Raw genomic sequence first — 113,430 nt, 5'->3', positions numbered from 1 at the left:
GGTCTCCCTCGGCGTGAGTCTGGCCCTGCTGTCGCGTGAGCAGGTGTGGGCGCGACGGCTCGGCTGGTCGCTGACGGTGGCACGCCTGTGCCTGCTGCCGTTGCTCGACCTGGCGTGGTATCCGGCGATGTCGCCGTACATCTCTCTGTGGTGACCGGCAGGCATCGCCCTTGAAGCCGACAAGCGACTGGCCTGGGGCCGGGCCCGTGTTGCGGGCCCGGCCCTTCTTCAGCTCTGTCGGCGGTGTCGAGGGGACTTGCCTTGAGGCGCCGGAGAAGAGCGGCGAGGCCCTCGGGAGCGGTGGGCAGGATGACGTGGGGAGCTCCCTCACGGAGGAGGATCGTTCCGCCGGGGCGGTGGCAAGGTACACACACTCGCCCTGCGGGCCCCCTGGACCTCGGCTTCTGCCAGGTGAGTTCGGGCATCCAGGGCTCCTGGGTGCTCCTCCTTCACTCGACTACGTCATAGGGCAGGCCAGTTCCGGCATCGAGCGGTTCGGCGAGCAGGTCACCACGGCCAGGGACAGGTATGAGGGGCGTTCAAGGTAGAAGCCGAGCGACACATCCGTCCCCGATCCCACCCGTTTCGCCGCTGAGTTGACGAGCGCGGCCAGGTGGGCGCGCTCGCGCTCCCTTTCGCAGGCAAACCGGGGCGCGTACTCGGCCAACCGCTCTCCGAGCCATGAGGCGGCTTCCTTCGCCTCGTCCCATGTGCCACGCACCAGGGTACGCGGCTTGATGAGCCAGTACGCCGTTTCCAGCGGCGGGAGGTCGGCCGTCGGGAACTCCGCAGCCACCTCGCGGTAACGCTGAATGAGTTCCGGCTTGCTTCCCGCCGGAGGCGGCTCGGGGTGCAGGGGCCGCCGTAGGGGCCTCGTTGTCGAAACGCTCTTTCGGCCCGGTCCAGAGGTAGCCGTGGTGGTGCACGTATGGTTCCCGCTTGGTGTGGGGCGGTCGGGAAGGAGTCGGCCGGACCCGATCCGGAACCGGCCGACGGGAGGATGGATCAGACGCTCAGGCCGAACCGCGCCGGGTCGATACCGGCCGCGTCCAGCTCCGCCGTGGTGAACCGCAACGGCTGCACGTCCGGCCGCTTGCTGTCACCGAGGGCCCAGGTGCCGTCACCGATCCGGGCCAGGGTCACGCACCCCTCGGTGCAGGGGCCGCCGCACGCCTTCACGAACGAGGCTCCGTCGATGTCGAGCGCATACAGGTCACTTCCGTCCAGCATCACTGCACCTTCCTGCTCAACTGATCGCGGCCATGGCTGACCGCCGCCGCCCGGATGGGGCGGGAGTTCATGGGAGAGGGGGAGACTTCTCAACAACTGGAGGGCTCGTCGCGCCCGGCGCAGCGCCAGCAGCGGCACGGAGGCCATTCGGTCGTGATCAGGGGCGGCAGGTTGTCCGTGGTGAACACGGCCTGCTCTGGTCCCCAGGTCTGCCCGGAGTCGCGAGAGACGCGCAGCGTTATCAGAGGTCGGTCGACGAAGAGCCCGGATTCCTGCTCATTGCTCATGACGCGTGCGATTCAGCTTGATGCCGGCGCAGATCCACATTCGCGTCCGAGACTGCGCTGTAGTCGCCTCTGGAGCGGGCGTTATCCCGTTGCACGCAGATGCCGAGGCATACGCGGCACCCGGCTACCGCGCTCGGGTCCGAAGGAAAAGCTGTAAGTCCGCGTCCTTGAGGTTTCTGCATGCTCGCCATCAATCCTCTCCGGCTTCATGACTCATCCATGATCTACCGGTTGTCGGAGGTGGCCGAGCATTATTCCCGTTCCAGACTAAAGATCACCGACAGGCTTCGGCCCACTGCTGGAGCAAGCGCCTTGCCTCATCATTGAAGAAAGCGTGCCGTTCAAAAAGGCGGAATACGGAGAGGTGCTCCCACACATCGCGGGCGTCCCGAAATACCATGCGGCCGGTGAAGTTCTCGACAGTTGCCAGTCGATTGTCGTATACCGTGAATGTGTTCATCGGCCCGCGCGCTATGAGGGTTCCTGATGGAATGACGCCAAGCCGAACGTTGGGCAGACGAGACAGCGACACCAGACGATCAATCTGTACCGCCATGGCGGAGGGCGGAATGATCGCCCACCTAGCGGCTTGTTCCGTGAGAAGGAACGTGAAAGACTTGGAAGTGTCGTAGAGAACGGCCTGACGCTCCAGCTTGCGGGCGATGGTCTTTGATGGGTCGCCCGGTGTGTGGCTCAAGCCGGCACGAATGTATTCAGGCGTTGCCAGCAGACCGGTAATCATGGCGGGCAGGAAGTACCTCAGTTGCGTGGACTCGGACTCCAGCGACGCGAGCTCTGCCTGTCTTTTCTCGATGCCGCGACGCCAGGACGAGCGTTTGTCCTGCCATTCGGTATTCGCGATTCGAGCAAGAGTCGTAATCTCCGCTACTGTCTCAGCGGGAGCGTCGAGCGCCCGAAGAATGCGCTCGACATCCACGAGCTTTGGCGTCTTCTTTCCAGTCTCGAACTTGCTGATCTGACTTTGAGACATATTGCAACGCCGAGCGAGCCGATCCCCTGTGAGGCCGGCTCGCTTGCGCAACTCGCGGAGCTTTTCTGCCAGGTCAGTTCTTGACTGCCCCAGCTGCTCAGGCTCAAAGGTCACTCAGATTCTTTCACGTACTCGGCAAACGGCATGGAGTGAGTCAGGGCTGTGCGCTTCCACTCCAGGTAGGGCGTAGGGTCACCCGTGAACAGTTCCCGGCTGATCTGCGTCCCGTCCTGCCGATAATTCAGGTGGACAATCCGCGACTCGTCGAAAATCCACCAGTCTGTACCAGAGAGGGGGAGGCCGTAATCATCCTGTGTTACGTCCAGGATGCGGATGTCTTCTCCCGCTGCGATGTTTCCCGGGATTCCCCATGCGAATTGGTAACGCTGATAGTCCGTCAACGGCTGACGGACCACCCGCACTCGCCCGATAGTGCGTCCCAACGCCAAGTACCCATGCACGCGTTCATGCCACCGCGCGTTGTGGTCAGCGGGCTTCGGCTCCCCGCGAAGGAAGCGAGCGACGTTCTCGGCCTCCCTGGGCATGGTGTAAGTGGGCTGAGCCTCGAACCGCCATGCCTCACGCTCGTACGCGTCGAACGTCCTCCGCCATTCGTTACCATCCAAGAGCACGTACGGCCTCCCTGAGCACCGTTTCCGGGATCTCCACCAGGGCCTCGCCTTCTGGCGGCTGGAAGACGTTGGACACGTCACCCTGGACGACGATGGAGCCGCTCGCCGTGCGGTACACGTTCGGGCAATCGTCGTCATCGCAGTTGGGCCCGTTGAACTTGCCGGTGAGCCGCGTCAGTTCACTGCGTGCCATGGTGCCCCCTGTCTCTTGATCCCCCGGTCGGGGCTCTTGCTCACGACGCTATGCAGGGCATCGCCCCTCGTCCATGCCGACTCTGAAATATTCCCGATCGGGCATAAATGATCTTGTGGCGGGCTGTCCTGCGGTACAGCAGCCAGGAAACGGCCCTGTCAGAAGCGGGGGCTGTCGACGGGGCCGGCCTTGAGGTTGTGCAGGAGGGCGGCGAGGCCTTCGGGGGCGGTAGCCAGGATGACGTCCGGGGTGTCGCTCTCGCGGAGGCGGATCGTTCCGTCGGGGGCGGTGGCTACGTAAACGCACTCGCCCTCGGGGCCTCCGCTGAAGGTCGACTTCTGCCAAGTGAGCTCGTCCATCGGGGCCTCCCTAGAGGGTGTAGAGCACATGCTGGATGAGCGCCAGCGAGTCCTTCACCGAGTGTGTTTCGGGGGCCAACGATACGTCGATGGGGGCGAGGGCGTTTTCGGACAGGTGCTGGAACAGCCTTGTGTAGCTTTCCAGGCTTGGCCTGTCACCCAAATAGGAGATCCCGAGGGGCAGTTCGAGCAGTACGGTGCCCAGCTCAGGGACGCTGGGAATGGCGTGCACGAAGTTGCCGCTGAAGGCCGGGTAGGTCTGGGCGGTGAACGGATAGATCTGGATGGTGACGTTGGGCAGGCGCGCCAGCTCGACCAGGTGCAGTAGTTGCTCGCGGACCACCTCGGTGTCACCGAACCGCATGTGCAGCGCGGACTCGTGGATCACGGCGTGTACGGAGGGCGGGTTCTCGCGGGTGAGTACGCGCTGTCGTTCCATGCGGAATTCCAGGGCGCCTTCACTCTGTTCGAAGCCCAGACCAGGGGTGGAGAAGATGGCTTGGGCGTAGTCGGCCGTCTGGAAGAGCCCCGGGATGAGCATGGACTGGTGCACGCGCAGAGCCGTGCAGTTCGCCTCCAGCTCGGCGGTGTTGAGTGCGTCCAGGCTGCGACGCTTCTTGTAGGCGTTCCACCAGCCCTTGCCGGTTGCCTCGGACATGGCGACCAGGGCCTCGACGTAAGCCTTATCTGTACAACCATAAAGGTCGCAGAGCTCGCGGAGGCGCGGGGTCAGGATCGTCGTCTTGGCAGTCTCGATCTGGCTCAGCTGAACACGGCCCATGTTGATCCGCTCGGCCGCCTCGCCAGCCGTCAACCCTGCCTGCTCGCGCAGGTGTTTGAGTTCGAAGCCGAGTCGCCGCTGACGCTCGCTGATGGTCGTGCGCAGTCCCACGTGTCTCTCCTTGTCGGCGTGCCCAAAGTCTGCCCCGGTCTGAGGAGTTGGTCCACCGACATCGACGATTGGGTTGTTAATGAAATACCTACTGCTCTACCGTGAGTGTGGGATCGGTCACGCACCGAAACCGTCCAACATCCCCTGCCCATGAGCCGACAGAGCACCCGTCCCTCCCTCCAGGCGCGCGCGGGCGACGCCATCGCCGGGCAATGGAAGCCCCACTCGACAGGAGCCGCACCCCATGGACCTATCCCACCGCGCAGCCCAGCGGCCCAGCCAACTCACCTACGAATACAGCCTGTTCGCCCCCGGCGACGCCACCGCGCCCCGCGTGTGCCGGGACTTCGTACGTGCCGTCCTCTTCACCCACGACCAGGAGCCCCTCGCCATGCCCGCCGCCCTGTGCACCTCGGAACTCGTCACCAACGTCCACCTGCACACCAAGGGCACCGCCATGCTCCGCATCCGGCTGACCCCGGCTCGCTTCCGGGTCAGCGTCTTCGACGAGAGTTCTGACCCGCCGGTCGTTGCGTACCCGGCGCGCGGGGTTGTCGCCTGTTGGGGGAGGGGGCTCGCGCTGGTCGAGGAGATGGCGGACGACTGGGGCGTTGCCGACGAGAGGGCGGGGCGTTACGCGAAGGGAGTGTGGTTCGAGTTGGGCTGCGCTGCTTACCGTCTTGGAGAGAAGGTGTCATCTTGACCCCACCCGGTCTGGACGAGGTCGTGTGGCAGGCCTGGAAAGCCATGGAGCTTCCCGAGGGCTACCGCGCCGAGATCATCGAGGGGACCATCGAGGGGACCATCGAGGTGTGGCCCACCGGCCGGCTGTCCCACGCCCGGGTCGTCAATCGCGTGCACGCCGCGTTGCAGCGATTCCTGGAGGGTGGTGAGTGGGCGGCTTACCAGGTCATGGACGTCATCTGCGGGCGCAGGGGTTGGACACCAGATGTCTTGGTAGCACCCGAGGATCTGGCCGCGGACGAAGACGAACTCGGCATCGACGCGGCAGCCGTTCGCCTCGTCGTCGAGGTCGTCTCGCCCGGCAAGGCCAACCAGGACCGCGACCGCATCCGCAAGCGCCGCGAATACGCCCGCGCAGGCATTCCCGTCTACGTCCTCATCGATGACTACGACGGCCAGGGCGCCGTCACCCTCTTCACCGGACCCCGCCCGGACAAGGCCGACTGGGAGGACATCCACCGCGTCCCCTACGGCACCGACGTCACCGTCCCCGAAGGCCCCGCCAAGGGCTTTGTCATCGGCGAGGCGATCACTGGGCCAAGGCGGGGCTGAAGTACCGGGAGGAAGGTCAGCGGTCGACCATGAACTCCAGTGAGGAGTTCTGCTCGCTCGTGCGCCCGTAGGCGTCCACGGCGAACACCGTCGCCATGCAGGGGCCGTTGTACGGCGGTGTCCACTCGATGGTGCCGGTAGTGGACAAGTGGGTGCCGCTGTCTCCGCAGGCGCCGGAGACCTCCCAGGAGTACCCCTTCAGCAGCCGTCCCTCGTCACCCGCTCCGGGCTTGGCCGTGACCTGGATGGGGAATCGCGTGCCACCCGCAGAGACCAGCGTCAGCTGCGGTGCGGCCGGGCCGGTCGCGGTGGCGGGCGTGAGGCGGTCGACGGTTGCCTGACCGGAGGGCACCGACTCGGCGCCTGCGCCGTCCACGGCGACGACGTAGTAGTACGCCTTGCCCTTCGGCGCGGAGGTGTCGTCGTACGACGTGGCCGAAGCCCCGGTGTTGCCGACGAGGGTCCAGGCGCCATTGGGGTCGGTGCGCCGGTAGGCGCGGAACCCGGTGGCCTCGCCTTCGGCAGGGGTCCAGGTCAGACGGGTGTGGGCATCGGCGGGTGTGCCCTGGAGCGCGGTCGGGGCGGGCACGGTGGACGCCACGGGGCGGGTGACCGTCACAGGGGCGGAGACCGGTGCAATGTTCCCGGTGGTGTCGACGGCCTGCACCGTGTAGGTGTAGCTGACGCCCTCGGGCGCCACGACGTCGGTCCACGACGTACCGAAGACGTGCTGCGGCCCGTCGGGGTCATCCTGCCCCACGGGGGCACCCCACACCTCGTAGTGGTCGACGTCCTTGGACGAGGACGCCTGCCACATGAGGGCGTTGCCGGCCGTGGTCTCCAGCGCCGACACACCGGTGACCCGCTCCGGAGCCGTCCGGTCGACGGTGGTGACGGCCAGGTCGGCGGTGCCGGTCGAGACGTTGCCCGCCTTGTCGTAGGCGCGGACCGAGTAGGAGTACGCCGCGCCCGTCACCGGCAGGGTGCCGTCGGTGTACGAGGTGGAGGTCGTCGTCGCCAGCGGGGTGGCGGGGTAGGAGGTGTCACCCTTCAGCCGCCGGTAGACCCGGTAGCCGGCGAGGTCCATTTCCTTGTTCTTGGACCAGGTCAGCTTCGCCTTGCCGGTCGCCGGGTCGTAGGCGACGGCCGCGCCCACCGGGGTGAGCGGCTTGACCTTGTCGACGGCTGCCGAAGTCCTCGGTGTGTAGCTGAACTTGACGTTCGCACGGCCGGTGATGTTGACGAAGTCGACGTGCAGAGAGTGCTTGTCCTTCGGAATGGTGACGTTGACGGTCTTGGACACCGTCGTCGACACGTTCTTCCAGAGGTTGATCTTGAGCTCGCCGTCGAGGTAAACGCGGATGCCGTCCTGGGCGGACGCGGTGAAGGTGAACGGGCCGCCCGAGCCGAAGTCGCGGGTGAGGGTCCAGCGGACACCGAAGTTGTTGGTCGGCAGGCCCGAAGCGGGGGCGCCCGTGCCCCAGTTCTGGTCGATCGCGGAGTCGCAGTCCGTTTTCTTCGGTGTGCCCGAGAAGCTGGTGTTCGCGAAGAACTGCCGCTTGAAGACGGGGGAGGTGCAGGTGGTCGCCGCGGAGGCAGGAGCCGTGACGGCGGTGAGCAGGCCGCCCGCGGTGGCGAGCACGACCGCTGTTGCTGCCGCGGCGGTCGTGCGTCTGGCTGGGTTCATTCGGTCCTCTGGTCGGATCAGAAGTGGCGGAAAACAGCCCTCGCGATCACGACTCGCGGGGAAAGCGGTTGGTTGTACGGATCTTTATCCACGCTCCAGCTCCCCGTGGATGGAGAGGGAGTGAAGGGCGTCGGGAGGGGGTTTCGCGGAGTGTTCACGGGCTAAGCGGAACGTGATGTTGCCATCTCGTTAAGTAGTTTCCCTTGACGCTGAGGGCCGCCGACGCGTTGGCTTTCCAGTCATCCGGGTCGCAGTGTCGCGGCCATGTCCGGAAGGCAGTAGAAGTGAGCTCCCGTATGCGTCGTCGTATCGCCATGTCCGTGGTCGCATCGTCGTTGACCCTGTCGCTGGCAGGCTGTGGCGTGCTGGGCGCGACGGGCGACAGCGCCGACGCGAGCCCGACCAAGGGCAACGACGTCACGGTGGGCCTGCTGCTCCCGGAGAAGGCCAATACGCGCTACGACAAGTTCGACTACCCCATCATCAAGGAGCGAGTCGCCGCCCTCACCAAGAACAAGGGCAAGGTCCAGTACGCCAACGCCGACGCGAGCGCGACCAGGCAGGCGGGCCAGCTCCAGCAGATGATCGACGACCAGGTCGACGTCATCCTGCTGGACGCCGTCGATGCGCACGCCATCGCGAGCAGTGTCGAAAAGGCCAAGGAAGCGGGTATTCCGGTCATCGCCTACGACCGGCTCGCCGAGGGTCCCATCGACGCGTACATCTCCTTCGACAACGAACTCGTCGGCGAGGTCCAGGGCCGCTCTCTCCTCGAGGCGCTCGGCAGCGGCATCGACACCTCCGACAAGATCGTCATGATGAACGGCTCGCCCACCGACCCCAACGCCAAGCAGTTCAAGCAGGGCGCGCTGTCCGAGCTGAACGGCAACGTGACCATCGCCGAGTCCTTCGACACCAAGGACTGGAAGCCGGAGAACGCCCAGGCCAACATGGCCGAGGCCATCGAGGCGATCGGCAGGGACAACATCGCCGCCGTCTACGCCGCCAACGACGGCATGGCCGGCGGCGTCATCGAGGCCCTGGAGGCCGCCGGCGTGACAAAGCTGCCGCCGATCACGGGGCAGGACGCCGAGCTCGTGGCCGTGCAGCGGATCGTCACCGGCGAGCAGTACATGAGCGTGTACAAGTCCTACCCGCAGGAGGCCGAGGCCGCCGCCGAGATGGCCGTGGCCAAGGTCCAGGGCAAGGACATCCAGTTCGACGCCCTCACCCGCGACAGGGTCGACAGCCCCACCGACAAGGACATCCCCGCCCAGCTCGTCACCGTCACCGCCCTGACCCAGGAGAACATCAAGGACACGGTTGTCGCGGACGGCATCTACAAGGTCTCGGAGATCTGCACCGCCGAGTACAAGGCTGCGTGCACGGCCATTGGGCTCAAGTAGTCCCGCACGGTCCTGCATTGGAGGGGGCTCGCGTCTCGGCGCGAGCCCCCTTCGTCGCATCGTGGTGGCGGCTTCCCGGGGTGCCGCTCGGGCAGGTGGGACACCCCCCCCGCAGCTTGTTGCAACGGGACGGCCGGGGGAGGGGGCGAATCCGGCCATACCGGTGGTTTCCCGCGGTTACCGGGGAGTGAGCCGTGTTGCGGAGCAGGTACCGTCCGCGCATAGTTGCGCTGCGGAAGACGCTGGAACCGGGGGTGGGATGGGCCATGGCCGGGCACGGGACGGACGAGCATCCACATGGTGCTGACCGACTGTGCGAGGCCGGGGATCGTGTGTATTCCCGGGCCGTACGGCGGGGACGCGTGCCGCGCCGCGATGCCGATGCGGTGCCCTGCCTGCTGGAACTCGCCCTGCTGCACCCCGACCCCGACGACATGGACTGGCTGGTGCCGACCTCGCCGCAGGAGGTCATGACCCGGCTGCTGCGCGGGGTGTACGACGAGATCAGCGCCAGCCAGCGGCGGATGGGCTCGGCGGTCACGGCGTTCGAGTGGTACGCCGGTCTCGGCGGGCGCACGTCCACGGCGGGAGCCGGCGAGGGCACCGCCATCCGGGTCCTGGACGGCTCCTCCCGCATCCAGGCGGCCCTGGACAAGGCGACCGAGGAGTGCACGACGGAGGTCCTCACCGTCCAGCCCGGCGGCATCCGGCGCGAGCACGAGCTCTCCGAGGGTCTGCACCGGGCGCTCGCGCTGCGCGGCCGGGGCGTGCGCATGCGCGACCTGTACAACCATGTGGCCCGGCACGGGCAGGGCCTGCTGAACTACCTCGACCTGATGGGCGACGCGGTTCAGGCGCGCACCCTGGACGAGGTCATCGACCGGCTGATCCTCTTCGACCGCACGGTCGCCTTCATCCCAGCGAACGCCGACCGCACGATGGCGCTGGAGCTGCGTCACCCCGCGCTGGTCCAGTACCTGGTGACGGTCTTCGACCGCCTGTGGCGCCTCGCGATCCCCCTGACCGCCCCCCTCCCCGACACCGGCATCGAGGGCATCTCCCACCGCGAGCAGTCCATCGCGGCCCTCCTGGCGGAGGGCCACCAGGACGCGGTGATCGCGGAACGGCTGGGGATCAGCGTGCGTACCTGCCGGGCACACATCGCGCGGCTGTCCGAGACGCTGGGGGCGGCGAGCCGGACGCAGTTGGGCGTACGGATCGCCCAGGTGGGCCTGGACGGGCCACTGCGCACCGTCGGCCCGGACGAGACCGCGATCAGCCTTCCTGATCAAGGATCCCCGACTGTCCGATGAGGTAGCCGAGTTGGGCCCGGCTGTCACTGCCGAGGGTGGTGGCGAGTTTGGCGATGTGAACGCGGGCGGTGCGGATGTTCATGCCGAGGCGGTCGGCTATGACGGCGTCGGTGTGGCCTTCGACGAGGAGGGTGGCTATGGAGCGTTGGCGGGGGGTGATGCCGTTGAGGGAGGGCTGGGGGGCCGCCTTGGGGTACATGGGGGTGGCGAGGCGCCAGAGGCGGTCGAAGGTCGTGACGAAGAAGGAGATCAGGGCCGGGTGGCGGACCTCCATTGCGAGCGACCGGTCCTTGCTGGCCGGGATGAAGGCGACCGTCCGGTCGACGACGAGGAGGCGCTCGGTGACCTCGTCGAGGGTCCGGGCCTCCACGTCCCCGCTCAGCAGCTCGTAGCGGGTATGGATGACGGGCGAGTGCCGGTAGGTGTGCTGGTAGAGGGTGCGGATTCGCCCACCGCGGTCGAGCAGCGCCTGGTCACGCTCCAAGGCGGCCCCGAGGGTCACCTTGGGGCGGCGGTTGTAGGGCTGAATGGCGAGCAGCTCCTCGCAGGCGCCGGACATGACCCCCGTGATCGCCAGGTCGATCTGCTCGAAGCCGCTCACGATCCTGATCAACGGCGTGTCCGCCGCCGTGTGCCGCTCATCGATCCTCAGCAGCGGCTCGAACGCCTCTGCCAGCCGCTCCTCGCGCCGCCGTTCGTCGGCGATGCGTTCCGCCGAGCTGCGCAACAGCCGCGGGAGGGCGAGAGCCGGTGCGACAGGACGGAGGCGTCCGAAGTCCTCCAGATCCGGCACGAGGAGCCCGGAACCCACGACGCACGGCACCAGAGCAGCTTCCTCGGCCGGTAGGGGTCCCTGGCGCAGGGCGCGCGCATACAGCTCCAAAGCGGCCTCACATGGCTCGTCCGCCCTGTGGTCATGTGCCGCTGCGGTCACGCCGGGCCCCCTTTTCGGCGTTCACTGATCCTGGTTCAGGATCCCCGACTGGGCAATCAGATAGCCGAGTTGCGCGCGGCTCCCGCTGCCCAGGGCAGAGGCCAGTTTGGCTATGTGGGCTCTGCACGTGCGCACGTTCATACCCAGTCGGCGAGCTATGGCCTCGTCGACATGACCCTCCACGAGGAGCTTGGCGATGGAGTGCTGGATGTTGGTGATGCCGTCGGGGGCGGTTTCGTAGGGGGCCCCGGCGCTGAGCGGCACCGCCCGGTCCCACATGAACTCGAACACCTTGATCAGATAGCGCACCAGACCCGGTTGCCGGAGTTCGAGCGCGACTTGTTGGTCGTCCCGCGTGGGGATGAACGCGACGGTCTCGTCGCAGATGATGAGGCGCTCCACCAGTTCGTCGATGGTGCGGTACTCCACCTTGCCGTTGGACAGCTGGGCCACGTAGGCCAACTTCTCCGGGTTGTACCTGGCCGTGTGCTGGTACAGGGTCCGAATCCGCACACCACGTTCGATCAAGGGCCGGTCGCGCTCCAGTCCGCGCAGGAGGCTGCGCTCGGAGTAGCGATCGCTCGGCTGGACCGTGAGCACCTCGGCCTGACATTGGGCCGTGGCAAGGTTGAGGGCGGCGTTTATGCGTTCGCCCCCCTCCAGCACCGTAATGGCGTCGCTCGCACTCGTCGCGTGCGCGCTGAGAGCCATGAACGGTTCGAAGGCGTCGGCCAGCTCCACCGACATCCTCCTGCGTTCGGATATCTCACGCTCTATGGGGTTGAGTCGCTGGGCCAGAGCCACCGGAGCCGGCACGGGGCGCAGCCAGTTCGGGTCATCCGGATCGGGGTGCAGGAGCGCGAACTCCATGAGGCACGGTGCGGGTTCGGCCTCGGCCCTGGCGATACGTCCCGCGCGCAGTGCAGCTGCGTAGAGGCGGCCACCTTGCTCGCACATCTCAGTCACCGCATGGGGATGTGCAGGTTTATTCCGATTCGTTGCCAAATCTCCACCCCCCAGGGTCCTGAACATGCAGGAACATGATGCATCGATTATGTGGCCATGACGTGCCCGAATGAGCCATCGTCGTACCGGACGGGGGAAGAGGGGACCTTCAAGTGAGGACGAAGCCGACTATGGGCAAGAGAATGCTTCGCTCGGTGCTTGTAGCCACCTTCTCCGCCGTTGTGGCCTTGGGCGCGCTGGAAGGCTTCTCCGGTGGACAGGTGGATGCTCGAGCGGACACCAGTTGGCCGGCTGTCGTGGCGTCCCCCGACGCTGCGAACGACACCAGCTGGCCGGTGATCGGTCCTGAGGAGCTGACGTGACGACGCCTCCTGACGACCGCTCCTTCCGCCGCGAAATGGCCACCGCCTACCGCTCCGGCTGGCACTTCATCGACCTGGCCACCGCCATCCCCCACAACGGTGACTCGCTGATGGTGACCGTCTTCGGTGAGCCCGTGGTGGTGACCCGGGACGATGACGGCGACGTGCGGGCGTACCGGTGTTTGCGGCGGCCTCGGGGGGCGCCGCAGCCCGTGCGATGTGCCATTCGGTACGGAATGATCTTTGTGAACCTGGACCAGCGTGACCATCGGCTGGCGGAGCCGGAGCCCTCCGATTCGATGACCGTCTCGGCCACCCCCCGCAGTGCCTGACGCGATTCCCCCGTCGTAACAGATCGCTCAGGTGCTTCCCCCCGCAGCGGCGTCACCGTGACCTGAACACGGTGACGCCGCTGCAGTTTTTCCCGGACATTTCCGGGTATCGACGCATGTTCGACGGTGGCTGGAAGTGGCCGTTCCCGCGATCCCGCCGCGTCCTCCCCTTGAGTGGAATAGACTCAACTTTGTGTACGTTGCCTGAGTCACGCAGGCTCACGCAAGGAGGAGAACGGATACCGTGGACGCCGAGCTGACCAACCGGAGCCGGGACGCGATCAACGCCGCCGGCAACCGGGCCGTGACCGAGGGGCACCCCGACCTCACCCCCGCTCACCTGCTCCTCGCTCTGCTCCAGGGGCAGGACAACGAGAACATCACCGACCTGCTGGCCGCCGTCGACGCCGATCAGGCAGCCGTACGCGCCGGTGCGGAGAAGGTTCTCGCCCAGCTGCCCAGCGTGACCGGGTCCACGGTCGCGCCGCCGCAGCCGAACCGCGAACTGCTCGCCGTGATCGCCGACGCCCAGGCCAGGGCCCAGGACCTCGGCGACGAGTACGTCTCCACCGAGCACCTCCTCATCGGCATCGCCACGAAGGGCGGCGCGGCCGGTGAGGTGCTGACCCGGCAGGGCGCCGACGCGAAGAAGCTGCTCGAGGCCTTCCGGAAGGCTCGCGGCGGGCGCCGGGTGACCACGGCCGATCCCGAGGGGTCGTACAAGGCCCTGGAGAAGTTCGGGACCGACTTCACCGCCGCCGCCCGGGACGGCAAGCTCGACCCCGTCATCGGGCGAGACCAGGAGATCCGGCGGGTCGTGCAGGTGCTCAGCCGCCGCACCAAGAACAACCCCGTCCTCATCGGTGAGCCAGGCGTCGGCAAGACCGCCGTCGTCGAAGGACTCGCCCAGCGGATCGTCAAGGGCGACGTCCCCGAGTCCCTCCGCGACAAGCGGCTCGTCGCGCTCGACCTCGGCGCCATGGTCGCCGGGGCCAAGTACCGCGGTGAGTTCGAGGAGCGGCTGAAGACCGTGCTCGCCGAGATCAAGGACTCCGACGGGCAGATCATCACCTTCATCGACGAGCTGCACACCGTCGTGGGCGCGGGCGCCGGCGGCGACTCCGCCATGGACGCGGGCAACATGCTCAAGCCCATGCTCGCCCGCGGTGAGCTGCGCATGGTGGGCGCCACCACCCTCGACGAGTACCGCGAGCGGATCGAGAAGGACGCGGCCCTGGAGCGGCGCTTCCAGCAGGTGCTGGTCGCCGAGCCGACCGTCGAGGACACCATCGCCATCCTGCGCGGACTCAAGGGGCGCTACGAGGCCCACCACAAGGTGCAGATCGCGGACAGCGCGCTGGTCGCCGCCGCGACCCTGTCCGACCGGTACATCACCTCCCGCTTCCTGCCCGACAAGGCCATCGACCTGGTCGACGAGGCGGCCTCCCGGCTGCGTATGGAGATCGACTCCTCGCCCGTCGAGATCGACGAACTCCAGCGTGCCGTCGACCGGTTGAAGATGGAGGAGCTGGCGCTCGCCAAGGAGACCGACCCCGCCTCCCGGGAGCGCCTGGAGAAGCTGCGCCGCGACCTCGCCGACAAGGAGGAGGAGCTGCGCGGCCTGACCGCCCGCTGGGAGAAGGAGAAGCAGTCCCTCAACCGGGTCGGTGAGCTGAAGGAGAAGCTCGACGAACTGCGCGGACAGGCCGAACGCGCCCAGCGCGACGGCGACTTCGACACCGCGTCCAAGCTGCTGTACGGGGAGATCCCGGCCCTGGAGCGCGATCTGGAGGCCGCCTCGGAGGCCGAGGAGGAGGTCTCCCGGGACACCATGGTCAAGGAAGAGGTCGGCTCCGACGACATCGCCGACGTCGTCGCCTCCTGGACCGGGATTCCGGCAGGCCGGCTCCTGGAGGGCGAGACGCAGAAGCTGCTGCGCATGGAGGACGAGATCGGCAGGCGGCTGATCGGCCAGACCGAGGCCGTGCGGGCGGTGTCCGATGCCGTACGGCGGTCCCGCGCCGGGATCGCCGACCCGGACCGGCCCACCGGCTCCTTCCTCTTCCTGGGCCCGACGGGCGTCGGCAAGACGGAGCTGGCCAAGGCCCTGGCGGACTTCCTCTTCGACGACGAACGGGCGATGGTCCGGATCGACATGTCGGAGTACAGCGAGAAGCACAGCGTCGCCCGCCTGGTCGGCGCCCCGCCCGGCTACGTCGGCTACGAGGAGGGCGGCCAGCTGACCGAAGCGGTGCGGCGCAGGCCGTACAGCGTCGTACTCCTCGACGAGGTGGAGAAGGCCCACCCGGAGGTCTTCGACATCCTGCTCCAGGTGCTGGACGACGGGCGGCTCACCGACGGGCAGGGGCGGACCGTCGACTTCCGCAACACCATCCTGGTGCTGACCTCGAACCTGGGCAGCCAGTTCCTGGTCGATCCGCTGACGAGTGAGGAGGAGAAGAAGGAGCAGGTCCTGGAGGTGGTGAGGACGTCCTTCAAGCCGGAGTTCCTCAACCGGCTCGACGACCTGGTCGTCTTCTCGGCCCTGTCCAAGGACGAGCTGAGCCGCATCGCCCGCCTCCAGATCGACCGCCTCGCCAGGCGTCTGGCCGAACGCCGCCTCACCCTGGAGATCACCGACGAGGCCCTGGCCTGGCTCGCCGACGAGGGCAACGACCCGGCCTACGGCGCCCGCCCGCTGCGCCGCCTCGTCCAGACCGCCATCGGCGACCGGCTCGCCAAGGAGATCCTCTCCGGCGAGATCAAGGACGGCGACACGGTCCGGGTGGACACCTTCGGGGAGGGGCTGATCGTGGGACCGGCGACGGGCAAGTCGTTGTAGTGAATCTCTCCGCCGACCGGCCAGATCATGTCGGCCAATGGCGGACAGGTTCCGTCGGGGGTTGCCACCCCCCTCCCCGCATGAGGGAGGATGGCGGAATCCGTACGAAGGGAAATTCACGGTGACCATCGACCCGTCCTCGATTCCGAACTTCGGGGGCCAGCCCCAGCCGCAGCCCCAAGGACCGGCGGGCCCCGTCGTCCCGGATCAGGACCTTGTGAAGCAGCTCCTCGACCAGATGGAGCTGAAGTACGTCGTCGACGAAGAGGGTGACCTCGCGGCGCCGTGGGAGCAGTTCCGTACGTACTTCATGTTCCGTGGCGAGGGTGACCAGCAGGTCTTCTCGGTGCGGACGTTCTACGACCGCCCCCACCCCATCGACGAGAAGTCGCAGCTTCTGGAGTCCATCGACGACTGGAACCGCCGGACCCTGTGGCCCAAGGTCTACAGCCACACCCACGATGACGGCACCGTCCGTCTCATCGGCGAGGCCCAGATGCTGATCGGCACCGGCGTGAACCTGGAGTTCTTCGTCTCGTCGACGGTGAGCTGGGTGCGCGCGGCCATCGAGTTCGACCGCTGGCTGGTCGAGCAGCTCGGCCTGGAGAAGGAGATCAACGACGCGGAGAAGCCCGAGGACGGCGAGTAGGCGAACGGCCGGAACCCGGCCAGAGCCCGGCCAGGGCACGGACCACCGGTCACGTGTCCCGGCCGGGCTCTTGCCGTTTTGCGCGCCGACCGATTGCGGACAAGCGCATTGCCCACCCCTGTACGGCCCGGTAAATAAAGGCACGGTAAACAAACTCGAGGGCATTCACGATTCCGAGTACGCCGGCCCGCGCGAAAAGAGCGGCGCGGATTTCATTCCGTACCCCGGGCTTCTGACCCCTGCCGCCCCTACAGCGCCCCGAGCCGCTTCACCGCCTCCTGAAGCACCTCCGTCCGCTTGCAGAACGCGAACCGCACGAACGGTGCTCCCGCCTCGCGGTGGTCGTAGAACACGGCGTTCGGGATGGCGACGACGCCTGCGCGTTCCGGCAGGCCCCGGCAGAAGGCGAAGCCGTCCCTCTCGCCGAGGGGCCGGATGTCGGTGGTGACGAAGTACGTGCCCGTGGGCCTGAAGACCCCGAAGCCGGCCTCCGTCAGCCCCGCCACCAGCAGATCCCGCTTCGCCTCCAGGTCGTCCCGGAATGCCGTGAAGTAGCTGTCGGGAAGGGCGAGGGCCTCGGCCACCGCGTACTGGAAGGGCCCCGACGCCACGTACGTCAGGAACTGCTTGGCCGAACGGACGGCCGTGACGAGACCGGGCGCGGAGGTGATCCAGCCGACCTTCCAGCCGGTAAAGGAGAACGTCTTGCCGGCGGAGCCGATCGTCACCGTCCGCTCCCGCATGCCCGGGAAGGCGGCCAGTGGGACATGCTCGGCGTCGTCGAAGACCAGGTGCTCGTACACCTCGTCGGTCACGACCAGCAGGTCCCGCTCCACGGCCAGTTCGGCGATCGCGGCCAGCTCCGCACGGGTCAGTACGGTGCCGGTCGGATTGTGCGGGGTGTTGATCAGCAGCAGCCGGGTGCGGTCGGTGACCGCGTCGCGCAACTCGTCGAGGTCCAGCCGGAACGAGGCGCTTTCCCCGAAGTGCGGCCGCAGGGTGACCGGCACTCGCGTGCCGCCCGCCATGGCGATGCAGGCCGCGTAGGAGTCGTAGTACGGCTCGAAGGCGATGACCTCGTCGCCGGGCTCGACCAGCGCCAGCAGCGCCGCGGCGATCGCCTCCGTGGCGCCGGCCGTGACCAGGACCTCGGTGTCGGGATCGTAGGTGAGCCCGTAGCGCCGCTGCTGGTGCGCGGCGACGGCGGTGCGCAGTTCGGGGATGCCCGGGCCCGGCGGGTACTGGTTGCCGCGGCCGTCGCGCAGTGCCCGTACGGCCGCCTCGCGGACCTCCTGAGGGCCGTCGGTGTCCGGGAAGCCCTGGCCCAGGTTGATCGAACCGGTGCGCAGGGCCAGCGCGGACATCTCCGCGAAGATCGTCGTCCCGAACTCGGTGAGGCGGCGGTTCAGGAAGGGGCGCGAGGTGTCGGTCATGGCGGTCATCCTGCGCCCAAGCTCTGGACTTCCTCAACTCTGCTTTGGGGCGCGCAAGGCGTGGGCATTTCCCGGTCACGCACCACACGAGGCGCCCACGGGGGGCCGCTTCGGGGGAACTGGAAGGAGGGTGACGCCATGGTCATCGGCATCATCCTGGCCGTGATCGCGGTCGTGCTGGCACTGGTGGTGGCGGGCGTACGGGGCAGCGCGACCCGTTCACGGCGCCCGGCGGCGCGGGGGCGCAGCCGGAGTGGTTCGGACTCCGGCGGCAGCTGGTGGGCCGGCGGCGGAGGCGACTCCGGGGGCGGGCACTCCTGCGGGGGTGGCTCGTCCTGCGGAGGCGGCGGGGGTGGATGCGGTGGAGGCAGCTGACACGGGGCAGCTGAGCTCCTGAACGGGGAAGCGCATCCACGCCGGCGCCCGCCGGGATTTCACTCCCGGCGGGCGCCCTTGTCGTTACTTCGCGCCCCCACTCCGGCGTACGCCGTATCGCTCAGGCGTACGCCGCGGTTGAACAGTTGAGCTGTGGAGCCCTCTGAGGGATGGAAACCCTACGAAGTTGGGTAAAAACACTGTGGCGGCGCCACAGTTCATGATTCCCTCTAAATCCCGACGCAGCCCTCGGACGTCCTGCGGACACCCTTCCTGACCGGGCTGACGGGCCGATCGCCCGGTGTCGACCGGGGCGCGCCGGACCACCCCGCCTTTCTTTTGCGTGCTAGCGGAGCCGACCCATGCTCACGACTCTGAACACTTCCTACACCGATACGCGCGCGGCCGACCTCGCCTGGGCGCTGGGCCGTGAACCGCTGCCTGCCCTTGCCGCCCTCGACCTCGAACTGGCCGGGGCTAAGCTCCAGTTGAGACTGCTCGGCGCATCCCACCAGGTGCTTCTGCAGGAGGAGCAGGTCAGTTGCTCGGAGACGGTGGCGTGCATTCCCGGCAGCAGCACGCCCCTGCCGCTGGGCGTCGCCAAGCGGGTCGGTGACTGGGAGTACGAGTTCGCGGCCCGCGTCGAGGTCCTCTCCCCCGGCTCCTTCGCCGGCCGCGCCCAGGAACTGCTGGCCCTCGTCTCCGACCACCCGCACGGTCTCGCCGGCGTCTTCCCCGGCAGCCCGCACGCGTTCACGGCCCTACTCGCCCAGCGCCACGAGGGCCAGGTCCACTGGCGCACCTGGCACGCCTACCCGCAGGACGGACAGCTGGTGGCGACACGGACGAGAGTGGGTGTCAGGGCGCGGGCGCGCAACACCGACCCGACCGGTGTGTGATGCCCGGCCCGTCCGATGGGACGCCCGGGCAAACCCGGAGTGCCTATACGATCGTTAGTTCCACACGTGTGGGTGACGAAGCGTGCCATTCCTGTGACGTAACGTCGCAGTCGTGATCGACCCGTACGCACCGGCCCCGCCCGGCACGCCGCCCTCCTGGCGCGCGCCCGCGCGGATCCCCGTGCGGCAGGCGACCGGACGGTTCCTGGTCCTCGCGGGCGTCTTCGTCTGCGCGGCCTGCGGGCTCGTGTACGAACTCGAACTCGTCGCCCTCGCCTCGTACTTGACCGGCGACTCCGTCACCCAGGCCTCCGTCGTCCTGTCCGTCATGGTGTTCGCGATGGGCATCGGCTCCCTCGCCGCGAAGCGGCTGCGCCGGCACGCGGCCGCCGCCTTCGGCGCCGTCGAGGCCACGCTCGCCCTCGTCGGCGGCTGCAGCGCGATGGCCCTGTACGCCGTCTTCGCCTGGACCGGCGACTGGGGCGGCCTGTGCGCGGGCGGCCCGCGCTGGCTGCTGGTCGCCTTCTCGCTCGCCATCGGTCTGCTGATCGGGGCGGAGATTCCCCTGCTGATGGAGCTGATCCAGCGCATCCGCCGCCAGGACGCGGGCGGAGCGGTGGCCGACCTGTTCGCCGCGGACTACGTGGGCGCCCTGGTCGGCGGCCTGGCCTTCCCCTTCCTCCTCCTGCCCTTCCTGGGCCAGTTGACCGGTGCCCTGCTCACCGGCGCGGTCAATGTCATCGCCGGCGGCGCCCTCGTCCTCGGCCTGTTCCGCCGCGATCTGACCCGGTGCGCCCGCCGGCTGATGCTGGTTGCCAACCTCGCCGTCCTCGGGATCCTGGCCGGGGCCGCCGTACTCGTCGACGACTTCGAACGGGCCGCCCGGCAGGCGGTGTACGGCAGGGACGTCCGGGTGGCGCTGCAGACCGACGTCCAGGAAGTGGTCCTCACCGGCGGCACGGACGGCCGCCCCCTCGACCTCTTCCTCGACGGCCGGCTCCGGGTCAGCGGCGACGACGAGCGGCGCTACCACGAAGCGCTGGTCCACCCCGCGATGAACGGCCCCCACGCGCGCGTGCTGATCCTCGGCGGTGGCGACGGCCTGGCCGCCCGGGAGGTGCTGCGGCATCCGGGCGTGCGGCGGGTCGACGTCGTCGAACTCGACGCCGAGATGGTGCGGTTGGCCGGCCGGGACCCGGCGCTCTCCGCCCTCAACGGGCATGCGTACGACGACCCGCGTGTGCACGTGACCACGGCCGACGCCTTCCGCTGGCTGCGCGGGGCGCCGACGGCGGCGTACGACGTGGTGATCTCGGATCTGCCCGACCCGGGCATCACGGCCGGCACGAAGCTGTACTCGCAGGAGTTCTACGGCCTGGCGCGACGCGCCCTGGCCGACGGCGGCCGGCTCACCGTCCACGCCGGCCCAGTCACCTCCCGCCCCCGCGTCTTCTGGACGGTCGACACGACCATCCGCGCCGCCGGCCTGCACACCGCCCCGTACCGCGTCGCGGGCCGCGACTCCACATCGGACTGGGGCTTCGTCCTGGCCGCCCCCGAATCCGCCCCGCCCCTGGACCCCGACAGACGCGCCCCCACCCCTCGGCTCACGGGACTGTCACCGTCGACGCTGGTGCACCCGAGGTACTGAAGCGCCGTCATCACGCCCACACCAACACCGGACGAGTTACGGCCGAGGGGAGGATAAGACCCGCCCACCACGAGTAGGCTCCGCAGACATGGAGCATGAGGTGTTCGTTCCGGTTCCCGCAGACCGACTGAGCGCGGTGCTGGCCGACCCCGCGCGGGTCGCCCGGGCGGTCCCCGGGCTCCAGCAGGAGGCGGGGGCGGAACCCGTCGCCGGGCGGCTCAAGGTCCGGGTCGGGAACACCACCATCACCTACCGGGGCACCGTGCGCGTCTCCGCCCAGGAGGACGGCACGTACGCCGTCGAGGGCGACGCCACCGAGACCCGCGGCACCGGCTCGGTCAAACTCGCGCTCACGCTCCGCGTCCGCGACACCGACGGCGGCTCCACCCTCACCTTCGACGGCACCGCGTCGGCGGACGGCCGCGTCACCGAACTGTCGGCGGAGACGGTCGCCTCCGCCGTGACCCGGCTCCTGAACCGCACGGCGGAGCGGCTGGGCACGGAGGCGGAGACGCCGGAAGCTCAGGCCCCGGAGACCGCGGCTTCCGCACCCCCTCAGGAGCACACCTCCGTCTTCGACACCGAGGTCCCACCCCCCTCCCTCGCCCCGGACGCCGATGACGAGCCGGACGCCGCCGATGAGCCGGACGCCGACGACACCGGTGCCGAGGAGGAATCGGACGTCACCCGTGACTTCGAGGATGCCTCCGAACCGCCCGCCGAAGCGGCCCACGCACGCCGGACGATGATCGGCCGCAGCGCCGAGGAAGTGGACCACGCCCCGCCGCGCGGCCGTTACGCCCCCGTACCGGCCCCGCAGACCGTCGCCTCGAACAGCACCCTGCGCTGGGCGGCCCCGGCAGCTGCCCTGGCCCTGGCCTCGGCGATCATCCTGGGCCGAGCCCTCCGCCGCCGTCACTGACCCGACCACCTGCCCTTGATCGGCCCAGTAGGGTCGTCCCGTGAGTAACGAAGACATCACGCTGACCGCGGGCGACGCGGAGGTGGCGCTGCAGCCGGAGAACGGCGGCCGGGTCTCAGGGCTGCGCGTCGGTGGGGTCGAGCTGCTGCGGCAGGGCGAGAGGTTCGGGTGCTTCCCGATGGTCCCCTGGTGCGGACGGATCCGGGACGGCCGGTTCCGGGACGGGGCCGCTCTGCAGCAGATGCCCCTCAACGCCCCGCCGCACGCCATCCACGGCACCGCCCGCGACGGCGCCTGGCGCACCGCCCGCGTCACCGCCGACGAGGCGGTGCTGACGTACGACCTGGTCGAGCCGTGGCCGTACTCCGGCCGCGTCACCCAGGCGGTCGCCCTCACCCAGGACTCCCTGACGCTCACCATGTCCGTCGAGACGTACGAGTCCTCCTTCCCGGCCCAGATCGGCTGGCACCCGTGGTTCAACCGCACCCTCCGGGGCAGCGACGTACAGCTGGACTTCGCCCCCGCCTGGCAGGAGGAGCGAGGCGACGACCACCTGCCCACCGGCAAGCGGACCGACCCCCGGCCCGGCCCCTGGGACGACTGCTTCGGCATGCCCGGCGGGGTCGACGTCACGCTCACCTGGCCGGGGCTGCTGGAGCTGAAGGTCACCAGCCCCGAGGAGTGGGTCGTCGTCTACGACGAGCAGGAGGCAGCCGTGTGCGTCGAGCCGCAGACCGGTCCCCCCAACGGCCTCAACACCCTCCCGCGCCTGGTCACGCCCCTGGAGCCGCTGGAGGCGACGACCACCTGGAGCTGGCGCCGCCTTTAAGCTGGCCGGTATGACGACGGACGTACGTGGCGCACTGCTGCAGCAGATCAAGGACAAGGCCGTGGTGCACGGCAAGGTGACCCTCTCCTCGGGTCTGGAGGCCGACTACTACGTCGACCTGCGTCGTGTCACCCTCGACGGGGAGGCCGCGCCGCTGGTCGGGCAGGTGCTGCTGGACCTGACCGCCGACCTGGAGTTCGACGCGGTGGGCGGTCTGACCATGGGCGCCGACCCGGTGGCCGCCGCCATGCTGCACGCCGCCGCCGCGCGCGGAAAGCGCCTCGACGCGTTCGTCGTGCGGAAGGCCGCGAAGGCGCACGGGCTGCAGCGGCGCGTCGAGGGGCCCGACATCAAGGGCCGCCGGGTGCTCGTGGTCGAGGACACCTCCACCACCGGCGGTTCGCCGCTCACCGCCGTGGAGGCGGTGCGCGAGGCCGGCGCCGAGGTCGTGGCCGTCGCGACGATCGTCGACCGGGCCACCGGCGCCGCCGAGAAGATCCAGGAGGGCGCGGGGGTGCCGTACCTGTACGCGTACTCGAAGGGCGAACTCGGCCTCGACTGACCGCGGGGTCGACCATTCGGTCAGGTCTGGAAAGATGGGGCCGACGATGACGTCGCACCCAAGGTCTAGGTCAGGGCCGTAAGCACGCAGAACGCCAACCCGCACATACAAGGAGCGGACAGATGCCCATCGCAACCCCCGAGGTCTACAACGAGATGCTCGACCGGGCGAAGGCAGGCAAGTTCGCCTACCCAGCGATCAACGTCACCTCGTCCCAGACCCTGCACGCGGCACTGCGCGGCTTCGCCGAGGCCGAGAGCGACGGCATCATCCAGATCTCGACCGGCGGCGCCGAGTTCCTGGGCGGCCAGCACAACAAGGACATGGTCACCGGCGCGGTCGCCCTGGCCGAGTTCGCGCACATCGTCGCCAAGAAGTACGACGTGACGGTCGCCCTGCACACGGACCACTGCCCGAAGGACAAGCTCGACGGGTACGTACGTCCGCTGCTCGCCGTTTCGGAGGAGCGGGTCGCGCGCGGCGAGAACCCCCTCTTCCAGTCCCACATGTGGGACGGCTCCGCGGAGACCCTCGCCGACAACCTGGCCATCGGCCAGGAGCTGCTCGCCCGCGCCGCCGCCGCGAAGATCATCCTCGAGGTGGAGATCACCCCCACCGGCGGTGAGGAGGACGGCGTCACCCACGAGATCAACGACGAGCTGTACACGACCGTCGACGACGCCATCCGTACGGCCGAGGCGCTGGGCCTGGGCGAGAAGGGCCGCTACCTGCTCGCCGCGTCCTTCGGCAACGTGCACGGCGTGTACAAGCCGGGCAACGTCGTCCTGCGTCCCGAGCTGCTGAAGGAGCTCAACGAGGGCGTCGCCGCCAAGTACGGCCGCCCGGCCGACAGCAAGCCCTTCGACTTCGTCTTCCACGGCGGTTCCGGCTCCACCGAGCAGGAGATCCTCACCGCGCTGGAGAACGGCGTCGTGAAGATGAACATCGACACGGACACGCAGTACGCCTTCACGCGTCCCGTCGCCGACCACATGTTCAAGAACTACGACGGCGTCCTGAAGGTCGACGGCGAGGTCGGCTCCAAGAAGACCTACGACCCGCGGACCTGGGGCAAGGTGGCCGAGGCGTCGATGGCCAAGCGGGTCGTCGAGGCCTGCCAGAACCTGCGGTCGGCCGGGAACAAGCTCAAGTAACCGCCGGCTTCCCATGAACCCGGCGCTGTAGTGCACGGGTGGGCCGCGCGACTCGGCACTGACGAGGTGCCGCCCGCGCCCACCCGTGCCGCCCCTGGGGGTCCCCCCTCTGGGGGAGGCACGACTGCCCGCGGTTGGGCGGAGGGGTGATTCCCAGTGGCTGTACGGCTGGCCTCCCCGCAGGGGAAGTGGATCCTGCTCACCACGGTGCTCGGCTCCAGCATGGCCATGCTGGACTCGACCGTCGTCAACGTCGCCCTGCCCCGCATCGGCCGCGACCTGGACGCCGACCTCGCCGCTCTCCAGTGGACGGTCAACGCGTACATGCTGACGCTGGCCGGGCTGATCCTGCTGGGCGGTTCGCTCGGCGACCACTACGGCCGCCGGAAGGTCTTCGTCGTCGGTGTGGTGTGGTTCGCGGCGGCCTCCCTGTTGTGCGGCCTCGCACCGGGCGCCGAGGTCCTCATCGCCGCCCGCGCCCTCCAGGGCATGGGCGGCGCGCTGCTCACGCCGGGGTCGCTCGCCCTCATCCAGGCCTCCTTCCATCCCGACGACCGGGGCCGGGCCGTCGGGCTGTGGTCGGGGTTCGGGGGCATCGGGGCCGCCGTCGGGCCGTTCGTCGGCGGCTGGCTGGTGGACGGGCCGGGCTGGCGGTGGGTCTTCCTGCTCAACGTCCCGCTCGCGCTGGTCTGCATCCCCGTCGCTCTACGGCACGTCCCCGAGTCCGCCGACGGCAAGAGTCACGGACGCTTCGACGTGCTCGGCGCGGCGCTGGGCGCTCTGGCGCTCGCCCTCGTGACGTACGCGCTGATCGAGGCCCAGGAGGGCTCCGTGGCCGTCGCTCTGACGGCCGTCGGGGGCGTCGCGGCCGGCATCGCCTTCGGCTACGTCGAGAAGCGCCGCCCGGACCCGATGATGCCGCTGGACATCTTCCGGTCCCGCCAGTTCACGGCGGTCAACCTGGTCACCCTGTGTGTGTACGCGGCCTTCGGCGGCTTCTTCTTCCTCGCCGCGCTCCAGCTCCAGGTCGTGTCCGGCTACTCGGCCCTCGCCGCCGGTACGGCCCTGCTGCCGACGACCGTCCTGATGCTGCTGTTCTCCGCCCGCTCCGGCCAGCTGGGGGAGCTCATCGGCCCGCGCATCCCGCTCACCGTCGGCCCGCTGCTGTGTGCGGCCGGGGTGCTGCTGATGCTGCGGGTGGGCCCCGACGCCTCGTACGTGATGGACGTCCTGCCCGCGCTGCTGGTACTGGGCCTCGGCATGGTCACCCTGGTCGCCCCGCTGACCGCCACCGTCATGGGCTCCGTCGACGCCGCACGCGCGGGCTTGGCCAGCGGCATCAACAACGCCGCCGCCCGGGCGGCGGGCCTGCTCGCGGTCGCCGCGCTGCCGCTGCTCGCGGGGATGGGACCGGAGGCGTACCGCTCGGCGGACGCCTTCAACGCCGCGTTCCGGCGCGCGATGCCGCTGTGCGCGGTGGTGCTGGTGGCGGGTGCGGTCATCGCCTTCGCGTTCGTACGACGGCCGGCCCCGGACTGCACGCGCCCCGAGTGCCGCATGCACGGCCATGTGGTGAGCCCGCCGCTGGAGCGGCCGCCGCAGCCGGAACCCGGGTCGATCGCCTCGTAGAGCCCGTAAGCCCACCGTCACGGTTCCCGGTCGACCGGGATGCACCAGACTGGACCCATGACGATTCACGAGAACCTCCTCGGGGGACCGCCCCCGACCCACCTCCCCGACGACCCGGAGCCGCGCGAGCTGCTCGCGAACGGTTCCGCGCCCGCCGAAGTCGCGGCGCAGTACCCGACGTCCTCGCTGGCCTGGGCCCAGCTGGCCGACGAGGCGTTCGAGCGGGGCAGCGTCGTGGAGTCGTACGCCTATGCCCGTACGGGCTACCACCGGGGACTGGACGCGCTGCGCCGCAGCGGCTGGAAGGGCCACGGCCCCGTGCCCTGGGAGCACGGCGCTACATGTGATCGTGCATTCCGTGCCGCCGCCGCTGTCTGAGTGACGGCGGCACAGACGTCTCAGCGGTGGTGACTACCGCTTCAGCTCGGTGTACGCCTCGGCGCTGCTGTCCTTGAGGAACTGCCAGCACCGCTCCGTCTCGTCCTTCTCGTTGATCTCGCCGGCGGCGCGAGCGAGGGCGGCGAGGCAACGCAGGAACCCGCGATTGGCCCGGTGGTCCCAAGGGATGGGGCCATGTCCCTTCCACCCGGCCCGGCGCAGCGCGTCCAGACCGCGGTGATAGCCGGTGCGCGCGTACGCGTACGACTCGACCACCCGCCCCGCCTCGAAGGCGTCGTCGGCGAGCATCGCCCAGGCGAGCGAGAACGTGGGATCCTTCGCCACCACTTCGGCCGGCGGCCTGGACTCCTCACCCAGGAGGCGGTACGCCTCTTCGTTCTCAGGCAGGTACGTCGGCTCCGGGCCGCCGAGCAGGTTCTTGTGCGTCGTCATGGAAGCAGTCTGCCACTCGGGGACCAGGGTCCGGGATGCCCACGAGGAAAATCGGCCGCGGGTCAAGTGGAGATGAGATCGGCGCTTGATGTGACCGATAGCGATATGCGACGATCCGGCGCATGGCGGCACGACGGGGGTCCTCCGGGGCCATACAGGTGGGCATCTACACCCGGATCAGCAAGGACGACGAGGCCGAGGGGCTGGGTGTCGCGCGGCAGGAGGAGGACTGCCGACTGCACTGCGCTGCCCGGGGATGGGAGGTCGCCAAGGTCTACGAGGACAACGATCTCTCCGCGTACAAGCGCAAGACGGTGCGCCCCGAGTTCCGGCAGATGCTGGAAGACCTGAAGGCCGGGCGGATCGACGGGGTCGTCGCCTGGGACATCGACCGCTTCACGCGCCAGCCGCGCGAACTGGAGGCGTGGATCGACGAGTACGAGGACGCCGAGCGCGGGAAGCGCCACCTTGTCTTCGACTCCGTCTCGGCATCGGACATCGACCTCTCCACGGAGAACGGCCGGTTCATCGCACGGATCAAGGTCACCATCGCCAACAAGTCCTCGGCGGACACCTCGCGGCGCACGAAGCGCAAGCACCTGGAGCTGGCGACGCAGGGCAGGCTCCCCGGCGGCCGGGCACCGTACGGGTGGAACCGCGAGGACCGCAGGACGCTGGTCCCCGAAGAGGCCGACCACCTCCGCACGGCGGTGAAGGACTTCCTGGGCGGCATCCGGTGGGCGTCGATCGCACGTGACTGGCGGGACAAGGGGGTCAGGTCGCACAGTGGAGGCTTCTTCGACGACTCCAAGATCAAGCGCATGCTGATGAACCCGCGGATCTGCGGCTACCGGATGCATCAGGGAGAGCTGTTCCTGGACGAACGCGGTGAGCCCGTAGTCGGCGACTGGGAGCCGATCATCACCCCCGACGACTGGTACCTGCTCACGGAGAAGATCCGGCGGGAGTCGGAGGGGCGGGAGGTACGGGACTACGCCACCAAGTACCTGCTCTCCGGCATCGCCCGGTGCGGAAGGTGTGGCGCGAAGATGCGGGCTTTCCCGTCGTACCGGAAGTCGAAGACGTCATCGCAGTTCAGGTACGCGTGTCCCGGCAAGAACGACGGGGGATGCGGGGGAGTGGCCAGGGCGGGCGAACCGGTCGACCGCCTCATCAGGAAGGCCGTGTTCCTCAGCTCGGACAAGGCGCTCGCGAACGTCCGTGAGCGCGCGCCGGAATGGACCAAGGAGGAGCAGCTTGCCTCCTTGGAACGGGACATGGCCGAGTTCAAGCAGGCGTGGCAGGAGAAGCGCATGTCAGCCGCCCGCTATATCGCTCTCACCGAGGACCTAGAGAAGCAGATCGCGGAACTGCAGCGGGAGCGGGCCCTGCACCGCGCCGAGGCCGCGACGTTCGCGGCCGGCCCCGTCGACATCCGGGAGCGGTGGGAGAAGCTGACGATCGAGCAGCAGCGCGCCGCCGTCCTCAAGGTCTTCCGCGCGGTGATCATCAAGCCCTCGTCCAACGGGCCGATCTTCGACCCGGTGGACATCGAGCCGGTGCTCAGGTGACGAACGAAGCCGGGCCCCCATGACAGTTGGGGCCCGGCTTCGTTCGTTCAAGACCGGTCTATGCCGAAGATGCGGAGCAGATCCTCGACCCACTCCTCGTCCCGGTCAGGGAGCTGAGCTTCCACGCGGCGCAGCCATTCGTCCTCAGTCAAAGAGCCCGGCCTCCCGTGCCGCGCCACTGTTGCCGCCGGTTGGGCGGGAACGGAGTGGTGGGACAGGGTCTGTACGGTCAACGGTGGATCTTCGAACAGGAAGTAACACCTGATGACAGACGTGATCGTCTCGGCTGAGGCCGTCGAGGAAGTGAAGTCCGCCGGGGCACCGGACGCTCTGGATGACCGGTTGATCGGTCAGCTGGTCGACCGGGCGAAGGTCGACGGGATCAAACTGACCGGCCAGGGCGGGCTGTTGCAGCAGCTGACGAAGAGGATCCTCGAGTCCGCCCTCGAAGGCGAGATCACCGACCACCTCGGGCACGAGAAGCACGAGAAGGCCGCCGATGGCAACACCCGCAACGGCACCCGGGCGAAGACGGTGGTGACCGAGGTCGGGCCGGTCGAGATCGAGGTCCCCCGGGACCGGGCGGGCTCCTTCGAGCCACAGATCGTCAAGAAGCGGCAGCGCCGACTGTCCGGTGTCGACGAGATGGTGCTCTCGCTGTCCGCCCGCGGCCTGACCCACGGGGAGATCTCCGCCCACCTGGCGGAGGTCTATGGCGCCGAGGTCTCCAAGGCCACCGTCTCCACGATCACTGACAAGGTGATCGACGGCATGCACGAATGGCAGAACCGGCCGCTCGACTCGGTCTATCCGGTCTTGTTCATCGACTGTGTGTACGTGAAGTTGAGGGGCGGTCAGGTCGCGAATCGGCCGGTCTACGTCGTGCTCGCGGTCACCGTCGAGGGCACCCGCGAGATCTTGGGCCTGTGGGCCGGCGACGGCGGTGAGGGCGCCAAGTACTGGCTCCAGGTGCTGACCGAGATCAAGAACCGCGGGGTTGACGACGTCTGCATGGTCGTCTGCGACGGCCTGAAGGGCCTCCCGGACGCGATCGGGGCGGTCTGGCCCCAGGCGATCACGCAGACTTGTGTCGTTCACCTGCTGCGGGCCTCGTTCCGTTACGCGGCTCGGCAGGACTGGGACAAGATCTCGAAGGCGCTCAGGCCCGTCTACACCGCCCCGACCCAGGACGTCGCGGAGGAGCGGTTCCTGGAGTTCTGCGAGACATGGGGCAAGAAGTACCCGGCGATCGTGAGGCTGTGGGAGAACGCCTGGGCCGAGTTCGTGCCCTTCCTTCAATTCGACGCCGAAATAAGGCGAGTTGTCTGCACGACGAACGCCATCGAGTCGGTCAACGCGCGGATCCGCAAGGCCGTCCGCTCGCGCGGACATTTCCCGAACGAGCAGGCAGCGATCAAGTGCGTCTACATGGCCATCATGAGCCTGGACCCCACAGGGCAGGGGCGCAAACGCTGGTCACAACGATGGAAGGCCGCACTCAACGCCTTCGAGATCACCTTCGACGGCAGGCTCTCCGCCGCCCGCCGCTGAACCCCTAACAACTCCAGAAACACCGTTCACTGGACAGACCCACCGACCAGCCGAAGGCCCTCAAGCCGGCCCTGGAATCCATGACCCTGCTGGTCGCCGCCGTCATCGTCCACGACCAGGCCACCAACCGCGTCGTCCTCCTCCAACGCAGCGAGAACGCCAAGTTCGCCCAGAGCATGTGGGACCTCCCCGTCGGCAAGAGTGAACCCGGCGAGCCCATCACCGAGACCGCCGTCCGCGAGCTCTACGAGGAGACCGGCCTCACCGTGAAGCCCGAGTCCCTCAAGGTCGCCCACATCATCCACGGCGCCTGGGGCGTTGAAGCCCCCAACGGCTTCCTCACCGTCGTCTTCGCCGCCCACGAATGGACCGGCGAACCCGAAAACCGCGAGCCCCGCAAGCACTCCCAGGTCTGCTGGATCGACGCTGGCGCCATCCCCGATGAGTTCGTCGACACCACCGCCAGCGCCCTCCACCGCTACTTCTACGGCGGGCCACAGGTATCTCTGGACGGCTGGACGTAGACACTCATCTGATCACCGGCACCGTTCCCGCTCCCCTGTCCGGGTCGGAACCGAACATGACGCTCTGTCACAAGCCGGGCAGTCGTGCCGTATCGCGATCACAACGGACCTTTCCCGGGAAAGATCCCAGGTCAATTGACACTCGCGATAGCCAAGCTCCATGATCACGCAGCAGCCCGTTGGCTGCATCGCGTTGGCCACCCCTCTCCGATCAGGCGACGGGGTCACACTCTGAAGTGTCATGAGCCTCAACTCTGTCCGCATACGTCGCGCAGGCGTCACCACTCTGCTTGCTGCTCTCGCGGTCGGCGCTGCCGCGGGCACCGCCTCCGCGGCGACCTGGAGCACGTCCTACCGCTACCTCGCTTCGGCCGTTCCGGGAGACGAGACGTCCAACTGGTATGCGGTCGGCACCAACACGCAGTACATCACCCAGACGCAGTGCCAGTCGCGGTACTCGGGCCGTATCTCCTACGACTTCATGAAGTCCGTGACCGGCTTCGACGAGTGGACCGCCTGGCGGGACTGGTCGTGCGACAACGTCGCGTACACCAAGAGCTACACCGGCAAGGGCAACGGCTACTACTACGCCGACGTCAACTCCACCCCGGGCCCCGGCGGCGTGGTCGACGAGCTCACCCTCCAGGTCTACCGCGTCACCTCCTGATCTCCTGACAAGGAACCTCTCATGACACCCGTTCTCTCATGCCGCGGTGTGGTCAAGACGTACGGTAAGCGCACCGTGCTGGACGGCGTGTCCCTGAGCGTGGAGGCCGGTCAAGTGACCGGCCTCCTCGGCCTCAACGGGGCAGGCAAGACCACCCTCATGCGTATATCCACCGGCCTTGTCGCCCCCACCGCAGGTGAGGTGCAGGTCCTCGGACACTCGCTGCCGATGCGTCCCCCCGTACTGGCGCGTGTCGGCGCCGCCCTGGACGCCCCTGCCTTCTACCGGTGGATGACCGGACGCGGCATGCTCCGCGTACTCCTGGACACCGCGGGCCTGCCCGACGAGGGTCGTGCCGACCGTGCGCTGGAACGCGTCGGCCTGGCGGATGCCGCGAGGCGCCGAGTCCGGACGTACTCGCAAGGAATGCGCCAGCGGCTGGCGATCGCCGCCGCCCTGATGAAGGAACCCGACCTGCTGATCCTCGACGAGCCGACCAACGGCCTCGATCCTGCGGGCGTGCGCCTCATACGCGGCATCATCGCCGAAGAGACCGCCCGTGGCGCGGGCATCCTCATCTCCAGCCATCAGCTGGACGAGATCGCCCGGCTGTGCGACAGCATCGTCATGATCTCGCAGGGCGTGGTGAGCGCGTCAGGGACGGTCGAGCAGCTCGGTCTCGGCGCGGCGGACGGACAGCAGGACCTGGAGGACTGGTTCTTCGCCCAGCAGCGGAGCGATGTCCGCACCTCCGTCCAGGAGAACGGGGCCGGAGCCGCATGAAGTCCTGGCTGCGTCTGCTCGGCTGCGAACTGCGCCGCACACTGCCCCGCCTCCTCCCCTTGGCCATGCTTCTCCTGTTGGCCGTCGGCATCACTCTCCAGACGCTCAACACGCAGCGCGTCGCGCACAACAACCTGCAGAACGTGCGAATCGGTCTCACGAAGCTGACTCCGGAGAATTGCGCGGAGGATACGGCGAACCTCCCGCCGGACGTCCCCGCCGACGTGTTCCTCAAGGACTGCCTGGACGGCCTGGATCGCGCGCGCGCGGCATACGTGAACATCGAGGTCGGATTCACGGCTACCGCTGAGCAAATGGCATTCGCTCAGCACCCTCTCGGTGCCGTCGGCTGGACGTTCGGCTGGCTCGCCACCGCACCCGGCTTGCTCTCCGTTCTGGTCCTCGCCGCTTTCTTCACCGCCGGTGAGTGGTCTCGCGGTACAGCGGTGCCGCTGCTTCTGCAGGAACAGCGACTGTGGCGACTGCTGTCCGCCAAGGCCGCAGTGCTCTGGCTGTGGTCCTTGCTGGCGGCCGCGGTGACGTCGGCAGGTGTCTGGCTCTTGGCTGTGATGCACACGCGTCGCGCCTTCCCGCTCCACCGCATGGTCGCGTCGGACGAGGTCTCGGCCTACACACTGCAGCGGGGCGGCATCGGCCTGCTGGTGCTGGGCGTGGCCTGCGTGGCCGCCGTCGGGCTGGCGGCAGTCGTGCGGTTGCCGCTGCGCACGGTCCTCGTCGGGGTGCTGGTCCTGGCTGTCGCCGCCTGGCCTGTCACGGCGTGGCTGCCCGGTCCGGTCCTGGCCGACGGGATGGGTCTGTCGCCCGGGCTGAACGTCCACGACCACCTATTGACCTCGGCGGTTGGCTCGGCCGCTCCTGCTCCCGCTGCCGTGCGGGCCCTGCCCTGGGTCGCGCTGCTCTGCGTGGCGTTGTGGCAGGGCTGGCGCACCCGTCCGCGTGATCTGGTGTGAGGGGCGGCACCATGAGACGGATCATCGCCCCACTGCGCGCGGAAGTACGACTGGCGGCCCAGCCGGCGGCCGTACTGTCCGTCCTGCTCGCTGTCGCCGCCGCGGTGCGTGCGGTCTTCTCGTACCTCGACGGCGTTCAGCACGGGCCGAACGGCCTCGACGCGAGCATCACCGCCCTGGCCACTCCGACCGGGGCGTTGCAGGCGGCCGCGTGGCACCACTCCTCCCTGCTCGGGCTGGTATTCGTCGCGCTGCTGTGCGGGGTCGTGCTGGCCGAGGGCCTGGAAAGCGGAACATGGCCGCTGGTGCGTCTCTACCAGGGGCGCGTCTGGCTGCTGGTGGTACGCAAGATCGTGGTCGTGTTGTTCTTCGCGGTGGTCAGCATGGCTGTGACCGCGGTGGCACTCTGGGCCGCCTTCAGAACGAGTCACTCCATACAGCCTCCGGGCGGGTCGCAGCCTGCGGACATGGCAACTGCCGTTCCTGGCTGGGGTGAGGCACTGGAGACCTGCGCCAAGGCTCTGCTTGTGCTGTCGTTCTTCGCGACGCTCACTGCGAGCGGGGCCGCCGTCGCGCGAGCCGTGATCGCCGCCGCCGTCCTGGGAGCGGGTCCACTCTTGGTCACATTGCCGCTCGTGACCACGGAATTCCGCGTCTGGGTGCCGCATTACTGGATCGCCGCCTGGATGGAGCTCCCCGATGGCGCGCAGTGGAGTCTCTACTGGTGGAGCTCCACGCCTGGGGCGCCGAACACCAGTACGGCACTGGTCGTACTCTCTACTCTGGCCGGCTCCCTGTTACTGGTGACATGGCTGTCCCTGCGTACGGAGAGGTCGCTGTCACCTCGCACGTGAGAGTCCGGGGCGTCGCGTCAGCAGGGAAACGAGTCAGTTCAGATGTGCATAGGTTCGCGGGCAGCGGCAACCCGGCGAGGAGCTTTCGTCGTTGCTGTCGCCTTTACGGCGTTGGCCTGCCTCCAGCAGGTGCTGCTGATCGCCGGCTTCGGTGACTGGCTGCCCGGCTGGCAGCCGTGGCCGTACCTGCTGGTCGCGACCCCGGCCTGGTTGCTGGCCCGTCTCTGGTGGAGCCAGGCCGAGGTTCCGTCTGCCTGGCTCCACGGCGTGGACCGGCTACGGCGTGTCCACGTGTGGGTGCTCGTCCTCGGTGTGCTGGCCCTGACCGCCGCGGTGTGGGCCGTGCTGCAGGACTACGAGCCGCACCTTGGCCACGAGGAGGCTGTCTACGCCAACAAAGCCCGGTCCTGGCTGGACGGGACGCCCGATGCCGGCTGGGGTACGTATCGGCCGGTCGGTCTTCCCGCGCTCGGCGGACTGGCTCTCGCCCTGCACGATGACGCGGGCGCTCTGCGAGTCGTGGCCCTAATCCTGGCGCTGTTCACACTCACGACCACATACCTGGTCGCGGCCGCCTGGACGACACCTCGGCGGGCCGTTGTGGCGATGCTCCTCGTCCTCAGCGGACTCGGGTTCCTGCGCCGGGTCCCCGAGTTCCTCAACGACATAGGTACCACCGGGCTCCTGCTCCTGGTCGTCTTCCTGCTCGTCCGCGCTCAGGAGAAGCCGGACTCGCCCGCGCTGCTGGCTCTGCCCTTCGTCGTGCTGGCCGCCTTCTACCTGCGATACGGGGTGGTGGGGAACCTCGCCGCAATCGGTCTCGCGGCACTGCTCGCTTACGGTCCACGGGCCTGGACCGCACGGGGCCGGCATCTCGGTGTCGCCGCCACCGTCCTTCTCGTTGGCCTGAGTCCGCACTTGGTCTACGCCACGAAGGTCACGGGCTGGCCGCTCGGCCTCATCTTCTCGGCGACCAAGCAAGCCAATCGCCTCTTCGTGGGTGACGGACTCCTCTACTACCTGGCGATCTTTCCGTATCGACTGGCCGGAGACCTGGGCGCGGTCGTCATGGCCGCCGGAGTCTTCGCCACCGTCACCGCCGTACGGCGACTTCTGCGCAGCCGTCGGCCGGGCGGACACGCGCTGCGGATGGCCGAACGCCGACACGTGTTTCTGGGGACGACGGCCCTGCTCGTCTTCGTCATTCTCGGCATCGCCACCGACGGGGAACCGCGCTTCGTCTACCTGTCCGTCGTCCTTCTCACCGTGCTCGGCGTTCAGACAGTGGCCGACGTGGCGGGCCGGTGGGCCGCGCCCACACTCGCCGGATTCGCCGCGCTCGCCGCCGTCACTGTGCTAGGAACAGCCCAGGTAGTCGCGCACGGCGCGATGCCGGGCCCCGACCGTCTGAGCGACTCGACCGTACCGGTCGCCCGGCAGCTTTCCTCGTCCGGACCGTGTCTGCTGGTCACCGGCTACGAGCCGGAAGTCGGTTGGTATTCGGGGTGCGATGCCGTCACCTTCGCCCAGTACAGGAGGATGCATGTGCCTGGGGGCACCGAAGTCAGCCTGCTCCTCTTTGAGCGGGGTCGGCTGCAGCCCAGTGCGGCGGGGCTGAAGCAGTTGATCGGTGACCGAGAGACCCTTGTCCGCAGGATCCCGACCCAGGGTTCACTCGGCGCGGCCACGGTTGTCACGCTGCGCTGACGACTGAGCCGCCCCGAGTTTGGTGGAGTCCGATCTTGACCCGGACCTCACCGGAGAGGCCGCAGGTTCAGATTCCGTCGGTTTGGGAGGGACCTGAAACCTGGCCGATTCGCTGCTGCGCGTCGAATCGTCGCCATCATGGAGAGCGGCGGTGGGATCGAAAGCCTCCCCTGTCGGGGGTTTGTCGCCCGTCCACTCCGTGGAGCAGATCCTGGCAAGGTCCACCACCCATTCCAGGCTCCGCTCCGGCAACTGGGTCGCGAGGCTGTCCAGCCACTCCTGCTCGGTCATGTCGTGATTCCCTCCCACTCTCGGGTACATCTTCTGCCATTCTCCTGGGAGCATGAGCCGAACCGCGGCTTCCTGCGCGCCCTGCACGCGCTCGCCCGGGCGGCGGGGGCGATCGGTGAGCAGGAGGAGTACGAGCGCTGCACACAGTTCCTGAAGGACTCCTCGCCGACGGCGGCGCAGACGTTGGGCTAGGCCATGCCGGTCGCGGGCCCGCCGGGTGTGACCAGGCGGGCCTTGCGAGGCCCCCGGGCGATCCCTGAGGATGCGGGTGGGGACCGGGGCCCCCGTGTCGGTAACGGCAGGGGCGGACCGCTACCCGGAGTACAACAGGAGACAGCGATGTCCCAAGAGGCTCACCAGACGAACGAGCCCGAGACCCCGCATCTCGATTTCCAGGGCACGACGCCGTACGAGGACTACGTCAAGGCGGACGTGCTCACCCACCTCCAGCACACCCTCTCCGATGATCCCGGAGAGATGGTCTTCCTGGTCACGACCCAGGTGATGGAGCTGTGGTTCACCGTCATCGTCCATGAGTGGGAAACCGCCGCGAAGGCGCTCCGCGAGGACCGGGTGCCGGTGGCGATGGACGCGCTGAAGCGTTCCGTACGGGAGCTGGAGGCGCTGAACGCCTCATGGAAACCGCTTGCGCACCTCACGCCGGCCCAGTTCAACTCGTACCGCTCCGCGCTCGGCGAGGGCTCCGGTTTCCAGTCGGCGATGTACCGCCGTATGGAGTTCCTGCTCGGTGAGAAGTCCGCGTCCATGCTGGTCCCGCACCGGGGCGCCCCGCGCGTGCACGCCGAACTGGAGAAGGCGCTGCACGAGCCCAGCCTGTACGACGAGGTGCTGCGCCTGCTCGCGCGGCGCGGCCACGCGATCCCGGACTCCGTGCTGATGCGTGACGTGTCGCAGCGGTACGAGGCGTCACCCGAGGTCGAGGCGGCCTGGACGGCCGTCTACTCGGGAGATCCCGGTGACGAAGTCGCCCGGCTGGGCGAGGCGTTGACCGACGTCGCCGAGCTGGTGTGGCGCTGGCGGAACGACCACCTGGTCGCCACGCGCAGGGCGATGGGCGCGAAGCCCGGAACGGGCGGTTCCGCCGGGGTGGCCTGGCTGGAGAAGCGCGCGCAGAAGAACGTTTTCCCCGAGCTGTGGACGGCGAGGTCCCATGTCTGAACTGGCCGTCAAGGCGGAGAAACTGGACGCGGTGGACGAACTGGCCGTACTGCGTGAGCGGTTCGTCCTCGACGAGGTTGTCTACCTGGACGGCAACTCGCTGGGCGCGCTTCCGGTGTCCGTGCCGGGCCGGGTCGACGACGTGGTCCGCCGCCAGTGGGGTGAGCTGCGCATCCGGTCCTGGGAGGAGAGCGGCTGGTGGACGGCGCCCGAACGGATCGGCGACCGGATCGCTCCGCTGGTGGGGGCGGCGCCCGGGCAGATCGTGGTGGGTGACTCCACGAGCGTGAACGTGTTCAAGGCCCTGGTGGCGGCGGTGCGGATGGCGGGCGCCGGGCGGGACGAGATCGTCGTCGACGCGACGACCTTCCCGACGGACGGGTACATCGCCGAGTCGGCGGCCCGGATGACGGGCTGCACGCTGCGGCCGGTGGTGCCGGCGGAGGTGCCCGGTGTGCTGTCCGGCCGTACGGCCGCGGTGCTGCTGAACCACGTGGACTACCGGACGGGCCGCCTGCACGACCTCCCCGGCCTGACGGCCGCCGTGCACGCGGCGGGCGCGGTGGCGGTCTGGGACCTGTGCCACAGCGCGGGCGCGCTGCCGGTGGGGCTGGACGAGCACGGGGTCGACCTGGCGGTCGGCTGTACGTACAAGTACCTGAACGGCGGCCCGGGTTCACCGGCGTACCTGTACGTGCGCCGAGAGCTGCAGGACCGCTTCGACTCCCCGCTCCCCGGCTGGAACTCCCACGCCGACCCCTTCGGCATGCGGAGCGACTTCGAACCGGCGGCGGGCGCACTGCGCGGTCGCGTCGGCACGCCGGACATCCTCTCCATGCTGGCCCTGGAGGCGGCGCTGGAGGTCTGGGAGGGCGTGTCGATCGAGGCGGTGCGGGCCAAGTCCCTCGCGTTGACGGACTTCTTCCTGGAGTGCGTCGGGGCGTATGCAGGGGAGGGGCGCGTGGAGTCGGTGACTCCGGTGGCCCACGCGGAGCGCGGAAGCCAGGTGGCCCTGCGGTGCGATGACGCCGGGGACGTGATGAAGCGGCTCATCGGGCGGGGCGTGGTCGGCGACTTCCGCGCTCCGGATGTGCTGCGCTTCGGCTTCACGCCGCTGTATGTGGGGTTCGCGGATGTGGAGCGGGCGGCGCGGGTGCTGGGGGATGTGACGGCGGGGTAGCGGCTCGGCACCGGGCGGGCACTGGCCTGTGGCCGACGGCCGACAACCGTTGTTCGAGGCTCAACGACGCGTCGTGCCCGCGGCGTGTCGCTGAGACTGAGCGCACACTTGGCCCTCGCCACGCGGGATTGGCCGACAGTGTCGGATGCAGGGGCGGAGCCCCGCCGGGGGGCCAGGGGGGCATGGCCCCTGCGAATGGGATGGGTAGGGGCGGCGGGGGCGAAACCCACGAGGTCCGCACCCTCGCCGCGTACCCCGGCCTGGACGTACCACAGTCGACGAAGGTTTATGCCCGATCGGTGCCCAAGGCGGCGTCCCCGTTTCTGCCGTCCCAGCCCGTCGGGGTGCGCCAGACGATGTGGACGCCGAACACGTCGTGGACGGCGTCGACCGTCCACGCATCGGCGGGCGGTTCACCGAGGACCAGGTAGAGGTGGACGGCGGGAGCGGGCAGCGTGTGGTTGACCTCGATGAGGCGGGCTGCTCCCGAGCGTGGGACATGGTCTGGCTCCTGTGATCTGCCGCGTACTGAGGAGGTTGCGTGCTGTGGCTGGCGCGGGAAGAGGGCCGACCCCCGTTGTGGTGGTGCCGAAGGGCCGTGCCAGGCCCCGCATCGGCGGTGGTCGTAGGGGGCTGGGACTGAGCCGTCCTGTCAGCCGACCTTCTGCCAGGTCGCGCAGCCGGACGTCTCGAAGTACTCGCCATTGCGCACGGTCACGCGCGCCTGCCCCTGGGCGTTGTCATTGGCGATGATCGAGCCGAACTCGCCGGAGGCGTCCTTGAGGCGGGCCCAGTAGCAGTTGGGGATGACGCTGTCCGCCGGGCCGGCCGTCTTGTACGTGCCGGCCTTCATGTCCTCGCCGACGAGGTACATGCCGTCTCCCTCCACGGAGGCCGCCGGTCCGGGCTCCTTGGCCGGCTTCGGCGTCACCGTGACCTTCTCGGTGACCGTCACCGCCGGTTCCGGGGCCGGAGCGTCGGCGGTCTTGGTGACGGTGACGGCGGGGGTGGGACGCGCGGAGTCCGTGGCGGATCCGGACTCGTCTCCGCCGCCGGTCGCGGCGCCGATGACCAGGGCGACCAGTGCCGTCACACCGTGGGTCAGCCAGGCCTTGCGACGGGACGGCTTGCCCGTCGGGGCCTGCGGGGGCCGGGGAGGTACAGCGCCCCACCCGGCGGCCTGACCGGGGCCGTGGGGCTCGGCGGCGGGCGGCGTCGAGGGCGTGTCGGTCATGGCGGAACCTCCGGTGCGTCGTGTTGTCCCGTAGTCCGCACCGGGGCGGTGCGGCTGGCGGGAATCAAGGTGCCGCAATCCGGATGAGATTCTGCTTGAGGAGCCTGATAACCCCCCTTATCAGGGACCTTTGGTCACACATTCCTCGTGCAAGGTAAGGTTCTGCCACCTGTCCAGGCGTTGACGTGTTCCGCCCAGGGCCACGAGCACCGATACGCGGGAGAAGGGGGGTGACGACCGATGAGTACCGCTCTCGATGCGGTGTCCCTCATCCTGCCCGACCTGCCGGCCTGGCGTATCACTTACGCCGAGATCGCCGCCCTGGCGCGCGTCCAACGCCCCGTACCCACCACCTGGAGCCGGCGGCACCCCGACTTCCCCGCGCCCGTCGCCCATGAGGACGGGCGCCCCCTGTTCGACGCACGGGAGATCGTCGGCTGGCTGGCGGACACGGGCCGTGGCAACGCCGACCGCGGTCAACTTCACGCGGAACTGGCGCTGCATACCCTTGCCGCCTGGCGTACGCCCGCGTTGCCCGCTCCCGTACTCGTCGGGGCGCTGACCGCCCTGATCTGCCTGCGCCAGCAGCTGGATGCCGCCGTCTCCGGCCAGAACTGGGACGACCTCCTGGACCGTGCCGCCACGCTCGACGCCGAGGACACCTTCTTGCTGGCCGAGTTGCGCGCCGTGCCCGACCCGGACCGCACCGGCGCCGCGCTGGCTGTCCTCGCCGATGAGCTGACCGAGGCCGCCTACAACCCAGCCGAGGCCTTCGACTGGGTCCTGGAAGCCCGTCGCCGCCTCGGCTCCACCGACCTGGCCGTCGACGAGCTCGCCTCGCCGCTGGTCCGGGCGCTCGCCGCCCTCTCCGGGGTGGGGGCTCTGGCGGAGGGGGCCGTCCTCGCCACGCCGTACGCCGGCGCGGGCGACTTGCTCGCAGCCCTGCACGCCGCCGCCCCCGAGGGCTCCGGACACACCTACCTCGCCGCCGAATCCGACCCGGCCCGAGTCCGTCTGGTGCGGCGCCGGATGCTCGTACGGGGGGTGTACGAGTTCCATCTCGACGTCACCGAGGGCGAGGGCCTGTCCGTCGAGGACTGGGGGTATCCGGATCTGCTGGCGTGCGTCCTGCCGTACGAGGCGGGGGAGGTGCGTGACGCGCGGGCCGTGCTGGAGCGGGTGCAGGCGCTCACCGACCACCTCGACACCGGCTCCACGGCCGTCGTCCTCGGCCCCGCCGACGTCCTCGTACGGCCGCTGCCCCGGCACGGGGACGCAGACCGCCTGCGCCGGTCCTTCCTCCATGACGGCCTCCTCAAGGCCGCGATCAGCCTGCCCGACGGGGCGTTCCCGTACCGCCCCGGCTACCGCACGGCTGTGTGGCTGCTCTCCCGTACGGCGGAGTCGGAACGCGCGGGTCTCGTTCTCCTCGCCGACTACTCGGCGAAGCCCCTGACCGAACCCGTGCTGGACACGCTCGCCGAGGACATCGCCATCTGGCGTGCCTCCGGGTGGCGTGGGGATCGCAGGCATGAACCGCGCAACGCGGTGATCGTCCCGGCCAAGATTCTCGACGACAGGCCCGGTGCCGCGTTCACGCCGCAGCATCGGCCGGTTGAGGCCCGCTACACCCGTGGCGTCATGGAACGTCCAGCTCTGATCGGTGACCTGGAGCAGCGCCTGGCGGATCTCGGCGAGCGGGCCCACGCGCAGGCCGACCTGCGCTCGGCGTTGCGGGTCCAGGCCGTGCTGCGGCCCGAGGACAAGCCCGTCCGGCGTACGACGGTCCGCCGGCTCCTCAAGGAACGCCGACTGCGCCGGCTCCCCGGCCACCGCATCGCCGGGGAGCACCTTTCGGCCGAGGGGCATTACCGGGTGATCACGCCGGAGGAGATCCTCGGCGACGTGCGGGCGGGCAGCCGCCGTATCGACCGTGGCGTTCTTCTTACGGCTTACGGGCACGCCCGGTTCACGGAGCCCGGGGACGTCGTCATCACCGCCAACCCGCGTTTTGGCGTGTACGTCGATGAGGAGGGCCTCTCCGTCGTCGCGGCGCCAGCTCGGGTCCTGCGCGTACATCCCGATGCCGATCCGCCGGTACGGGCACGGGTGCTGGCGGCGCTGTTGCGGGCGGCGGCCTCCGAGTACGAGCGCACCAGCGGTGCGGTGCGGGCCTCGCGGGCTGTTGAGGATCTGCTCATCCCCGACCTGGCTCGGGAGGAGGCCGAGCGGTTCGACGCCGTGCTCGCCGAGATCGCCAGGCGGGCGGCGCTGCTTCGGGAGCAGTGCGACGCGCTCGATGACCTGGCCCGCATCGCCGCCGACGGGTTCGCCGACGGCACGTTGACGATGCAGACGCTTCCCGACCTGCCTGACCTTCCCGACTGACCCGGCACCAACGACTGAAGGAGACGGTTCACCCCATGCCTCCGCGTAAGAAAAAGCCCACCGACCAGGCGGAGTTGTTCAGCGCCTCCACGCCCAAGGAGATCCAGGCCATCCTGTGGAAGGCCGCGGACAAGCTGCGCGGCTCGATCGACGCAGCGCAGTACAAGGAGTTCGTCCTCGGCCTGATCTTCCTCAAGTACGTCTCCGACGCCTTCGAGGAGCGCCGCACCGAGTTGGCCAAGGAGCTTGCCGAGGACGGCATCGCTGAGGACCGCCTCGACGACTTCCTGGAGGACCGCGACGAATACACCGGTGCGCACGTCTTCTGGGTGCCGGAGACCGCCCGCTGGTCGTGGATCGCCGCGAACGCCAAGAGCCAGGGCGTGGGCAAGCTTCTCGACGAGGCGATGGACGTGGTTATGCGGGAGAACGCGTCGCTGACCGGCGTCCTGCCGAAGATTTTCAACCGCGACAACGTCGACCAGAAGCGCCTGGCCGAACTCGTGGACCTGATCAGCGATGCCCGCTTCGGCGGCAGTGAGGAGAAGCCGGCGCAGGATGTTCTGGGTGAGGTGTATGAGTACTTCCTCGGCAACTTCGCGCGCGCGGAGGGCAAGCGGGGCGGCGAGTTCTATACGCCGCAGTCGGTGGTCCGGCTGATCGTCGAGATCCTGGAGCCGTACGAGGGGAGGGTGTACGACCCGGCGTGCGGCTCGGGCGGCATGTTCGTTCAGGCCAGCAAGTTCATCGAGGCCCACCGGGGTCGGGGCCACAAGGCCGACATCGCGGTCTACGGCCAGGAGTTGAACGAGCGCACGTGGCGGCTGGGCAAGATGAACCTGGCCATCCACGGCATCGACGGCAACCTCGCCGCTCGGTGGGGCGACACGTTCGCCGACGACAAGCACCCTGACCTCAAGGCCGACTTCGTGATGGCCAACCCGCCGTTCAACATCAAGGACTGGGCGCGGGACGAGGGCGACCCTCGGTGGAAGTACGGGGTGCCGCCAAGGAACAACGCCAACTACGCCTGGCTCCAGCACATGATCTCCAAGCTGGGGGAGAAGGGCACGGCGGGCATTGTGCTGGCGAACGGCTCGATGAGCTCTCAGTCGAGCGGCGAGGGGGAGATCCGGCAGGCGCTGGTGGAGGCGGACCTGGTGGCGTGCATGGTGGCGTTGCCGTCGCAGCTGTTCCGGACGACGCAGATCCCAGCGTGCCTGTGGTTCTTGGCGAAGGACAAGTCCTCGCAGGGGGCACGGCGGTTGGACGACCGGCGCGGGGAGATCCTGTTCATCGACGCCCGGGGGATGGGCGAGATGGTGGACCGGACCGAGCGTGTGCTGACTGCGGGGGACATTGCCAGGATCGCCGGGACGTATCACGCATGGCGGGGAACCGCCTCAGCGCGTGAGGAGGGGCTCACCTACCAGGACGAGGCCGGGCTCTGTAGATCGGTGGCTTTGGCGGAGGTCCGGGAGCACGAGTACGTGCTGACGCCAGGGCGGTACGTGGGGACCGCAGAAGTTGCGGGGGAGGACGCTGAGATCACGGCCTCGAGGATCGCGACGCTGACGGAGGAACTGTACGGGCTCTTCGCGAGGTCGGCGGAGCTGGAGAAGTCTGTGCGCGCGCAGCTGGGGAGGGTCGATGTTTGAATGGCGTACAACCACCTGGGGTGCGGTGGCGAGCCTCGAGTACGGCAAGGCTCTTCGTGGCTATCAGGAGGGCTCAGGCGATGTTCCCGTCTACGGGACCAACGGACCGGTCGGATGGACGCATACCCGACAGGCCGAAGGGCCAGGGGTGATCGTCGGCCGTAAGGGAGCCTATCGAGGCGTCCATTATTCCCCCAGGGACTTCTGGGTCATCGACACAGCATTCTACCTGCGTCCCCTGGAGCGCATGAGCCTGCGGTGGGCCTACTACGCAATGGTCAACCTGGACATCAACTCCATGGATTCCGGTTCGGCCATCCCGTCGACATCGCGCGCCGATTTCTATGCTCTTCCGGTCTCGGTTCCACCGCTCGCCGAGCAGGAGGCGATCGCTGATGTGCTCGGGGCCCTGGACGACAAGATCGGGCTCAACAAGCGCATCGCCGACACTGCTGAGGAACTGGCTCTATCCCTCTCGTCCGGAAGCCTCTGGACGAAGCGTGTCCCGCTGGGGGACCTCTGTTTCCTCCGGAAAAACCAGGTTTCCCCGCAGGAGATCCTCGATGGTTGCGTGGACCACTACAGTCTGCCGGCGTTCGATGCGGGAAAGATGCCGGAGCGTGTCTCCCCGGAATCGATCAAGAGCAGTAAGTTCTCCATCACCGAACCGGTTGTGCTGTTCTCAAAACTAAATCCGGACATTCCGAGGGTCTGGAACGCCGAGGTGAACAGGGCGGTTCCGTCGCTGGCTTCCACCGAATTCCTGGTCCTGGCTCCGCGCGGGACGCTGACAACGCACGAGCTGTGGGCGGTCGCTGCGCAACAGGAGTTCCGAGATGAGCTCGTTTCGAAGGTGACGGGTACCTCGAAGAGTCACCAGCGGGTGCGTCCTGCGGAGGTGCTGACGACGGAGGTTGTCGATCCCCGTCAGTTCGGCGACACCAGCCTTCGGCTTCGGTCGCTGGGTAACCGTGCGGCCTCGGCACGCGGAGAGAGCCGGACTCTCGCCGCCCTCCGCGACACCCTCCTCCCCCAGCTCATGTCTGGCCGCCTCCGCGTCAAGGACGCCGAGAAGATGGTCGAGGACCACGCATGATGCACTCCGAAGACAACGACAGAGCCGACCACCACCGCCCCTACGAGGCCGACTGGGAACTCCTCGCCCTCGACGAACTCGCCGAGCTCGCCTGGCAGCCGTTCGCCGGCAACGAGTTCGCTCCCGGCTCCGGGCACCGCAAGTCCTGGGACGACCTGATCCTCTACCCGGATCTCCGTGAGGCGATCGAGCGGCTCAACCCGGAGCTTCCGCCAGACGCCGTCCGGGACGCTGTCGGCGTCGCGGCGTCCCCGGCCTCGCAGGACACGTACGAGGAGAACCGCACCGCCCACGGCTACCTGATCGCCGGCATCCGCTCCGTCACCTACACCGACTCCTTCGGCGCTGAGCACAACCCCACCATCCGCCTCATTGACCTCGACGACCCGGACGCGAACGTCTACCGCGCCCTCAACCAGGTCACCGTCATCGACGGCGAGAAGAACCGCCGCTTCGACGTCGTCCTGTACGTCAACGGCCTCCCTCTCGCCGTCCTGGAGCTGAAGCGGGCTGGCGACGAGGACGCCACGCTTCAGGACGCGCACTCGCAGGTCGCGCGGTACGTGGCGGAGTTCCCGACCGCCTTCCGCTACAACTCCGTGGTCCTGATCTCCGATGGGATCACCGCGAAGTACGGCACACCCTTCACCCCGTACGAACATTTCGCGCCTTGGAACACGGACGAGTTCGGCGCCCGTGTCGACCTGCTCGACGCCGAGGGCATATGGGACTCAGGCCAGAACCTGGCGCTGCACGGCCTGTTCACCCAGCCGCGGCTCCTCACCCTCATCCGGTCGTTCATCAACTTCGTCCCGGCCAAGCGGATGAAGCGCATCGCGAAGCCGCACCAGTACCACGCGGTGACGCGCGCCGCGGATGCCGTACGCGAGGCAGCTGCCACCGACGGGCGGGCCGGTGTCGTCTGGCACACGCAGGGGTCCGGCAAGTCCGAGGAGATGGTCCTCACCACCACCCTGGTGATGCGGGACCCGGCACTGCTCAACCCCACCGTCGTCGTCATCACCGACCGCACCGACCTCGACGACCAGCTCTACTCCACCTTCCTGGAAAGCGAGATCCTCCCGGAGGCCCCCAAGCAGGTCCTCACCCGTGCCGAGCTTCGCGAGGAACTGGCCGCCAAGCGCGTCGGCGGCATCCTCTTCACCACGCTCCAGAAGTTCGGCCGTACCAAGGAGGAGAAGGAGTCCGGAGCCGATCACCCCCTTCTCTCCGACCGCCGCAACATCGTGGTCGTCGTCGACGAGGCGCACCGCAGCCACTACGACTCCCTCGACGGCTACGCCCGCCACCTGCGCGACGCCCTCCCGCACGCCACGCTGCTCGCCTTCACAGGAACCCCGATCTCCGAGGCCGAGCGCAACACCCGTGAGGTGTTCGGCGACTACATCGACGTCTACGACCTCAAGCGCGCCGCCGACGACGGCGCGACCGTCAAGGTCTTCCACGAGAGCCGCGTCATCCAGCTCGTACTGGACAAGGACGTCGACCCCACGAAGATCGACGAAGAAGCCGACCGCATCACCGACGGCCTCGACGACACCGAGCGCCGACGCGTCGAACAGGCCGTCGCCACCATGAACGCCATGTACGGCGCCCCCGCCCGCATAAGGGATCTGGTCCAGGACCTCGTTACGCACTGGGAGGCACGGCGCGCTGCCATGCAGCCGTTCGTCGGCGTCTCCGAGAAGGGCGGCGCCACCGGCAAGGCGATGGTCGTGTGCGCGACCCGTGAGATCTGCGTTCGCGTCTACGACGCCCTACGCGAGCTGCGCCCCGACTGGCACAGCGACGAGATCGACAAGGGTGCCATGAAGATCGTCTTCTCCTCCAACTCGCGTAAGGACAAAGAGCATCTGCTCGCGCACGCCCTGAGCGACAGTCGGCGCAAGGCGGTCATCAACCGTGCCAAGGACCCCGACGACGAGCTGCAACTCCTCATCGTCAACAACATGCTGCTGACCGGCTTCGACGCTCCGCCGATCCACACGATGTACCTGGACCGGCCGCTCAAGGGCGCCAACCTGATGCAGGCCCTGGCCCGCGTCAACCGCCGCTTCCGCGGCAAGGAGGACGGCCTGCTCGTCGGATACGCCCCGCTCACCGAGAACCTCCAGCGGGCGATCGCCGAGTACACCGACGCCGACCAGCAGGACCGCACGCTCGGCCAGGATCTCGATCGGGCGCTGGACGAACTGCGCAACGAGTACGACATCCTCAACGACATGCTGCGCGGCCTCGACTGGCGGACGCGGCTGACGCAGCCGACCAAGACGGCGTTCATCGACGCGGCACGTAAAGCCACCGCATACCTGAGGGATCCGCGCACCCCGGGCAACGACCCCGACAAGCTCGACGACCCCCGACAGACGCTCGGTCGCCGCTACCGAGAGCATGCCCACCGCCTGGAGCGCTTCTACGCGCTGTCCGCCAGCGCCAACAACATCGGCGAGCGCTTCCCCGACCACCCGACCTGGCGCCGCGACATCCAGTTCTTCGTCGAGGTCCGCGCCTACATGGCCAAGCTCGACGCGATGGAGCGCGAGGCCCGAGGCCTGCCGGTCGCCCGTGATGTCGAGCTGTACCTCGCCCAGCTGACGTCCTCGGTCGTCGAGACCGGCGGAGTCACGGACCTGTTCGCCGAGGCCGGCCTGGAGACCGCTGACCTGACGCATCTCAATGACGCGCTCGTGGCGCAGCTGCAGAACAGCGAGACCCCGCACCTGGCGGCGGAGGCGCTGCGGCGGCTAATCGAGCGGAAGATGCGAGAGGTGACGCGCCACAACATCGTCCGCCGTACGACGTTCTCCGAGCGGCTCCAGGACCTCATGGTGCGGTACATGCGGCAGCAGTACACGAGCGCCGAACTCATCGCCAAGCTCGTCGAGATGGCGAAGGAGGTCATGGAAGACGCCCGCCGTGGAGAGAATTTCAATCCGCCGCTGGACTGGCGTGAGCTCGCCTTCTACGACGCGGTGGCCGACCACGGCACCGCACGGGAGCTGATGGGCGACGAGGTGCTGGCCGGCATCGCCCGTGAGCTGGTCGCGGAGGTCCGCAGCAAGCTGAAGCCGGACTGGATCGCCCGCGAAACGGTCCGTGCCCGGCTGCGCAGCGCCATCAAGCGACTCCTGGTCCGCAACAACTACCCGCCGGACCGGGAGAAGGCGGCCATCGACCTGGTCATCAAGCAGATGGAGTACTTCGCCAACGAGTGGTCCACGAAGGGCACGTCGGGCAACTGACGGGGACTGCAGCTTCGGCTGTGCGGGGTGCTGGGGGCGTCGGGGGGTACCCCGGCGGTCAGCAGCTCGTAGTACAGGGGCGCCGAGACCGCCCGTACGACCGCCGCCGCATCGGTGCCCTTCGGCAGCTCCCCGCGCTCGACGGCCTGTTCGACGCACGGCGCCCATTCCGCGACGCGCACCTCGTAGAACCGCGCGAGCGCCTGGGCGGTCCGTGCGTCGCAGGTCGCCGCGGCGATGATCGCCCGGAACAGCGCCCCCTGGCGGGGGTCGGTCAGGGTCCGTCGGACGAGGGCAGCGTTGGCCCGTAGGTCGCCGAGGAGCGAGCCGGTCTCGGTGCGCGGTAACGACTGCTCGGCCATGTCGGCGAGGAGATCGGCCACCAGCCCCAGCGCCGGTATACGGTCGTCTTGCCGACCTCCGCGCGCCGGGCGACGTCCGCGAGGTCGAGGCGGTCGATTCCCTGCTCCGCCAGTACATCTCCGGCCGCCCGCAGCACGGACGCACGGACACGCGCGGTACGCCCTCCAGGACGTACGGTGCCGGGTTCGGCGGACATATCGTCCTCCTTGGAGTGCTATGGGTCCCGGTTCGGCCGCCCCGCCGGGCACGTCGCCGGCGTAACGAAACCACAGAACCGTTTACCCCTCACCGAGCGTGACATCCCCGTGGTTCGCGCACGTCACCGTCCTGATACCGTCCCCGCCAACGGCCGAATTCCCACCTGGTCCGCCACCCCCGCTTTCGTCCAAATCCGTTTCATCGCTGAGAGGTTGGAGCATGCCGGACGACGTCGCAGCAGCCCGGGCCACCGCCGAAGAGGAGTCGGCCTTCTCGCACCCGCCCGTCGACCCCGACGCCACCGCAGCGTATGGCGACCACCCCGACCAGGTGATCGACTTCTACGCCCCGCGCGGTGAGGCCGGTCCGGGCGGGCCGGCGCCGCTGGTCGTCGTCCTGCACGGCGGGGCCTGGCGGGCACCGTACGACCGGCGGCATGTCACACCGTTCGCGGACTTCCTGGCGCAGCGGGGGTTCGCCGCGGCCAACATCGAGTATCGGCGGGGGGCGGAGGGCGGCGCGGGGGGAAGCGGCTCGGCCGAGGGTGCCGGGCCGGTGGCCGGGCGCTGGCCGGACACCTTCGACGACGTCGCCGCCGCGCTGGACGCGCTGCCGGCGCTCGTCCGTGAGGCCCTCCCACAGGCCGACCCGCGCCGGATCGTGCTCACCGGTCACTCGGCCGGCGGCCACCTGGCCCTCTGGGCCGCGGCCCGGCACGTCCTGCCCGCCGACGCCACCTGGCGCACCGAGCGCCCGGCGCCCCTGCGCGGTGTCGTCGCCCTCGCGCCGATCGCCGACTTCGCGATCGCCGAGAAGCTGGACGTATGCGGGGGCGCCGCGCGGCAACTCCTGGGCGGAGAGGAGCACTTCGCCGAACGCCGACCGTATGCCGACCCGGCGCTGCTGCTCCCGACCGGCATTGCGACGACGCTGGTCCAGGGCCGCGCGGACATCGTCGTCCCGCAGGCGGTCGGCGAGTCGTACGCGGACGCGGCGGCGAAGGCGGGGGAGGTGGTCGGTCTGACGCTGCTGGAGGACGTCGGTCACTTTCCGCTGATCGATCCGGCGGCGGAAGCGTGTGCGGTGGTGGCCGCGGAGATCGCGCAGTTGGCCTGGTGACCGCACGGCGGTTGCTGCCGCTGCCCGGTCGCACCGGGCGACCCGAGGTGACCCGTAGTACCTGAGACGGACCCCGAAGTACCCCTCTCACTGGTGACGACCGCGACCCCCGCCCGGCCGTACCGTTCTGAACGTGACCGAGACGACCCAGACGCAGACGCCGCCGCCCGGGGGATCAGGCGCGCCGCGCAGCCCCGAGTACCGGCTGGCCATGGACGCCCTGAGCGGGCTGCGCCAGGACCTGTTCCACAACGCCTTCGCCTACCGTCCGCTGCCGCGGATGAGCGTCGACGGACCGCTGACCCGGCGGCTGCCCGGCCGCCTGCGGGAGTACGCGGCCTGGACCCCGCACGCCGTGATCATCGCGGCGGCCCTGCTCACGCTGCCCCTTTCCACCATCGACACCGGCGGCCCGGCCCTGCTGCTCGGTCCGCTCTGCGTGCTCCCCGTTCTGCTGACCATGGCGCGGCCCGTCGGAGCGTTCTGGCTGTCGATGGCCGCCACTCCGGTCGTCGGAACCCTGGGCGGCAGCTGGGGCGAGTGGCCATGGCTGGCCGGCTCCTTCGCCTGCCATCTGACGGTGCTGACGGTCGTGGCCATGCGCACCAGGCCGCGCACGGCCGCGTGGATGTGGGCGCTGACAGCGGCCTACGGCCTTGTGGCCGAGGCTGGTTTCGGCCCGAGCTACTACTACGGCACGAACGTCGGCCCCATGCTGGTCATCTCCGCGATGGTCCTGCTCTGCGTCGCCGTCTGGCACATTCGCCGCGAGGCCAAGCAGGAGGTCACCGCCCAACAGACCGAGACCGCCCACGAGCGCTCCCGGCGCGCCCTCCTGGAGGAGCGCACGACGATCGCCCGCGAGCTGCACGACGTCGTCGCCCACCACATGTCGGTCGTTGCCATCCAGGCGGAGGCCGCGCCCTACCGGGTGGAGAACCCGCCGGAGGAGCTGGAGCGGGCCTTCGCCACCATCCGGGAGAACGCGGTGGCGGCCCTCACCGAACTGCGCCGCGTCCTGGGCGTCGTCCGCGCCGAGGACTACGAGGCGCCCGACGCCCCGCAGCCCACGCTCGCCGACCTGGACGCGCTGCTGGCGAATGTGCGGGACGCGGGACTGAGCGTCGAGAAGGCGGTGACCGGTGCGGTGCGTGAACTCCCGCAGGGCGTGGAGCTGTCGGCGTACCGAATAGTCCAGGAGGCCCTGAGCAACACCTTGCGGCACGCGCCCGGTGCGGACGCCCGCGTCGAGATCGGGTACGTCCTCGGCGGCCTCGGCCTGCGCATAGTCAACGGCCCGCCGCCCGCGCCGGCCCTGGTCAAGCCCTCGCCGGGTGCCGGGCATGGCATCACGGGTATGCGGGAGCGGGTCTCCATGCTGAACGGCGAGATGACGGCGGGCCGGACGGACGACGGGGGCTATGAGGTGGCGGTGTTCCTGCCGGTGACCAGCCCGGGTGAAGGTGACGCATGAGCATCCGCGTACTGATCGCGGACGACCAGATGATGGTCCGCGAGGGCTTCTCGGTCCTGTTGAACGCGATGCCGGACATCGAGGTCGTCGGCGAGGCCGTCAACGGGCGCGAGGCGGTGGAGCGGGTGCGGGAACTCGCCCCCGACATCGTGCTGATGGACATTCGGATGCCGGAACTGAACGGTATCGAGGCGACCCGGGAGATCGTCGCCGCGGACGGTTCGGCGAAGGTGCTGGTACTGACCACCTTCGACCTCGACGAGTACGTGTATCAGGCGCTGCGCGCGGGAGCCTCCGGCTTCCTGTTGAAGGACGCCTCGGCGCGCCAACTCGCCGACGGAGTAAGGGTAGTGGCGGCCGGGGAGGCCCTCCTCGCGCCCTCCGTCACCAAGCGGCTGATCACGGAGTTCTCGAAGCTGTCCGACGCCCCGCGCATGATGTCCTCCGCGCACGCGGCGTACGGGGACCTCACCGAGCGGGAGACGGAGGTGCTGGTGCTGATCGCGCAGGGCCTGTCGAACGCGGAGATAGCCGAGCGGCTGGTGGTCGCCGAGTCGACGATCAAGACCCACGTCAGCCGGATCCTGGTGAAGCTGGGCCTCAGGGACCGTACGCAGGCGGCGGTGTTCGCGTACGAGGCGCGGCTGGTGACGCCGGGCTGAGCGAACGCCCAGCCGTCGGACACCCCTGGTCAGACGGTGGGGTCCCGGGCTAGCGTCCGTTCATGGCAACTGCTTCCGACCTCGCCTTCGACCCGTGGGCCCCGGCGTTCGTCGCCGACCCCTACCCCGCCTACGCGGAGCTGCGGGCTCGCGGCCGCGTGCTCTACTTCGAGCCCACCGACCAGTGGCTGGTCCCGCACCACGCGGACGTCTCGGCGCTGCTGCGCGACCGGCGCCTGGGCCGGACGTACCAGCACCGGTTCCGTCACGAGGACTTCGGGCGCACGCCGCCCCCGCCGGAGCACGAGCCGTTCCACACGCTCAACGACCACGGAATGCTGGACCTGGAGCCGCCGGACCACACGCGGATCCGGCGCCTGGTGTCGAAGGCGTTCACACCGCGGACGGTCGAGCGGCTGAAGCCGTATGTGGACGGCCTGGCCGGCGACCTGGTCTCCCGCCTGGTCGAGGCGGGCGGCGGGGACCTGCTGACGGATGTGGCGGAGCCGCTGCCGGTGGCGGTGATCGCCGAGATGCTCGGCATCCCGGAGTCCGACCGTGCCCCGCTGCGCCCCTGGTCGGCGGACATCTGCGGGATGTACGAGCTGAACCCGTCCGAGGAGGCGGCGACGAAGGCGGTGCGGGCGTCGGTCGAGTTCTCGCAGTACCTGAGGGAGCTGATCGCCCAACGCCGCAAGGAACCCGGCGAGGACCTCATCTCCGGCCTGATCGCGGCGCACGACGAGGGTGACCGCCTCACCGAGCAGGAGATGATCTCGACGGCCGTCCTCCTGCTGAACGCGGGCCACGAGGCCACGGTGAACGCCACGGTCAACGGCTGGTGGGCGTTGTTCCGCAACCCGGACCAGCTGGCCGCCCTGCGCGCGGACCACTCCCAGATCCCGTCGGCGGTCGAGGAGCTGATGCGCTACGACACCCCGCTCCAGCTCTTCGAACGCTGGGTGCTGGACGAGATCGAGATCGACGGCACGGTGATCCCGCGCGGCGCGGAGATCGCCATGCTCTTCGGTTCCGCCAACCACGACCCCGAGGTCTTCCAGAACCCGGAGCGCCTCGACCTCACCCGCAACGACAACCCGCACATCTCCTTCAGCGCCGGTATCCACTACTGCATCGGCGCCCCGTTGGCCCGTATCGAGCTGGCGGCCTCGATGCGGGCCCTGCTGGAGAAGGCCCCGACGCTCACCCTGGCGGCGGAGCCGGAGCGCAAGCCGAACTTCGTGATCAGGGGACTCGACGGGCTGAGCGTCGCGACCTGACGTGCTGGGCCAGGGCCCAGACGGCGAGGCCGGCAGCGATCCCGCCGAGGATCGCGAGCGGCAGTTCGGCGTAGAGGACCTTCCCGTCCGGGCCCTGCTCGAACCGCCACAGCCGCTCCCGCACCCCGACCGCCCACACGGCGAGCCCCGTACCGGCTCCGGCGGCCACGGTCAGACACCCCAGAGCGGCCTGCGTACGTTCTTCCCCCATGCCCGGGAGGGACGCGCACAGGCCGCCCGAAGGTTCCCACGGTCAGCCGCTGGTCACGTCCCGCCGCCGCAGTCCCGCCAGGCCACCGGCCACCAGCACCGCCGCGATCCCGGTCAGGACGGACACCGCGTCCCACTCCATCTCCCCGCCCGGCAGCTTGGGCAGATGCCCGAACGGCGACACGTCCAGCACCGCCTGCGGAACATCCAGCGCGGGCCCGATCCACCCGATGAGCAGCACCGCCCCGGCAAGACCCCAGGCGGCCGGGGCCAGCCGGGGTGACACCCCGTAGAGCAGCACCGCGAGCCCGCCGATCACCCAGATCGCCGGCAGCTGGATCAGGCAGGCGCCCAGGATCGGCCAGAACTCCTTGCCGTACCCGGCGGCGAGGCCGAGACCGGCGAGCAGCATGATCAGCACGGTGCCGCCGAAGGCGATCACCAGGTGGCCTGAGGCCCAGCGCAGCCGCCCGACCGCCCCCGCCAGCACCGGTTCCGCCCGTCCGGACGTCTCCTCGCCGTGCAGCCGCAGGACGGAGGCGACGATGTACAGGGCGGCGACCAGTCCGAGCATGCCGACCATCGACGCCAGGAAGGTGTCCGTGAAGGCCGACTCACCGCCCATGCGCTGCAGGATCTCGCGGGCCTGCTCGTTGTCGCCGACCAGGTCGGCCGCGCCCTCGGTCATCGCGCCGTAGACGATCCCGGCGAGCAGGAAGCCGATGCTCCAGCCGAGCACGCTGCCCCGCTGCAACCGCCAGGCCAGTGCCCCGGCGGTACCCAGCCGTCCGTCCGCGGGTCCCGGACGGCTCGGCAGGAAGCTCATGCCGACGTCGCGGCGCCCGGCGAGCTCGTAGGCCGCCGCCCCCTGGATGACGGCGGCGGCCGCGAACAGCAGCAGCACCCACCACCGTTCGTTCGCGAAGGGCCGCAGGTTCTCCAGCCAGCCGATCGGCGCCACCCAGGTCAGGACGGAGGAGCCGTCGTTCGTCGCCGAGTCGCCCGCCGCGCGCAGGACGAACGCGGCGCCGAGCAGCCCGGCCGTCAGCCCGCGGGCCAGTCGCGCGCTCTCCGTGAACTGGGCGACGATCGCGGCCATCGTCGCGAACACCATCCCGACGCAGGCGATGCCGAGCCCGAGGGCCAGTGCCCCCGAGGCCCCCTGACCGGCCAGACCCCCGGCGATCAGCAGCGCGAGCACCGCATTGGCGACCGCCGCCGCGAGCAGTGCCGCGGTCAGCGGAGCGCGCCGGCCCACCATGGCCGAGGAGATCATCTCCTGCCGACCGCTCTCCTCCTCGTCGCGGGTGTGCCGTACGACGATGAGCAGGCTCATCACGGCGGCGAGCAGACCTGCGTACACGCCGATCCGCCAGGCGGTCAGCGCGCCGAACGAGTCGCCGAAGACCGGGCCGAGCATGGCGCGCAGCGAGGCGTTGGTCTCCATCTGCCGCAGCAGGTCGGCGCGTTCGGCGGCGGTGCCGTACAGGCTCTTGAGCGTGTTCGGCATGGACAGCACCATGAGTGCGTTGACGCCGACCCAGATCGGGATCATGGCCCGGTCACGGCGCAGCGCGAAGCGCAACAGCGTGCCGGTACCGGCCAGTTGGCGCGAGCCACCCGCCCGTACGGCGAAGGTCGCGGCGGTCATCGCGCAGCCACCTCGTCACCGATCTCGTCCTGGTAGTGCCGCAGGAACAGCTCCTCCAGGGTGGGCGGCGTCGACGTCAGGGACCGTACACCGGACTCGCTCAGCGACCTCAGTACGTCGTTCAGCTTGTCCGGGTCGACCTGGAGGCGGACCCGCCCGCCCTGGATGTCGAGGTCATACACGCCGGGCAGGCGGGAGAGTCCGTTGGGCGGACCGGCCAGCTCTGCGGTCACACTGGTCCGCGTCAGGTGGCGCAGGTCGGCGAGCGAACCGGTCTCCACCGTGCGCCCCTTGCGGATGATGCTGACCCGGTCGCAGAGTTCCTCGACCTCGCTGAGGATGTGCGAGGAGAGCAGGATCGTACGGCCGCGCTCGCGCTCCTCCTCGACGCAGCGCTGGAAGACCTCCTCCATCAGCGGGTCCAGGCCCGAGGTCGGCTCGTCGAGGATCAGCAGGTCCACGTCCGAGGCGAACGCGGCGACGAGGGCGACCTTCTGGCGGTTGCCCTTGGAGTACGTCCGGCCCTTCTTCGTCGGGTCCAGCTCGAACCGCTCGATGAGTTCCGTGCGGCGCCGCTTGTCCAGACCCCCGCGCAGACGGCCGTACAGGTCGATGACCTCGCCGCCGGAGAGGTTGCGCCACAGGGTGACGTCGCCGGGGACGTAGGCGATGCGGCGGTGCACCTCCACCGCGTCCGTCCAGGGATCGCGGCCGAGCACCTGGGCGGCGCCGGAGTCGGCGCGCAGCAGACCGAGCAGGACGCGGATGGTGGTGGACTTGCCGGCGCCGTTGGGGCCGAGGAAGCCGTGGACCTCGCCGGTCTCGACGTCCAGGTCGAGGCCGTCGAGCGCATGGGTCTTGCCGAACGACTTGTGCAGTCCGGAGACGGTGATTGCCTTCGTCATGCTTCAGAACGTACGCTTCTTTCAGAAAATTGTGAAGTTAAGGAAGCGTATAAATCCCCGATAGGATGAGCGCATGACGGAATCAGTGGAGGTCGGACGGGACGCGGAGGCCGTGTCGAAGTTCGTGGAGTCCTTCGCGGCGCAGCTCGTCGAGGCCGGGATGCAGCGCATGGCCGCCCGGGTCTTCGCCGCGCTGCTCTCCTCCGACCAAGGCGTGATGACCTCCGCCGAACTGAGCGAACAGCTCCGGATCAGCCCTGCCGCGGTCTCCGGCGCGGTGCGTTACCTGGCCCAGACGCACATGGTGTCGCGCGAGCGGGAGCCCGGCTCGCGCCGGGAGCGCTACCGGGTGCACGGCGACCAGTGGTACGAGGCCCTGACCAACCGCGAAGCCGTCATCAAGCGCTGGGAGGGGGCTCTGCGCGAGGGCGTCGCCAGCCTCGGCGCCGACACCCCGGCAGGGCGCCGCATGGCCGAGACGCTCGCCTTCTTCGAGTTCATCGAGGGCGAGGTCGCGGCCATGATGGAGCGATGGCGGGCGCACCGGGAGAAGACCTTCGGCAAGTGACGTCCGTCGTCGCCGGGTCTGCGGAGATCGGCCACGAAGCCGCACACGAGCCGCCACTCCGAGTTGCGCTGGTCCACATCAAGGGGACGCCGGCACCGTAAGCCCCCAAGCCCCCTCCCGAACCGTCCAGGTCCGCGTCCGTACCGGCCCCGACACCGCTGCATCCGCCCGGTACCGGAAGTGCGCCCCGGACACGGTCACCGTCCGCCCCACCGCCCGCAGCGGTGAAGCCTCCGCTCCCACCGAAACCGGCCGCACCTCCACCTCGGCCACACCGGCGGTCCCCGGCATCACCGACACCCCCTCCACCGGCTGGTCGAGGTCCACCAGTGTCGCCCCGTCGACCTCGACCCGCAGCCGGGAGGGCCCGGGCACGGCAGAGGAGGTGACCCGCGCCGGCACCAGCGTCCGTACGAGTGACTGGCACGTCCGCAGCCATGGCCGCCCGGCACCCGGCGCCACCGCGGTGGCCACGGCCGGCGCGGCAGGGTCCCGCAGCGGTGGGATCCGCAGCGCGCCCAGCACCACCCCGTCACTGTCGTCCACGAGCAGATCCAGCCGCCGCTCCACCCCGTCCAGCACCGCCCGGGCCGCAGCCACCGCCCCCGTCGGCACCCCGAGGGATCCGGCCAGCGACAGCGCGCCCCCGACAGGCACCACCGACAGCACGCATTCGGCCAGCTCCCGCTGCCGGTGCAGTAGCGACACGGCCCGCATCAGCGCGCGGTCGTCGCCCACGACCACCGGCCGTCGCGACCCCCGTCGAGCCAGTGCCCGGGCGAATTCGTCGGGCCCGTCCGGCAGGCACACTTTCGTCGCCGCACCCGCACTGAGCACGTCTTTCGCGATCCGCACGGACTCCCCGTCCGCCCTCCGAGCGACCGGATCGATCACCACCAGCAGCTGATCGGACATCGCGAAAGTCGCCACCTCGGTCATGCCTCGCTTCCTCGGGTAGCATCTTTGTGCAAGAGCCCCTTGCGCTATTGCGCCAGGGGCTTCGTCTATTCCGGGGCATCCGGTCCGACAGGTGGCGGCCGACGAAGGTCGCCGGTGTACGAGGCACAGGCCGTGCCGCGTACGCCCCTGACCTTGGACATGCCCCGCCCGGAAGGGGTGTACGCGCGTGCCCGCACTTGTGCTGCTCGGTGCTCAGTGGGGTGACGAAGGCAAGGGAAAGGCCACGGACCTGCTCGGCGGATCCGTCGACTACGTGGTGCGTTACCAGGGCGGCAACAACGCCGGCCACACGGTGGTCGTGGGTGACCAGAAGTATGCCCTCCACCTGCTCCCTTCCGGAATCCTGTCCCCCGGCTGCACGCCGGTCATCGGCAACGGCGTCGTCGTCGACCCCTCGGTCCTGCTCTCCGAGCTGAGCGGGCTGAACGAGCGCGGCGTCGACACGTCCAAGCTCCTGATCAGCGGCAACGCGCACATCATCACGCCATACAACGTCACTGTCGACAAGGTGACGGAGCGCTTCCTCGGCAAGCGCAAGATCGGGACGACCGGCCGCGGTATCGGTCCGACCTACGCGGACAAGATCAACCGTGTCGGCATCCGGGTCCAGGATCTGTACGACGAGTCGATCCTCCAGCAGAAGGTCGAAGCCGCCCTCGACGTCAAGAACCAGATCCTCACCAAGCTCTACAACCGCCGCGCGATCGCCGTCGAGCAGGTCGTCGAGGAGTTGCTGGGCTACGCGGAGCAGATCAAGCCGTACGTCGCCGACACGGTCCTGATCCTCAACCAGGCCCTGGAGGACAACAAGGTCGTCCTCTTCGAGGGCGGCCAGGGCACCCTCCTGGACATCGACCACGGCACGTACCCCTTCGTGACGTCGTCGAACCCGACCGCGGGCGGCGCGTGCACGGGCGCAGGGGTCGGTCCTACGAAGATCAGCCGTGTCATCGGCATCCTGAAGGCCTACACGACCCGAGTCGGCGCGGGCCCGTTCCCGACGGAGCTCTTCGACGAGGACGGCGAGGCGCTGCGCCGCATCGGCGGCGAGCGGGGCGTGACGACCGGCCGCGACCGCCGCTGCGGCTGGTTCGACGCGGTGATCGCGCGGTACGCGACCCGGGTCAACGGCCTGACCGACTTCTTCCTGACGAAGCTGGACGTCCTCACGGGCTGGGAGCAGATCCCGGTCTGCGTGGCGTACGAGATCGACGGGCAGCGCGTCGACGAGCTCCCGTACTCCCAGTCCGACTTCCACCACGCCAAGCCGGTCTACGAGATGCTCCCCGGCTGGTCGGAGGACATCTCGAAGGCAAAGACCTTCGCCGACCTCCCGAAGAACGCCCAGAGCTACGTCAAGGCGCTGGAGGAGATGTCCGGCGCCCCGATCTCCGCGATCGGCGTGGGCCCGGGCCGGGACGAGACGATCGAGATCAACTCGTTCATCTGACAACTGATCCCTGGACTCTTTGCACGACATCCCCAACTGCCCTGTTTGCACGGGTAGTTGGGGATGTTAGTTTTGCAGCGACAGTTGCGGTTGGGTACTGGTGTTCTCCAGAGGGAGCAAGGTGCGCATCACACTGGCCGTTGACACGGAGACCGGCGACCGCGCCGGCGCCACGGACGACCTGTACGACTGGCTGCGTCAGGATCCCGAGTTGCGGGGGCTGATCCGGCGGGAGTCCCCGGCCGGCGTCCCGGCGGGGGCCATGGGGGCATGGAGCGAGGTGCTGACGCTGGTCCTGGCCCCGGGCGGGCCGACGGCAGCCGCCGGAGCGGCGGTGGTGGTATGGCTGCAGAACCGCCGGGGCAACCAGACCGTCACCATCAACCAGCCGGACGGCACCCAGGTCGTCGTCTCCTCCGAGAAGGTCCGCGGGCTGACGGCGGAAGGCGCGAGCGAACTGGCCCAGCAGGTCGCCGAGGCCCTTCGGCAGCGACCGGCCACTGACGGGACGGAAGACCGGACCGGGCAAGGAGGATGACCATGCCGTTACGGGGGAGGCCGGACCTGACGGGGCCCGGCTGCCGGGCGGTGGTGGTCGGCACCGGAAGCCACCCGGGCGATCGGTTGGCCGCGCTCCCGTCCGCCGTATCGTCGGCGAAAGCCCTGGCCGAGGCGCTGGCCACGGAGTGCGGCATGGGCGACCGGGTCCGGCTGCTGTGCGACCCCGAGTCACCGAGCGAGGTCCTCGCGGCACTCGCCGAGGCCGTGGACCTCGCCGGACCGACGCAGGGCCAGTACGAGAGCGGAGCCGTCGTCTTCTGCCACGTCGGCCACGGACTGCGCGGGCCGGGCGGGCGGCTGTATCTGGCGACGGCGGCGACCAGGTCCCTCACCGACACTGCGCACTCCGTCCCGTACGACGAGATCGAGCGCTACCTCAGCGACGGGCCCGCCGATCCGCTCGTCATCCTCGACTGCTGCTTCGCCGGAAACGCCCGGGAGCCGAGCCGCCCGTCGGCCTCGGACCCGTTCGGCGGCAGTCGGCCCCAGGGCAGCTATCTGCTCGCCTCCGCGCTGCGCGACACCCTGGCGTACGCCCCCGAGGGCGCCCAGTACACCCTGTTCACCGGTGAGCTGCTGAACCTGCTGCGGGAGGGCGACGCGGGCGGCCCGCGCCGGCTGACGCCGGGCAGCCTCTACCGGCTCCTCGACCAGCGGCTGCAGGGCGGCCCCGCCCGGCCGTACGGCGGTGGCACCGCCCGTATGGCGGAACTGGTCCTCACCGCCAACCGCCGCTACACGCCGAGCCCCGAGCCTGCCTCCACCCCCGATGACCCGGACGCGGTCAGCCCCTACCCGGGCATCGTGCCGTTCCTGCCCGAGCAGCATCACCTCTTCTTCGGCCGCGAGAAGGTGACCCGCGAGCTGCTGCGGCGCGTCGCGCAGACCCGGATCGGCGAGCCGCTGGTGGTGATCGGTACCTCGGGCGTCGGCAAGTCGTCACTGCTGCGGGCCGGGCTGAGTGTGGCGGCCGAGGACGCGGGGCTGGGGAGCGTACGGATCGTGTCCGCGCCGGGCGCACAGCCGTTCCGGGCGCTCGCGGAGGCCTGGGCGGCAGCCGTGGACCGGCCGGTCACCGAGGTCGTACGGGATCTGGAGCAGGGCCGCTTCAGCCGTCCCGCCTCCGACGCCAAGGCCGTGCGGGCGCCGGGAGTCCTGGTCGTCGACCAGCTCGAGCAGTACTTCACGCACGGCGCCGACGCGACCGAGCAGCAGCGCTTCGCCGCCGCGCTCACCGCCGCCGACGGCCCCCGCATCGTGCTGGCCCTGCGAGCCGACTATCACGACGACGCCCTGCGCGACCGTCATCTGGCCCCGCTCGTGGCACGGGACCACTTCACCGTGCCCGCCCTCGACGACGCCGAGGTCGAGGCGGCCATCGTGGGACCCGCCCGGTACGAGGGACTCCAGTGGGAGGAGGGCGTCCCGCAGATCCTGCGACGCGAGGTGAACGAGGAGCGGGCGGGCGGCGGGCCGGGCGACGCGGCCGCGCTGCCGTTCCTGGCCCACGTGCTGCGGGAGATATGGCTGCGGCGGCGCGGTACGACGCTCACCTACGCCGCCTACCAGCAGGCCGGCGGCATTCGGGACGCCGTCGCCCGCACCGCCGAGGGCATCTACGCAGATCTCGACGACGCAGGCCGGACCCGACTGCGCCGACTGATGCTGGCGATGGTCCAGGTCGCCGACGGCGAGGGACGGCTGGTGCGCCGCCGGATCCCGCGGGAGGAACTGGCCGGCTCCGCGGAGGACCTGCTGCGCCGCCTCGCGGACGCCCGCCTCGTCGTCGTGGACGAGCAGGGCGGCGCACAGCTCGGCCACGACTCGCTGCTCTACGCGTGGCAGCGGCTGCAGGGCTGGATCGCCGAGGTGCGCGGCGATCTGCTGCGGCTGCGGCGGCTGACGGAGGCGGCCGAGTCCTGGTCCGTCCATGGCAGTGGGCTGTGGACGGGCACCAGCCTGGACGAGGCGAAGGCGCTCGTCGCTGCCGAGGAGTCCTCCCGGCTCCCCGTCCGACAGGTGGTACGGGACTTCGTCACCGCCGCCGACCAGGCGCAGCGGCGCAGGCGATCCGTCACGCGGGCCTGGATCGCCGGGCTGTCCGCCCTCGCCCTGGTGGCCGGGGTGTTGGCGGGCTGGGGGTTCTACGAGAACGGCCAGGCGGCGGATCGGGAGCGGAGCCTGATCGCCAGGGAAGTGGCCGCCCAGGCCGACATCATGCGCGAACGCGACCCGCAGACGGCGCTGCAGCTCAGCCTCGCCGCGTACCGCACGGCGCAGACCTCGGAGACGCGGTCGAGCCTGTACGCGGCGGCGACCACGGTGACGCCGGCGCACCTCACGCCGACCGGCCGGAAGCGCGAGCCGGTGCTCAAACTGGCCTACAGCCCGGACGGCGAGGTGCTGGCCGCCAGTCACCGAGGCGGCAGGGTGCGGCTGTGGGACGTGACGAAGCCGGGGATGCCGGTGGAGGCGGGCCGGTTCACGCTGGACGGCAACGCGGCCATCGCGTATCACCCGCGTATGCGACTGCTGGCCGCGCAGACGGCAGAGTCGCTGACGTTGTGGGACACCATGGACGCGCGCGAACCCAAGCGGGCGGCACGTCTGCCGATCACCAGGGGCACGACGTTCACCCTGGCGTTCAGCGGGGACGGCAGGACGCTGGCGGCGGGCAGCGAGGCGGGACGGCTCCGACTGTGGGACGTGAGCGACCCGGCGCATCCCGCGCTGCGGGTGGAGCGGACGATCGCCGAGACGGAGGTGATCTCGCTGGCGTTCACCCGCGACGGACGTCACCTGATCACCGGCAACGGCAACGGGGAAGGGGACGGCGGGCAGCCCGCCCAGGTGCGGCTGTGGGACCTGACCGATCCGGACCGGCCCGTGCTGCGGGACACCGAGCGGGCCGAGACGGTCATGGCGGTCGCCGCGCACCCGAAGCGCGACCTGGTCGTCGCGACCGGGGCCAGCGGGAAGGTCGCCTGGTGGGAGCTGGCGGACGGACGGGGACTGCGGCGCGTCGAGGTGGAGGAGTACCGGGACTACTTGGGCAGCCACCCGGACGGCATTCCCTCGCTCAGTTTCAGCGGGGACGGCAGACTCCTCGCGGGCGCGGACCGGGACAACGGCGTTCACCGGCGCGACGTGACCGGAAAGGTGTCGGAGGTGGAGAACTGGCAGTCTCTCTCAGCGCTGCCGTCGGGCGAGCCCGCCCAGTCGGTCGCCTACAGCCCGGACAGCCGGTATCTCGCGGCTGGTGATGTGGCCGGCGAAATACGGCTGTGGCCCGGCCGGACGTGGGCGTCCGCGATCGAGGGCAGGGTGCCGTCCATCGTCGAGGCAGGCACCAGTGCCTTCAGCGGCGACGGCAGGCTGGTCCTCGCCCAGACCGAGAACGCCGATTACACGACCAAGACGCGAGTGTGGGACATCAGTGACCTCCGTGCACCGAGGGTCCACTACACACTGCCGAAAGGCTGGGAGGCGAACTACTTCCTGAACGGCCTCAAGACGCCTGTGCTCCTTGCTCATTACTGGACCGAAGGGCTGGAGCACACCTTCCAGTTCTGGGTGTTCGACTCCGATGGACCGCCGACGAGGGGCGGCAGCATCCGCCTCACCGCCGATGTCCCGCGCGTCGTGGTGAGTCCGGACGGCCGACTGCTGGCCGCGGGCTCGGCGGAGGAGCGCGGCATCGCCCTGTACGACATCAAGGACCCGGCGAAGCCGGTACGCGTCGCCACGGTCGACGCACCGATCAGCGGGGGCCTCTTCAGCACGGGAGACCTCTGGTTCGCCGGGGACCGCTCACTGGCGACCGTCGAGAACAAACGGGACCTCAGACTGTGGGACCTCTCCGACCCGGCCCGGCCCCGCAAGGGAGGACGCATCAAGGACGTGGCGCTGATGAAGAGCGCGATGTACGACGCCGGGTCCCAACAACTCGTCACGGAGGACGTCGGGGACAACATCCACGTGTGGGGCCTGTCCCGCCCCGCGTATCCGGTCGAGGGCGACCGGATACCCGGCGCTCCCGGCGGCTACTTCCCCACCGCCAAGGGGGAGCTGGCGACAGCGCTCAGTGACGGCACCGTCGAGTTCTGGGACGTCACCGACCCCGCCGATCCGAAGAAGAAGCACGACCTACTGCTCGACCGAGCGGTCTCCTCCATCTCCATGACCCCGGACGGCCGCCACGTGGTGACGGGCGACCCGTACCGCATCTGGACCGTCGGCCCGGACGGCAGGTGGGACACCCCGGAGTTCGTCGAGCTGCCGAACGCGGAGGACGTCCACATACCCCGCTCGGACCTGCCCGAGGGCCCTCGCTGGCTGGCGGTCACCATCGAGCGGACCTGGGGCAGCTCCCTAGCCGACCGGAGCACCTACGTCCTGGACTTCGACAGCGACCACCTCTACACGGAGATGTGCAAGTCGTACCCCCTGAGCGTCCCGAAGGACCAGTGGAAACGGCTGTTCCCGCACCTGTCCTACCGCACGTCCTGCGACTGACGCCGGCGGGTTCAGCGCTCGCAGTCGGTGCACGGGGGCGAGACGCCGAGGCAGAGATGTACGGCCGTACTCAGGCGGGCGTCGATCGCGGTGCGTTCGGCCGGATCCGATGGATTCGCGGGCGGAGTCAGGGCGTAGGGGAGGGCGGTGGTCAGGACGGCCAGCGTCACGGTGTCCCGGTCGGCCGCCGCCACGACTTGCCCGCTCACGTGGTCGCACAGCCAGGACCAGGCCAGGGTGTGCCATGCGGAGTCCGGCCGCAGGATCGCGGTGTGGACCAGCGCCGGATCGGTCCGGGCCATGGTGCCGACGGCGGGGTGTTCCCGCAGCAGGCGCGCCGCGCACACTACGAGACGCACCTCGGCGCACGGCGACGGCAGGGGATCAACGATCTCGCACGCCACGTCCAGCACGCGCCTCAGTTCGTGCCGGGTGGCCTCCTGGAGCAGCCGCTGACAGCTGGCCCAGTTCCGGTAGAGGTATGGCCGGTTGGTGTCGGCGAGGCGCGCGATCTGCGTCATCCCGGTACGCCGGGGCCCGTACTGCGCCAGCGCGTCCAGCGCCGCCCGGTACACCGCACCCACTCCGGGTGGCGCCTTCGCGTTGAGGTATCCGCTCATGCCTGAGGAGTTGTCCGGGGGCCACGGGGAGAGGGGTGTGGGAAAAAGATGTGACGGTTTCGGGGAATGTGACACATCTTTTTTGGGGCTATACGTCGCCGGAGGCGCCCGGCAGCCCAAGAAAGGCCAACCAGGCCGCGCCCCCAACGGTGAGCCTGGGCCCGTCGGGGTTCTTGGAGTCGCGGATGTGTATGACGGTGGCATGCGGACAGGCGGCGACCTCGACGCAGTCGCCGCCACCGCTGTCGCTGTAGCTCGACTTGAACCAGCGAAGAGTTCCGGTGCCGGTCATCGTTCCTCTCCTGCCAACCGCTCGATGAGACCCAGTGATTCGTCGGGGCTCAGTGCCTGTGACCAAGGCGTACGTGGAGGAGCACTTCCTCGGCAGGCCGTACACCGAGGAGGACGAGAAGGCCAGCGAGAAGCTGTGGGCCGACCTGGAGGCCGGGCGCATCGGGGAGGTCCAGTGACTGACAAGGACCGATACCCGCTGCCGCGGGCCGTCATCTTCGACGACACCGCCGCCCTCGCGCTCGGCGCGGGGAACAGCATGGCCTCCCGGCTTGTCGTCGAGGCCGAGAAGGATCCGGCCCTGCGCGTCTACATTCCGGCGCTCAGCCTCGCCGCCGCCGAGCGGGAGCGAGCCGGGGTGGCCGAGCACCTCGGCGCGCTGCCGTCCGTCAACATCGAAGGGCTCGACTTCGCCGGAGCGACCGCCGTGGGCAAGCGCCTGCGGACCGCGGCCGCCGGGGACGACGGCGCGTCCGGCAAGGACGAGCCGGACTGGAGCGGCGCTCACGTGCTGCACCTCGCCCTGCCCACCGTCGAGTGGCCGCACGGCTGTCCCGTCCTGACGAGGACACCCACCCGCTACCGCGGCACGGGCGTCCGCACCATCCGCATCGTCGAGCAGAACTGGCGGCGGTCCGGCCGGGGAGGGCGCCGGAGTGCCCGCGTCCTCCCCGGCCGGAAAATCGCAAACAGACCTCAGCTGAACACGATCATCGAACCCTGCGCGAGACTCCGCGTCGCCGCCGCGTGCAGGCCCAGCCAGACGTGGCGTTCACGGGCGAAGGGGCTGGGGTCGTACGGAGCGGGGACCGCTGGTTCCTCCAACTCCGTGGGGGTCAGAGGGGGTTGGGGTGCGGCCGGAGGGTTGGCCGGGTCGATGCCGATCGACGGGGCCACGAACTCCAGCTCCCGCAGCAGTGACTGCGAGGAGCCCAACGGGCCGCCTCCCGCGAGGAGTTCGTCGTCGGAGAGCGGGTGCGGGAAGTCGACGGGGACGTACGCCCCGGCGTGGTCGTAGTGCCAGACGAGATGTGACTGCTGGGCTGTCGTCTCGAACATCTCCAGGAGCTGTTCGTAGTCGCCGCCGAGCTCGTCCACCGGTGTCACCGGCAGCCCGCAGACCTGGAGCAGGTAGGCGCGGCGCAGAAAGTGCAGGGCGTCGTAGTCGAAGCCGGCCACCGGGGCGACCTCCCCGGACAGTCCCGGCATGTACTGGTACACCGGCACCGGCGGCAGCCCGGCCTCGGCGAGCACCTTGTTGTATTGCGCGAGTTCCTCGGCGAACGGGTTGTCGGGGGTGTGGCACAACACGTCGACGAGCGGTACCAGCCACAGGTCACAGGCCAAAAGAGGGCTCCTCGCAAGCGCGTAGCACGAACGACACGGCACGGTGGTCAGGGCAGCGTAATGCGTGGGGACCGCACGGGTCCCCACCTGTGCAGGTCCCATACCCGCTCAGCTCGCGGTGAGGCTCTCGACCAGGGCGAGGGAGTGTGCGTTGTGGGTGGCGATGATCGAGCGGGCGGCGACGGTGTCGCGACGCACCAGGGCGTCGACCAGTTCGGTGTGGTCCGCCCATAGGTGGCCGCGCAGATCGGTCACCCGGCGCAGATGCTGCACCGCGCACACCCAGGACTGCACGCGCAGCCGGTGCAGGAAGTCCACGAGGTAGGGGTTGCCGAACAGTCCGCTGAGCTCGCGCCAGAAACGCAGGTCGTAGCCGATGAGGACGGTGAGGTCACCGGCGTTCGCAGCGCGCTGCGCCTCCTCGCCGCGTCGGCGTACGCCCGCGAACGCGGCCGCGGTCCGCGGGTCCGTGAGGTCCCGGAACTCCTTGCGGCCCTCGTCGAGGGCGTGGAACATGCCGTCGATCACCAGGCTGCGGGCCTCGACGAGGCCGCGGAAGTCGCGGACGGAGTACTCGCGGACGCGGAAGCCCCGGTGCTGGTCGGCCTCCAGCAGGCCCTGCGCGGACAGGTCGACCAGCGCCTCGCGTACCGGTGTCGCGGAGACGCCGTACTGCTCGGCGATCTCCTTCACCGTGAACGCCTGCCCCGGCTGCAGCCGCCCGGACAACACCTCGTCCCGCAGCGCGTCCGCGATCTGCTGCCGCAGGGTGCTACGGGTGACGGCGCCGTTGCCGCTGGTGCCGGGCATGGTCGGGGGCTTCCTCTCACTGCGCGGGTGCGTGCTCGTACATGTCTACGAGCACGCCACCCTACGCGTTCGGATGCCGGGCCGCGGTTATGCCGTGTACTCGTCAGCCACCGACAGGGCCGTGTCCAGCGCCGCCAGCCCCTCCTTCAGCTCCGCCTCGGTCACGTTGCACGGCGGCACGACATGGGTGCGGTTCATGTTCACGAACGGCCACACCCCGCCCGCCTTCGCAGCGGCGGCGAACGCCGCCATCGGCGCGTTCGCGTCACCGGCCGCGTTGTACGGCACCAGCGGTTCGCGCGTCTCCTTGTTCTTCACCAGGTCGAGGGCCCAGAACATGCCCACGCCGCGCACCTCGCCCACGCAGGCGTGCCGCTCGGCCAGCTCCCGCAGCGCCGGCTGAAGGACCTCGGCGCCCAGCCGGGAGGCGTTCTCCACCACACCTTCCTCGGCCATCACGTCGATCGTGGCGACGGCGGCGGCGCAGGCCAGCGGGTGGCCGGAGTACGTCAGCCCGCCGGGGTACGGCCGCTTCCCGAACGTATCCGCGATCTTCCCGGAGATGGCGACGCCGCCCAGCGGCACGTATCCGGAGTTCACGCCCTTCGCGAAGGTCATCAGGTCCGGTACGACGTCGAACAGGTCCGCCGCGAACCATTCGCCGGTCCGCCCGAACCCGGCCATGACCTCGTCCAGGACGAAGACGATGCCGTACTTGTCGCATATCTCACGCACCCCGGCGAGATATCCCGGCGGCGGAACCATGATCCCCGCCGTCCCCGGGATCGTCTCCAGGATGATCGCGGCGATGGTCGACGGCCCTTCGAAGGCGATCGTCGTCTCCAGGTGCTCCAGCGCCCGCTCGCACTCCTGCTCCTCGGTCTCGGCGTAGAAGCGGGAGCGGTAGAGGAAGGGGGCCCAGAAGTGGACGACGCCGGCCGTGGCGCTGTCGGAGGCCCAGCGGCGCGGGTCGCCGGTGATGTTCACGGCCTGCTGGGTGCCGCCGTGGTACGAGCGGTAGGCGGAGAGCACCTTCGGGCGGCCCGTGTGCAGCCGGGCCATGCGCACCGCGTGCTCGACGGCGTCCGCACCGCCGTTGGTGAAGAAGATCTTGTCCAGGTCGCCCGGGGTGCGCTCGGCGATCAGCCGGGCCGCCTCGGAGCGGGCCTCGATGGCGAAGGCGGGCGCGAACGTGGACAGGGTCCCGGCCTGTTCCTGGATCGCGGCGACGACCTTCGGGTGCTGGTAGCCGATGTTCGTGTAGACGAGCCCGCTGGTGAAGTCGAGGTAGCGCTTGCCCTCGTAGTCCCAGAAGTACGACCCCTCCGCGCCGGCGACGGCGAGCGGGTCGATGAGCTCCTGCGCGGACCAGGAGTGGAAGACGTGCGCACGGTCCGCGGCCTTCACGGCGGCGCCGACCTCGGGATTTGGCTGAGGGGTCATGCGGCCGAGGGTAGATGTCCGCGACAGGGACGCGATATCGGCGTCCTGTCTGTGGGACGGGGGTTTCCGCGACAGGTTGTCGACGGGCGGAAGGGTGGGTGTATTGACAGCATGCTGTCCAAATGACAGGATTCTGTCATAGTGAAACGCCCCTGGAGAACGTCCTTGGAGGAGTCATGAACGCCGGTCGCAAGCCCGTCCATCACGCCGTGTACGACACCCTCGCCGACTGGGAGACCGGCCACGCGACGGCGTACCTCGCCCGCGCCGGGTACGAGATCCGCACCGTCGGCCCGTCCACCGACCCGGTCACCAGCATCGGCGGACTGCGCATCCGGCCCGACCTCGCCCTGGACGATGTACGCCCCGAGGACAGCTCCCTGCTGATCCTGCCGGGCGGCGACCTCTGGGACACAAGCGGCGACCTCGCCCCCTTCGCCCGCAAGGCGCGCGAGTTCCTGGCCGCCGGTGTGCCCGTCGCCGCGATCTGCGGGGCCACCGCCGGGCTCGCCCGCGAGGGGCTGCTCGACGACCGTGACCACACCAGCGCGGTCTCCTTCTACCTCGCCGCCACCGGCTACCAGGGCGGCAAGCGGTACGTCGAGGCCGACGCGGTCACCGACGGCGGCCTGATCACCGCCGGGCCCACCGAACCCGTCGCCTTCGCCCGGGAGATCTTCCGGCTGCTCGGGGTGTACGAGGGCGAGGTGCTGGACGCCTGGTACCGGCTGTTCCACGACTCCGACGCGCAGGCGTACGCCGTACTCGAGCAGGCGGGCGGGCAGTGAGCCGGGAGCGACAGGATCTGTTCAGCCGCAGCGCGCTCGGAGCGTTCCGGCTGAACGGTCAATTCCTCGCCGTTGCCGAGGAGTTGGCGCGGCCCGCCGGTCTGACGGCGGCCTGGTGGCAGGTGCTGGGTGCGGTGCTGCGGGAACCGCTGCCGGTGGCCGGGATCGCCCGCGCCATGGGCATCACCCGGCAGAGCGTGCAGCGCATCGCCGATCTGCTGGTCGAGCGTGGCCTGGCCGAGTACCGGCCCAACCCCGCCCACCGCCGCGCCAAGCTCCTCGCACCGACGGCCGACGGGCTGGCCGCCGTCGCCCGGATCGGCCCGGGGCACGCCGCCTACGCCGACCGGCTCGCCGAGGTCCTCGGGGACGACGGGCTCGCCGATGCCGTACGGGTGCTGGAACGGCTGTCCGAGGCCCTGGAGCAGGTGGGTCCGCCCGTTACGGAACCGTAGAGGAACCGTGCAGACGGTGCCGTCCGCGTCCTGATGATCGGCACTATCCTCGGTCCGAACTGGGCGTGCACTTGGGGGAGGGGCGGACGCGGCCATGGAGAAACTGGGGCCTGGGGACCCACCGCGGATCGGCGCGTACCGGCTGCTGGCGCGGCTCGGCGCCGGCGGCATGGGGCACGTGTACCTCGCCCGGTCGGACCGCGGCCGGACCGTCGCCGTCAAGCTGGTCCGGGCGGAACTGGCCGCGCAGGAGGAGTTCCGCGCCCGGTTCCGGCAGGAGGTGCAGTCCGCCCGGCAGGTCGGCGGGCACTGGACCGCGCCCGTGCTCGACGCCGACACCGAGGCGGCCGTGCCCTGGGTGGCCACCGGATACGTTGCCGGGCCGAGTCTCCAGCAGGTCGTGGGGCGCGACCACGGGGCGCTGCCCGAGCGGTCGGTACGGATCCTCGCGGCCGGGCTCGCGCACGCGCTGAAGGACATCCACGCCGCCGGGATCGTCCACCGGGACCTGAAGCCCTCCAACGTGCTCGTGACCATCGACGGCCCACGGGTCATCGACTTCGGGATCGCGCGGGCACTGGAGACGGTGACCGACGGGGGTCTGACCCGGACCGGCGCGCTCATCGGCTCGCCCGGGTTCATGGCGCCCGAGCAGGTGCGCGGCGACCGCATCACGCCCGCATGCGACGTGTTCTGCCTGGGCTCGGTGCTGGCCTACGCCGCCACCGGCAACCTGCCCTTCGGCGGCGCCGACAGCGGGGTGCACGCCCTGATGTTCCGCATCGCCCAGGAGGAACCCGACCTGGAGGGCGTGCCCGAGGGGATCGCCGACCTCGTGCGCCACTGCCTGAAGAAGGACCCCGCCGCCCGGCCCACGCTGGACGGCATCCTGGAACGCACGGGAGCGGAGGACACCGTCACCGGCGGGCGTTCCCGGGACCCGTGGCTGCCCAGCGGCCTGGTGGCCCAACTCGGGCGGCACGCGGTGCGGTTGCTGGAGACGGAGAACCCCGAGGGACCCGGCGCCGAGGGAACGGGCCGCGGCCCGGACGCCACACCCGAACACGCCCCCGCCGCGGACGAGTCCGCCCCGCCGACAACCCCCGCCCCACCCCCGTCCCTCGACCGCCTCCCGACCATCGCCGCCGGCTCCCCCCATCCCGCGTACGGCTACCCACAACAGGGCCACGGCCACCCACAGCCACCGCCACCGGTCAACCCGTACGGGGGCCCTGCGGGCGGCGGACCGCGGGGTGGGCCGGCCGGTGGATCGTACGGCGCCCCGGGGGGCGGCATCCCGCAGGGTGGCGCACCGGGGGGCGGACCGTACGGCACCCCGGCGAGCGGGAGTCCCTACGGCGCCCCGCCGAGCGGCGCACCGTACGGCGGAGCCACCCCCGGCAACCCCTACGCCGGGGGCGGCCCCACCCCGCCGTACGGCCCGCCCCCCGCCGACCCCACCGTCACCTCGCCCTACGGCCCGCCCGAGGACCGCCCGCGCCGAAGTGGACGTGCCACCGTCGCGTTGGTCGTGGTCGCGTTGGTCGTCGCGCTCGCCGCCGGAGGGTCGGTGTACGCGCTCCTGGACGGCGGGGGCAGCCCCGAGCCCGGGCCGACCGTCGCCGGGACGAGTACCGCGCCCACGGCCTCCGGCCCGGAGACTCCCGCCGCCTCGTCCCCGACGTCCGCACCGTCGACCTCTTCCGGGTCCGACGGGGCGATCCCGGCCGCGTACCTGGGCACGTGGACGACAACGATCGACAACGCGAGCGGGCAGCACACCCGTCGGCTCACCCTCCAGCAGGGCGAGGTGGGCGACACGGTCCTGTCCCTCACCGCCGACGGACCCGCCGAGGACGGCGGCAGCTACCACTGCGTCTTCGAGGCCGGGTTGGCCGAGCAGCCGAGTACCGACGGCCTCGTGCGGACCGGACCGTCCACGGTGACCGTCGGCGAACCGGCCACCGCCTGCACCCCCGGCGCGGCGACCGAGATCACCCTGCAACCGGACGGCAGTCTGCAGCGGGTGAACGCGACCACCGGGGAGAAGCTGACGTACCGGCGTCCGTGACGTGTGCCGGGCTGCGGCTGAAGCCCCGTTTCGTGTGAGGTAGTTGAACGTAGCGCGAACATCGGGGCGAAGGACCTGACGGGCCGTCCGGGCAGACGTACGGTGACCCCACCATTCGGCTCTGGAGTGGCGGGGGACCACCGGTGGAGTGGCTGAGCATAGAGAACGTCGTCGCCGTGGGCACGTCCGTCCTCGGTATCCTCGCGTCCCTCGGGATGCTCCTGTACGACCGCCGGGTGCCGCGCCGCAAACTGATCGGCTACCGCGTACAGATGGACAGCCTCATAGGCGACGGCGCGTCGTCCGATCCCAACCCCCGCCTTGGGGAGTTCGACGTCCCGAACATGGCCGACGCGTCGCTCGTCCTGCTGCGCATCGAGAACGACGGATCACAGAGCATCGCGGGCGGCGACTACACCTCGTCCGAAGTCCACGGTCTGACCGCCGAGTTCACGGGACGCACGGTCCAGGCCGTCTCGGTCACCCAGCCGTCCGGCATCGAGCATCTGAACAGCCACTTCACGGACGTCAACGGGTTCGAGTACGACCGCAACAAGGTGTACATCCCGCGAGTCCCGCTCAATCCCGGCCACCACTTCAAGCTGCTCGTGCTGCTGTCCGGCGGTGAGGTGGACTCGGAGGTCAAGCTGATAGGTGGCCTCCGGGACGGCCGGGTCCATCGCAACAGCGCTCCCCAGCCGGACGAGAAGCTGCGTACGTTCAGCCTCCCGGCCCGGCTGGTCAGCGGCGCGCTCACGCTCGCCGTGCTCGGCCTCGCCGGCATCATCCTGCTGCGCGACGGCAACCCGATCGAGTGCGAGCAGGGTGAGCTGACCGTGATCGGCTCCACCGCCTTCGAGCCCGTCGTCGAAACGCTCGCCGAGCAGTACGAGAGCAAGTGCGCGGGCGCCGACATCTCGGTCGAGACACGCGGCAGCGAGGACGGCGTCGCCGAACTCGCCGACCTGGCCGGGCAGTCGAAGAACTCCGCCCGGTCCGTGATCGCCTTCTCGGACGGCCCGATGGGCGAACGCTGGAACCTGGAGGGGAGGAAGGTCGCGCTGTCCGTCTTCACCCTCGTCGTCCACCAGGACGTCGAACTCGGCTCGCACGGCCTGTCCCTGCGGGAGGTGCGAGACATCTACGCGGGCAAGTACCGGCGCTGGGGAGAGATCGTCCCCGGGGTGAAGGAGATCGCCGACCTGCCCGTCGTCCTGGTCAGCCGCGGGGACGAGTCGGGAACGCGGCAGATCTTCCAGGAGCGGGTGCTGAAGGGCTGGGAGAGGGCGCCGAGCACGTCACTGGACTGCACGCCGCCCGAGCCCGCCGGCGACACGGTCACCCGCTGCGAACTGGCCAGCACAAAGGCCGTGCTGGCCAAGGTCGCCGAACAGCCCGGCGCCATCGGCTACAGCGAACTCACCACCGCCGAGGAACGGGGTGACGACGTGCGCAGGGTGCCCCTGGACGGCAACCAGCCCGACGACCAGCAGATCGAGCTGGGCGTCACCCACTATCCGTACAAGGACATCGAGTACGCCTACACCCACGGCACCCCACGCCCCGGCTCCCTCGCCGCCAGCTTCCTCGCCTACCTCGGCGAGTCCAGCAGCCAGGACGTGATCCGCGACAAGGGCCACCTCCCGTGCCTACGGGACCCAGAACTGTGCGAGTGACACCGCCACCTCGTCAACCCGCGGGCAGTCGTGCCGCCCCTCGTCGATCCGCGGGCAGTCGTGCCGCCTGGGGCGGCACGGGTGGGCGCGGACGGCACCCCGTAAGCGCCGGGCTGCGCGACCCACCCCCGGCCGACCGCGACGCCGGCCACGACGGAACCCGGAACCCGATCACCTCGGCTCCGGCGGCCGCTGCCGAGGCATGTTCGGCCGCGCAGCCCCCGGCGGCACCGCCGGCCTCCCCTGGCCCGCACCGCAATCCGCCCGCCCACCGAACCCCACCGCCGACTGAATCCCCAACGGCCCGGACCCGGTCCGGAACTCCACCATCCAGTCCGCCGTCTCCGTCCGCACCAGCTCCGTCACGTCCTCGGTGAACCGCCGCAACACGGACAGACACCGCTCGGCCGCCTCACTCGCCGTCCCCTCAGTCGGCCCCAGCACCTCCCGCACACTCTCCGACGCCCAGTCGAACTGCAACGCGAGCAGCCTGCGCTGCACGGCCTGCGCGGTGGCAACGTCCCTTATCCACCCGGACGTCAACCCGAAGAACCGGTCCACGGCCACGCACGCCACCGCGAGCAGCAGCGCCAGATACCCCCAGGGCGCCGCCCCGCCGACCACCCGGGTCAGATCCAGCAACGGCAGCGCGGCCCCGGCCACCGCCCCCAGCGCCGCCCCGCACCGCAGCGACCGTGCGGCCCGCCGCTTCCACACCCGGTCGGCGAGATACCAGGCCGCCGTGTCCAGCGCACCCCGCTCCACCCACCGGTACAGCTCGTCCAGCCGCTCCGCAGGCTGGGCCCAGTCCCCGAGCGGAAGGGCCCGCCCGGCCAGATCGCCCGGCCGCAGTCCGGCCGCACCCTCGCCCCGCCCGTCCTGAGGCGGCCCCTCGGGCTGCATCTCCGGCTGACCCACCCGGCACTCCCTACCGATCACTACTGATCACGGTGCGTGACATGTCGTACGACGTACGGCCTACCAGTCGTACGCGACGCCTGATGCTGATGCGCCGAACCTTCCTACCTCCCAATGGGTGGCGAAGACCCGGGTTTCCCCTCTTTTCCGCCCGGAAGGGGGCCTTGGTCAGGTATAGGAGTTCTAGTCGACTCACTCGAAAGAGTGCTGGAGCGACGGCCGCGTGGAGCACGTAGGCTCGTGCTGAGCGGGAAAACCCCGTGCCGCACGAGCCCCGGAAGAGGAGCTGATCGTGATCCCCGGTGGTGGCCAGCCCAATATGCAGCAGTTGCTGCAGCAGGCCCAGAAGATGCAGCAGGACCTGGCGAGGGCGCAGGAGGAACTGGCGCAGACCGAGGTCGAAGGCCAGGCGGGCGGCGGTCTGGTGACGGCCACCGTGACCGGAGCCGGTGAGCTGCGCGCCCTGCAGATCGACCCGAAGGCGGTGGACCCCGAGGACACCGAGACCCTCGCCGATCTGGTCGTCGCGGCCGTCCACGCAGCCAACGAGAACGCGCGGAATCTCCAGCAGGAGAAGCTGGGCCCGCTGGCCCAGGGCCTGGGCGGCGGTATCCCCGGCCTGCCCTTCTAAGACGGGCCGCAGGAAACTACCGTACGTACTGCACGACACTCAGGAAGGGCGGCAGTCCGTTGTACGAAGGCGTGGTCCAGGACCTCATCGACGAGCTGGGGCGGCTGCCCGGCGTCGGTCCCAAGAGCGCGCAGCGGATCGCCTTCCATGTCCTGCAGGCGGAACCGGCGGACGTACGGCGTCTGGCCCAGGCCCTCCTCGAGGTGAAGGCGAAGGTCCGTTTCTGCGCGATCTGCGGCAATGTCGCGCAGGAGGAGCTGTGCAACATCTGCCGTGACAGCCGCCGCGACCCGGCGGTGATCTGTGTGGTGGAGGAGCCGAAGGACGTCGTGGCCATCGAGCGCACGCGCGAGTTCCGCGGCCGCTATCACGTCCTGGGGGGCGCGATCAGCCCGATCGAGGGTGTCGGCCCGGACGATCTGCGGATACGAGAACTTCTCGCGAGGTTGGCCGACGGGACGGTCACGGAACTCATCCTGGCCACGGACCCGAATCTGGAGGGCGAGGCGACGGCGACGTACCTCGCCCGCATGATCAAGCCCATGGGCCTCAAGGTCACCCGCCTGGCCAGCGGCCTCCCGGTGGGTGGCGACCTGGAATACGCGGACGAGGTCACCCTCGGCCGCGCCTTCGAGGGGAGACGACTCCTAGATGTCTGACGCCACGCTGCACTCCACGACACAGGACCCGGACGACTTCGCGGTCCAGATCGCGGACCAGGTAGAGAGCTTCCTGGTGGCCGTCTCGGAGGTGGCCAGAGGCGACGAGCCGGACTCGGCCGTGCCTTTCCTCCTGCTGGAGGTCTCCCAACTCCTGCTGGCCGGCGGCCGATTGGGCGCGCACGAGGACATCGTCCCCGACGAGCGCTACGAGCCCGACCCCGGCCCCGAGCCGGACGTCGACGGGTTGCGGGAGAACCTGGCCCGGCTCCTGGAGCCGATCGACGTCTACTCCGAGGTCTTCGACCCGTACGAGCCCCGCAAGGCCCCGGTGCCGGCCCGTATCTCCGACGACCTCGCGGACGTCATCACCGACCTCCGCCACGGCATGGCCCACTACCGCGCCGGGCGCACGACGGAGGCGCTGTGGTGGTGGCAGTTCTCCTACTTCTCCAACTGGGGCGCAACGGCGTCCGCGACGCTCAGGGCGCTGCAGTCCGTCGTCGCCCACGTCCGCCTCAACCAGCCTCTCGAGGAGCTGGACGGCCTCGACACCGACCAGGGCATGGGCGACGACACCCTCGAGTTCGAGGCCGGCAAGGTGATGCAACAGGAGATCGCGGGCCCGCTGGGACTCCGCTTCCCGTCGCACTGAGCGCCGGACAGTACGGCCCCGCCCGGGAATTGGATGGCCGCTGCACGTCTCCTGTACGTCGGCTGCACGGGCGCTAACCGGTGGAAAGCGAGGCTCACGTGTTTCCTTCGGGATCCGTAGTGATGGGTCATCCGTCGGCGTCATGTCGAGTGTCCGGTATCGATGTCGGTCTCGTATGCGAGTGCGTGGATCGAATGTGTGACCTTTTCAGGGGGGTGTCGTTGATCGGATGACAGCACCAGGGGCGGGAAGGGGGGGCGGTGAGCCGGAGGCTGCCGCTTGGTGAGGGCGAGACGGCCCGCACCGCCTGTGCCCGGGGTCTGTTGCGGGCGGGTGTGGTGGAGCAGACGGGCGAGGTGCTCTCGGCCGCTGCGCTGGCCCAGCGGGTGGGCTGGGCGGCCGCTCTGGTGTCCGGCATGGCCGCCGAGTTGCTGGCCACGCACTGGAATGCCGCCGACGTGGATGCACTGGCCTCCGGTGTGGACGCCGGGGGCCGAGCGCTGCCGTCGAACGCGTGGATGGCGCTGCGACGTCTGGGCTGGACCGTCGCCCCGGCCGAGGGCATCCGCGTCAATGACCGGATCGTGCGCATGGCCCAGGAGCAGGCCGGGCGCACCCTGCGGTCGGTAAAGTGGCGCACCGACCTGACCGCCGGGGTCATCGGGACCTGGCCCGCCGAGGCGGGCAGGCGCACCCCGCAGGAGTGGGATGCCGTCCGTGAGGCCGTCCCCGACGGCCGGCATCTGCCCTCCAGCTCGATCACGTCCCGGACCCGGCAGATCGCCACCTTCGCCAAGAAGCATGGTCGGCTGCCGGTCGATGTGTTCGAGCTGGAGGCCGCGCCCCGCAGTGCGCGGATACTGCTGCTGTCGGCGTGCGACGTGCAGCAGGCGTCGATCGCCCGCGGTGATGACCCGGGCCGGGCGGTGCTGCGGCTGCAGCTGCCCACTCGCCCCGATCCGCGCTCCTACCGGGACTGGACGTGGGTGGCCTGCCCCCTCACGCTGCCGCCCACGGTTCCGCCCGGCGCGGTCCTGCACCTGCCTGCCTTGCGCATCCACCAAGGCCGGGTGCGGGCCGATCTGGCCTACACCCACGCCGTGCCCACGGCCCGGCGCACCGGTCACACGATCGCGCTCGGCGTGGACTGGGGCCTGAACACGCTGCTCAGCGCGGGCTCGGTCCGCCTGCACAACAACGGGCGTCTCACCCCCCTCGGGGCCGGGGCCATGTTCCGCGCCGCCGGGGTGCTGGCCAAACAGCACCGGCTGCGCCGCGAGAGCGAGTACCTGCACGCCAAGACCGGCCACTACCAGCGCCTGATCGCCGGAGACGACACGCATCCGCTGACGGGCAGACAGCAGGTGCTCGCCGAGGAGATCCGGCATGTCTCCAACCGCCGCTCCCGCCTCAACGACGCGCTGGCCTGGGCTGCCGCCCGCTGGGCGGTCGACCAGGCCATCACCGCCGGCGCGAGCGTGATCTACGTCGAGGACCTCCGCTCGATGGAAGCGCGCGGCATGGGCCGCACCCTGAACACCCGCCTGTCCCAGCAGGTACGCGGGCAGATCGTGGAGCGCATGCGGCACCTGGCCGCCGAGGCCGGTATCGCCGTCGTCACCGTCCCGGCCCGGGGCACCTCCCGGCACTGCCCTCACTGCCTCGTCCCGCTGCGCCATCGCAAGGCTCCCGACCGGCCCACCGCACCGGGCTGGAAATGGGCCATCTGCCCCAACCCCGAGTGCGGCTGGCAGGGCGACCGTGACACCGGAGCATGGCAGCGCATCGCCGCCCGCGGCCTGGCCCACCAGACCAAGGCCGTGGTGGACCGCGCCAGCGGCACCCTGGTCATCCGCAGCGTGGCGGACAAGCTCGAAGCCCGAGCCGTGGTCGCACCGGCCACCGCCGATACCCGCCGGGACCGGTCCAAGACCGGATCCACCCGGCCACGTTCCACACGCCCCGCGCCCAGGCGACGCAGGGCACCCTCCCCCACCGGCCCCTCGGGTCCGGCGGGTAAGCGTCCGGAGGGACACGCTCACACGGGCCCAAGACGGCTGCCCCGCGCAGCCCACCGGCACCAGGGCGTGACGACGATCAGCACACCCACCATCGGCCGACACCGGCCACGAGGGGCAGCGCTGGGCGCAGGGTTCCACCTGCACGCCCACGCCACCCCGCCACGATGGGCATACCCCATACCAGGCACTATGCCTTGCATGGGATCGCTCAGCTGATCAGAGACGCTTGAGTCACTCCCGCAGGCCGTTCACCAGACGGCTCATCCGCACGACCTCGGCGGTCGCCTGCTCCACGTCCTCCCGTACGAACCCGTCGTCGACGCCGTCCGCGATGTTGTCCAGGGAGAGGCGCAACGCTGTCAACGGGGTCCGCAGCTGGTGCGAGGCGTCCGCCACGAAGATGCGCTGCGACGCGATCAGCGTGTCCAGGCGTTCTGCTCCCTGGTTGAGCGTGCGGGCCAGCGTCTACCAGAAGCACTCGCACGGCGGCACCTCAGTCCTTGAAACTTAATCATCAGAGGCAACTTGTGACCCGCGGCACTTTTCCGAGTGTCATCAGCGCATGCCGGGCATATGCAGTCCGAGAACGAGCGGCCGGACATCTCACCATGCGATATCTGGGAAGGGAATTTCGGACGCTCGTTAAAATGAGCCGACACACACGGACTGAGCGAGGAGCGCACGTGGGCCTTGTCGTGCAGAAGTACGGAGGCTCCTCCGTAGCCGATGCCGAGGGCATCAAGCGCGTCGCCAAGCGAATCGTGGAAGCCAAGAAGAACGGCCACCAGGTGGTGGCGGTGGTTTCCGCGATGGGCGACACGACGGACGAGCTGATCGATCTCGCCGAGCAGGTTTCCCCGATTCCTGCCGGGCGCGAGCTCGACATGCTGCTGACCGCCGGAGAGCGGATCTCCATGGCGCTGCTGGCCATGGCGATCAAAAACCTGGGCCACTCGGCCCAGTCGTTCACGGGCAGCCAGGCAGGTGTCATCACCGACTCGGTCCACAACAAAGCCCGGATCATCGATGTCACGCCGGGCCGGATCCGGGACTCGCTGGACGAGGGCAACATCGCCATCGTCGCCGGATTCCAGGGCGTCAGCCAGGACACCAAGGACATCACGACGCTGGGCCGCGGCGGGTCCGACACCACGGCCGTGGCGCTGGCCGCCGCCCTCGACGCCGAGGTGTGCGAGATCTACACCGACGTCGACGGCGTGTTCACCGCCGACCCGCGCGTGGTGAAGAAGGCCCGGAAGATCGACTGGATCTCGTTCGAGGACATGCTCGAGCTGGCCGCGTCCGGGTCGAAGGTGCTGCTCCACCGCTGTGTGGAGTACGCCCGCCGCTACAACATCCCGATCCATGTCCGGTCCAGCTTCAGCGGGCTGCAGGGCACGTGGGTCAGCAGCGAGCCGATCGAGCAAGGGGACAAGCAGGTGGAGCAGGCCATCATCTCCGGTGTCGCGCACGACACCTCCGAGGCCAAGATCACGGTCGTCGGCGTGCCGGACAAGCCCGGCGAGGCCGCCGCCATCTTCCGCACGATCGCCGACGCCGAGATCAACATCGACATGGTCGTGCAGAACGTGTCCGCCGCCTCCACCGGGCTCACGGACATCTCCTTCACGCTGCCGAAGACCGAGGGCCGCAAGGCCATCGACGCCCTGGAGAAGAACAAGGCCGGCATCGGCTTCGACTCGCTGCGCTACGACGACCAGATCGGCAAGATCTCCCTGGTCGGCGCCGGTATGAAGACCAACCCGGGCGTCACGGCCGCGTTCTTCGAGGCGCTGAGCGACGCGAGTGTGAACATCGAGCTGATCTCGACCTCCGAGATCCGCATCTCGGTCGTCACCCGTGCCGACGACGTGTCCGAGGCCGTCCGCGCCGTGCACACCGCCTTCGGCCTGGACTCCGACAGCGACGAGGCCGTCGTCTACGGAGGCACCGGCCGATGACCATCCGACCGACGCTCGCGGTCGTGGGAGCGACCGGGGTCGTCGGCACGGTCATGCTCCAGATCCTGTCCCAGCACGCGGACATCTGGGGCGAGATCCGTCTGATCGCCTCGCCGCGCTCGGCCGGCCGCAAGCTGGCCGTGCGCGGCGAGGAGGTCGAGGTGGTCGCCCTCACCGAGGAGGCGTTCGACGGGGTCGACGTCGCCATGTTCGACCTGCCGGACGAGCTCGCCGCGCAGTGGGCGCCGATCGCCGCCGCCAAGGGCGCCGTCGTCGTGGACAACTCGGGCGCGTTCCGGATGGACCCGGACGTGCCGCTGGTCGTGCCGGAGGTCAATCCGCACGCGATCCGGGTGCGCCCGCGCGGCATCATCGCCAACCCCAACTGCACGACGCTGTCCATGATCGTCGCCCTGGGCGCGCTGCACGCCGAGTTCGGACTGCGTGAGCTGGTCGTCTCCGCGTACCAGGCGGTGAGCGGGGCCGGGCGGGCCGGCGTGGAGACGCTGCGGCAGCAGCTGTCCCTGGTGGCCGGTACGGAGCTGGGGACCCACCCCGGTGACATACGGCGGGTCGTGGGTGACAGCACCGGACCGTTCCCGGAGCCGGTGGCGCTGAACGTCGTGCCGTGGGCCGGGTCGGTGCGCGAGGACGGCTGGTCGTCGGAGGAGATGAAGGTGCGGGACGAGTCCCGCAAGATCCTCGGACTGCCGCGGCTGCCCGTCGCGGTGACGTGTGTCCGGGTGCCGGTGGTGACTGTGCACTCGCTGACCGTGCACGCCCGCTTCGAGGGCGAGGTGACGGTGGACCGGGCTCGTGAGATTCTCGCCACCACGCCCGGGGTCGTCCTGTTCGACAATCCGGCGGCCGGGGAGTTCCCGACGCCCGCCGATGTGGTGGGGACCGACCCGACGTGGGTCGGGCGGGTGCGCCGGGCCCTGGACGATCCGACGGCGCTCGAGCTCTTCGTGTGCGGCGACAATCTGCGCAAGGGGGCCGCGCTCAACACCGCGCAGATCGCCGAGCTCGTGGCTGCGGAGATGGCGTGAAGGTAAAAGGCCTCGGCGATGGCCTGATCTGTTTGTAGGATCCATGGAAGCTGTGCACGCCAGGTGAGCCGGACAAGTGGTCCGGACCACTTGTTTCGGGCCCCTCGGCGTTCGAAGATTTCCTCCCCGCCCTCCGCAACCGTGCGGAGGGCGGGGAGCGTCTATGCGGTCGCCCTTCCGGGGTGTGGAGACGCGTTGATCCAGGCGTGGGGACGCCGTGAACGGTGCGTGGGGACGCCCGTTCGTATGGGACATAGGGGAAGAGCGGACGCATGAGGGCATATGGGGCAACGTCAGTCGTGCTGCCTGACGCGAGAACGAAAGTGACGCCCGGCACGTACAACCCTGGCGGGGGGAAGCGTGTCCAACTGGCGTGGCAGAGGTACTCGAGTTTCCTGCGGCAACCCGCGGCACGGCCCTTCGGCCGCCCCGGCCCGTCCGCACCCGTATGGGCGCGCCCGGCGGCATGCCGGTGATCGCCCCCATGCCCGCAGCGCGGCCCGCCCGCATCCCGAATCAGCGTGACGGCGCCGACGACGTCGATGCGGCGGCGGCCGGCACCACCGTCGACCACCTCACCGAGACCTATCGCACGCACTACCGCTCGCTGCTCGGTCTCGCCGCCCTCCTCCTCGACGACACCGCCTCCTGCGAGGACGTCGTGCAGGAGGCCTTCATCCGCGTCCACTCGGCCCGCAAACGGGTCCGCGACCCGGAGAAGACACTGGCGTATCTGCGTCAGACGGTCGTCAATCTCTCGCGCTCGGCATTGCGCCGCCGCATCCTCGGCCTCAAGCTGCTGTCGAAGCCCATGCCCGACATGGCGAGCGCCGAGGAGGGGGCGTACGACCAGTTGGAGCGCGACTCCCTGATCAAGGCGATGAAGGGCCTGCAGCGCCGCCAGCGCGAGGTCCTGGTGCTGCGCTACTTCGCGGACATGACGGAGGCCCAGGTCGCCGAGACGCTCGGGATATCGCTGGGCTCGGTCAAGGCGTACGGCTCGCGCGGCATCGCGGCCCTCCGGATCGCCATGGAGGCGCCGGCATGACCGACGAGAACGGGCGGCGGCATCCGCACGAGCCGCATGAGCCGTACGAGTGGCGTGAGCCGACACCCGAGGAGGGGCCGGGGGGCGCCTCGCGCGAGCAAGAGCCGAAGCAATCGCACGCTGGGAACGGAACTGTGAACCACGGCCCCGACGACCAGGGCCCCGAGGGGCTCGACTCGGACGAGCTGGCACTGCGCAGGATGCTGCACCAGGCGGTGCAGGACGTCGAGCCGCGCGACGGCACGCTGGACCACCTGCGGCGGGCCGTGCCCGCCCGGCGGGCGCGCAAGCGGCAGGCCGCCGTCGGCATGGCGGCCGCGGCGCTGTTCGTCTGCACCGCCGTCCCGGCCCTGGTGCACGTCTCCAACTCCACCGGTCCCGACGCCAACCCGTCCATCGCCGGTCACGGCGCGCAGGCACAGGGCGGCGCGGGCGAGGGCAAGAGCACCGAGGGCGCGGGCAGCGGCGGCGCGGACTCCACGGGCAAGGCCGAGGACCCCGGCAAGGGCAGCCCCACCCACAAGGAGACAGGCCCGGGCGGAAGCCCCGAGACCGGCGGCGAAGCCGGCCCCGACGTCTCCTATCCCTCGGCGACCAGCGCGGTCAGCGCCCCTGTGTGTACGGCCGAGCAGCTCGGCTCGGCCACCGCGACCGCCGACGTCCCCGACTCCGGCGGCACGGTCTACGGCACCTTCCGGGTCATGAACGTCTCCTCCGCGGGCTGTACGGTCGGCGGCGCCGGCACGGTCAGTCCCCTCGCACAGGGCGCGGCCGACCCCACCAAGATCACCGTGGTGGCCCACACGTCCGGCGACACGGCGGCCGGCCTGCCGGACCCGTCCCTCGAGGTCCCGCAGCTGGTGCTGCAACCGGGCTCCGCATACGAGGTGAAGTTCGCCTGGGTGCCTTCGGAGCCCTGCTCCACCGACTCCGGCGGCGACAGCGGCGGCGGCACGGGCGGTCCTTCGCCCGACCCGACGCCCACCACCGGCCCCGGCACCACGCCCGACGGCAGCTCCACCGGCGGCGACACCGGCATGTCCACCCAGCTGGTCACGGAGGACGGTACGGCCGACGGGAGCGTCGTCGTCTCCTACACGGCGGAGGCAGGGGCGCCGACGGTTTCCGTGACGGTGGCCAACGCGTGTGCGGGGACCGTGTACCGGACCGGGGTGCTGTCCGCCTCGTAGATCCTCGTCGGTGCTGAGGTCCTGTTGTCCTCAGACCCCGGACGGGGTGGAAACGCGCTGCTCGTCCTCCGGCACCAGCCCCATCTCCGCGTCCCGCACGAACTCGACCTCGCGGCGGAACAACCGGAACCACATGAAGACGACGAAGCCCGCGAAGACGAACCACTCGCCGGTGTAGCCGAGGTTCTGGAAGGCCTTGAGGTTGAGTCCGGTGTCCGCCGCCGCGCTCACCGGCACGGCCCGCATCCCGGAGTCGCCCTTGTTGAGGGTGACCCACGCGTCGTGGACCTCGTACGGAACGAGGTTCACCAGCGAGGCCGCGCTGATCGCCGCGGTCTGCCCGGACGGCAGCCCGCCCTGCGCGCTGACGCCGTTCTCGCCCGGGTTCTCGGACGCCTGGAGCGCGCCGGTGACCGTGACCTCGCCGGTGGGCGGGGCCGGGGCCTTGGCCGGGTCGGCGGCGCCGGGCAGCCAGCCCCGGACGACCGGGAGGGCCTTGCCGTCGTCCATGCGCAGCAGGGTCAGGACGTAGTAGCCGCGCTTTCCGTCCAGCTCCCGGTCCGGGACGAGCAGCTGCTCGCCGTACGTGCCGGTCGCGGTGGTCCGGTCGCCGGAGGTCTCCTTGTCCACGGGCAGCAGCTCGGCGAGCGGCCGGGCCGCCTTGGTCTTGTCCGACGCGGCCTGCTCACCCGCGCTCCGGTGCTCCTCGATCCGGACCTCGAACCGACTCAGCTGCCAGGACCCCATGAGGATGCAGAAGGGGATGGCAAGCAGCACGAAGACGTTGATCCCCCACCAACGGGGCGTCAGCAGAAACCGGTACACGCCGTCAACGGTACGGGGCTCGTCCAGTGGGCCGGCCGCGGGGTGGCCGTCGGTCAGTACCGCTCGCTCAGGTGCTCGCGGCCGGCCGGGGGCTCGTACGGCTCCGGCCAGAAGTCGGTTATGGAGTTGATCAGCCCGTCCCCCGTGAAGGTGAAGAAGGAGATGGCGTACATCTCCTCCAGCCCCACGGCGGCGTGGATCCACGAGACGACGTGACCCGGCTCGGCGACGAGTCGCTCGATCCGCAGGTGCCAGTCGCCGGGGTACTCCTTGTAGAACTGCACGAACCGGTCCCGGCCGCTGATCTTCTCCCGCGTCTGCGGCAGCGTGTACACGACGTCCTCGGCCAGGGTCTCGGCGAATGCGTCCCAGTGCCGGGCCTCGGCGGTGGCCCAGAACCTCTCGACGGTCTTGCGCAGATCGGTCGTCGCGGTCATGGGAAGGAGTGTGCACCCTGCCACTGACAATCGGCCCCGTCCCGGCCGGAAGGGAGGGCGTGGAGGTTTTCCACAGGCTGGGGACCTCGGCGGCGGATTGTCGGCCGGGCCAGGCACTATGGGGTCATGACTGAGAGCAACGGGTCCGCCGCGCAGGATCAGCGCAAGCAGGGCGAGAACATGCCGGACTGGGAGAAGCGCTTCCGGGCGCCGCGGGTGTCGCTGCCCGACTGGGCGGAGGACGCACCCGACCGCTCCTTGTTCGTGTCGAACGCGACGGGGACGTACGAGCTGTACGCCTGGGACCGTTCGACGGGTGAGCAGCGCCAGGTGACGGACCGGCCGAACGGTACGACGGACGGCGTGCTCTCCCCGGACGGCGCGTGGATCTGGTGGTTCGACGACAAGGACGGCGACGAGTTCGGCGTGTGGCGCCGCCAGCCCTTCACCGGCGGCGAGGACGAGCTCGCCGTGCCGGGCCTGGACCCGTCCTACCCGGCGGGTCTCGCCCTGGGCCGTGACGGACGTACGGCGGTGGTGGGCCGCTCCACCGACGAGGACGGTACGACGATCCACATCGCGCGCCTGGGCGAGGCGCCGGTGGAGATCTACCGGCACCGTGAGTCGGCGGGCGTCGGCGACCTCTCCCACGACGGCTCGCTGATCGCCGTGGAGCACACCGAGCACGGGGACGCGATGCACTCGGCGCTGCGCGTGCTGCGCCCCGACGGCACGCCGGTCGCCGAGCTCGACGACACCAAGGGCGGCTCCGTCGAGCTGGGCCTGGAGGTCCTCGGCTTCGCGCCGGTCGACGGTGACACGCGCCTGCTCATCGGCCACCAGAGGCGCGGCCGCTGGGAGCCGCTGGTGTGGGACGTGGCGACGGGCGAGGAGACGGACCTGGCGCTGGAGCTGCCCGGGGACGTCAACGCCGAGTGGTATCCGGACGGCTCCGGTCTGCTGATCGCGCACAGCCACGAGGCCCGCGGCGAGCTGTTCCGCTACGACTTCGGCACGCGCGAGCTGGCGAAGGTCCCGACCCCGCCCGGCACGGTCTCCGGCGCGACCGCCCGACCGGACGGCAGCGTGGAGTACCTGTGGTCGTCGGCGGCCGAGCCGTCGTCGGTGCGCTCGACGGCGGGCCGGGCGGTCCTCGACCCGCCCGGCATGAAGTCCCCGGGTTCGGTGCCGGTGGAGGACGTGTGGGTGGAGGGCCCCGGCGGCCGGATCCACGCCCTGGTCCAGAAGCCGGCCGGCGCGTCCGGCCCGCTCCCCACGGTGTTCGACATCCACGGCGGCCCGACCTGGCACGACAGCGACTCCTTCGCCGCGGGCCCGGCCGCCTGGGTGGACCATGGGTACGCGGTCGTGCGGGTCAACTACCGCGGCTCCACCGGCTACGGCCGCGCCTGGACGGACGCGCTGAAGCACCGGGTCGGCCTGATCGAGCTGGAGGACATCGCGGTGGTCCGGGAGTGGGCGATCACCTCGGGCCTTGCCGACCCCGACCGGCTGATCCTGACCGGCGGCTCCTGGGGCGGCTACCTCACGCTCCTCGGCCTCGGCACCCAGCCGGACGCGTGGACGCTGGGCATCGCGGCGGTCCCGGTGGCCGACTACGTCACCGCGTACCACGACGAGATGGAGGCCCTGAAGGCCATGGACCGCACCCTCCTGGGCGGCACCCCGGAGGAGGTCCCCGAGCGCTTCGAGGCGTCGTCCCCCCTCACCTACGTCGACCAGGTCAAGGCCCCGGTGTACATCTCGGCCGGCGTGAACGACCCTCGCTGCCCCATCCGCCAGATCGAGAACTACGTCAAGCGCCTTCAGGCGCGCGGCGCGATCCACGAGGTCTACCGGTACGACGCGGGACACGGCTCGCTGGTCGTCGACGAGCGGATCAAGCAGGTGAAGCTGGAACTGGACTTCGCGGAGAGACACCTGGGCGGCGCGGGCGCCTGACAGCCGCGTCGCCGTCACCGGGGAGACGGACGGCGGGGTCGAGGGCAACCGTACGACCGCGACCCCGCCGTCGCCCGTCACCTTGCCGCCCGCGCCCGCGGCCGCCTCCCCAGCAGGTCCGCCAACCCCCGCCGGGTCGCCGCCAGTACCACCCGGTCGTCGGCGCGCAGGACATACGTCGGCGGGAGGTTCCACACGAGGTCCGAGGTGGGCGGGGTGTCGCCGGGGCCGGTGGAGGACGGGCCCACCGCAAGGTCCGGCCGGCGTTCCTCCGGTGCCGCCGCGTCCAGGGCCAGCACCCGCCACGACCCGGCCTGGAAGGCGTCGGCCACCGTCTTCCCCTCCAACTGCCGGATCCCGCGCACGTCCACGGCCGCGAAGAGCAGCACCCGCCGCTCGACCGGGATGGCCCCCAGCACCTGCCGGCCCATCATGGCCCCGGCGAAGGAGGGCGCCGCGAGATGGGTGACACTGCGGCTGCGGGTGAGCGCACGCGGGTGCGCGGCCCGCAGGGTGCGGTACACGGCGGCCGCGAAGTCGTCGTCGTACAGGCGGAGCACGACCCGCAGATCGGGCCGTACGGACCGGGCGTACAGCGCGGCTTCCAGGTTCGTGGTGTCCACGCTGGTCAGCGCGAGCAGCGCATGGGCCCGGTGGATCTTGGCGGCCTCCAGGACGCCCTCCTGCGTGACGTCCCCGAGCACCACCGGCACCCGTAACCGCCGGGCCGTCGCCATGCCGCGCGCCTCGGGATCGGCCTCGACGCACACCACCGGAATGTGCAGTTCCCGCAGCCGGGTCAGCACGCGGGTGCCGATCTTGCCGAGCCCGAGCAGCACGACGTGCCCGGCGAGTCCGCGCGGCGGCCTGCGCAGCGTGGACGCGCTCCGGAAGGTGCCGAGCGCCTCCAGTACGGCCGCCAGCAGCACCGGCAGCAGCAGCAACCCGACGACGGCGGACAGGAGTTGGAGGATCTGCCGTCCGGTGCTCGCGTCGGTGGCCGGGTCGTCGATACCGAGGATGTCGAGCAGCGTCAGATACGTCGCGCGCAGCGGATGGTCCCTGGTGACGATCGTCAGCGCGATCGCCAGCGCGAGCACGGCACCCACCAGGCCCGCGAGCGACCAGCGCAGCCGCCGGGAGAACAGCGACGCGAACGGCGGTACGACACCGACCCCGCGCCCCGAGGACTGCGATGACCCGGAGTACGACACCTGCTCCAGCACGACCGTGCCGCGCCCGGTGGCGGCGGCCACCTCCTCCTCGTCCGGCAGCAGCCGCGGCCCGCGCTCCCCGCTGCTCTCCGACCCGTCCGCACCGGCCGGGTCACTGCTCGTCGTCGACAGCAGCGCCAGCGTGCACAGCCCGGGATCGGCCACCTGACCCGGCGCCGGCGGTGTCCGCTCCACGGCCCGCAGCAGCAGCCCGTCGGTCTGTACGACCTTGCTGGTCCCGGCGAGCGCGGTCGCCGCCAGCGCCGGTGCGGCCGTGTCGGCGTCGGACAGCACGGTGGTGGAGGCGTCTACGGAGGCGGCCGAATCGCCGACCGCCAACGCGGCGGCCTGGTCGAGGAGTTCCTCGATGTGCTGCCCCAACCGCCGGTTGTAGAGCCGCAGGACGAGGCGCAGCCGGGGGTTGAGGCGGCGGGCGGTGAGGGCGGCGCGGATGTTGGTCTCGTCGTCGTCGTACACGAGCGCCAGCGCGGTCGCCCGCTCCACGCCCGCGTCGGCGAGCACGCTCTCGGTCGGCTCGGCGGCCTCCAGGAGTCGCTCGTTCCCGCTGCCCTCGCCACCGGAGGTGCCGTTGCCGTTCCCGGCGGCCCGGTTGGCCGCGTTCACCATCCGGTCGAGCAGCGCCGCCGACGCGGCCCGGGCCCGTCCGACGACCGGCTGGCGCACCCGGCGCCCGGCGGGTGGTACGACGAGCGTCACCTGCTCCTCGTACACCCCCCGCAGTTCGGCCGCGAGCCGGTGCGCGAGCCCGTCGTCACCGCACACCACCATGTGCGCGGTCGCGCCATCCGGCTGACCCTGATTCGGAACGCTCCCCACGAGGGAAAAGACTGCCCCACCGGGACGGATGGTTCCAGCAACTGACTGAACATCCGTTCCTCGCCCGCCGTACTGAAGGGGAGGCCTCGCGCCTGGCACCTCGCACCCGGTACAACGGAGGGACCCCGACCCGTGGCCGACACCGTCACCGAAGCAGTCCCGCGGCCCGATGAACGGGCGGGGTCGCCGGATCCGGAGGGCTGGCACCTCAGCTCCCCCCTCGTCCTCACCGTGACCCTGCTCCTGCTGCTCCTCGCCCAGGCGCCGATCCGCCGCGCCCTGTCCGCGCCGGTGATGCAGAGCTGGACGACGGTGTTCGTCGCGGTGGTCGTGCAGGCCCTGCCGTTCCTGGTGCTCGGGGTGCTGCTGTCGGCGGCCGTCGCCGTGTTCGTACCGCCGTCGGTCTTCGCCCGTGCGCTGCCCGCCCGGCCCGCCACGGCCGTACCGGTCGCGGGGCTGGCGGGCGCGGTCGTCCCCGGCTGCGAGTGCGCGTCGGTGCCGGTGGCCGGCGCGCTGATGCGGCGCGGTGTCATCCCGGCCGCCGCACTGGCGTTCCTGCTCTCCGCGCCCGCGATCAACCCGATCGTGCTGACGGCGACGGCGGTCGCCTTCCCCGGCGAACCGGAGATGGTGCTGGCTCGCTTCGTCGCGAGCCTGGTCGTGGCGTGTGCGATGGGCTGGCTGTGGCAGCGGCTCGGCCGCACCGACTGGCTGCGTCCGTCGGCCCGTCCGTCGTACGAGGGTCAGGGCCGGGGAGCGGCCTTCTGGGGGTCGGTGCGGCACGACGTGATGCACGCCGGCGGCTTTCTGGTGATCGGCGCGATGGCGGCGGCGACCCTCAAGGCGGTCGTCCCCGAGCAGTGGCTGCGCGCGGCGGCGGACCACCCGGTGGTGGCGGTGCTCGCCCTGGCCGTGCTCGCCGTACTGCTGTCGATCTGTTCGGAGGCGGACGCGTTCGTGGCCGCGTCGCTGACCCAGTTCTCGCCGACGGCCCGGCTGGCGTTCCTGGTGGTCGGGCCGATGGTGGACCTGAAGCTGTTCGCGATGCAGGCGGGCACCTTCGGCCGCGGCTTCGCCCTGCGCTTCGCCCCGGCGACCTTCGCCGTCGCCGTGGCCGTGGCCGCGCTGACCGGGGCGGTGCTGCTGTGAACCGGCACGCGCAGGCGGCGGTGCTGTTCCTGCTGGGCGCGTCCCTGCTGCACGCGGGTGCCACCGACCTGTCGCTGCGGTACGTCAAGGCGGGTCTGCGGCCGCTGCTGCTGGCCGCCGGTGCCGTACTGGTCGCGGCGGCGGTGGCGACGGTGTGGTACGAGCGGCGGAATCCGGCACCGCGGCACCACGAACCCCGCGTCTCCTGGCTCCTGTTGCTGCCGGTCCTCGCCCTCATTCTCATCGCACCGCCGGCCCTGGGCTCGTACAGCGCGATGCGCACGGGCACAGCCCTGCAGCAGCCTCCGGCCTACGCGCCGCTGCCCGCCGGGGATCCGGTCCGCCTGGGCGTCGCCGACTACGCGGCCCGCGCGGTGTACGACGACGGACGTTCGCTGCGCGACCGCCGGGTGAAGATCACCGGTTTCGTCGCGCTGGACCGGGCCGGCACGCCGTACCTGGTCCGTATCGCCCTCAACTGCTGCGCCGCCGACGGCCTCCCGGTCAAGATCGGCCTGACCGGCCGCGTACCCCCGGTCCTGCAACCGGACGCCTGGCTGGAGGTCACCGGCACATACACCGCCCGCCGCACGAAGGACCCGGTCAACGGGGGCCCGATCCCCTTCGTCGAGGTCACGACCGCAAGGCCGGTTCCGGAGCCCGCCGATCCGTACGACGAGAGCTGGAACAGCTGACCCGCCGGTATTCATCCTGATACTTCCGGCTGCGGCACGATCATCCGGCCGCGTGAAGGCCGGACATGAAGGACGGGAAGGGCTCTACCCGCTTCTCGCGGATCCGGATTGCGCGGTGCGCGGCTCGGGACCGCTTCCCCGCGTCTCGAATCGGGTCCTTCCCGTCGACTCCCAGCACACCACGTCTGCGGCTGGTCCACCACTGCCGATCCGTCCCGACAGTGAACGGGTGAGCGGAGTGTGTGACCGCCTCCGGGCGGGGACCGCCGCATGCTGGACCCGAGGCGGGTGAACCGGGGAGGTCGCATGGAATGGCTGGTCACACTGATCGGCGCGGCGGTGGTGCTGATCATCCTGCGGGACGTGTTCCACACCCTGTGGCATCCCACCCGCCACGGGGGCCTGAGCAGGTTCGTCATGAGTCTGCTGTGGCGGCTGTCCACCCGGGGCCGCAAGGCCCGGCGGGCCGCGGGCCTGGCCGGGCCGGTCGGCATGGTGGCCGTGGTGGGCACATGGGCCTGCACCGTGGCCGTGGGCTGGGCGTTGGTGTACTGGCCGCACATGCCGGGGGCGTTCGCCTTCTCCGGCGCGCTGAAACCGTCCGAGCACTCCGGGCCGGTGGACGCCCTGTACCTCTCACTGGTGACCGTCGCCACGCTCGGCCTGGGCGACATCGCACCCTCCGCCGACTGGCTGCGCATCGTCGCGCCCCTGGAGGCACTGGTCGGCTTCACGCTGCTGACCGCCACCGTCTCCTGGATCCTCGGCATCTATCCCGCCCTCGCGCGGCGACGGGCCCTCGCACTGCGCGTCTCCCAGCTGCGCCGGGCCGGCCCGCCGGCCGGGAACCTGGCCTCCGATGCGGGGGCCGCCCTCCTCGACGGACTCGCCGCCGACATCGCACGCGCCTGTGTGGACTTCCTCCAGTACCCCGAGTCGTACTACTTCCACGACGGAGCCGGTGACATCTCGCTGGCCCTCAACCTCGGCTACGCCGCCGAACTCGCCGAGCAGGCACGGCTGACCGGGCACCCGGGCGCGCGAAACGCCGGGGCCGTGCTCGCCACCTCACTCGACGACCTCGCCGCCGTACTGGACGAACGCTTCCTGCACACCGCAGGCACCCGGCAGCAGATCCTGGCCTCCTACGCCCGCGACCACGGCAACCGCTGAGTCGGCGTGTGCTCTGACCTGCAGGTTTCAACGTCCTGAAGCCTTCTCCAGGCGCTGAAACCGGGCTGAAAGCGTTCTGAACCGTCCCGGCCGCAAGCTCTGCGGCATGACGACGACGCATCAAGAACTCGCGATCGCAGCCACGGGGTTGCGCAAGTCCTACGGGGACAAGACCGTCCTCGACGGCATCGACATCCAGGTGCCCGCGGGCACGATCTTCTCTCTCCTCGGGCCGAACGGTGCGGGCAAGACCACGGCGGTCAGCATCCTGTCCACGCTGATCTCCGCCGACGGCGGGCAGGCGCGGATCGCCGGGCACGATCTCACCGCAGAGGCCCAGGCGGTACGCGCCGCCATCGGTGTCACCGGGCAGTTCTCCGCCGTGGACGGGCTGATCACCGGCGAGGAGAACATGCTCCTGATGGCCGACCTGCACCACCTCTCCCGCAGCGAGGGCCGGCGGGTGACCGCCGAGTTGCTGGAGCGCTTCGACCTGGTCGAGGCCGCGAAGAAGCCCGCCTCCACCTACTCCGGCGGCATGAAGCGCCGCCTCGACATCGCCATGACCCTGGTCGGCAGTCCGCGGATCATCTTCCTCGACGAGCCGACCACCGGTCTCGACCCGCGTTCCCGCCACAACATGTGGACGATCATCCGCGAGCTGGTCTCCGGCGGCACCACCGTCTTCCTCACCACCCAGTACCTGGAGGAGGCCGACCAGCTCGCCGACCGCATCGCGGTGCTCAACGGCGGCAAGCTCGCCGCCGAGGGCAGCGCCGAGGAGCTCAAGCGGCTCGTCCCCGGCGGCCACGTACGGCTGCGCTTCTCCGACCCGGTGGCGTACGAACGGGCGGCGACCGCACTGCGCGAGACCACCCGCGACGACGAGGCACTCACCCTGCAGATCCCCAGCGACGGAAGCCAGCGCGAGCTGCGCGCCATCCTCGACTGGCTCGACGCCGCCGGCATCGAGGCCGACGAACTGTCCGTGCACACCCCGGACCTGGACGACGTGTTCTTCGCCCTGACCGGGAGCAGCACCGTCCCCGCCCAGTCCACCGAAAAGGAGAACGTCCGATGAGCGCCGCCGGCCACGCCTACCGCGACAACCTCACCATGCTGCGGCGCAACCTCCTGCACGCCCGCCGCTACCCCTCCCTCACCCTCAACCTCCTGCTCACCCCGGTCATCCTGCTGCTGCTCTTCGTGTACGTCTTCGGCGACGTGATGAGCGCCGGCATCACCGGCGGCCCCGCGGACCGTGCCGACTACGTCGCCTACCTGGTCCCCGGCATCCTTCTCCTGACCGCGGCCATGAGCTCGATGGGCACCGCGGTGTCCGTGGCCACGGACATGACCGAGGGCATCATCGCCCGGTTCCGCACCATGGCGATCTCCCGCACCTCCGTGCTGATCGGCCATGTGATCGGCAGCGTGATCCAGACGCTGATGGCCCTGGCGCTGGTGCTGGGCATCGGGCTGGCCATCGGGTTCCGGCCCGACGCGACGCCGGTGGAGTGGATCGCGGCGGCGGGACTGCTGGCCCTGTTCAGCCTCGCGCTGATCTGGCTCATGGTCGGCGTCGGCCTGGTGAGCCCCAACGCGGAGGGTGCCAGCAACCTCGGACAGCCGCTGGTGATGCTGCCGTTCCTGTCCAGCGCGTTCGTGCCGGTGGACGACATGCCGGGCTGGTTCGGCTGGTTCGCCGAGTACCAGCCGTTCTCGCCCGCCATCGAGACCCTGCGCGGGCTGCTGCTGGGCACCGGGATCGGTACGACGAATGCCGTGCTCGCCGTCGCCTGGTCCCTGGGGCTGGTCGTACTCGGCTACCTGTGGTCCAAGGCGCAGTTCAACCGCGAACCCCGGCATTGAGCTCACGCAGGGCCACCGCCCGCAGCTCCTCCCGCCCCAGGGCGGCGTACGTCGACACCGCGTCGGCGTACGCCGCCCTGTCGGTGTCCTGGGCCGCCTGCCGGGAACGGGTGAAGGACAAGGTGGGGTACTCCCGCACCGCCGGCATCCGCTCCGCCAGCGCCATCAGCCGTACGGCCGCCTCGTCGCCCCGGGCGAGCCCGGCGAAGCCCAGCGCGAGCAGTACGGTGCCGTACACCGGCAGTTCCACCGGAGCCCGGTCAGCGGAGGACCCGGTGGAACCGGACAGGCCCGAGGGGCCGGCCAGCATCTCCAGCAGCCGCTCCCGCAGTTGCCCGGCCAGTCCCGCCACCGGCTCCAGCCGGCCGTGTTGCGCGTGTGCCGCCAGCGTGGCCGACTGCACCTGGAGCGACCATGGATCCACGAACGGATCGTCGGCGTGCCGCAGGCTGTCCTCCCGCGTCCGCTCCGCCGCCTGCCGCCACAGCCCGAGCCCGACCTCGGTCAGCCCCCGGGCCAGCGCGATCTCCGCCCGGACCGGCAGGTCGGAACTGAAGCTCAGGGCGTCCTCCGGCTGCTTCTCCGGGGTCGCGGCGAGTCCCAGCCAGTACTCCGCCTCGTCGACCTCCCCGCGCTGGAGGCAGGCCAGCACCAGCCCCGCGTGGACGCCGATCGTGTCCGACCAGGCGCCGAACTCGTCGAACGCGTCCAGCGCGGCCCGCAGATGCTCGTACGCCTCCGCGCCCCGTTCGGACTGCAGGCACAACTCGCCGAGCCGCCCCCGGCTCAGCAGATGCAGGGCCGGATTGCCGAGCGGCACCACGGTGTCGAGCATCCGGCGGGCGTACTCCAGGGCACGCTCCACGTCGTGCTCGGCTTCCCACACATAGCTGGCGACGCACGAGGCGACGCCCGCCAGCAGCGGCTCGTCGGCTTCACAGAGCTCCCGCAGTCGCGCGTACTCCGGCGGGTGCATGTCCGGGACGGCGCACAGGACGGCGGCCAGCGCCCGCGCCAGCGTGTCCGGCGGCGCGGGCGGCAGTCGGCGCAGTGTGACGAGGTGGCGTACGGCGTGCGGGCCGAGGCCCATGAAGAGGCTGGCGGTGCACACCGTCGCCGCGCTGCGGGCCGCCTCCACGTCCTCGGGGTCCTCGGGGCCCGGGCGGAAGTGGGACAGCGGCCCGCCGGTCTCGGTGGCGACGGCGGCGAGCCGGGCGTAGCTGGAGCCGGTGGCCCACATGGAGGCCAGCACGGCGGTGAGGGCCGCGATGGTGGGCCCGTCGTCGCGGGCCAGCGCGTACCGCAGGGCCAGGACCAGGTTGTCCTGCTCGGCGCGGATACGTGCCCAGGCGGCGGACAACAGGCCGTCGCCGAACAGCACGTCGTGGTGGCCGCGGCCGAAGTCCCGGGCCCAGGACAGGAACCGGTCGGTCACCACCTCCTCCTCGCCGACCCCGGCGCGCCGGGCCGCGCTGAACTCCCGGAGCGTCTCCAGCATGTGGAAGCGCACCCCGGAAGGGCTGTCGCCCACCTTGATCAGGGACTGACCGGCCAGCTGCTCCAGAAGCGTCAGCGCATCCCCCGTCTCGCCGAGGACGTACTCCGCCGCGTCCTCGGTGAAGCCCCCGGGGAACACCGACAGCGCCCGCAGTGCCGCCCGGCCGTCGGGCTCCAGCAGATTCCAGCTCCACTCGACCACGGCCTGAAGCGTGCGATGCCGCTCGGGCGCGTCGCGCGCGCCGCCGCGCAGCAGCGCGAAACGGTCCCGGAGCCGACGCGAGATGTCGGCCACGGACAGCACCCGCACACGGGCCGCGGCCAGCTCCACGGCGAGCGGCAGACCGTCCAGGTGACGGCAGATCTCGGACACCCGGTCGGCGGGCAGTTCCACGCCTGGCCGGGCGGCCCGCGCCCGCTGCTCGAACAGCTCGACCGAGGTCGCCAGGGCAAGCTCCGGCAGGGCGTACACGGACTCCGAGGTCAGCCCCAGCGGAGCCCGGCTGGTGGCCAGTACCCGCAGCTCCTTCGACCGCGACACCAGCGCCTGTACGAGACCGGCCGCGCCGACGATCACATGCTCGCAGTTGTCCAGCACCAGCAGGGCGGGCCCGGCACCCAGCGCGGCGATGATGCCGCTCACCGCATCCCCGCCGCCGACGAACTGCCGCCCTTCCCCGCCGCCGACGGCCGAGGCCACTTCACCGGCCACGTCGTCGTCGGCGGTGACACCGGCCAGGGTGACGAAATGCACCACGGGTTGCTCGGCCGCCCGACTCACCGCATGCGAGAGGCGGGTCTTGCCCAGCCCGCCGGGACCGACGACGGTGACCACCCGGGCCTCGCGCAGCAGCCCGGCCACGGCAGCGATGTCGGCGTCCCGCCCCAGCAGAGGGTTCGGCTCGTGCGGCACGCCGTGGCGGACCGCAGGCGCATCGGCGCGCAGCAACTCCTGGTACACGGACCGGAGTCCGGGCCCCGGATCGGTACCCAACTCATCGCGCAGCTCGCGGCGATAGGCGTCGTACCGGGTCAGCGCCGCGGCCCGGCCCGCGGTGGCCGCCTCACAGCGCAGCAGCTCCGCCAACACCTCCTCGTCCCGCGGCAGTTCCCGGGCCAGCTCGGCCAGCGGCGCCGCGGCCTCCTCCCGCCGCCCCAGCCGGGCGAGGGCGAGCGCCCGGCAGCGAACCAGCGAACGGAACACCCGCACCCGATCGGCACGCAGCGCCACCACCGGATCGTGCAGGTCCTCACCCGCCCCGGCGCCCACGCTCCCGTCCCACAACGCCAACCCGGCCTCGGCCTGCGCGAGGGAGCCCTCGTGATCCCCGGCCCTCGCGCGCTCGGCGCTCGTCGCGTCGTACAGCAGGAGCGCGGAACTGTCGACCTGCGTCTCCGCCAGCGCGAGGCGGTACCCCGTCGGTGTGCTCACGACCAGGTCGGCGCCCACCTGCGACCTGAGCCGCGACACCAGCACCTGCACCGCCTTGCCCGGCCGCTCCGGCTGCTCGTCCGGCCACAGCCCCTCCACCAGCCGGCCCGTGCTGCACCCGGCACGCAGATCCTCCGCAAGCAACGCCAACAGCACACGCAGCCGGGGCGCGGTGATCTCCCGCCCGCGATGGGCGACTTGGGGCAGCAGAGCCAACTCGGTCGTCACGCATGAAGATTAGCCAGCGGCGCGCGGACGCACCCGTGGGGCGCCGTCCTCGACAATCCACGCTTGCCCTGGAGCCGACTCCAGCTCGTAGGGTCGCAGCATTACCAACAGGACGACGTCCAAGGAGAGTTGCATGCGCTACCGCGTTCTGGGCGGCACCGGCATCGAGGTCAGCGCCTACTGCCTCGGCACCATGATGTTCGGCTCCGTCGGCAATGCCGACCACGACGACTGCGTCCGGATCATCCACGCCGCACTCGACGAGGGGATCAACTTCATCGACACCGCCGACATGTACTCGGCCGGAGAGTCGGAGACCGTCGTCGGCAAGGCCCTGAAGGACCGCCGCGACGACGTGGTACTTGCGACCAAGGTCCACTTCCCCATGGGGGACGGCCCCAACCGGGGCGGCAACTCGCGGCGTTGGATCGTCCGGGAGGTGGAGGACAGCCTACGGCGCCTGGGAACGGACTGGATCGACCTGTACCAGGTGCACCGGCCGGACCACACGACCGACATCGAGGAGACGCTCTCCGCCCTGACCGATCTTGTGGGCCAGGGCAAGATCAGAGCCTTCGGCTGCTCCACGTTCCCCGCGGACGAGATCGTCGAGGCGTACCACGTGGCCGATCGCCGCGGGCTCCACCGCTTCCGCACCGAGCAGCCGCCCTACTCGCTGCTGGCCCGAGGCGTCGAGAAGCATGTGCTGCCGGTGGCGCAGCGCCTCGGCATGGGGGTGCTGACCTGGAGCCCGCTGGCCTCGGGATTCCTGACCGGCCGCTACCGCAAGGGCCGGGCTCTCGATCTGAGCAGCGGACGTCCCACCCTGCACCCGGCCCGCTTCGATCCGTCGGCGCCGCTCACCGCCGCGAAGCTGGAGGTCGTCGAGCAGCTCGTCGCCGTGGCCGAGGAAGTGGGCTGCTCGCTGCCGGAGTTGGCCATCGCCTTCCCGCTCGCGCATCCGGCCGTCACGTCGGTGATCATCGGCCCGCGCACGATGGAGCAACTGCGGAGCACACTCAAGGGCACGTCCGTGCTGCTGGACGACGCCGTCCTCGACCGGATCGACGAAATCGTGCCGCCCGGAACCGACGTCTACCCGCCGGACGGCGTCTGGACCCCGCCGTCGCTCACCACACCGGCGCTCCGGCGACGCGTGGTCGAGTCCAGGTCCGCCGCCTGAGGCGGGACCGGTCACCTGAGGGTGGCGCCCGGCGATGTGACCAAGAAGTGGACGGGGATTCGACCGAGCAGGCGGGCCTCAGCCGGCCGCACGGAGATGATTCCCGGATCGGCAGTCCCTGCAGCGTCCGGGTTCCGGCGCGCGGAATGCCCGGTCGCATCCGTCGCAGGTCTGGAAGGGCAGGACAGCCGGGCGGTCCGTGCGCGCCGGCGGGGGTGGGGTGGGCAGGGGCGTCTCGCGCAGGCGGAAGGCGAGGATGCCTGCCGGGCGAGCGCGGAATCGGTCGGGGAGCCTTGCGGTGAGGAACTCGGTTATCTGGGGTGCCTCGACGCCTGCCGCGAGCCATTGGGAGACGGCCGGTGCGAGTCGTGCGGCCTCCTGTCCGGAGAGGATCAGGCGTGGATCGACCCGGCGCAGGGAGGTGAGTACGGCGACGGCTTGCGGGTCGGCGTCGGCGAGCGGGACCGGCGCCTCGGCCTGTGCGGCCGCGTGCACCGTTTCCTGTGCGGTCGTGGGCGTGGTCGCCGCAGCGGCGGGCTGTTTTCGGGGCCGACGCGGCTTCGGCGGCGCGGGCGGCCCGTCCGGATCCGGATCGCCGCCGGGGATGTCGTAGAAGTACGTCCGGGTGCGGATCTGTCCGGAGGGCAGGCGCTCACGGCGGCGTTCCAGGTAACCGGTGGCTTCCAGTTCCCTGAGCGCCCGCGAGATCAGGATCTCCCCCTCGCTGAAGTGCTCGCACAGGGCGGCGATGCTCACGGAGGAGCCGTCGGGCAGGGAGGAGATGTACGCCGCGACGCCGACCGTGACCGCGCTGCCGCGCCGCTGGGCGAGGGCGTTGGAGATCACGGTGAAGTCGGCGGTCAGCCGGGTGCGTACGTGGATCACGCCGGAGGTCGGAGCTCCGGCGTCGGCGCGCAGGCGCGCGTTAGACTGCGAGTCAGCCATCGGGAAGGGGCTTTCTTCCTGATCGGTCAGGCCCTCGATCGGGATTGCCGTCCCGGCCGGGGGCCGTCGTCTGTGTGCGGTTGTCGCGGCGAACGTAACCGCCCGTTTCCCACGCCTGCAAGCCGGTCACTCGGACGGGTGACGTGGGCTTCTTCGCGGGGAGGGTGGGTGGGCGGGTGGTTCTTTCCCCCGGTTCTTTGAGGAGGTCAGTGGCCCACCGGACCCTCGCGGACGAGAGCCCGGTGAGCCCGGAAGGCGGACGGCGGCCGGGGCCCGGTGGCCTCAGGGACGGTGATGCCCGGCCCTCAACTCGCCTATGAAGGCGGCCCAGGAGGCGGTTTCGAAGCACAGCGCCGGACCGTGCGGGACCTTGCTGTCACGGACGGGGACGACGGCCCGGAACCCGTCGGCCACCTCCACGCAGTTGCCGCCTTCCTGATTGCTGTAGCTGCTCTTGCGCCAGGCGGCGCCGTTCAGATCGGGACGGGACCTTCGCTCCACGGTGGTTGTCCTCCATCACGGATCGGATCATGTCGAGCGACATGAGCGGGGGCAGAGCTGCCGCCCGCAGCCGATCGTAGGTCAGTGCGAAGCTCCTGACCTCGTCCGGATCCTCGATGAGTTGGCCGTAGTGCGCACCTTCGGTGTAGGCAGTCTCTGAGCCGTCCGGCATGGTGAGCACCGTGAGCGAGCCGCCCATGGCATCGTGCTCTCCCTGGTCGAACGGCAGTACCTGCACAGTGATGTGAGGTTCCGCCGCGGCCCCGAGCAGCCGCGCCAACTGCTCACGCATCACCACCTGGCCACCGACCGGACGCCTGAGCACCGCCTCGTCGAGGACCACCCACAGCTCGGGCCGATCGGGCGCACCGAGGCGCTCCTGTCGTCCCATACGAAGGGCGACCCGCTCTTCCAACTGCTCTTTGCTGCCGAGTGTTCGACCGACTCTCAGCACCGCCCGCGCGTAGTCCTCCGTCTGCAACAGGCCAGGCACCACATGAGCCGCGTACTCGCGGATGGCCACCGCCCGCTCCGAGTACTCCATGAACCTCCGCGACCAGTCCGGAAACGCCTCCCGGTACACGTACGGCCACAACTCGACCAGCAGGTCGTCCGCGCCGAGGGCCGCGTCCAGCGCACGCGCCAGCTCCAGCGTCGGCTTCGCTCCGGACGCCCGCTCGATCTGTGTGATCCGCGTGCTCACCACGTGCGTCCTGTCACCGAGCTCGGCCTGGGTCAGTCCGGCCGCCATGCGGAGCCTGCGCACCCGCGCGCCGAACAGCGCCGCCATCGACGCACTGGGGTCAATTCCGTTGGCCAAAGCGTCACTTCCGTTCCTTACAGACTGAAAAGTAAGGCTGTGTCACCTGTCGAGCGTAGGGCGATCAGACGACTCTTGGGCACGGAACGTGACGACTCGCGTACGTCACGGGAAGCCTCAGCTCGAGAGACAAGGACGGACAAGCCGTGCTGACAGGAACGACCACCCCGGGAGACGAGCCACGCGGGAACGCCGCGCCCCTCGCGGCGGAAACTGTCGCGCTCGCCGACACAGCACACGAACTCCCCTCATTCGCGGAGCAGTTCATCTCCTCGCCGAGAGGTGCGCGGCTCGCCCGACGTCTCGCCGTCCGGTGTTTGGAGGAGTGGGGCTACCCGCCGGCGTCGGACGCATCGTGCACGGTCGCCCTCGTCGTCGGCGAACTCGCAGCGAACGCCGTACAGCACGGCCGAGTCCCCGGACGCGACTTCGGCCTCCGGCTCGTACTCGACGCGGCTGCGGGCCTGGTTCGTATCGAGGTCTCGGACGCCGCATCCGCAAAGCGGCCGCCCACGGTTCCGCCCTCGTCGTTCCCCGAGGGCGAGTCCGGTCGGGGACTGCTCCTGGTGGACGTCCTGGCCGTGCGGTGGGGATCGGCGCCTCGTCGACCCGTGGGCAAGACGGTATGGGCGGAGGTGCCCGTTGAGGCGCCAACTCGCCTCTAAGGACTGAGGTTTGCGATAACCCTGGTTATCGCTCAAATCATGGAGTGCGGCCCCTCTCCGTCTTCGTCTTCGCGATCCTGCTGAAGGACGGCACGGACCTCACCGCCGATACGCTGTTCCCGTTCTCGCAGGTCACCCTGGTACAGACGGCCAGGACGCTCGAACCGTGGGGTGTTCAGGTTGAGGTCATCGGCATCGCCTCCACTCCGCCGGCCATCACCTCGACTGGGATCCGGCGGTTGGTCGCGTAGCTACCGCGCGCTGCTGCTTTGTATCGGGCAGCCTGAGGCCGGGCCGACTCACGGAGCCGCCCCTCGCGAATTGGGGTGCGGGACGTGCAGCGCCGCGTGGAACGTCGCCCTACTCGTCACCGCACCGGAAGGGCTGCCCTGGCCGCGTCCGAGCAAGGCGCTGAACTTGGAGCAGGCGAAAGCCGTGCTGACCGCCGCGCGCCCGTCACGGCTGCATGCCTACCTCGTGCTCTCGCTCCTCAGTGGCGTACGCGCGGAAGAGGCGCGGCCCCTCACCTGGGATCACGTCTTCCTGGAGACAAAGGACGGCATCCCGCCGCACGTCGCGGTGTGGCGCTCGGTGCGCAAGCACGGCGAAACCAAGACCAGGAAGAGCCGCCGGACCATCGCTCTGCCGAAGCAGGTGGTCGACGTGCTCGAAGAGCACATGCGGTGGCAGAAGCAGGAGCGGGCATCGAGAGGGATGGAGTGGAGCCCGACCGGCCGTGTCTTCACGACTCGGAGCGGCGAGCCGCTCGACGCGACCGACGTCCGGCGCGACTTCAAGGCCATCCTGAAGAAGGCCGGACTGAAGCCTGAGTGGACCCCGCGGGAGCTCCGGCACAGCTTCGTGTCCCTGCTCTCCGACCATGGCATCCCGCTGGAAACCATCGCCCTGCTGGTCGGACACAGCAGCCAGGCTACGACTGAGGCGGTCTACCGGAAGCAGCTCCGGCCCGTGATCGCGAAGGGTGCCGAAGCGATGGATGACATCTTCGCCGAAGATCAGGAAGGGGAGGGCACGGAGGGCCAGGAAGAGGGCGACGCGGTGGCCTGATCAAATTCGTTTGGCCCCCCAGGCATGACAGAGGGCCATTCGCGATCATGCGAATGGCCCTCTGACCAGCGTCGGGGTGGCGGGATTTGAACCCACGACCTCTTCGTCCCGAATGAGGTTCGGGCGAGGTCGACACCTGTGGGTCTGGCATTTCCGCTGGTCAGAGCCTTGGTGTCGAGGGGGCTCGCAGGGTACGGGGAGGGCTTGGGGAGCAGATCGGCTCCCAAATGGCTCCCGGAGTCTTACTGGGTCGACCCACCCCTGCGATACATTCGATCATGTATATTGATACACTATCCGGTGTATACGGAGGTGGGCCTCATGAGCAGAACCGTCATCGATCTCGACGACGACGCCCTGGAAGCCGCAGCGAAGGAGCTGGGTACTTCCACGAAACGGGACACCATCAACACCGCCCTACGTGAGATCGTGGCCCGCAACCGTCGCCTGCGCGCCCTGCATGAACTGCAGGATCTTGCGGATGAAGGCGCCCTCGATGTCGAACTCCTCCTGGACAAGCGCAACTATCGAGGTGGTTCCGCCCGGTGAGCGTAGCCGACTACCTCGTTGATACGTCGGCCCTGGCTCGTGTTCTGCTGCGTCAGGCAACCGAAGAGTGGGAACAGCGGATGGGCGCCGGGCTGATCGCCCTGTGCGACCTCACCGAACTGGAGATCCTCTACTCCGCACGTTCCGCGAAAGACCGTGAGGCGATCCAGGAACGACTGAACCAGTTCACCTGGTGCTCCATGCCCGACGGCATCTACCGGCGCGCCCGCGTCGTCCAGCGCGAGCTCACCGCCAAGGGTGAGCACCGCAGTGCCGGAGCCGTCGACCTCCTCGTGGCCGCAGCCGCGGAAGAAGCAGGACTCACCCTGCTGCACTACGACCGCGACTTCGAAACCATCGCCCGTACCACCGGGCAGCCGGTCCGAATGATCGACCTCAAGTAGCCGGTCAGCTCCCCGAGATCCACCGCCACCGCAGACGTCCCGACCTCCGCCGTCCCGATGGCGCACCTTCAGCTCTCTCATCTCGAAGTCGCCGAACCTCACGGTGACCTTGCTCGGTGTGATGCTGTTGTCGCCGGTGTTCTTGCCGACGGTTGTCAGGGCCCGGCCCCAGTTGGGGTCGGCTCCCGATGGCTCCCAAACTGGCCCCCACAACCACTCAGGGGCCCGACCCGCTAAGCGGATCAGGCCCCTGACCTGGTACTTCCCTGTCGGGGTGGCGGGATTTGAACCCACGACCTCTTCGTCCCGTACTACGGGCACGAAGTTCGCCGAGGTCTCCTGGTCTGGTTTACGAGGCTGTTAGCGCTTGCGACGGTCGCCTGTGGTCGCCATAGTCGCTGTGCTTCTGTGCTGTACGGCGACAGCGCCGGAGACCTTGACTCGTTCACTGTCTACCCAGGTCACAGCCATGGGCTGGAGACCGGTGCTGCAACCTGGTCGCAAATAGGCCGGACCTCAGCCGACGGGCACCGCCGGGGCGGTGCGCTGGTGGATTTGTCCGGAAATGATTGCGATAGGGGCGGGAAGGAGTCAGAGTCGGGAGGGGGACAGGAGGCGACCGTGACCGTCCTCGCGATGTTTCTTCTCGTAATCGGGACAATCTTGATCCTGCTTGGGACGGTCCTGGTCGTCGTCGGGGCAATCGTGATCCTCATGGGGATTGCCCTGATCGCCGTTGCGGCCTTCCTGCTGATCCGGAGAGTGCTGAGGCGCCGACAGTAGAAATGGCAAGGCCGAGGGGGTGTCTGTGCGTTCGGCCGGGCGGTGCTGCGGTGTGGCCTGCGCCCGAGGGTGAGGCCGGAGAAGCGTGACCGGATCAGGCCCAACGCGTCGAGCTGCCGTTGACGCCTGGCTAGGCTGCGGTTTCTGTGATGAGGACGGCGGCGGTGACCGGGCCGGAATTGTCGGTGGTGGCTGCGTCGGCTACGGCGGCCCGGACGGCGCGGGCGACTTCCAGCGGATGGTGGCCGCGGGCGACCGCGAGCTGGACCTCGATGTGGCGGCCGGGTGGATCGTCATGGTCCTCCACCTTGACCGGGCGGCTTCCCAGCACGGCGGTGAGGCGGGCGACGCCCGGAACACCCGCCGCGACGTTCGCCAGTTCCCGGACGGGCCCCCACATGGATCCTGTTCCGGTCACCGTGGGCGAGCTTCGGGTGGCTGCAGTTTCCGGCGCGGGCCTCATGGCCCTTGCTGCGGTCCGCGACTTCACGCCCGTCTCCGGGCCGTCATGGAGATCCGTGACGCGCAGGTCGGCTGTCACGGTGGCCAGGCCGAGACGTTCAGCGGCCGCGTTGAGCAGTGCGCTCCTCAGCTGGTCGGTGGTCTCGGGCAGCGGCTGCCCGAGGGGTGCTGTGCATGCGGCTTCGATCCTGAGCGGGCCAGGCGGTAGCGCGCTGACCGGCGGACGGACGGTCGGCTCGGACGCGGGCTCGAGCGGTGCCGACCCGATGCGCAGAGACTCCAGCCGGACACCGGGGATCTCAGCGGCCGCGAGCTCGAGGACCCGGACGGCTGCTTGTTCGGTGATCCATGTCCCGTCGCCGGGCCCACCGAGCGGGAGCAGCCGGCCCAGGTCGAGCCGGTGCCGTACTGCCTGCGTCCACGCCTCGGTTTTCACCGGCCTCTCACCCTCCTTCTTCCATGGTCGCGGTCCTCTTCCTGCCGCAACTGCGCTCGGAGTGTCCGCGAGGGCTCTGGGCGGGGACGTTCGTGCCACTCGTTGGATCATCCCGCCTCATACGCCGCATCTCAGGCAAACCTACCAATTAGAATATAGTCTGAATAAAGCGTGCAAGATGCCCTCCTCTGGAGGGAGGAATGTCCTGATGACTGAGAACACCGGCGCAAGGTATGGCGGTGCGCCCGGTGCTCGCGGCCGGACGACCATCGCCGATGTGGTGGTGGAGAAGATCGCCGGAATGGCGGCACGGGACGTGCGCGGCGTCTATGCCCTGGGCAGCGGATTCGCGCGCTCGATGGGATCCATGCGGGAGCGGATGCCCGGTGCCGGCAGTGGCAAGTCCGCCACGCGGGGGGTCAGTGTCGAGGTCGGAGAGAAGCAGGCGGCCATCGATCTGGAGATCGTCGTCGACTACGGCGTCTCCATCACGGACGTGGCCGGTGAGGTGCGGGAGAACGTTATCTCCGCGGTGGAGCGGATGGCGGGGCGGGAAGTCGTGGAAGTCAACATCATGGTCAGCGACGTGAAGCTGCCCGACGAGGAGGACGAAGGGGAGGAGCGGCAGCGGATCCAGTAGCCGGGGCGGCAGCCCGCGTGAGTGAAGGAGCGCGAAATGAGCAGGGCCGTGGTGGGCTTGATGGCCGGAATGGCGCTGGGTTTCGCCGCGTATTTCGGTGACTTCTGGGCTTTCCTGCTGGTGCTGGTGCTGGGCCTCGTCGGTCTCGTCATCGGGCGGTTCATGGAGGGTGATCTCGAACCGGGCGACTTCGTCCGCCGCCGGGACCGGCAGGAGCGGATCCGCGACGACAGGCGACAGGCTCGGGGAGACTGGCGGCGGTGAGCGGGGAAGCCGATGAGCGTCCGGGCGTCCCCCGCGGGGAGCGCGGGGCGACTGTCGTCACCGACCGGGTCGTCGCGAAGATCGCGGCCCGGGTGGCGCGCGAGGCGCTGAGCCGGTTCGCCGAGTCGGCCGGCCACGTACCACCCGGCCGCCGGACGCCACACGTGAGCACATCCGTACGGAGGGCGCCGGAACGGACCAGCGCAGGACGGGACGCCGAGTCCGCCGCCGGACGGCAGGCGGTGCTCGGCGAGGCACGGCTGCACATCACCGTCGAGCTCGGCTATCCGTCCGACATCGGGGCGCAGTGCGCCGCGGTGCGCCGGGAGGTCACCGAGCGGATCAGGGCATGGGCCGGCATGGAGGTGCCCGACCTCGCGGTATCGGTCGAGCAACTGCACTCGGCGCATACGCGGCACACGGACCGGGAGAGGGTGAGATGAGCGCGAACACCTCGCGGCAGCCGACCGGTGACAGCGACCTCTCCTCCGGTCCGGGACAGGCGGCTCCGTCCGCCGACGGCACCCCGGGGGCGGCCGAGGGCGCTACGAAGGTGACCGACGGATCAGGCCGGTCGGCGCACCGTTTCTGGTCGTCGCGGCGGATTCCCGCGGCCTTGGCAGCCCTGCTGTCCGCCGCGGCCGTCGGATTTCTCCTGTACGACGTGGTCGCGGTGCGGGCAGGCCGGAATGCGATGCGTTGGCGGCGGCGGCTCGCCGAGGAACTGGCCACACGGCCCCTGGACGACGTCTGGATGATCGTCGGGGCCGCGGTGGCGATGGCCCTCGGCCTGTGGCTTTTCCTGCTGGCGGTGACGCCGGGACTGCGCAGGCTGCTGCCCATGCGGCGGCCCACCGGTATCCCTGGGACAGAGGACGTCCGAGCCGGGCTTGACCGCCGCGCGGCCGCCCTGGTTCTGCGCGACCGGGCCATGCAGGTGCCCGGTGTCCAGTCGGCACAGGTCGATGTCGGCCGCCGGAAGGTAAAGGCCCGGGCACGGGCACATTTCCGCGATCTTGAGGAGGTCCGCTCGGACCTGGACGCCGAGCTGGGCGAAGCCGTGACGTCCTTGGGCCTGGCCCGGCAACCCACACTGGCCGTGCGCGTCCGGCGCCCGAATAAGGGCTGAGGTGACCCGATGCTCAAGACGGCGAACCGGGTGCTGCTCGCACTGCTCGGCCTCGGACTGTTCGCCCTGGGCGGCGGCGTGCTGCTGGGCGCACTGGACCTGCAGCGTCACTGGGATTTCGACGTGCCGGGCTGGTGGCCCTTCCGTGGGCCGGAGGATGTGGTGCTGGGCACCGAGGGACGCACCCGGTGGCGGGAGGAAGGCTGGTGGTGGCCGACCGTCATCGCGGTGCTCGCGGTGCTGCTGGCCCTGCTGCTGTGGTGGCTCCTCGCACAGCGCAGACACCGCCTGGGCGGGGTCCTCGTCGACAGCGAGGACGGCGCGGCGGCCCGACTCGACGGCCGCACACTGGAGGACGTGATCGAGGAAGAGGCGCAGGCCCTGGACGGGGTCTCGCGGGCTCATGTACGGCTGACGGGCCGAAGTACCGCTCCCACCGCCCGCGTCCGGCTGTTGCTGGAGCCTCATGCGGATCCAGCGCGGACTCTGGGGCAACTGAGCCGGGAAACACTCGCGCACGCGCGGGACTCGGCCGGCCTGGACCGCCTCCCCTCGAAGGTCCGACTCCGGGAAGCCCGCCACCGCTCCCAACGCGTCGCCTAAGATCTCCTGGGCCGAGCTCCCACGGGCGTACCGGCTGTGAGACATCCCGGATTCCTGGAACCCGAGCGTTCTGGCATGCAGAGGGCCGGACGAACTGCATGTTGCCTGGCGCATCCGCTTCGCTGTCGGCGAGCTCGCAGACACCGGCCACGCCGATGACGTGTGCGGCGAGCAGGATCATGAGCCCGAGGATGACGATATGGAGCGCTCCAGGTATCTGGTTCCGCCTGGCCGGTAAAACCGTCCGGCCTGCGACGCCACCACTCACAGGACCGGTCCGACCTACTCTGGCGTGAGGGGGAAGCCTGGCTCGCATCGGAGGCCCTCATGACTGCCTCGGAGTCATCCTCCTCGTCGCCGGCCTCTCCATCCTGGGGACCATCAGGATCACCTGGTTGTCGTTGGCATCATCCTGCGGATCCTGGGATCGGTGGGGTACGCCGTCGGCGGACGCCGCCACTACTGGTAGCGGCCTGTGTGCCGGGGCCGTCACGTACCACTCCTCGGCCGACGCGAAACCGAGGAGAGTAACAGCGTGTCCCGCCGTACTCGAGAGGCCACGCCGATCCCGCGCGGTTCCTTCCAGGGAGGCATCCCGCCATGGTCCTCTTCCTGACCCTGCTCATCGCCGGCATCGCGCTGATCGTCATCGGCGCGGCCGTCGACGGCATGCTCTATCTGTTGTCCGCCGGCGTGCTACTCCTCATCGCCGATCTGCTCTACCTGGCGGCCCGCTCCATGTGGCGCTCCCCTCGGCGCCCGGCCCGCTGAAAACGCCCGGCCACGGCGGCGGCGGACCCTTGGTGGTGCGGTGGTCGGCTCACTCCAGGAGGGCGAGGTGTTCGGCGGCGCCGCCGCGCCATTCGATCAGGAAGAGGGTCGCGTCGTCGGTGGTGCGGCCGCCCCGTTGCTGCTTGAGGGCGTGGGAGAGTGAGCGCACCACCGCTCGTACTCCCTTCTCCGTGTGTTCGATGCGGTTGACCCAGTTGATGAGTTGTTCTTCGCCGAATTGTTCTTCGCCGGCTTCGTGCTCCTCGATCAGGCCGTCGGTGAAGCACAGCACTCGGTCGCCGCGTTGGAGCATCTGCCCGCTGATCCGGGGCTCTTCACCGCCGAAGCCGACGGGCAGGGTGGTCGGGCCTGCCAGTTGCCGGACGACCTGGTGGTCACGGATCAGCAGCGGTGCGGGGTGGCCCGCGTTGACCCACTGCAGGTGGCCTGTCGCGATGTTCAGACGCATCATCTGGGCGGTGACGAAGTGGTCGGGCCCGAACTGCTCGGTGATGGCCCGGTCCATGAACGCGTAGATCTCGGACAGGCCGATGTCGGCACGTCTGGCGTGCCGGTAGGCCCCGACGGCGACGGTCGCCATCGTGGCGGCGTCCAGGCCGTGGCCCATCGCATCGACCATGGCCACGTGCAGGATGTCCTCGTTGAGGGCGTAGTCGAAGCTGTCGCCTGCGACGTCGTAGGCGGGCTCCAGGATTCCGGCCACCGCGACCTGCGGGACGGACATCGCCAGCGGCGGCAGCAGGGACCACTGGATCTCCGCGGCCACGCTCATCGGTTCACGGCGCCGGGCGCGGAAGAACTGATCGGTGTAGCTGTGCTTGGTGACCAGCATGTCGGCGACCAGGCCGGCGAGCCTGCGCAGCAGCCGCCGGTCGTCGTCATCGACGGTGTCCAGGGTGAGGGCCATCACGCCCACCTGGTCGCTGCCGTCCAGCAACGGCAGGTACATCCGGACGCCGTCGGCCCTCGGCACCTCGGCAGTGGTCGCGTGCAGAAAGGCCGTGCCGGCGGGAGAGTCATCGATCGGCTCGGGCTCGCCGACCATCAGCCGCCGGCCCGGCAGCGGCACCAACACCAACTGGGCATAGTCCTGCAGCAGGATCGAGACGTCGCGGCCACCGAGCCTGGCCACCTCTTCCGCGATCAGCGGGCCGATCAGATGCGGCGGCATCTCGTGGGCCCGGTCCAACAGCACCCCCAGCAGTCGCTCACCGAACCCTTCCGACCGGTCCAGCATGCTCTCGTCAGGTCGCCGCCCACCTTCCGCCATTACCGCACCCCCGCACCGGCGTCGTCACAGCTTCGGCCACCGTGTCCATGCTCACCTCGTGCCGCGAATCCAGCGCCCGCAACCAACCAGCGCCCGCACCGACACGCTCGGTCCGTCCTGCGGTTACGGCGAATGCGCTCGACCCGCTCACGTGATCGGTACACACGGGTTCCTGACACGACCGCGATCAACCCGCACAGAATGACGCGCCCGGCCCCCCAAACAGACCATTACGCCAGAAAACGGCGTCTCGCACATGATTCAGAACACACAGCTCTCCGTTCCGTTGTGCACCACATCTCTCCCGGCGTCATCACAAGAGCAGACGATCGGAGCCCATGTTCGCGAGCAGTCGTGCGGTCTGCGGGGACGGGTAGTGCAGCCGCAGGGACGCGTGGGTCTCGGCGGCGTGCCGTGACGCGTCGAGGAAGACGCGCAGGCCGCTGCTGTCGCAGCGGTCGACGGTGGTCAGATCGATGTCGATGGTGGTGATGCCGTCATGCAGGCACCGCTCCAGAGCGGCGCGCACCTGGGGCGCGGTGGCCGGGTCGATCTCACCGGCCAGGGTGATCAGTGCCCGCCTGCCCCGGTCGTGCCGGTAGATGTTCAGCTGCGGAAGAGTCATGACGCCTCGGTTCAGATGCCTCGGTTCATGGGTCCCGGCCGCTCCTCGCGCGGTCCACGGCCCGGGTGTACGCGCCCGGGCACACGCGTCGGTGTACGGGCCGGGTCGACGGTCCGTACGCGCGGCCGGTGGGGAAACCGGCTGATCACCTGTGGTGAGTGGTACGGCTACGGCGGCGGCGCGGCGGGAAGCGGCCGCGGCCCCCGTCGCGGTGGTCCCGTCGTTCGCCGGCGGTCGGCGACTCGGACCGGTCCGGCCCCACCGGGGGCTGCGGCGTGCCGCGGCCGCGACGGCCGGGCAAGGGGGAGCCGTACCGGTACACGGCGATTCTGTCGGCGTGCTGGAGGTTGAGCCGGTGGATCACGTACGCCGCCGCTGCGATGAGGACCACGAAGGCGGCGGCTGTCAGGAAGGCGTTCATGGCGGCCACCTCACATACCGATGATCAGTCGGCTGGCCCGGCCGGGCGGACCGGTCTGGTGGGGAACGGCCGCTGACACCGCGGAGGCGCCGCCCTCGTACTCCCATGCCTCGTCCGGGTCCAGTGGCTGGTCGGCCGCCAAGACGCCGTGCCGGGCCTCGTCCGCGGCGATGAGCGCGCTCGCGGTCAGTGGCGGGCCGTCGTAGTCGGACGCGGCAGCCATCAGCCGGGCCGCCGACTCCGCCCCGGTCTCGGGCGGGATGACCAGGAGATCCCAGCGGCTGGTGCCGTAGGAGAGCAGCAGCAGCTTGTGCGGGTCGATCTCCGGGGTGAACCAGCCGACCTTGACGATGTGGCCGTCCACGGGAACCTTGCGGGGGATGACCGGCCAGTGCTTCGGGTTTACGGCGATGCGGGTGATGCGGCCCCACAAGGGGTCCAACACGTCGGTGAGCGCCGGAAGTTCGCTCAGCAGATCCCGGGAGCGGGGCCACCAGGCCCCGTCCAGGATTCCGCGGGAGGTGCCGTCGGTCTTCAGTGCGAGACGCGCGGCCGGGGCTGCGACGGGCTCGTGGTGCGGCAGGGCTGGGTGCAAGGTCGCCGACATGATGCGGACCCGTCTCCGGGCCGCCTCTGCGGCGGCCCGGGTTTCATCTTTCGCCGAGAACGACCCGGCGTGGAAGCCGGTGTGCGAAATGCCCTCGGTACTGTCCACGCTACTCCGCGTTCCGCCGCAGCGCGGAGTATGCGGCCGCCTAGAGCTGGAGCAGCCGCTGGGTGATCTCCCGGTACTGCCTCAGCGCGTGCCGGAGCTCGGCGGACTGTGTTCCGGGGGCCTGGTCCTGCCACCCGGCGCGCAGGAGACGCCGCCGTTCCGCGAGGGCGGTCACGAGCTGGGCGGTGGCTTCGTCGTAGGCGCTCTCGGCCTCTTCCAGCGCCTCGCGCGGAGTGTCGGCGAAGGTGTTGAGGGCGTGCCGGAGGCGCTGGACGATCTTGTCCCTTTCGGTCGACGGGAGCAGCGGCTCCGGGCCCGGGGCACGGCGTTCGGCGGGGCCCCGGGTCTGGCCCGCGGGCTGCTGGGCGCGTGTCTGGTCGTACATCATCGGGTGCCGCTTCCGTTCCGCCCGAAGGCGTCCTTGGTCTTCTCGACGGCCTGTTTCAGGCTTACGGAGACCCGGTCGGTCCTGCCTCGGCGCTGCAGTCGCCTGTTGCGGGTGACGCGGCCGAGATCTTCGGTGATCCTTCCCTTCATCGTCTGCGCCGTGTTCCTGATCGTCCGTGCAACGGTCATGGCCGGCCTCGCTGTTGTCCGGTAGGTGGGTTCCCGCGGAGTCTGGGCGAGGCGGGTGGGCGGAATGCTTCGCCGTGTGTTCGGGAGTGGCATGGCCCTGCGCCGTGCCGCCAGTCAACGTCCGGCGACGGTCGGTGTCAACGCGGTGGCCACGCGATCCGGCCTGCCTCGTTTCGGAGCGTGCGGGAGTACGGTGGAGAAAGCGAGGTCTCTTCGTATGCCGGTGTCCGAACCGGCCCGTCCTCGCGACTCCCCATCACAGGGGGAGCCCGTGTCCTCGGCCGCGTCAAACGCATCCAGGGCCGAGGAGCAACGTATGCCGCACAGTCCGATCACGTCCACGACGGTCACACCGTCGGCCCCCGCCCCGCCGCCCCAGGGCTACGACGGGACGTCCCCCTTCCCACCTGACGGCCCGGCGCCCGCGCGCGACGGCGGTGAGCGGCTGTACGTCACGGTGACGGCGGTGATCGTCGTCCTGCCGTTCGTGGCAATCGGCCTGGCCGGCTGGCTGCTGTGGGGACGCCTCATCCATCCCGCCGACATCGTCCTCGCGCTCGTCCTCTACACGATCACCGGTCTGGGCGTCACGGTCGGCTTCCACCGCGGCCTCACCCACGGCGGCTACCGGGCCGTCCGTCCCGTGCGCATCGCGCTCGCGGTGGCCGATTCGATGAGCTTCCAGGGCGACGTCATCGGCTGGGTCGCCACCCACCGCCACCCACCGCCGCCATCACGCCTTCACCGACCGGCCCGGCGATCCGCACTCCCCGTACCGTTACGGCACGCATCTGCGAGGCTAGTTGCGCGGTCTGCTGCACGCGCACGTCGGCTGGCTGTTCCGCAACGACCGTACGCCGCCGGAGCGTTACGCCCCCGACCTACTCGCCGACGGCGACATCCGTGCCGTCGCCCGCGCCTTCCCGGCGCTGTGCGTCCTCACGCTCGCCCTGCCGTTCGCGGTGGGCTGGGCCATCGGTGGTACGTGGGTGCACGGCGTGACCGCCCTGCTGTGGGCGGGACTTGTGCGCATCGCGCTGCTCCACCACGTCACCTGGAGCGTGAACTCGCTCTGTCACATGATCGGTGAGCGCCCGTTCCGCACCCGGCGCCACGACCGGGCCACCAACCTGTGGCCCCTCGCCCTGCTCTCGTTCGGCGAGAGCTGGCACAACCTCCACCACGCCGACCCCACCAGCGCCCGCCACGGCGTCGACCGAGGCCAGCTCGACCCCTCCGCCGCCGTGATCCGCCTCCTGGAACGCCTCGGCTGGGTGTACGACGTGCGCTGGCCCACTCCGGACCGCATGGCCGCCCGCCGCGCCTGACACCGGTCACTCACCTCCTCCGCCGCACGGCAGTTGACAGGAGCTTTCATGACCACCGCACTGCAACCCCCGCCTCCCTCCCATCCCCTCCTCCGCCTGCGCCTGGCTCCCCACGAAGGCATGCCCCAGCCCATCGACGGAGCGTGGTGGCCCCGTTCGTACGACCTGCTCGCCGAACTCCCCCGGTTGCTCGCCGGGTTGCCGCGCGCGTGGGGCCACATCACGAGCGTCACCGTCAACGGGGCGGCGTGGTCCGCGGTGCCCGGCCGGATGCTCGTCTTCAACCAGGTCGTACGACTGCGCAGGACCGTGGCGGCATCCGCCCCGCACACGATCGTCCTGCTCGCCCCCGGCCGGGGGCGCTGGGACCTGTTGGTCGTCCCTCCGGATACGACCGAGGAGGCCGCGGAACCGCTCATGACGGCCGCGGCAAGTGGTCACGCCTGATCCGGCCCACTACGGACTGCCCGGCGAATGATCAGGCCACCCACGGCCAGGGCGGCGACGAAGACCGTCACATCCCCACCACCAGTCGGCCGGGCCGGCCGGTGGTGGCCTCGTACGACGAGGAAGTGTCGCCGGCCTGTTCCGCCGTTACGAGGGCGGTCGCGGTCATCGGCGGGCCGGTGTTCGCGCTCGCGGCGGCCATCAGCCGGGCGGCCGAGGGGGCGCCGGTCTCCGGGGGTATCACCAGGAGGTCCCAGCGGCCCGCCGTATAGGACAGCAGCAGGATTCTGTGCGGATCCTGCTCCGACGTGAACCAACCGACCTCCACCACATGGCCGTTGACGAAGATCTTGCGCGGGAG

General features: G+C 70.0%; 109 protein-coding genes and 6 pseudogenes (2 of these 115 cut by a window edge). 75 read left to right on the top strand and 40 right to left on the bottom strand.

Translation table 11 applies throughout. From position 1 onward, the window contains the following. Positions 1-154: the 3' end of a hypothetical protein gene (locus ACKTSN_RS22245; RefSeq protein ID WP_409470727.1), read on the top strand. It extends 179 nt beyond the left edge of the window; 154 of the gene's 333 nt are visible here — the last part of the coding sequence; its start codon lies beyond the left edge, outside the window; it ends in the stop codon at positions 152-154. Positions 155-457: 303 nt separating this feature from the next. Here ACKTSN_RS22245 and ACKTSN_RS22240 read toward each other — a convergent pair. From ACKTSN_RS22240 to ACKTSN_RS22210, 7 genes and pseudogenes are all read right to left on the bottom strand, one after another. Then, positions 458-926, bottom strand: a pseudogene (locus ACKTSN_RS22240) (hypothetical protein). Positions 927-1,005: 79 nt separating this feature from the next. After that, positions 1,006-1,230, bottom strand: coding sequence for a DUF397 domain-containing protein (locus ACKTSN_RS22235; RefSeq protein WP_409470726.1), 225 nt, complete (start codon positions 1,228-1,230; stop codon positions 1,006-1,008). A 561-nt stretch (positions 1,231-1,791) separates the two neighbouring features. Further along, positions 1,792-2,622, bottom strand: coding sequence for a helix-turn-helix domain-containing protein (locus ACKTSN_RS22230; RefSeq protein WP_409470725.1), 831 nt, complete (start codon positions 2,620-2,622; stop codon positions 1,792-1,794). After that, positions 2,619-3,140, bottom strand: coding sequence for a DUF6879 family protein (locus ACKTSN_RS22225; RefSeq protein WP_409470724.1), 522 nt, complete (start codon positions 3,138-3,140; stop codon positions 2,619-2,621). Before ACKTSN_RS22225 ends, ACKTSN_RS22230 begins: the two co-directional genes overlap by 4 nt. Further along, positions 3,124-3,333 carry a hypothetical protein gene (locus tag ACKTSN_RS22220; protein ID WP_409470723.1) on the bottom strand — a complete coding sequence of 70 codons (210 nt, stop codon included), beginning with the start codon at positions 3,331-3,333 and terminating at the stop codon, positions 3,124-3,126. Before ACKTSN_RS22220 ends, ACKTSN_RS22225 begins: the two co-directional genes overlap by 17 nt. Positions 3,334-3,491: 158 nt before the next feature. Next, a complete protein-coding gene (locus ACKTSN_RS22215; protein ID WP_409470722.1) occupies positions 3,492-3,692 on the bottom strand; it encodes a DUF397 domain-containing protein in 201 nt (66 codons plus the stop codon). A gap of 10 nt (positions 3,693-3,702) precedes the next feature. Continuing rightward, the gene (locus ACKTSN_RS22210) at positions 3,703-4,584 is read right to left on the bottom strand and encodes a helix-turn-helix domain-containing protein (protein ID WP_409470721.1); all 882 of its coding nucleotides are present in this window, start codon (positions 4,582-4,584) and stop codon (positions 3,703-3,705) included. Positions 4,585-4,828: 244 nt separating this feature from the next. Between ACKTSN_RS22210 and ACKTSN_RS22205 the strand changes: the two genes are divergently transcribed. Together ACKTSN_RS22205 and ACKTSN_RS22200 are read left to right on the top strand one after the other, a co-directional pair. Continuing rightward, positions 4,829-5,287, top strand: coding sequence for an ATP-binding protein (locus ACKTSN_RS22205; RefSeq protein WP_409470720.1), 459 nt, complete (start codon positions 4,829-4,831; stop codon positions 5,285-5,287). Next, a complete protein-coding gene (locus tag ACKTSN_RS22200; protein WP_409470719.1) occupies positions 5,284-5,880 on the top strand; it encodes a Uma2 family endonuclease in 597 nt (198 codons plus the stop codon). The genes ACKTSN_RS22205 and ACKTSN_RS22200 overlap by 4 nt, the downstream gene beginning before the upstream one ends. Before the next feature lie 16 nt (positions 5,881-5,896). On the opposite strand, the gene ACKTSN_RS22195 is transcribed toward ACKTSN_RS22200, so the two are convergent. Then, complete coding sequence (locus ACKTSN_RS22195) at positions 5,897-7,567, bottom strand: PA14 domain-containing protein (protein ID WP_409470718.1); 1,671 nt, start codon at positions 7,565-7,567, stop codon at positions 5,897-5,899. A 296-nt stretch (positions 7,568-7,863) separates the two neighbouring features. Here ACKTSN_RS22195 and ACKTSN_RS22190 point away from each other — a divergent pair, with 296 nt between their 5' ends. Together ACKTSN_RS22190 and ACKTSN_RS22185 are read left to right on the top strand one after the other, a co-directional pair. After that, positions 7,864-8,973 (top strand): sugar ABC transporter substrate-binding protein, encoded by a 1,110-nt coding sequence (locus ACKTSN_RS22190; RefSeq protein ID WP_409470717.1) that lies wholly within the window; start codon positions 7,864-7,866, stop codon positions 8,971-8,973. 266 nt (positions 8,974-9,239) lie between these two features. Further along, positions 9,240-10,286, top strand: coding sequence for a helix-turn-helix transcriptional regulator (locus ACKTSN_RS22185; RefSeq protein ID WP_409470716.1), 1,047 nt, complete (start codon positions 9,240-9,242; stop codon positions 10,284-10,286). Here ACKTSN_RS22185 and ACKTSN_RS22180 read toward each other — a convergent pair. Next, complete coding sequence (locus tag ACKTSN_RS22180) at positions 10,249-11,220, bottom strand: LuxR C-terminal-related transcriptional regulator (RefSeq protein ID WP_409470715.1); 972 nt, start codon at positions 11,218-11,220, stop codon at positions 10,249-10,251. The genes ACKTSN_RS22185 and ACKTSN_RS22180 overlap by 38 nt on opposite strands. A gap of 21 nt (positions 11,221-11,241) precedes the next feature. Continuing rightward, positions 11,242-12,252: a helix-turn-helix transcriptional regulator gene (locus ACKTSN_RS22175; RefSeq protein ID WP_409470714.1), complete on the bottom strand. Its 1,011-nt coding sequence runs from the start codon at positions 12,250-12,252 to the stop codon at positions 11,242-11,244. A gap of 292 nt (positions 12,253-12,544) precedes the next feature. On the opposite strand from ACKTSN_RS22175, the gene ACKTSN_RS22170 reads away from it, so the two are divergent. From ACKTSN_RS22170 to ACKTSN_RS22160, 3 genes are all read left to right on the top strand, one after another. Then, on the top strand, positions 12,545-12,880 hold the full coding sequence (locus tag ACKTSN_RS22170) for a hypothetical protein (RefSeq protein ID WP_409470713.1): 336 nt from the start codon (positions 12,545-12,547) through the stop codon (positions 12,878-12,880). Positions 12,881-13,124: 244 nt separating this feature from the next. Further along, on the top strand, positions 13,125-15,722 hold the full coding sequence (clpB, locus tag ACKTSN_RS22165; protein ID WP_409470712.1) for an ATP-dependent chaperone ClpB: 2,598 nt from the start codon (positions 13,125-13,127) through the stop codon (positions 15,720-15,722). 121 nt (positions 15,723-15,843) lie between these two features. Next, entirely contained in the window at positions 15,844-16,371 is a 528-nt protein-coding gene (locus ACKTSN_RS22160) for a YbjN domain-containing protein (RefSeq protein ID WP_129799062.1), read from the top strand. A gap of 248 nt (positions 16,372-16,619) precedes the next feature. Here ACKTSN_RS22160 and ACKTSN_RS22155 read toward each other — a convergent pair whose 3' ends face one another. Next, positions 16,620-17,813, bottom strand: a complete 1,194-nt coding sequence (locus ACKTSN_RS22155; RefSeq protein ID WP_409470711.1) for a pyridoxal phosphate-dependent aminotransferase — start codon at positions 17,811-17,813, stop codon at positions 16,620-16,622. Positions 17,814-17,942: 129 nt separating this feature from the next. Here ACKTSN_RS22155 and ACKTSN_RS22150 point away from each other — a divergent pair, with 129 nt between their 5' ends. The 9 genes and pseudogenes from ACKTSN_RS22150 to ACKTSN_RS22110 form a co-directional block, all read left to right on the top strand. Then, positions 17,943-18,179 (top strand): hypothetical protein, encoded by a 237-nt coding sequence (locus tag ACKTSN_RS22150; RefSeq protein ID WP_409470710.1) that lies wholly within the window; start codon positions 17,943-17,945, stop codon positions 18,177-18,179. 362 nt (positions 18,180-18,541) lie between these two features. After that, entirely contained in the window at positions 18,542-19,078 is a 537-nt protein-coding gene (locus ACKTSN_RS22145) for a DUF2617 family protein (RefSeq protein ID WP_409470709.1), read from the top strand. Between the two features lie 112 nt (positions 19,079-19,190). Beyond that, positions 19,191-20,729: a polyamine aminopropyltransferase gene (locus ACKTSN_RS22140; protein ID WP_409470708.1), complete on the top strand. Its 1,539-nt coding sequence runs from the start codon at positions 19,191-19,193 to the stop codon at positions 20,727-20,729. 88 nt (positions 20,730-20,817) lie between these two features. Beyond that, positions 20,818-21,651: an SRPBCC family protein gene (locus ACKTSN_RS22135; protein WP_409470707.1), complete on the top strand. Its 834-nt coding sequence runs from the start codon at positions 20,818-20,820 to the stop codon at positions 21,649-21,651. Between the two features lie 40 nt (positions 21,652-21,691). Then, entirely contained in the window at positions 21,692-22,480 is a 789-nt protein-coding gene (locus tag ACKTSN_RS22130) for an aldose 1-epimerase (protein ID WP_409470706.1), read from the top strand. Positions 22,481-22,490: 10 nt separating this feature from the next. Next, on the top strand, positions 22,491-23,042 hold the full coding sequence (pyrE, locus tag ACKTSN_RS22125) for an orotate phosphoribosyltransferase (RefSeq protein WP_409470705.1): 552 nt from the start codon (positions 22,491-22,493) through the stop codon (positions 23,040-23,042). Positions 23,043-23,164: 122 nt separating this feature from the next. Then, on the top strand, positions 23,165-24,196 hold the full coding sequence (gene fbaA, locus ACKTSN_RS22120; protein ID WP_224735851.1) for a class II fructose-bisphosphate aldolase: 1,032 nt from the start codon (positions 23,165-23,167) through the stop codon (positions 24,194-24,196). Between the two features lie 156 nt (positions 24,197-24,352). Further along, a complete protein-coding gene (locus ACKTSN_RS22115) occupies positions 24,353-25,825 on the top strand; it encodes an MFS transporter (protein WP_409470704.1) in 1,473 nt (490 codons plus the stop codon). 57 nt (positions 25,826-25,882) lie between these two features. Next, a pseudogene (locus tag ACKTSN_RS22110) lies at positions 25,883-26,158 on the top strand (DUF3151 domain-containing protein); the annotation flags it as partial. 78 nt (positions 26,159-26,236) lie between these two features. Here the strand turns inward: ACKTSN_RS22110 and ACKTSN_RS22105 are convergent. After that, positions 26,237-26,656 (bottom strand): DUF3151 domain-containing protein, encoded by a 420-nt coding sequence (locus ACKTSN_RS22105; protein ID WP_409470703.1) that lies wholly within the window; start codon positions 26,654-26,656, stop codon positions 26,237-26,239. A 122-nt stretch (positions 26,657-26,778) separates the two neighbouring features. Here ACKTSN_RS22105 and ACKTSN_RS22100 point away from each other — a divergent pair, with 122 nt between their 5' ends. From ACKTSN_RS22100 to ACKTSN_RS22045, 12 genes and pseudogenes are all read left to right on the top strand, one after another. Further along, positions 26,779-28,227 (top strand): recombinase family protein, encoded by a 1,449-nt coding sequence (locus tag ACKTSN_RS22100; protein ID WP_409470702.1) that lies wholly within the window; start codon positions 26,779-26,781, stop codon positions 28,225-28,227. Positions 28,228-28,491: 264 nt separating this feature from the next. Next, on the top strand, positions 28,492-29,778 hold the full coding sequence (locus ACKTSN_RS22095; protein ID WP_431197149.1) for an IS256 family transposase: 1,287 nt from the start codon (positions 28,492-28,494) through the stop codon (positions 29,776-29,778). 80 nt (positions 29,779-29,858) lie between these two features. Next, entirely contained in the window at positions 29,859-30,302 is a 444-nt protein-coding gene (locus ACKTSN_RS22090) for an NUDIX domain-containing protein (RefSeq protein WP_409470701.1), read from the top strand. Between the two features lie 241 nt (positions 30,303-30,543). Next, a complete protein-coding gene (locus ACKTSN_RS22085) occupies positions 30,544-30,969 on the top strand; it encodes a hypothetical protein (RefSeq protein ID WP_409470700.1) in 426 nt (141 codons plus the stop codon). Between the two features lie 21 nt (positions 30,970-30,990). Beyond that, entirely contained in the window at positions 30,991-31,752 is a 762-nt protein-coding gene (locus ACKTSN_RS22080; protein WP_409470699.1) for an ABC transporter ATP-binding protein, read from the top strand. Next, the gene (locus tag ACKTSN_RS22075; RefSeq protein WP_409470698.1) at positions 31,749-32,723 is read left to right on the top strand and encodes a hypothetical protein; all 975 of its coding nucleotides are present in this window, start codon (positions 31,749-31,751) and stop codon (positions 32,721-32,723) included. The genes ACKTSN_RS22080 and ACKTSN_RS22075 overlap by 4 nt, the downstream gene beginning before the upstream one ends. Before the next feature lie 11 nt (positions 32,724-32,734). Continuing rightward, positions 32,735-33,577: a hypothetical protein gene (locus tag ACKTSN_RS22070; protein WP_409470697.1), complete on the top strand. Its 843-nt coding sequence runs from the start codon at positions 32,735-32,737 to the stop codon at positions 33,575-33,577. Positions 33,578-33,688: 111 nt separating this feature from the next. Further along, positions 33,689-35,284, top strand: a complete 1,596-nt coding sequence (locus ACKTSN_RS22065) for a glycosyltransferase family 39 protein (protein WP_409470696.1) — start codon at positions 33,689-33,691, stop codon at positions 35,282-35,284. Positions 35,285-35,611: 327 nt separating this feature from the next. After that, positions 35,612-35,767 (top strand): annotated as a pseudogene (locus ACKTSN_RS22060) (DUF3151 family protein); the annotation flags it as partial. Positions 35,768-35,914: 147 nt separating this feature from the next. Beyond that, positions 35,915-36,754 carry a tryptophan 2,3-dioxygenase family protein gene (locus tag ACKTSN_RS22055; RefSeq protein WP_409470695.1) on the top strand — a complete coding sequence of 280 codons (840 nt, stop codon included), beginning with the start codon at positions 35,915-35,917 and terminating at the stop codon, positions 36,752-36,754. Beyond that, positions 36,747-37,934, top strand: a complete 1,188-nt coding sequence (gene kynU, locus ACKTSN_RS22050) for a kynureninase (RefSeq protein ID WP_409470694.1) — start codon at positions 36,747-36,749, stop codon at positions 37,932-37,934. Before ACKTSN_RS22055 ends, kynU begins: the two co-directional genes overlap by 8 nt. A 358-nt stretch (positions 37,935-38,292) precedes the next feature. Next, on the top strand, positions 38,293-38,451 hold the full coding sequence (locus tag ACKTSN_RS22045) for a hypothetical protein (RefSeq protein WP_409470693.1): 159 nt from the start codon (positions 38,293-38,295) through the stop codon (positions 38,449-38,451). 135 nt (positions 38,452-38,586) lie between these two features. Here the strand turns inward: ACKTSN_RS22045 and ACKTSN_RS22040 are convergent, their stop codons facing one another. After that, a complete protein-coding gene (locus tag ACKTSN_RS22040; RefSeq protein WP_409470692.1) occupies positions 38,587-39,168 on the bottom strand; it encodes a hypothetical protein in 582 nt (193 codons plus the stop codon). A gap of 240 nt (positions 39,169-39,408) precedes the next feature. Here ACKTSN_RS22040 and ACKTSN_RS22035 point away from each other — a divergent pair, with 240 nt between their 5' ends. Genes ACKTSN_RS22035 through ACKTSN_RS22020 form a run of 4 tightly spaced genes read left to right on the top strand, consistent with a single transcriptional unit; the run spans position 39,409 to position 47,573 of the window. Further along, a complete protein-coding gene (locus ACKTSN_RS22035) occupies positions 39,409-41,556 on the top strand; it encodes a hypothetical protein (RefSeq protein ID WP_409470691.1) in 2,148 nt (715 codons plus the stop codon). A 35-nt stretch (positions 41,557-41,591) separates the two neighbouring features. Then, a complete protein-coding gene (locus ACKTSN_RS22030; protein WP_409470690.1) occupies positions 41,592-43,214 on the top strand; it encodes a type I restriction-modification system subunit M in 1,623 nt (540 codons plus the stop codon). After that, positions 43,207-44,310, top strand: a complete 1,104-nt coding sequence (locus ACKTSN_RS22025) for a restriction endonuclease subunit S (RefSeq protein ID WP_409470689.1) — start codon at positions 43,207-43,209, stop codon at positions 44,308-44,310. The genes ACKTSN_RS22030 and ACKTSN_RS22025 overlap by 8 nt, the downstream gene beginning before the upstream one ends. Further along, positions 44,307-47,573: a type I restriction endonuclease subunit R gene (locus tag ACKTSN_RS22020; protein WP_409470688.1), complete on the top strand. Its 3,267-nt coding sequence runs from the start codon at positions 44,307-44,309 to the stop codon at positions 47,571-47,573. Before ACKTSN_RS22025 ends, ACKTSN_RS22020 begins: the two co-directional genes overlap by 4 nt. Here the strand turns inward: ACKTSN_RS22020 and ACKTSN_RS22015 are convergent. Next, a pseudogene (locus ACKTSN_RS22015) lies at positions 47,515-48,132 on the bottom strand (TetR/AcrR family transcriptional regulator). The gene ACKTSN_RS22020 and the pseudogene ACKTSN_RS22015 sit on opposite strands and share 59 nt — an antisense overlap. A 221-nt stretch (positions 48,133-48,353) precedes the next feature. On the opposite strand from ACKTSN_RS22015, the gene ACKTSN_RS22010 reads away from it, so the two are divergent. The 4 genes from ACKTSN_RS22010 (at position 48,354) to ACKTSN_RS21995 (ending at position 52,669) form a co-directional block, all read left to right on the top strand. Further along, positions 48,354-49,253 (top strand): alpha/beta hydrolase, encoded by a 900-nt coding sequence (locus ACKTSN_RS22010; RefSeq protein WP_409470687.1) that lies wholly within the window; start codon positions 48,354-48,356, stop codon positions 49,251-49,253. Positions 49,254-49,386: 133 nt separating this feature from the next. After that, positions 49,387-50,727: a sensor histidine kinase gene (locus tag ACKTSN_RS22005; RefSeq protein ID WP_409470686.1), complete on the top strand. Its 1,341-nt coding sequence runs from the start codon at positions 49,387-49,389 to the stop codon at positions 50,725-50,727. After that, positions 50,724-51,389 (top strand): response regulator, encoded by a 666-nt coding sequence (locus tag ACKTSN_RS22000; protein WP_409470685.1) that lies wholly within the window; start codon positions 50,724-50,726, stop codon positions 51,387-51,389. The genes ACKTSN_RS22005 and ACKTSN_RS22000 overlap by 4 nt, the downstream gene beginning before the upstream one ends. Positions 51,390-51,451: 62 nt before the next feature. Next, positions 51,452-52,669, top strand: a complete 1,218-nt coding sequence (locus tag ACKTSN_RS21995; protein ID WP_409470684.1) for a cytochrome P450 — start codon at positions 51,452-51,454, stop codon at positions 52,667-52,669. Here the strand turns inward: ACKTSN_RS21995 and ACKTSN_RS21990 are convergent. The 3 genes from ACKTSN_RS21990 to ACKTSN_RS21980 are packed head-to-tail and all read right to left on the bottom strand — an operon-like array spanning position 52,635 to position 55,435. Continuing rightward, positions 52,635-52,880, bottom strand: coding sequence for a hypothetical protein (locus ACKTSN_RS21990; protein WP_409470683.1), 246 nt, complete (start codon positions 52,878-52,880; stop codon positions 52,635-52,637). The two genes, ACKTSN_RS21995 and ACKTSN_RS21990, sit on opposite strands and share 35 nt — an antisense overlap. 42 nt (positions 52,881-52,922) lie before the next feature. Then, complete coding sequence (locus ACKTSN_RS21985; protein ID WP_409470682.1) at positions 52,923-54,530, bottom strand: ABC transporter permease; 1,608 nt, start codon at positions 54,528-54,530, stop codon at positions 52,923-52,925. Beyond that, positions 54,527-55,435, bottom strand: coding sequence for an ABC transporter ATP-binding protein (locus tag ACKTSN_RS21980; RefSeq protein WP_409470681.1), 909 nt, complete (start codon positions 55,433-55,435; stop codon positions 54,527-54,529). The genes ACKTSN_RS21985 and ACKTSN_RS21980 overlap by 4 nt, the downstream gene beginning before the upstream one ends. Positions 55,436-55,508: 73 nt before the next feature. Here ACKTSN_RS21980 and ACKTSN_RS21975 point away from each other — a divergent pair, with 73 nt between their 5' ends. Beyond that, positions 55,509-56,003: a GbsR/MarR family transcriptional regulator gene (locus ACKTSN_RS21975; RefSeq protein WP_409470680.1), complete on the top strand. Its 495-nt coding sequence runs from the start codon at positions 55,509-55,511 to the stop codon at positions 56,001-56,003. A gap of 78 nt (positions 56,004-56,081) precedes the next feature. On the opposite strand, the gene ACKTSN_RS21970 is transcribed toward ACKTSN_RS21975, so the two are convergent. Then, positions 56,082-56,942 carry a diacylglycerol kinase gene (locus tag ACKTSN_RS21970; RefSeq protein WP_409470679.1) on the bottom strand — a complete coding sequence of 287 codons (861 nt, stop codon included), beginning with the start codon at positions 56,940-56,942 and terminating at the stop codon, positions 56,082-56,084. A 187-nt stretch (positions 56,943-57,129) separates the two neighbouring features. Between ACKTSN_RS21970 and ACKTSN_RS21965 the strand changes: the two genes are divergently transcribed. The 3 genes from ACKTSN_RS21965 to ACKTSN_RS21955 all read left to right on the top strand — a co-directional run bounded on the left by ACKTSN_RS21965 (position 57,130) and on the right by ACKTSN_RS21955 (position 63,489). Beyond that, the gene (locus ACKTSN_RS21965; protein ID WP_129803702.1) at positions 57,130-58,413 is read left to right on the top strand and encodes an adenylosuccinate synthase; all 1,284 of its coding nucleotides are present in this window, start codon (positions 57,130-57,132) and stop codon (positions 58,411-58,413) included. A 121-nt stretch (positions 58,414-58,534) separates the two neighbouring features. After that, the gene (locus ACKTSN_RS21960) at positions 58,535-58,951 is read left to right on the top strand and encodes an effector-associated constant component EACC1 (RefSeq protein ID WP_409470678.1); all 417 of its coding nucleotides are present in this window, start codon (positions 58,535-58,537) and stop codon (positions 58,949-58,951) included. A gap of 2 nt (positions 58,952-58,953) precedes the next feature. Beyond that, a complete protein-coding gene (locus ACKTSN_RS21955) occupies positions 58,954-63,489 on the top strand; it encodes a caspase, EACC1-associated type (protein ID WP_409470677.1) in 4,536 nt (1,511 codons plus the stop codon). Positions 63,490-63,500: 11 nt separating this feature from the next. Here ACKTSN_RS21955 and ACKTSN_RS21950 read toward each other — a convergent pair whose 3' ends face one another. The 5 genes from ACKTSN_RS21950 to ACKTSN_RS21930 all read right to left on the bottom strand — a co-directional run bounded on the left by ACKTSN_RS21950 (position 63,501) and on the right by ACKTSN_RS21930 (position 68,000). Further along, positions 63,501-64,109, bottom strand: a complete 609-nt coding sequence (locus tag ACKTSN_RS21950) for a TetR/AcrR family transcriptional regulator (protein ID WP_409470676.1) — start codon at positions 64,107-64,109, stop codon at positions 63,501-63,503. Positions 64,110-64,197: 88 nt separating this feature from the next. After that, on the bottom strand, positions 64,198-64,401 hold the full coding sequence (locus ACKTSN_RS21945) for a DUF397 domain-containing protein (protein WP_409470675.1): 204 nt from the start codon (positions 64,399-64,401) through the stop codon (positions 64,198-64,200). Between the two features lie 695 nt (positions 64,402-65,096). Beyond that, positions 65,097-65,747, bottom strand: a complete 651-nt coding sequence (locus tag ACKTSN_RS21940; protein ID WP_224739906.1) for a hypothetical protein — start codon at positions 65,745-65,747, stop codon at positions 65,097-65,099. Positions 65,748-65,855: 108 nt separating this feature from the next. Further along, positions 65,856-66,557: a GntR family transcriptional regulator gene (locus tag ACKTSN_RS21935; protein WP_409470674.1), complete on the bottom strand. Its 702-nt coding sequence runs from the start codon at positions 66,555-66,557 to the stop codon at positions 65,856-65,858. Between the two features lie 87 nt (positions 66,558-66,644). Beyond that, complete coding sequence (locus ACKTSN_RS21930; protein ID WP_409470673.1) at positions 66,645-68,000, bottom strand: aspartate aminotransferase family protein; 1,356 nt, start codon at positions 67,998-68,000, stop codon at positions 66,645-66,647. A 176-nt stretch (positions 68,001-68,176) separates the two neighbouring features. Here ACKTSN_RS21930 and ACKTSN_RS21925 point away from each other — a divergent pair, with 176 nt between their 5' ends. The 4 genes from ACKTSN_RS21925 to ACKTSN_RS21910 all read left to right on the top strand — a co-directional run bounded on the left by ACKTSN_RS21925 (position 68,177) and on the right by ACKTSN_RS21910 (position 72,990). After that, complete coding sequence (locus ACKTSN_RS21925) at positions 68,177-68,788, top strand: type 1 glutamine amidotransferase family protein (RefSeq protein ID WP_409470672.1); 612 nt, start codon at positions 68,177-68,179, stop codon at positions 68,786-68,788. Continuing rightward, positions 68,785-69,243: a MarR family winged helix-turn-helix transcriptional regulator gene (locus tag ACKTSN_RS21920; protein ID WP_409470671.1), complete on the top strand. Its 459-nt coding sequence runs from the start codon at positions 68,785-68,787 to the stop codon at positions 69,241-69,243. The genes ACKTSN_RS21925 and ACKTSN_RS21920 overlap by 4 nt, the downstream gene beginning before the upstream one ends. A gap of 94 nt (positions 69,244-69,337) precedes the next feature. Continuing rightward, positions 69,338-71,314, top strand: coding sequence for a serine/threonine-protein kinase (locus ACKTSN_RS21915; protein ID WP_409470670.1), 1,977 nt, complete (start codon positions 69,338-69,340; stop codon positions 71,312-71,314). Positions 71,315-71,457: 143 nt separating this feature from the next. Beyond that, positions 71,458-72,990: a substrate-binding domain-containing protein gene (locus ACKTSN_RS21910; protein ID WP_409470669.1), complete on the top strand. Its 1,533-nt coding sequence runs from the start codon at positions 71,458-71,460 to the stop codon at positions 72,988-72,990. A 171-nt stretch (positions 72,991-73,161) separates the two neighbouring features. On the opposite strand, the gene ACKTSN_RS21905 is transcribed toward ACKTSN_RS21910, so the two are convergent. Continuing rightward, on the bottom strand, positions 73,162-73,908 hold the full coding sequence (locus ACKTSN_RS21905; protein WP_409470668.1) for an SLATT domain-containing protein: 747 nt from the start codon (positions 73,906-73,908) through the stop codon (positions 73,162-73,164). 292 nt (positions 73,909-74,200) lie between these two features. Between ACKTSN_RS21905 and ACKTSN_RS21900 the strand changes: the two genes are divergently transcribed. The 4 genes from ACKTSN_RS21900 to ACKTSN_RS21885 all read left to right on the top strand — a co-directional run bounded on the left by ACKTSN_RS21900 (position 74,201) and on the right by ACKTSN_RS21885 (position 78,090). Beyond that, positions 74,201-74,539, top strand: a complete 339-nt coding sequence (locus tag ACKTSN_RS21900) for a YbaB/EbfC family nucleoid-associated protein (RefSeq protein WP_409470667.1) — start codon at positions 74,201-74,203, stop codon at positions 74,537-74,539. A 59-nt stretch (positions 74,540-74,598) separates the two neighbouring features. Further along, positions 74,599-75,198, top strand: coding sequence for a recombination mediator RecR (recR, locus tag ACKTSN_RS21895; RefSeq protein WP_409470666.1), 600 nt, complete (start codon positions 74,599-74,601; stop codon positions 75,196-75,198). After that, positions 75,191-75,853, top strand: coding sequence for a DUF5063 domain-containing protein (locus ACKTSN_RS21890; RefSeq protein ID WP_224738613.1), 663 nt, complete (start codon positions 75,191-75,193; stop codon positions 75,851-75,853). Before recR ends, ACKTSN_RS21890 begins: the two co-directional genes overlap by 8 nt. A gap of 260 nt (positions 75,854-76,113) precedes the next feature. Further along, entirely contained in the window at positions 76,114-78,090 is a 1,977-nt protein-coding gene (locus ACKTSN_RS21885) for a zinc ribbon domain-containing protein (RefSeq protein ID WP_409470665.1), read from the top strand. Positions 78,091-78,114: 24 nt separating this feature from the next. On the opposite strand, the pseudogene ACKTSN_RS21880 reads toward ACKTSN_RS21885, so the two are convergent. Continuing rightward, positions 78,115-78,339 (bottom strand): annotated as a pseudogene (locus ACKTSN_RS21880) (histidine kinase dimerization/phospho-acceptor domain-containing protein); the annotation flags it as partial. A gap of 218 nt (positions 78,340-78,557) precedes the next feature. On the opposite strand from ACKTSN_RS21880, the gene ACKTSN_RS21875 reads away from it, so the two are divergent. The 4 genes from ACKTSN_RS21875 (at position 78,558) to ACKTSN_RS21860 (ending at position 83,122) form a co-directional block, all read left to right on the top strand. Beyond that, positions 78,558-79,835 carry an aspartate kinase gene (locus tag ACKTSN_RS21875; protein ID WP_409470664.1) on the top strand — a complete coding sequence of 426 codons (1,278 nt, stop codon included), beginning with the start codon at positions 78,558-78,560 and terminating at the stop codon, positions 79,833-79,835. After that, positions 79,832-80,884 (top strand): aspartate-semialdehyde dehydrogenase, encoded by a 1,053-nt coding sequence (locus ACKTSN_RS21870; protein ID WP_409470663.1) that lies wholly within the window; start codon positions 79,832-79,834, stop codon positions 80,882-80,884. Before ACKTSN_RS21875 ends, ACKTSN_RS21870 begins: the two co-directional genes overlap by 4 nt. 373 nt (positions 80,885-81,257) lie before the next feature. Further along, positions 81,258-81,932: a SigE family RNA polymerase sigma factor gene (locus tag ACKTSN_RS21865; protein ID WP_385263915.1), complete on the top strand. Its 675-nt coding sequence runs from the start codon at positions 81,258-81,260 to the stop codon at positions 81,930-81,932. Then, positions 81,929-83,122 carry a hypothetical protein gene (locus tag ACKTSN_RS21860; protein ID WP_409470662.1) on the top strand — a complete coding sequence of 398 codons (1,194 nt, stop codon included), beginning with the start codon at positions 81,929-81,931 and terminating at the stop codon, positions 83,120-83,122. The genes ACKTSN_RS21865 and ACKTSN_RS21860 overlap by 4 nt, the downstream gene beginning before the upstream one ends. 30 nt (positions 83,123-83,152) lie before the next feature. On the opposite strand, the gene ACKTSN_RS21855 is transcribed toward ACKTSN_RS21860, so the two are convergent. Continuing rightward, positions 83,153-83,947, bottom strand: a complete 795-nt coding sequence (locus ACKTSN_RS21855; protein WP_409470661.1) for an SURF1 family protein — start codon at positions 83,945-83,947, stop codon at positions 83,153-83,155. Positions 83,948-84,000: 53 nt separating this feature from the next. Then, positions 84,001-84,384 (bottom strand): nuclear transport factor 2 family protein, encoded by a 384-nt coding sequence (locus ACKTSN_RS21850; protein ID WP_409470660.1) that lies wholly within the window; start codon positions 84,382-84,384, stop codon positions 84,001-84,003. A 126-nt stretch (positions 84,385-84,510) separates the two neighbouring features. Between ACKTSN_RS21850 and ACKTSN_RS21845 the strand changes: the two genes are divergently transcribed. After that, positions 84,511-86,346 (top strand): S9 family peptidase, encoded by a 1,836-nt coding sequence (locus ACKTSN_RS21845; RefSeq protein WP_409470659.1) that lies wholly within the window; start codon positions 84,511-84,513, stop codon positions 86,344-86,346. Between the two features lie 77 nt (positions 86,347-86,423). On the opposite strand, the gene ACKTSN_RS21840 is transcribed toward ACKTSN_RS21845, so the two are convergent. After that, positions 86,424-88,349 (bottom strand): NAD-binding protein, encoded by a 1,926-nt coding sequence (locus tag ACKTSN_RS21840; RefSeq protein WP_409470658.1) that lies wholly within the window; start codon positions 88,347-88,349, stop codon positions 86,424-86,426. A 180-nt stretch (positions 88,350-88,529) separates the two neighbouring features. Here ACKTSN_RS21840 and ACKTSN_RS21835 point away from each other — a divergent pair, with 180 nt between their 5' ends. The 5 genes from ACKTSN_RS21835 to ACKTSN_RS21815 all read left to right on the top strand — a co-directional run bounded on the left by ACKTSN_RS21835 (position 88,530) and on the right by ACKTSN_RS21815 (position 93,286). Continuing rightward, positions 88,530-89,546, top strand: coding sequence for a permease (locus tag ACKTSN_RS21835; RefSeq protein ID WP_409470657.1), 1,017 nt, complete (start codon positions 88,530-88,532; stop codon positions 89,544-89,546). Continuing rightward, positions 89,543-90,241, top strand: coding sequence for a TIGR03943 family putative permease subunit (locus ACKTSN_RS21830; RefSeq protein ID WP_409470656.1), 699 nt, complete (start codon positions 89,543-89,545; stop codon positions 90,239-90,241). Before ACKTSN_RS21835 ends, ACKTSN_RS21830 begins: the two co-directional genes overlap by 4 nt. Before the next feature lie 306 nt (positions 90,242-90,547). Further along, complete coding sequence (locus ACKTSN_RS21825) at positions 90,548-91,414, top strand: potassium channel family protein (RefSeq protein ID WP_409470655.1); 867 nt, start codon at positions 90,548-90,550, stop codon at positions 91,412-91,414. A gap of 106 nt (positions 91,415-91,520) precedes the next feature. Continuing rightward, positions 91,521-92,495 (top strand): ATP-binding cassette domain-containing protein, encoded by a 975-nt coding sequence (locus tag ACKTSN_RS21820; RefSeq protein WP_409470654.1) that lies wholly within the window; start codon positions 91,521-91,523, stop codon positions 92,493-92,495. Beyond that, a complete protein-coding gene (locus ACKTSN_RS21815) occupies positions 92,492-93,286 on the top strand; it encodes an ABC transporter permease (protein WP_409470653.1) in 795 nt (264 codons plus the stop codon). Before ACKTSN_RS21820 ends, ACKTSN_RS21815 begins: the two co-directional genes overlap by 4 nt. On the opposite strand, the gene ACKTSN_RS21810 is transcribed toward ACKTSN_RS21815, so the two are convergent. After that, on the bottom strand, positions 93,264-96,443 hold the full coding sequence (locus ACKTSN_RS21810) for an ATP-binding protein (RefSeq protein WP_409470652.1): 3,180 nt from the start codon (positions 96,441-96,443) through the stop codon (positions 93,264-93,266). The two genes, ACKTSN_RS21815 and ACKTSN_RS21810, sit on opposite strands and share 23 nt — an antisense overlap. Before the next feature lie 133 nt (positions 96,444-96,576). Between ACKTSN_RS21810 and ACKTSN_RS21805 the strand changes: the two genes are divergently transcribed. After that, positions 96,577-97,626, top strand: coding sequence for an aldo/keto reductase (locus ACKTSN_RS21805; RefSeq protein ID WP_409470651.1), 1,050 nt, complete (start codon positions 96,577-96,579; stop codon positions 97,624-97,626). A 78-nt stretch (positions 97,627-97,704) separates the two neighbouring features. Here the strand turns inward: ACKTSN_RS21805 and ACKTSN_RS21800 are convergent, their stop codons facing one another. The 3 genes from ACKTSN_RS21800 to ACKTSN_RS21790 form a co-directional block, all read right to left on the bottom strand. Further along, positions 97,705-98,571 carry a hypothetical protein gene (locus ACKTSN_RS21800; protein WP_409470650.1) on the bottom strand — a complete coding sequence of 289 codons (867 nt, stop codon included), beginning with the start codon at positions 98,569-98,571 and terminating at the stop codon, positions 97,705-97,707. Between the two features lie 282 nt (positions 98,572-98,853). Further along, a complete protein-coding gene (locus ACKTSN_RS21795; protein ID WP_409470649.1) occupies positions 98,854-98,985 on the bottom strand; it encodes a DUF397 domain-containing protein in 132 nt (43 codons plus the stop codon). Continuing rightward, positions 98,948-99,862 (bottom strand): helix-turn-helix domain-containing protein, encoded by a 915-nt coding sequence (locus ACKTSN_RS21790; RefSeq protein ID WP_409474890.1) that lies wholly within the window; start codon positions 99,860-99,862, stop codon positions 98,948-98,950. Before ACKTSN_RS21790 ends, ACKTSN_RS21795 begins: the two co-directional genes overlap by 38 nt. A 176-nt stretch (positions 99,863-100,038) precedes the next feature. On the opposite strand from ACKTSN_RS21790, the gene ACKTSN_RS21785 reads away from it, so the two are divergent. The 6 genes from ACKTSN_RS21785 to ACKTSN_RS21760 all read left to right on the top strand — a co-directional run bounded on the left by ACKTSN_RS21785 (position 100,039) and on the right by ACKTSN_RS21760 (position 103,361). Next, on the top strand, positions 100,039-100,557 hold the full coding sequence (locus tag ACKTSN_RS21785) for an ATP-binding protein (protein ID WP_409470648.1): 519 nt from the start codon (positions 100,039-100,041) through the stop codon (positions 100,555-100,557). A 44-nt stretch (positions 100,558-100,601) separates the two neighbouring features. After that, positions 100,602-100,808 carry a DUF6119 family protein gene (locus ACKTSN_RS21780; protein ID WP_409470647.1) on the top strand — a complete coding sequence of 69 codons (207 nt, stop codon included), beginning with the start codon at positions 100,602-100,604 and terminating at the stop codon, positions 100,806-100,808. Next, the gene (locus ACKTSN_RS21775; protein ID WP_409470646.1) at positions 100,729-101,625 is read left to right on the top strand and encodes a site-specific integrase; all 897 of its coding nucleotides are present in this window, start codon (positions 100,729-100,731) and stop codon (positions 101,623-101,625) included. Before ACKTSN_RS21780 ends, ACKTSN_RS21775 begins: the two co-directional genes overlap by 80 nt. 321 nt (positions 101,626-101,946) lie before the next feature. Next, a complete protein-coding gene (locus tag ACKTSN_RS21770) occupies positions 101,947-102,174 on the top strand; it encodes a type II toxin-antitoxin system VapB family antitoxin (protein WP_151785147.1) in 228 nt (75 codons plus the stop codon). Further along, positions 102,171-102,578, top strand: coding sequence for a PIN domain nuclease (locus ACKTSN_RS21765; RefSeq protein WP_409470645.1), 408 nt, complete (start codon positions 102,171-102,173; stop codon positions 102,576-102,578). Before ACKTSN_RS21770 ends, ACKTSN_RS21765 begins: the two co-directional genes overlap by 4 nt. A gap of 621 nt (positions 102,579-103,199) precedes the next feature. Then, complete coding sequence (locus ACKTSN_RS21760; protein WP_409470644.1) at positions 103,200-103,361, top strand: hypothetical protein; 162 nt, start codon at positions 103,200-103,202, stop codon at positions 103,359-103,361. 130 nt (positions 103,362-103,491) lie between these two features. Here the strand turns inward: ACKTSN_RS21760 and ACKTSN_RS21755 are convergent, their stop codons facing one another. Continuing rightward, a complete protein-coding gene (locus ACKTSN_RS21755) occupies positions 103,492-104,259 on the bottom strand; it encodes a hypothetical protein (protein WP_409470643.1) in 768 nt (255 codons plus the stop codon). A 208-nt stretch (positions 104,260-104,467) separates the two neighbouring features. Between ACKTSN_RS21755 and ACKTSN_RS21750 the strand changes: the two genes are divergently transcribed. From ACKTSN_RS21750 to ACKTSN_RS21720, 7 genes are all read left to right on the top strand, one after another. Next, the gene (locus tag ACKTSN_RS21750) at positions 104,468-104,899 is read left to right on the top strand and encodes an Asp23/Gls24 family envelope stress response protein (RefSeq protein ID WP_409470642.1); all 432 of its coding nucleotides are present in this window, start codon (positions 104,468-104,470) and stop codon (positions 104,897-104,899) included. A 36-nt stretch (positions 104,900-104,935) separates the two neighbouring features. Next, on the top strand, positions 104,936-105,163 hold the full coding sequence (locus ACKTSN_RS21745; protein ID WP_409470641.1) for a hypothetical protein: 228 nt from the start codon (positions 104,936-104,938) through the stop codon (positions 105,161-105,163). Then, positions 105,160-105,606, top strand: a complete 447-nt coding sequence (locus ACKTSN_RS21740; protein WP_409470640.1) for an Asp23/Gls24 family envelope stress response protein — start codon at positions 105,160-105,162, stop codon at positions 105,604-105,606. The genes ACKTSN_RS21745 and ACKTSN_RS21740 overlap by 4 nt, the downstream gene beginning before the upstream one ends. Next, positions 105,603-106,292, top strand: coding sequence for a DUF6286 domain-containing protein (locus ACKTSN_RS21735; RefSeq protein WP_409470639.1), 690 nt, complete (start codon positions 105,603-105,605; stop codon positions 106,290-106,292). The genes ACKTSN_RS21740 and ACKTSN_RS21735 overlap by 4 nt, the downstream gene beginning before the upstream one ends. Positions 106,293-106,301: 9 nt before the next feature. Then, positions 106,302-106,895: an alkaline shock response membrane anchor protein AmaP gene (amaP, locus tag ACKTSN_RS21730; RefSeq protein ID WP_409470638.1), complete on the top strand. Its 594-nt coding sequence runs from the start codon at positions 106,302-106,304 to the stop codon at positions 106,893-106,895. A gap of 331 nt (positions 106,896-107,226) precedes the next feature. Further along, positions 107,227-107,364 (top strand): DUF6131 family protein, encoded by a 138-nt coding sequence (locus tag ACKTSN_RS21725; protein ID WP_409474889.1) that lies wholly within the window; start codon positions 107,227-107,229, stop codon positions 107,362-107,364. A 131-nt stretch (positions 107,365-107,495) separates the two neighbouring features. Further along, positions 107,496-107,666, top strand: coding sequence for a hypothetical protein (locus ACKTSN_RS21720; protein ID WP_171117929.1), 171 nt, complete (start codon positions 107,496-107,498; stop codon positions 107,664-107,666). Between the two features lie 49 nt (positions 107,667-107,715). On the opposite strand, the gene ACKTSN_RS21715 is transcribed toward ACKTSN_RS21720, so the two are convergent. The 6 genes from ACKTSN_RS21715 to ACKTSN_RS21690 all read right to left on the bottom strand — a co-directional run bounded on the left by ACKTSN_RS21715 (position 107,716) and on the right by ACKTSN_RS21690 (position 111,294). Beyond that, on the bottom strand, positions 107,716-108,957 hold the full coding sequence (locus ACKTSN_RS21715) for a PP2C family protein-serine/threonine phosphatase (protein WP_409470637.1): 1,242 nt from the start codon (positions 108,955-108,957) through the stop codon (positions 107,716-107,718). Between the two features lie 313 nt (positions 108,958-109,270). Continuing rightward, positions 109,271-109,582, bottom strand: a complete 312-nt coding sequence (locus ACKTSN_RS21710) for an STAS domain-containing protein (RefSeq protein WP_409470636.1) — start codon at positions 109,580-109,582, stop codon at positions 109,271-109,273. 145 nt (positions 109,583-109,727) lie between these two features. Continuing rightward, a complete protein-coding gene (locus ACKTSN_RS21705; RefSeq protein ID WP_409470635.1) occupies positions 109,728-110,003 on the bottom strand; it encodes a hypothetical protein in 276 nt (91 codons plus the stop codon). Positions 110,004-110,013: 10 nt separating this feature from the next. Then, positions 110,014-110,718, bottom strand: coding sequence for a DUF5994 family protein (locus ACKTSN_RS21700; RefSeq protein ID WP_409470634.1), 705 nt, complete (start codon positions 110,716-110,718; stop codon positions 110,014-110,016). A 40-nt stretch (positions 110,719-110,758) separates the two neighbouring features. Next, positions 110,759-111,106, bottom strand: coding sequence for a hypothetical protein (locus ACKTSN_RS21695; RefSeq protein ID WP_409470633.1), 348 nt, complete (start codon positions 111,104-111,106; stop codon positions 110,759-110,761). Then, positions 111,103-111,294, bottom strand: coding sequence for a CsbD family protein (locus ACKTSN_RS21690; protein WP_409470632.1), 192 nt, complete (start codon positions 111,292-111,294; stop codon positions 111,103-111,105). The genes ACKTSN_RS21695 and ACKTSN_RS21690 overlap by 4 nt, the downstream gene beginning before the upstream one ends. A 316-nt stretch (positions 111,295-111,610) precedes the next feature. Here ACKTSN_RS21690 and ACKTSN_RS21685 point away from each other — a divergent pair. After that, a pseudogene (locus tag ACKTSN_RS21685) lies at positions 111,611-112,622 on the top strand (acyl-CoA desaturase). A 48-nt stretch (positions 112,623-112,670) separates the two neighbouring features. Then, entirely contained in the window at positions 112,671-113,069 is a 399-nt protein-coding gene (locus ACKTSN_RS21680) for a DUF5994 family protein (RefSeq protein WP_409470631.1), read from the top strand. Positions 113,070-113,136: 67 nt separating this feature from the next. Here ACKTSN_RS21680 and ACKTSN_RS21675 read toward each other — a convergent pair whose 3' ends face one another. Then, on the bottom strand, positions 113,137-113,430 hold the 3' portion of the coding sequence (locus tag ACKTSN_RS21675; RefSeq protein WP_409470630.1) for a DUF5994 family protein. 231 nt of this gene lie beyond the right edge of the window; only the last 294 of its 525 coding nucleotides appear in the window; its start codon lies off the right edge, out of view; its stop codon occupies positions 113,137-113,139.

The sequence above is a fragment of the Streptomyces flavusporus genome (assembly GCF_046267975.1).
Lineage (GTDB): Bacteria > Actinomycetota > Actinomycetes > Streptomycetales > Streptomycetaceae > Streptomyces > Streptomyces flavusporus.
Note: the sequence above shows the minus strand (reverse complement) of the source record. Positions and strands in the feature narration are given on the sequence as shown.

Coding starts and splice junctions, on each gene's coding strand:
- ACKTSN_RS22235 (WP_409470726.1), bottom strand. CDS start 1,230: ATGCTGGACGGAAGTGACCTGTATGCGCTCGACATCGACGGAGCCTCG.
- ACKTSN_RS22220 (WP_409470723.1), bottom strand. CDS start 3,333: ATGGCACGCAGTGAACTGACGCGGCTCACCGGCAAGTTCAACGGGCCC.
- ACKTSN_RS22215 (WP_409470722.1), bottom strand. CDS start 3,692: ATGGACGAGCTCACTTGGCAGAAGTCGACCTTCAGCGGAGGCCCCGAG.
- ACKTSN_RS22205 (WP_409470720.1), top strand. CDS start 4,829: ATGGACCTATCCCACCGCGCAGCCCAGCGGCCCAGCCAACTCACCTAC.
- ACKTSN_RS22195 (WP_409470718.1), bottom strand. CDS start 7,567: ATGAACCCAGCCAGACGCACGACCGCCGCGGCAGCAACAGCGGTCGTG.
- ACKTSN_RS22190 (WP_409470717.1), top strand. CDS start 7,864: ATGCGTCGTCGTATCGCCATGTCCGTGGTCGCATCGTCGTTGACCCTG.
- ACKTSN_RS22185 (WP_409470716.1), top strand. CDS start 9,240: ATGGCCGGGCACGGGACGGACGAGCATCCACATGGTGCTGACCGACTG.
- ACKTSN_RS22175 (WP_409470714.1), bottom strand. CDS start 12,252: ATGTTCAGGACCCTGGGGGGTGGAGATTTGGCAACGAATCGGAATAAA.
- ACKTSN_RS22155 (WP_409470711.1), bottom strand. CDS start 17,813: ATGACCGCCATGACCGACACCTCGCGCCCCTTCCTGAACCGCCGCCTC.
- ACKTSN_RS22150 (WP_409470710.1), top strand. CDS start 17,943: ATGGTCATCGGCATCATCCTGGCCGTGATCGCGGTCGTGCTGGCACTG.
- ACKTSN_RS22145 (WP_409470709.1), top strand. CDS start 18,542: ATGCTCACGACTCTGAACACTTCCTACACCGATACGCGCGCGGCCGAC.
- ACKTSN_RS22135 (WP_409470707.1), top strand. CDS start 20,818: ATGGAGCATGAGGTGTTCGTTCCGGTTCCCGCAGACCGACTGAGCGCG.
- pyrE (WP_409470705.1), top strand. CDS start 22,491: ATGACGACGGACGTACGTGGCGCACTGCTGCAGCAGATCAAGGACAAG.
- fbaA (WP_224735851.1), top strand. CDS start 23,165: ATGCCCATCGCAACCCCCGAGGTCTACAACGAGATGCTCGACCGGGCG.
- ACKTSN_RS22105 (WP_409470703.1), bottom strand. CDS start 26,656: ATGACGACGCACAAGAACCTGCTCGGCGGCCCGGAGCCGACGTACCTG.
- ACKTSN_RS22100 (WP_409470702.1), top strand. CDS start 26,779: ATGGCGGCACGACGGGGGTCCTCCGGGGCCATACAGGTGGGCATCTAC.
- ACKTSN_RS22095 (WP_431197149.1), top strand. CDS start 28,492: ATGACAGACGTGATCGTCTCGGCTGAGGCCGTCGAGGAAGTGAAGTCC.
- ACKTSN_RS22090 (WP_409470701.1), top strand. CDS start 29,859: ATGACCCTGCTGGTCGCCGCCGTCATCGTCCACGACCAGGCCACCAAC.
- ACKTSN_RS22085 (WP_409470700.1), top strand. CDS start 30,544: ATGAGCCTCAACTCTGTCCGCATACGTCGCGCAGGCGTCACCACTCTG.
- ACKTSN_RS22080 (WP_409470699.1), top strand. CDS start 30,991: ATGACACCCGTTCTCTCATGCCGCGGTGTGGTCAAGACGTACGGTAAG.
- ACKTSN_RS22075 (WP_409470698.1), top strand. CDS start 31,749: ATGAAGTCCTGGCTGCGTCTGCTCGGCTGCGAACTGCGCCGCACACTG.
- ACKTSN_RS22070 (WP_409470697.1), top strand. CDS start 32,735: ATGAGACGGATCATCGCCCCACTGCGCGCGGAAGTACGACTGGCGGCC.
- ACKTSN_RS22055 (WP_409470695.1), top strand. CDS start 35,915: ATGTCCCAAGAGGCTCACCAGACGAACGAGCCCGAGACCCCGCATCTC.
- kynU (WP_409470694.1), top strand. CDS start 36,747: ATGTCTGAACTGGCCGTCAAGGCGGAGAAACTGGACGCGGTGGACGAA.
- ACKTSN_RS22040 (WP_409470692.1), bottom strand. CDS start 39,168: ATGACCGACACGCCCTCGACGCCGCCCGCCGCCGAGCCCCACGGCCCC.
- ACKTSN_RS22035 (WP_409470691.1), top strand. CDS start 39,409: ATGAGTACCGCTCTCGATGCGGTGTCCCTCATCCTGCCCGACCTGCCG.
- ACKTSN_RS22030 (WP_409470690.1), top strand. CDS start 41,592: ATGCCTCCGCGTAAGAAAAAGCCCACCGACCAGGCGGAGTTGTTCAGC.
- ACKTSN_RS22025 (WP_409470689.1), top strand. CDS start 43,207: ATGTTTGAATGGCGTACAACCACCTGGGGTGCGGTGGCGAGCCTCGAG.
- ACKTSN_RS22020 (WP_409470688.1), top strand. CDS start 44,307: ATGATGCACTCCGAAGACAACGACAGAGCCGACCACCACCGCCCCTAC.
- ACKTSN_RS22010 (WP_409470687.1), top strand. CDS start 48,354: ATGCCGGACGACGTCGCAGCAGCCCGGGCCACCGCCGAAGAGGAGTCG.
- ACKTSN_RS22000 (WP_409470685.1), top strand. CDS start 50,724: ATGAGCATCCGCGTACTGATCGCGGACGACCAGATGATGGTCCGCGAG.
- ACKTSN_RS21995 (WP_409470684.1), top strand. CDS start 51,452: ATGGCAACTGCTTCCGACCTCGCCTTCGACCCGTGGGCCCCGGCGTTC.
- ACKTSN_RS21990 (WP_409470683.1), bottom strand. CDS start 52,880: ATGGGGGAAGAACGTACGCAGGCCGCTCTGGGGTGTCTGACCGTGGCC.
- ACKTSN_RS21985 (WP_409470682.1), bottom strand. CDS start 54,530: ATGACCGCCGCGACCTTCGCCGTACGGGCGGGTGGCTCGCGCCAACTG.
- ACKTSN_RS21980 (WP_409470681.1), bottom strand. CDS start 55,435: ATGACGAAGGCAATCACCGTCTCCGGACTGCACAAGTCGTTCGGCAAG.
- ACKTSN_RS21975 (WP_409470680.1), top strand. CDS start 55,509: ATGACGGAATCAGTGGAGGTCGGACGGGACGCGGAGGCCGTGTCGAAG.
- ACKTSN_RS21970 (WP_409470679.1), bottom strand. CDS start 56,942: ATGACCGAGGTGGCGACTTTCGCGATGTCCGATCAGCTGCTGGTGGTG.
- ACKTSN_RS21955 (WP_409470677.1), top strand. CDS start 58,954: ATGCCGTTACGGGGGAGGCCGGACCTGACGGGGCCCGGCTGCCGGGCG.
- ACKTSN_RS21950 (WP_409470676.1), bottom strand. CDS start 64,109: ATGAGCGGATACCTCAACGCGAAGGCGCCACCCGGAGTGGGTGCGGTG.
- ACKTSN_RS21945 (WP_409470675.1), bottom strand. CDS start 64,401: ATGACCGGCACCGGAACTCTTCGCTGGTTCAAGTCGAGCTACAGCGAC.
- ACKTSN_RS21935 (WP_409470674.1), bottom strand. CDS start 66,557: ATGCCCGGCACCAGCGGCAACGGCGCCGTCACCCGTAGCACCCTGCGG.
- ACKTSN_RS21930 (WP_409470673.1), bottom strand. CDS start 68,000: ATGACCCCTCAGCCAAATCCCGAGGTCGGCGCCGCCGTGAAGGCCGCG.
- ACKTSN_RS21925 (WP_409470672.1), top strand. CDS start 68,177: ATGAACGCCGGTCGCAAGCCCGTCCATCACGCCGTGTACGACACCCTC.
- ACKTSN_RS21915 (WP_409470670.1), top strand. CDS start 69,338: ATGGAGAAACTGGGGCCTGGGGACCCACCGCGGATCGGCGCGTACCGG.
- ACKTSN_RS21890 (WP_224738613.1), top strand. CDS start 75,191: ATGTCTGACGCCACGCTGCACTCCACGACACAGGACCCGGACGACTTC.
- ACKTSN_RS21870 (WP_409470663.1), top strand. CDS start 79,832: ATGACCATCCGACCGACGCTCGCGGTCGTGGGAGCGACCGGGGTCGTC.
- ACKTSN_RS21860 (WP_409470662.1), top strand. CDS start 81,929: ATGACCGACGAGAACGGGCGGCGGCATCCGCACGAGCCGCATGAGCCG.
- ACKTSN_RS21850 (WP_409470660.1), bottom strand. CDS start 84,384: ATGACCGCGACGACCGATCTGCGCAAGACCGTCGAGAGGTTCTGGGCC.
- ACKTSN_RS21845 (WP_409470659.1), top strand. CDS start 84,511: ATGACTGAGAGCAACGGGTCCGCCGCGCAGGATCAGCGCAAGCAGGGC.
- ACKTSN_RS21840 (WP_409470658.1), bottom strand. CDS start 88,349: ATGGTGGTGTGCGGTGACGACGGGCTCGCGCACCGGCTCGCGGCCGAA.
- ACKTSN_RS21825 (WP_409470655.1), top strand. CDS start 90,548: ATGGAATGGCTGGTCACACTGATCGGCGCGGCGGTGGTGCTGATCATC.
- ACKTSN_RS21820 (WP_409470654.1), top strand. CDS start 91,521: ATGACGACGACGCATCAAGAACTCGCGATCGCAGCCACGGGGTTGCGC.
- ACKTSN_RS21815 (WP_409470653.1), top strand. CDS start 92,492: ATGAGCGCCGCCGGCCACGCCTACCGCGACAACCTCACCATGCTGCGG.
- ACKTSN_RS21805 (WP_409470651.1), top strand. CDS start 96,577: ATGCGCTACCGCGTTCTGGGCGGCACCGGCATCGAGGTCAGCGCCTAC.
- ACKTSN_RS21800 (WP_409470650.1), bottom strand. CDS start 98,571: ATGGCTGACTCGCAGTCTAACGCGCGCCTGCGCGCCGACGCCGGAGCT.
- ACKTSN_RS21790 (WP_409474890.1), bottom strand. CDS start 99,862: ATGGCGGCGCTGTTCGGCGCGCGGGTGCGCAGGCTCCGCATGGCGGCC.
- ACKTSN_RS21770 (WP_151785147.1), top strand. CDS start 101,947: ATGAGCAGAACCGTCATCGATCTCGACGACGACGCCCTGGAAGCCGCA.
- ACKTSN_RS21750 (WP_409470642.1), top strand. CDS start 104,468: ATGACTGAGAACACCGGCGCAAGGTATGGCGGTGCGCCCGGTGCTCGC.
- ACKTSN_RS21745 (WP_409470641.1), top strand. CDS start 104,936: ATGAGCAGGGCCGTGGTGGGCTTGATGGCCGGAATGGCGCTGGGTTTC.
- ACKTSN_RS21735 (WP_409470639.1), top strand. CDS start 105,603: ATGAGCGCGAACACCTCGCGGCAGCCGACCGGTGACAGCGACCTCTCC.
- amaP (WP_409470638.1), top strand. CDS start 106,302: ATGCTCAAGACGGCGAACCGGGTGCTGCTCGCACTGCTCGGCCTCGGA.
- ACKTSN_RS21720 (WP_171117929.1), top strand. CDS start 107,496: ATGGTCCTCTTCCTGACCCTGCTCATCGCCGGCATCGCGCTGATCGTC.
- ACKTSN_RS21715 (WP_409470637.1), bottom strand. CDS start 108,957: ATGGCGGAAGGTGGGCGGCGACCTGACGAGAGCATGCTGGACCGGTCG.
- ACKTSN_RS21710 (WP_409470636.1), bottom strand. CDS start 109,582: ATGACTCTTCCGCAGCTGAACATCTACCGGCACGACCGGGGCAGGCGG.
- ACKTSN_RS21705 (WP_409470635.1), bottom strand. CDS start 110,003: ATGAACGCCTTCCTGACAGCCGCCGCCTTCGTGGTCCTCATCGCAGCG.
- ACKTSN_RS21695 (WP_409470633.1), bottom strand. CDS start 111,106: ATGATGTACGACCAGACACGCGCCCAGCAGCCCGCGGGCCAGACCCGG.
- ACKTSN_RS21690 (WP_409470632.1), bottom strand. CDS start 111,294: ATGACCGTTGCACGGACGATCAGGAACACGGCGCAGACGATGAAGGGA.
- ACKTSN_RS21680 (WP_409470631.1), top strand. CDS start 112,671: ATGACCACCGCACTGCAACCCCCGCCTCCCTCCCATCCCCTCCTCCGC.